Source organism: Halorarius halobius, from assembly GCF_024298865.1.
Lineage (GTDB): Archaea > Halobacteriota > Halobacteria > Halobacteriales > Haloarculaceae > Halorarius > Halorarius halobius.
In genome coordinates this window covers 1822866-1931347 of record NZ_CP101161.1, presented here as the reverse complement: position 1 = coordinate 1931347, position 108482 = coordinate 1822866, and the positions used below count along the sequence as shown (strand labels likewise).

Here is a 108482-nt window from a genome sequence, read left to right as displayed (position 1 = left end):
GGGCAAACGTCGTCCGCGCGGTCGTCGGCCGCCGTCAGGGTGGCCTCGTCCGCGACGACGTGCGGGTGCTGGAGACGAACGTCGACGACGCCTCGCCGGAACTGCTCGGGGGACTCCAGCGGTCGCTGAAGGAGGCGGGTGCGCTCGACGTGACGATACTGCCGGCGACGATGAAGAAGTCGCGACCCGGCCACCTCGTGAAGGTGGTGGTGAAACCCGAGAACGCCCAGCGAGTCGCCCGTCGTCTCGCCGAGGAGACGGGGACGCTCGGGGTCCGGGAAGCGAACGCCGGCCACCGCTGGATAGCCGACCGGCGCTACGAGACGGCCGAGGTGTCCGTCGACGGCGACAGCTACGAGGTCGCGGTGAAAGTCGCCAGCGACGCCGACGGAGAGGTGTACGACGTGAGCGCGGAGTTCGACGACGCCGACGCCGTCGCCGCGGAGACGGCCCTCCCGACGCGGGAGGTGATGCGCCGCGCGGAGAACGCCGTGCGGAACTGACCCACGGCACCCGAACGGCTATCTCCGTTCCCCGGTGTGGAGCAGGCATGGACGCCATCTGTCACGTCGTCGCCCGCGGTGAGTGGGACCCCGACGCCGACGAGTACCGCCACGAGACGCTCGACAGCCAGGGATTCATCCACTTCTCGGACCCGGAGCAGGTCGTCCCGGTCGCGGAGTCGAACCACGCGGGCGAGGAGAATCTCGTGATACTCGTCGTCGACGCCGACGCCGTCGACGCCGAGGTGGTGTACGAGGCGTTGGGCGACGCCTCGGAGCCGTACCCGCACGTCTACGGGCCGCTGAACACCGACGCCGTCGTCGAGGCCGTACCGTTCCCGCCCGACCCGGACGGCGGGTTCTCGCTTCCCGAGCGGGTTCGGACGCTGGCGGAACGGTGACTACTCCTCGCCGTCCGCGTCGCCGTCGCCCCGGTGGGCGGAAAGCGCCTCCTCGATGGTCAACTCCCCGACTGCAACCCGGCGGGCCAGCGCCGCGTCGATGGTGCGGCCGTCCTCGCTCCGCTCGCGAGAGCGGTTCTTGATGGCCTGGATTTCGCCCGGGGTCGGCTCCACGTCGCGCGACTCGATGCGTTCGCCCTCCAGACGCGCGATGTTCACGGCCGCGAGCACGTCGCCCATCCCGCGGGCGCCGGTGCCGAGATACGGCGTCGTCCCCGTCTCGTCGACGAGTTCGACCGGCACGTCGTCGAGCGCGTCGACGAGTTTCGCACCCTGCAACCGGGCGCCGTCCCCGATGCGGACCAGCGGGTCCGGCGCGCCGGCAATCTCCTCCCGGACCGTCTCGGCGGCCCCCTCGACGGGGACGTGGAACGCCGCCGTGACGGTGTCGCCGACCAGCACCGCGATGCCGGGTCGCTCCCCGGGGTCGATGCCGACGACGGTACGGCCGGACTCCCCCCGCAGCAGCGTCAGCGCCTCCTCGACGGCCCGGCGCGGGTCGTCGGCGTCGCCACGCACCACCGGCACCTCGGCGTCCACCTCGTCGTCCGGGCCGGCGACGACCACCTCGCAGTCCGGCAGGTCGTCGCCCGGCTGGACGGTCGTGAACGTCACTCCGCGGTCGCGGAGTTCGCCCACGACGCCGTGGTACAGCTCGAAGTCCTCGGTGGCGACGACTATCACGCTCCGACGTTCGTGGGCGCGAGCATAAGCGCGACGGGATACGGGAGTTTTTGGGCGATGACGGCCAACCCCCGAGCGTGAGCGAGCCGATTCCGACGGGCTGTACGGCGGTCGACGACCTGCTGGGCGGGGGGTTCGAGCGCGAGGCCGTGACGCAGGTGTACGGACCGCCGGCGGCCGGCAAGACGAACCTCGCGCTGTCGGCCGCGGTGGGGGTCGCCGCCGGCGGGGGGACCGCCCTCTACATCGACACCGAGGGGCTGTCGGTCGACCGGTTCGAGCAACTGGCCAGCGCACGCGCCGACGAGGACCAGTCCGTCGACGACATCGCCTCGCGGGTCATCATCTCCGAGGCCCACGACTTCGCCGAGCAGGAGGAGGCGGTCAGGGACGCCGCGGAGTTCGCCGAGCAGGTCGACCTGATAGTGCTCGACTCCGCGACGGGGTTCTACCGGCTGGAACGAACCAACGAGTCGGGCGGCGAGGCGCTCCGGAAGGTCGCCCGACAGGTGACGCACCTGCTGTCGCTCGCCCGGAAGGAGGAGCTCGCCGTCGTCATCACGAACCAGGTGTTCTCGGACCCCGAAAGCGAGAGCGAGCGCGTCCGCCCCCTCGGCGGGAACACCCTCACGCACTGGTCCGCGACGGTCGTCCGACTGGAGCGGTTCCGCGGAGGGAACCGGCGGGCGACCCTGGAGAAACATCGGTCGCTCCCCGCCGGCGAGCACGCACGGTTCCGCATCACCGACGCGGGACTGGAGAGCGTCGAGGAGTAGCGGGCCCGCGTTCTCTCCGTCGGGACCCATCGGACCGCTCGGTCGCCGGACGCGGTGGTCGAGACCGACGGTACTTTCGGCCGGGGCGATACGGATACGACCGGTGACAGTGTCCGAGGCCTGTTTGAGAGGCGGACTGGACTATCTCACGGGGCACGTCGACCTCTCCGGGAAGATCGCCGTCATCGCCGTCGGACGGGACGCCGTCCACTCGGAGCCGTTGCTCGTGACCAGCTGGTCGGAATCCACGCATCCCGAGCGCGGGTCCTTCGTCGAGACGATATTCCCGCCCGAGTACCTCGCACATTCGTTTGCCCCCGACGAGAACGTTCGCGTCGCGTACGACCACGAGGGGGACGTCACGACGACGTCGCCCCTGGGGGAGTGGGACGGCGTGACGTTTTTCGATGTCGCGAGCGCCGACCGCCGGACGTTCATCGAGAGCAACGAGGCGGTGTTCACCGAGGACGAACGCATGTTCGAGACGCTCGTCGGGATGCTCGATTGAGAAGAAGGGAGCCACCGGACGACCACCACCAGTACGATTTTACTGCTACTTGCCTAGCCAACGGCATGGCACGCACTGCAGTCATCGCGGGCGTCGGCCCGGGGTTAGGTGAATCACTCGCCCGCAGGTTCGCGGCCGAAGGCTGTCGCGTCGCGCTGTTCGCCCGGTCGGGCGACTACATAGCTGACCTCGCGGACGACCTGCCGGACGACGGGGACGGACTCGCCGTGCAGACGGACCTCACGGACGTCGAGCAGATTCGCGAGGGGTTCGAGACGGTCCGGGAGGCGTTCGGCCCGGTCGACGTCCTCGTCAACCACGCGAGCGCCGCTTCCTGGACGGGGCTCATGGATACGAGCGTCGAGGAGTTCGAGCAGGCCTGGACCGTCAACGGCCGTGGTGCGTTCGTCTGTTCACAGGAGGCCGTCGCCGACATGCTCGACAGGGGCGGCGGGACGGTCATCTTCACGGGCGCCACCTCCTCCGTCCGGAGTCTCGGCGGGACCATCGGGTTCACCGCCGCGAAGTTCGCGGCCCGCGGCATGGCGATGGACATCGCCCAGGAGTTCGGCCCCGAGGGCGTTCACGTCGCCCACGTCGTCATCGACGGCCAGATAGACGGTCCCGAGGTCCGCGAACGGAACCCCGACCGGGAGGCCGACACGTTTCTCGACCCCGACGAGATGGCGGAGACCTACTGGCATCTCGTCGAACAGGACCGCGTCGATACGCAACCGTTCGAGGTGCATATCACGAACGGCCCGCAGAACTCCGAGTTCATCTGACCTCGCGTGGCCCCAGCGACGAAGACCGTGACGTGCGGACGCCGACGGAGCCACATCGGGCCGTGCAACGTAGCACGGGAGAGCCACGGGCCCGATAGCGAGTACGACGCTACGCCCGTCGGGAGTCGAATTTATCACCGTGTCAATCGATGGAGACGATATGGTCCCCGAGTCCGAACGGTCGGCCGACGATACTCACCCCGAAACGCGAGGGGCGGAACCGGACGGCGGGACCGCCCGTGCGTTCGACGACGCCGCGCTGTACTCGGTGGTTCGCACCGCCGTCAAAGACGCTCTGCTCGACGTTATCGGGACGGTCCTGCTGGTCGGTATCGGTGCCGTGTTGACCATCGCCGGTGGTGCGGCCGTCGTACAGGCGTCCGACATCACGGGCGTCGCGGTCGGCGTCTGGCTCGTCGCCCTCGGCGTATACATCGCGGCCACCGCGCTCGAGCTCGTCCCCTCGGTCCGGAACTGGTTCTGACCGTCCGATACGGAGGTCGGTGTCCTCGGATTCGTGCCACTCGGCACCGGTGTCGACCTGCCGTCCGCGAGTGCGAGGCCGCAGTCGTCGACACCCCTTCACGGAGTATCGAAACCGGCCCACGGCACGGCCGAACGACAGGTTGAAGCGACCCCTCCGAGAGGCACACGTACGTGTCGGACACCGAGCACTCGACGGCTACTCAGCCCACCGGCGGGGCCGACTCGGCATCGACGGCCCACCGAGTCGGCGTTCTCGTCGGCGCGAGCCTCATGTCGGTGTCGCTGGGGGCGTACGAACTCGTCCCGGCGAGCGTCACCCCGCTGATTCAGGATTCGCTCGGCGTCGGCCAGTCCGCCGCCGGGCTCGTCGTCGGGGTGATGTTCGGGACGGCGGTGGTCGCCAGCCTCCCAGTCGGCGTCCTGCTCGACCGGACGGACTCGCGTCGAACCGTCGCAGTCGGCATCGGCCTCCTGCTCGTCGGGGGCGCGTGGGGCTGGCAGGCCGCAACCGACGGCGCCTACTGGCCGTTGCTCGCGTCGCGCGTCCTCGGCGGCATCGCCTACGTCGTCACCTGGAACGCCGGCATCGACATCGTCGGCCGCTCGTTCTCCGGGCCGAATCAGGCGACCGCCGTCTCGACGTTCACCGCAAGCGGGCCCGTCGGCTTCGCCCTCGGACAGGCACTCGGTCCCGTCGTCGCCGGCGTCTGGGGGTGGCCCGCCGTCTTCCCGGTGTTCGCTGTCTGCTCACTACCAGGGCTCGCGCTCTTCCTGGCGACGAGCCGTGGGCTGGGGCGCGCCGCGGCGACGCCGACGCCGACGTGGGCCGACCTCCGCGGCGTCGTCACGGACCGCCGGGTACTGCTCGTCGGGGCGCTCGGCTTTCTGGGCTACGCGCTCTATCTGTTCGTCAACAGCTGGGCCCCCTCGTATCTCACCCAACAGCTCGACCTGTCGCTCGCGCTCGGCGGGGCACTGACGGCGCTGTTTCCCGCCGTCGGCGTCCTCTCGCGGGTGACCGGCGGCCTGCTGTCCGACCGGCTGTTCGGCGGGCGACGCACGCCCGTCGTGCTCGGCTCGTTCGTCGTCGCCACCCCTATCGTCGCCGGGTTCACCGGGCTCCAGCGGATTCCGGTCATCGTCGCGGCGCTACTCGTCTCCGGGTTCGCCATCCAGCTGTGTCTCGGGCTCGTGTTCGCGTACGTCCGGGAACTGGTCGCCCCGGAGGTGGCCGCCACCGCGGTGGCGTTCCTCACGAGCGTCGGACTGGCCGGCGCGTTCCTCGCCCCCATCGCCGCCGGCGCGCTCATCGAACTGGTCGGCTACCCGATTACGTTCGGGCTCGCCGGCGGGCTCGGGCTGGTGGGCGTCGTGCTGGCCCTGTACGCGCCGGAGCCGTGAGGCGGTCGGCGAACGTGCGTCGCGGCTCGCACACGTCTAGAAGATGTTAGCCTGCTGATACACCGAGATGCCGTCGTTGGTTATCTCGTAGGGTTTCGTCTCGCGGGAGTGGTTGGCGTTGCGTATCTTCTGGATTTCGACCGCCAGCCGCGTCTCGCGGAACTCCGAGCGGACGTACTGGAGGACGAACACGCCGTCGGTGAGATACTCGATGATGCCGTGTCGGGAGGCGTACGGGTTGCTCTCGCTGGCCTCGCTGGTGAGCATCGTCGTGACGCCGGCCTGTTTGAGGCTCTTGGTGAAGTCGAACACCTCGGTCCGGCGCCGGGCCTGTTGGTCGTACATCATCTCGAGGAGCGAGACCGAATCGAGGACGAGGCGGTCGGCCCCGAACTCGTCGACGAGTTGCGGGAGGTCGTTGCGGATGGACGCAAGCGAGTTCGCCATCTCGACGGGGTCGAGGTCGACGACGGCGAGTTCGTCGTCGGCGACCCGCTGTTCGAAGTCCCACCCCTTCTCGTTGGCGGCCGCGAGGATGGCCTCGCGCGTCTCCTCGAGGGTGATGAACACGGCGTTGTCGCCGTTGCGGAGCCCCTCCTGGAGGAACTGGAGGCCGAACGTCGTCTTCCCGGTGCCGGCCGCGCCGATGACGACCAGCAGGGCGCGCTCGGGGACGCCACCCTGTACCATCTCGTCCAACCCTTCGATGCCGAGGTCGATACGCGGGATGTCCGAGTCGAAATCCTCGTCGAACTCGGCGTCGCCGGCGTCACCGCCCCCCTCGAACGCGGACTCGAAGTCCTCGTCGAACATGTCGCCGTCGCCGTCGAACGGGTCCTCGTCGTCGCCCTCGAACCAGTCGTCCGGGTCGTCGCTCACGGCGGCACCACCACCGGGTCGGCCATGTCCGTGATGTGGACCGGGGGAAGATAATCCTTGCCCGTCGTGACGCTTATTCCCGGGGGCCGCGAACCGCCGACGATGCACGTCGGTATCGTCGCCCAGCGGGACAACCCACGCGCCGCGGAACTGGCGGACGACATCCGTCGCGCGCTGGACGCGCGCGTGTCGCTCGACGCCGAGACGGCCGCCAGCCTCGACACCGACGGGCGGTCGCCCGATGCGTTCGTCGGCTGTGACCTCGTCGTCTCCATCGGCGGTGACGGCACGTTCCTGTTCGCCGCCCGCTCGGTGGGCGATACCCCCATCATGGGCGTCAACCTCGGCGAGGTGGGCTTTCTGAACGCCACGGCGCCCGACGACGCGGTCGATGCGGTCCGGGCGGAGGTCGACCGCCTCCGGTCGACCGACGACCCGACGTTCCAGGAGATGTCGCAGATACAGGCCGCCGGCGAGGGGTTCGATGTGCCGCCCGCGCTCAACGAGGTGACGGTGCTCGGCCCCCAGCGCGGCCACGGCAACGGCGTCGGCATCGAGGTGCGCCTCGACGGCGACCTCTACACCGGGAGCCGCGCCGACGGCGTCATCGCGGCCACCCCCACTGGCTCGACCGCATACAACCTCTCGGAGGGCGGCCCGCTCGTCCACCCCGACGTCGACGGCTTCGTCGTCACCGAGATGTGCGCCGAAGGGCCGATGCCGCCGCTCGTCGTCACCCCCGACCGCGAACTGACGGTGCGGGTCGAGGGAGCCGAGCGGGCGTACGTCGTCGCGGACGGCCGGACCACCGCCACGGTGGAGCCGCCGACCCGCATCCACCTCTCGCGGGCCGACCGACCCGTCCGGGTCGCGGGCCCACCGCTGGAGTTCTTCGCCGCGCTCGGGAAACTGGACTGAACGTCTCACCGGCTTGGAAACCACTTTACGGCTGACGACCCTCCTTTCCCCCAATGAGTCAGCAACTCCCGGACGTGCAGGCGACCAGCCCGGACGTGAGCGTCGGGCTGAACCGCGTCGGGGTGACGGGCGTCGAGAAACTCGTGAAAATCGACCGCGGCGAGAAGCGACCCATCGTCCTGATGGCGGAGTTCGAGGTGTACGTCGACTTGCCGAAGTGGCGGAAGGGCATCGACATGTCCCGGAACATGGAGGTCGTCGACGAGATGCTGGAGGAGGCGACCGCCGAGCCCGCCTATCGGGTCGAGGGCCTCTGTGGCGACGTGGCCGAACGCCTCCTCGACAAACACGACTACACCTCGCGTGCGGAAGTGCGGATGGAGGCCGAGTACGTCATCCGCGAGGAGACGCCCGCGACCCACCGCCCGACGCAGGCGACCGCGGACATCATCGCCAGCGCCACCGCCACCGAGGAGGGGACCCGCGAGGAAATCGGCTGTGAGGTCGTCGGCATGACTGTCTGTCCCTGTTCACAGGGGATGAGCGAGGCCCGCGCGAGGGAAACGCTCGACCAGTTGGGCGTCGAGGGGGAAGTCATCGAGGAGTTCCTCGAGGAGGTGCCTCAGCCGGGCCACAGCCAGCGCGGTCACGCGACGCTGACCGTCGAGACGGACGGCTCGCCCGACGTTGAACTCCACGACCTCATCGACATCGCCCGCGAGTCGATGTCGGCTCGCATCTACAACTTCGCCAAACGCCCCGACGAGGACCACATGACCTACCAGTCGCACGCCGACGCGAAGTTCGTCGAGGACTGCGTGCGCGCCCAGGCGGAGGGCGTCGTCGACCGTCTCGAGTTGGCCGACGACGCCGTCGTTCGGATGGAGCAGTCGAACGACGAGTCCATCCACCAGCACAACGCCCACGCCGAGCGCGTGGCGACCGCCGGCCAGCTCCGGGCGGAACTGAGCGACGACTAAAGCGTCAGCCGCTCGGCGCTCTCCCACCGCGGTTCGAACTCCTCGCGCACCGACTGTGCGAACTCGTGGTCCTTCAGGTCGATGAGCGCGAACGCCTCCTGACTCTTCAGCGGGTGGGGTACCTCGATGACCGTCTCCGTGCGGTCGATGAGGTTGAACGTGCCCGAGACGTTCTCGCTCACGCGGACGGCGAAGTTCTCGTGTTCCGCGAGCGTCGAGGTGTACCGCTCGCCGATGCTCTCCGGGAGCACCGGCACCAGGTCCGGGCGCATCAGCAGTTGCACCTCGACGCCCCGCTCCAGGGCCTGCTCCAGTTCGTCGAGGATGAGCGTCCCGACCTGGTCGACGTCGAAGAACTGCTCGGTGTACGTCGACAGCACCATCACGATGCGCGAGTCGGCGGCCGCGAGCCGCTCGACGAGCAGGTCGACCGTCTCCTCGCTCCCGACCGAAGCGGTCCAGAACGTCTCCTCGACGGGCTCCGCGGCCTCCAGTTCGCCCTGCAGGTCGTCGACGATGTCCTCGTACTGCTGGACCTTCTCCTCGAGTTCGCGCTTCTTGTCCTCGAGCAGTCGCTCCAGCGCCGTCGACGGGTCGACCGCGACGTACTTCTTCGGCCGCGAGGCGGACTGCGACCGGACGAGGTTGTACTGCTCGATGGCGTTCAACACGTCGTAGATGCGCCCCATCGGCACGTCGCTCACCCGGGACAACTCCTTGGCGGTTGTCGGTCCGGTCTGCAGCAGCGACCGGTACGCGCGGGCCTCGTACTCGGAGAGTCCGAGGTCTCGTAAGTCGGCCATACGGAACCCCTCCAGTTCCTCCGGTATAAACACACCGGAAGTTTACAAACGTTGTGCGTTCACGCGTCCTCGACCGGCGATGCGTCGGCCGCCCGCTCCATCAGTTCCTCGGGTGAGTCGGCCGGAGCGGACCGCTCGCCGCCCCTGACGACCACCGCCGTCTCGCGGTCGCCGGGCACGACCACCTTCTCGTGGTCGGCGACGCGCCAGGCCGCGCGGTGGAGCCGCGACCCCGCGGGCGGCGTCTCGACGACCAGCGGGTCGTAGACGGCGCGGGCACACGCCGCACCGTAGGCGGCCACCTGCGCGCCCATCCGGTCGTACGCGCCGGCGAACGCCGCGAGCGCGTCGGTCGCGGCCGCCCGATACCGGTCGTCGCCGGTGAGCGCCGCGAGGTCCAGCAGGGCGTCGGCGAGTTCGACGTTCGTGTCCAGCGGGCGGAGCGGGCGGTCCAGCATCCCCGGTCCCTCGGCGGGACCGTCGAGGAAGGCGCCGTCCTCCGCCTGCAGTTCGAGCGACCGGTTCGCGACGGCACGCGCGGCGTCGAGATACTGGCCGGTGGCCTGTACACCCGCGGTCAGCCCCGAGAGGACCCGCGCCTGGTCGAGCAGAAGGCCCGCCTCGCTTTCGGGGGCGTCGAAGTGGGTCACCTCGCCGTCTTCGACCAGCGTATCGAGGACGTGCTCGACGGCGCGCTCGGCGTAGCGGGTCGCGTCCGCGTCGTCGGTGTACGCGCCGAACCGGAAGAGCGCGTCCGCCGTCAGCCCGTTCCGGTCGGCGTAGACGGTGTCGTCGACGACTGGCGCGTCGGCCGCCTCTCGCTCGGTCGGGTCGAGCGTGAAGTAGTCGCCGCCGGCCTGCGACCCGGCGAACGCCTCGCCCGTCCACAGGTCCGTCGTCAGGTACTCGATGGCCCCCTCGGCGGTGTCGCGGTAGCTCTCCTCGCCGGTGTAGAGGTAGCCGGTGGCGAAGGCTCGCAGGAGGGCGGCGTTCTCGTCGAGCAGTTTCTCCCGGTGGACGTCGCCGCCCCAGTTCCGGTTCGTCGCGTAGCGGTAGAAGCCGCCGTCGTAGGTGTCGTACAGATGCGTCTGCACGGCCTCCAGCGTCCGCGTCGCCCGGTCGCGGTCCCGCTTGGCCGCGAACTCGATGGTCCGCGGGAGCGGGAACTTCGCGTCGGTGCCCCAGCCGCCGAACTCCTCGTCGAACGCGGCGGCCACCTGCTCGACGAAATGCGCCTCGATGTCGGCTGTCACCTCGCCCGCGGGCGGGTCGGGGTCCTGGAGCGCGCGGGGGACGCTCCCCGCCTCCGCCCCCTTGGCGTCCCACGTCCGGCGCACGCTGTCGAGTGCCCCCCGGAGCGCGTCGCTCGACATGAAGCCGGCGCCCGTGAGGATACGGCCGTCCGGCGCGGCGAACACCGTCGACGGGAATCCCCCCATGTTGTAGCGTTCGCGGACGCGGGGCTGGCGGTCCACGTCGACCCGGACGGGGACGAACCCGTCCGTGAGGTGGGCGGCGAGTTTCGGGTCGGCGTACGCGCCCTCGTCCATCTCGTCGCAGGCGGTACACCACGTCGCCGACAGCGACAACAGCAGGGGTGTTCCCTGACGGTCGGCCTCCTCGAACGGCGCGGCCCCCCACTCGCGCCACTCGACGAGCGTGTCCTCCTTCATATCCCTCCTTCGGTGAGTGCCACGGAAAGCGTTTGCACTTCCGGTCGACCGGTCGTGGTCCCGCCGGCCGGTCGGAACGCCATCCCCGCATCCGAAGGCCCCATAGTGGTCGCCCCCCTATGGTGGGTATGGTCACGGTCGTCGACGTGGTCGGCCTGCTGGTCATCCTCGGGGTCAACAGCGCGGCCGCCGCCCTCCTCACCCGCTACTTCCGGGTCACGCTCAACACCCAGTGGGGGTCGGTGTTGTACAGTCTCCTGCTGGTCCCCGTCGTCCTGCTGGTGTTCGTGCTGGTACTCGGCGGGGTGGGACTCGGGCCGAACCTCGGTGACGCCTCGACCGTCGTCGGCGTCACAATCCTGTTGCCGATGGCGCTGGGGATGGCGTTCGACTACTTCTGGCAACCCGCGCCGGAGGAAATCGAACTGCCGGAGAGCTACTCGTAACCCCCGGCGACCGCCCAGAACCGAACGCTCTGTGGAACCTTCCACAGCACGTCGGGGAGGTCGCTGTCGTCCGGGTCGTGCTGTTCGACCTCGTGGCGCTGGTGTTCGACCAGCCGCCGGACCTCGAAGCCGGCGTCGACGAGCGCGTCGTGCAGTTCCGCGACCGTCCGGTCGAACACGACCAGTTCCGACTCGTAGGAGTCGTCGATAGTGATGGTCCGCGGGCCGTCACCGAAGTAGCTCCGCTCGATGCGGCCGGTCTCCGCGTCGAGGCTCTCGTTGAGCGGGTGGGGAACGCTGAGGACGAACACGCCGCCGTCACGCAGGATTCGGTGGGTCTCGGCGAGCGCGGCGTCGAGGTCCTCGACCATCTGGAACGCCGCCTCCGATGAGGCGACATCGAACCGGTCGTCCGCGAGCGGGAGGTCGGTCACGTCGCCCTTGCAGAACTGGGCGTCGACGCCGTAGCGGTCGCCGAGCCGCCGCGCATGCGCCAGTTGCTCGCCCGAGAAGTCGACGCCGACGACCGGCTCCGCGCCCAGTTCCGCGGTGCCGACGCTCCCCTGTCCGCCGCCACAGCCCAACTCGGCGTACGCCTTTCCCTCGACCGACCGAACGAGGGCGGGCTGGCGACCGCCCGGGAGTTCCGGGTCGAACGGCGACGGCGCCGGCGGGAGTTCCCCCTCGTCGGTGTCGGCGGTCCACAGCGCCTGAAAGTCGTCGCTCCACTCGTTCCAGAGCCGCTGGTTCTCCCGGCGGTGGTCGGTCATCGGACGGGGTTGGTCAGCGCGCCGCATCAACGTTATCGTCGGACGTGAGTCGAACCCACACCCTGTGGCACGCCTCCAGGAGCGTTACGCCTCCAGTATCCGTTCCAGCGCGCCTTCGGCCGCCTCAATGACGTGTTCCGGCGACCGTGACGCGTCGATGCGGACGAACCGCTCGGGCTCCATCTCGATGAGTTCCTCGTAGTTCGACTGGACGGCCGCGAGAAAGCCCGCCGTCTCCAGCTTGTTCGTCGCGCCGGCGCGCTCCGCACCGGTCTCCGGGTCGACGTCGAAGTACAGCGTCGCGTCCGGCGGCCGTGTAAAGGGCTGGTGGACGCCGCGGACGTACTCCATCGGCCGCTTGATTTCACCCTCCAGGGCGGCGCCCTGGTAGGCGTACCGGGAGTCCGAGTAGCGGTCGGAGACGACGAGTTTGTCCTCGGCGAGGGCGGGACGGACGACCCGCGAGAGGTGGTCGGCGTGGTCGGCGGTGAACAGGAACAGCTCCGCCAGCGAGTCGGAGTCGTCGGCCTCGATGGAGCGGTTCACCGCGTCGCCGTACCACGAGTCGGTCGGCTCGTGGGTGAACACGGCGTCGGGAAATCGGTCCCGGAGCGCCTCCCAGACCGTCGTCTTCCCCGAGCCGTCGATGCCTTCCAGCGTGACGAGCATACCCGACCGTTCGGCCCGCCGCACGTAAACACCCCGACTGCGTGGCCGGTGCACGTAGATTTACGTCAGTTCCGCGAGAAGACCGACGCATGCAGGTGCTCGTCACCGGCGGAACCGGGTTCGTTGGCTCGGCGCTCTGTGAGGAACTGGCCGCCCGCGGCCACGATGTCACGGCGCTGGCTCGTCACCCCGACGAAGCGAACTTCGAGGGGGACGTCGAGACGGCCCGGGGCGACGTGACCGACTACGACAGCATCGAACCCCACTTCGAGGGACAGGACGCCGCCGTCCAGTTGGTCGCGCTCTCGCCGCTGTTCCGCCCGGACGGCGGCAACGAGCGCCACTTCGAGGTCCACCTCGGCGGCACCGAGAACGCGGTGCGGGCCGCGGAGGCACACGGCGTCGACACGTTCCTCCAGATGAGCGGCGTCCACGCCGACCCGAACGCCGACACCGCCTACCTCCAGTCCAAGGGCGAGGCGGAGGCGGTCGTCAGGAACTCCGAGTTGGACTGGATAATCTTCCGGCCGACGGTGCTGTTCGGCGACGGCGACGAGTTCCGCTCGTTCACGAAGCTGGTGGCGCCGCCGTATCTCGCACCCCTGCCGGGCGGCGGCGACCAGCGGTTCCAGCTCATGTACGTCGAGGACGGCGCCAGCGTGTTCGCCGACGCGCTCGAAGGGAAGACGGGTGAGGAGGACGCGGACGGTGCCGACGACGAGGCGGTCGACGACGAGGACGCCAGCGAAGCGGCCGAGGACGGAGCCGACGGCGATGACGACGACGAGGGAGACGGCGATGACGACGACGAGGGAGACGGCGATGACGACGACGAGGGAGACGGCAACGGCAACCCCCACGTCGGGCAGACGTACGAGGTGGCCGGCCCCGAGGTGAAGACGTTCGCCGAACTGGTCCAGTGGACGTACGCCGCGGAGAACAAGCCGGTCAAGACGGTGCCGCTCCCGATGCCGTTCGCCGACATCGGGCTCGGCGTGCTGGGTGCGGTCGGCGGCCCGCTCGGCTCCGACCAGGCGAAGTCGCTCCGCAAGGACCTCACCGTCGACCACAACGACGTGGACGCGTTCGGCGTCGACGCCGCCGAGTTGACGACGTACGGGGAGTACCTCGGCGTCACCGAGGAACGTGTCGCGGAGCTGAACCACTGAGACGGGCGTCGACAGCCCCGAGGGCCGCTGTTTCGGCAGTGGACGCGGCCGAAAGCTTATCAAGCGCGCGCGTGCCTGACGTTGATAGTGACCGATAGATGAAGCTCGCTATGATCGGCTTCGGGCAGGCCGGCGGGAAGATCCTCGACGAGTTCCTCGAGTACGACCAGCGAACCGGCAGCGAGATCGTCCGCGCCGCCGTCGCGGTCAACAGCGCGAAGGCCGACCTGCACGGGCTGGAGCACGTCCCCGAGGACAACCGGGTACTCATCGGGCAAGCGCGGGTGAAGGGCCACGGCGTGGGTGCCGACAACGAACTCGGCGCCGAAATTGCCGAGGAGGACATCGACGAGATTCAGGGTGCAATCGACAACATCCCGGTCCACGAGGTGGACGCCTTCCTCATCATCGCGGGACTGGGCGGCGGCACCGGCTCCGGCGGCTCGCCCGTCCTCGCGAAGCATCTCAAGCGCATCTACACCGAACCCGTCTACGGGCTGGGTATCCTCCCGAGCCAGGACGAGGGAGGTATCTACACGCTGAACGCCGCCCGCTCGTTCCAGACGTTCGTCCGCGAGGTCGACAATCTGCTCGTGTTCGACAACGACGCGTGGCGCAAGACCGGCGAGTCGATGGAGGGCGGCTACGCCGACATCAACGACGAAATCGTCAAGCGATTCTCCATCCTGTTTGGCGCCGGCGAGGTCGAACCCGGCGGGGAGGTCGGCGAGAGCGTCGTCGACTCCTCAGAGATCATCAACACGCTGTCGGGCGGCGGCGTCTCCACGGTCGGCTACGCCGCCGAGGAGGTCGAAAAACAGGAGAAGGGCCTGCTCTCGCGGTTCACCGGCGGCGACGACACCGACGACGGTATCGACGCGGCGAACACGACCAACCGCATCACGTCGCTGGTTCGGAAGGCCGCACTCGGCCGGCTGACGCTTCCCTGTGAGATCGACGGCGCGGAGCGGGCGCTACTGGTGTTGTCCGGCCCGCCGAAGTTCCTCAACCGGAAAGGCATCGAGCGCGGGCGCAAGTGGCTCGAAGAGCAGACCGGCTCGATGGAGGTCCGGGGCGGGGACTATCCGGTCTCGGAGTCCAACTACGTCGCGAGCGTCATCCTGCTGTCGGGCGTGACGAACGTCCCCCGCATCAAGGAGCTCCAGCAGGTCGCCATCGAGGCCCAGGAGAACATCTCCGACATCCGGGAGCACAGCGAAGAGAATTTGAACCGGTTGGTCGAAGACGACGAAGATGAGTTGGAGCCGCTGTTCTAAGGCGCTCGCGGTCGCGTCGCTACTGTTGATCGCCGCCGTCGCACCGGTCGCGGCCGTCTCGACCAGCGCCGACGGCGTTCCCTCGGAATCGCAGGTCGGGAGCGAGGTGTCGGGTACCTACGAGTTCACCGACCTTTACTCCGATTACGAGACGTGGACACTCCACGGCGAGACGAATCTCACCGGCGTCACCTGGACGGTCAGGAAGCTCGACCAGGCCGGCAACCAGATATCCCAGAACTCCTACGACGGGCAGTCGTTCAACAGTTCGGTCGACATCAGCGAGAACACCGCGAAGGTCGTCGTGCGGGTCCGCGGGACGACTCCGGAGATAGCGAACTTCACGTACGACCCGGCCCAGCAGTACACGTTCGCCCGATTCCAGCTTCTCCGGACGGGCGGTTCGAACCAACAGATAACCGACACGTCGGTCGATTACTACACCAACAGCTCGAAGATGGCTCGCCAGGAGATACGGGCCGCCGCTGACGTCGTCGAGGCCTCGGGGAGTTCGCAGGCCGAGACGACGCTCGGGAACGCCATCTCGGCGTACAACGGGCAGAACTTCGAACTCGCCGTCGAACTCGCCAACGAGGCCGAATCGCAGGCCCAGCAGGCCCAGCAGAGCCAGAACACCATGCAGTTGCTCCTGTACGCGGGCATCGGGCTGGTCGTCCTGCTTCTGGTCGTGGGCGGCGTCTACTACTACCGCTCCCAGCAGGACGACTACGACAAACTCCGGTAGATGCGCGTCGTCGTCCCCTTCGGGGCCCAGAATCCAAAGGGGCGTCTCGCCCCGTTTCTCGCCGCCGACGAGCGACGTGCGTTCGCCGCCGCGATGTGCCGTGACGTGCTGGACGCGCTCGCAGCCCACGAACCGGAACTGCTCGTCGACGTGCCGGCCGACGAACTCCCGTTCGACCCGGACTGCCCCGTGACGAGGGACGACCGACCGCTCGGGGAGGCCGTCGACGCGGTGCTGGCGGCGGGGGGTCCGGTCGCCGTGGTGATGGCTGACCTGCCGCTGGCGACCCCCGACGCGGTCGACAGTCTGTTCGATTCCGACGCCGACGTCGTGTTGGCTCCAGGACGAGGCGGCGGAACGAACGCGATGGTCGTTCGCCATCCCGCGTTCCGGACGGATTACCACGGGGCGTCCATCCGCGACCACCGCGAGCGGGCCCGCGAGGTGGGCGCGTCCGTCGCCGAGGTCGACTCGTTCCGGCTAGCGACGGACGTCGACGAACCGGCCGACCTCGCGGAGGTGCTGTTGCACGCCGACGGACGCGCCGCCGACTGGCTCGTCGAGACGGGCGTCGAACTCGACGTCCGGGATGGACGGGTCGGCGCGACGAGGTGAGTCACGGACGGCGGTATTCTGACCGGAGGAGGACAACCATTTAGTCGCTGGGATGAGTAATGTCGGGTGCGCGAGTCCCGCTCGCGCTCGGACGCGCCGACCCGGAACTGCCGGTCGAGGGCACCCTGACTGTCACTGGGCCGGTGCGTCCACCCACTCATGAGGGTGCCCTTGCTGGGCCGTTCATCCGCACGCTTTTGCCGGTCCGCGAGAACCATCGCGCATGTTCCCCGGGGCCGACGAGTACGATGTCGACGTGAGCGTCACCGACGCCGCCGTCGAGCGGGCGCTGTCGGTACGCCCCGACGACGTCGAGGCCGCCGACGAGCTCACGTTCGCACGGAACGTGTTCGTCCCCCTGACGACGGCGTGTCGCTACACCTGCACCTACTGCACCTACTACGACCCGCCGGGGCAGGCGAGCCTGCTCGCCCCCGACGAGATTCGCGACATCGTCGAGCGCGGTGCCGACGCCGGCTGTACGGAGGCGCTTTTCACCTTCGGCGACGACCCGGACGACCGCTACACGGCGGTCCACGACCAACTGGACGAGTGGGGCCACGACTCCATCCACGCGTATCTGCGTGAGGCCTGCGAGATAGCGCTGGATGCGGGCCTCCTCCCCCACTCGAACCCCGGCGACCAGACGCGCGAACAGATGGCGCAGGTCGCGGACCTGAACGCCTCGATGGGCGTCATGTTGGAGACGACCGCCGAGGTGCAGGCCCACGGCGGCCCGCGGGCGAAGTCGCCGGGCCAGCGGCTCCACACCATCGAGACCGCGGGCGAACTCGGCGTCCCGTTCACGACGGGCATCCTCGTCGGCATCGGCGAGGACTGGCGGGACCGGGCCGAGAGCCTACTCGCCATCCGTGACCTCCACGAACGTCACGGCCACGTCCAGGAGGTGATCGTCCAGCCGGTGTCGAACAACGAGCGGTGGCGCGACGGCTCACCGTCGCTTGCGACGATGCGCCGGGTAACGGCGATGGCGCGGGCCGTCCTCCCCGAGGACGTGAGCGTACAGTCGCCGCCGAACCTCGCGCCGGTCCGCGAGTTGCTCGACTGCGGCATCGACGACCTCGGCGGCGTCTCGCCGGTCACGGACGACCACGTCAACCCCGACTACGCGTGGCCGGCGCTCCGCGAGTTGGAAGACATCGCCGACGAGGCGGGCGTTCCCCTGCGCGAACGCCTCCCCGTCTACGAGCGGTTCCTCACCGACGAGTGGGTCGGTCCGCGCATCCGCGAGGAGATACGCGCCGACACCGACGCCGGCGCCCGATACCGGGCGCTGTTGAGCGACTGAGCGAGCAGGCGACCCGCGTTTTCCCGCACGATGTGTCGCACTCCCGCCTCGTCCCGTGCGGGGCACTCCTCAGCGCACGCGCCGGGTGGCCGCGGCTTCGTATATAAAATTCAGTCGTCGGCACTGGCGGCGTCGGGTGCGCCCTCCCGCTCGGTGGGCGACAGAAGCGGGGTCCCGTCGGCCCGCGGTCCGAGCGTCGGGCCGTGTGGCGGGTCGCCGTCGATTATGCGGCGCTGTTCGTAGTCCGTCGACCGCTCGACCGGGACGCGCCCGACGGCGCGAATCATCTCGACGTACTCGTCGAACGACCGGAACTCGCCGTGGCCGCCGCCCGCTCGCTTCGTAATCTCCTCGCTCAGGATGGTGCCCATGAAGTCGTCGGCGCCACAGGACAGCATCTTCAGCCCCCGTTCGTCGCCGAACTTCACCCACGACGACTGGACGTGCTCGACGTTGTCGAGGAACAGCCTGGAGACGGCCATCATCAGTTCGTCCTCCGCGGGCGAGGCCCCGCCGTCGACCACGCCTCGCTCGTACAGCGGCGTCGTCTCGTGGACGAAGGAGAGGGGGACGAACTCGGTGATGTTGCCGGTGCTGTCCTGCAGTTCGCGGACCCGCTGCAGATGCATGACGCGGTGCATCTCGTTCTCGACGTGACCGTACATGATGGTCGCGGTCATCGGCAGTCCCACGTCGGCGGCGGCCTCCATCGCCCCAAGCCACTCTCCGGTGTCTATCTTGCCGGGGCAGATGACCTCCCGCACCTCGTCGACGAGTATCTCCGCGGCGGTGCCAGGTACGGAGTCGAGACCCGCGGCTTGGAGGCGCCGGTAGGCGTCCCGGTACGTCCAGTCGGTGCCCCGAATCGCGTGGTACGCTTCCTCGGGCGTCATCGAGTGGAGGTGTGCGCCGTCGACGCTCATCGCGCGCATCTGGTCGAGGTAGGTGCCGGGGTCGGTGTCGTACCGCTCGGGCGGCTTGTAGTTCACCGTGCTCGCGGCGTCGTCGTAGCCCGCGAGTATCTCGTGGTGCTCCTCGTCGAGCGCGAGGCCCGGATGGAGCCCGGAGACGGACGTGACCTCGTAGATGCCGCGGTCGAGCGCGTCCCGGACGATAGCCCGCGATTCCTCGGGCGTCTTGGTGAACCCCGGATGGTCGACGCTCGAGTCGGTCTCGAAGTTCGCGGCGGTGTCCTTGAAGTTGCAGAACAGACAGCCGGTGTTGCAGGCGGTGGTGACGTTGTTGTTGAGGTTGGCGACGAACGTCACCTCGTCGCCGACCACCTCCGCGCGCCGGCGGTCGGCGGCTTCGAGCACCTGTTCCTTCCGCTCGGGGTCGATTCCCGCCCGGTCGGTGCCGGTGGTGAGCAGTTCGACGCCGTCGGCCACCGAGAGGCGCCGGCCGTCGCGGGCGTTGGCGAGCGCGTTCTCGAACGACTGGTCCGTCTCGGGGACGTGCTCGAACCCGAACTCGCCCGCGGCGTCGTCCATGGCCTCACTCCCGTCTCGGAGGATAAAACCGTGCCGGGTAGCGGAGCCGACTCGGAGCCGACCACCGCGGGGGACCCCCGGGCCGCCCCGAAGGGAAACCCCTTTGCCGACCGACCGGAACCGTCGCGTATGACGAGCGTCAAGGAGTTCCGGGTCGAGGAGGCCGCGACCCCGGAACGCCTCGGACGTGGTGCGTTCGTGTTCACCGACGACTACTCCGTGTTCGACTGGGGGAAGATGCCCGACGCCATCCCGAACAAGGGGGCGTCGCTGTGTGCGATGGGCGCGACGAACTTCGAGGCGCTGGAGGACGCCGGTATCCCGACCCACTACCGCGGCGTCGTCGCCGACGGCGAGGTCGTCGAGATGGCCGACGCCGCCAGCCCGCCCCGCGAGATGGCCATCGAGTTGACGCAGGTGCCCGACCTGCCACACGAGGGCCGCACGTACGACTACAAGGCGTTCCACGCCGAGGCCGGCGACAACTACCTCGTCCCGCTGGAGGTCGTGTTCCGCAACACCGTCCCCGTCGGCTCCAGCCTCCGGTCGCGGGCCGACCCCGCCGAGTTCGACCTGGAGTACGACGAGTGGCCCGACGAGCCGGTCGACCTCCCCGACCCCGTCGTCGAGTTCTCCACGAAGTTCGAGGAGTCGGACCGCTACCTCTCGCGGGAGGAGGCCGACCGCATCGCCGGCGCCGCCACCGTCGATGCACTCGAAGCGGTCGCCCGCGAGGTGAACGACCTCGTCACCCAGCGGGCCGCCGACGCCGGCCTCGTCCACGAGGACGGGAAGATAGAGTGCCTCTTTTTCGACGGCGAGGTTCGCGTGGCGGACGTCGTCGGCACGTTCGACGAGAACCGCTTCTCCTACGACGGCCAACAGCTGTCGAAGGAAGTCATCCGGCAGTACCACAAACGCGAACAGCCCGCGTGGGTCGAGGCGGTGAACGACGCGAAGGCCCGCGCGAAAGCCGAGGACGTGGCCGACTGGCGGACGCTCTGTGAGGTGGACCCCGAACCGCTCCCCCGGCACGTCGTCGACGCCGCCCGCGACATGTACGCGGCGGGCGCGAACGCCTACGTCGGCCGCGACCTGTTCGACGCGCCCGAACTCGCCGACGCGGTGGCGACGGTCCGGGAGCTGTAGGCGTCAGTCGTCGCCGATTGCCATGACGCCGACCACACTCAGTCGTCGCCGAACACGGTCCCGAGCCCGTCGACCGGTCGGTCGGGGTTGAGGCTGTCCATCTCCGCGGGTAGACCCATCTGGTAATCCTCGGGGTCGACGCCGTCGCGCAGTTCCGTCCGCCCGTGGTGGACGTAGACGGCGTCGTCGAGATGTAGGCGCACCGCTTCCAGCAGGGCGGCCGCTTCGAGCGGTTGCCCCGTCCGTTCGAGTTCTTCGGGCGTCGCATCCGGCGGCGCATCGAACGCCCGCTGGGTGATGATGGGGCCCTGGTCGAGGTCCGTCGTGACGTAGTGGGCCGTCACGCCCGCGACGCGGACGCCCTCCTCGGTCGCCTGCCGGTACGCTTCCGCGCCCGGAAACGCCGGCAGGAGGCTCGGGTGGACGTTGATGATGCGGTCCTCGTAGCGGAACACGACGTTCGGCGAGAGGATGCGCATGTACCGGGCGAGGACGATGAGGTCCGTGTCGTACTCCGCCAGCAGGTCGAGCAGTTCTCCCTCGTCGGGGCTCCCCTTCTCGTCGCCGATGTCGTGGAACGGGATGGAGTAGTGCTCGGCCAGCGGCTGGAGGTCGTCGTGGTTCGAGATGACCACCTCGATGTCGGCGCCGAGCTGGCCGTCGGCCCACGCCTCCAGCAGGGCCTCAAGACAGTGGCTCTCCTTGGTCACCAGGACGGCGATGGTCTGTGTCTCGCGGTCCGAGGGGAACCGGACGGTGATGTCCTGTCCGATGTCGTCGCCCAGTTCCGCGAGCGCATCCCGGAGTTCCGCCTGCGTGCAGGTCATCTCCGAGGTGTCGACGTGGAGAGTCATCCGGAAGATGCCCTCCCGGACCGCCTGGTCGAGGTCCTCGATGTTGATGTCGCGCTCGAACAGCAGGGTCGTCACCTGCGCGATGATACCCGTCTTGTCGTCGCCGACGACCGTTATCTCCGTGTACCGGCGGGTCACGCGGACCACCCGCGACCCGTCCGACTCGACGCGTGCATACCCGTGTGAGACACGTCCACGTGCAAAAGCGGCCCGCTTCACGAAAGGGGAAGGCACTTGCTGAACGCGTCCGACCCCACGCACATGCTCGAACGACTCCGTCGCCCGCTTGCGGTCGGCGGCCTGCTGGTCGGTGCCGGCGTCGCCGCCGTGGCGGCCCGCGAGTCACGACTCGACCCCGTCAGCTGGCGACCGCCCGAGCCGCCCGAGATGACGGGCCCGCTGGCCGAGAACCGCGAGTTGACCGACTGCGAGCACGTCCTGACGACCGACGGCCCCGAGGACGTGGCGTTCGACGACGACGGCCGCCTCTACACCGGCGCGGAGAACGGCACCGTCTACCGGACCACGGCGCCGGCCGACGACACGACGGCGAACGCGGAGCTCGAACCGGTCGCGGACACTGGCGGCCGCCCGCTCGCGCTGGCGTTCGACGACGACGACCTGCTGGTCTGCGTCGCGGAGGTCGGACTCGTCTCTATCGACCCCGAGGGCGCGGTGACGGAACTCGCCACCGAGGCCGGCGGCCGCGACATCGTGTTCGCGGACGACCTGTACGTGGCCGACGACACGGTCTACTTCACCGACGCGAGCGTCCACTCGCTGTTCCAGGACGAACTGTTCGAACTGCAGGACACCGGCCGCCTGCTCGCGTACGACCGCGACACTGGGGAGACCGAGGTGCTGTTGCAGGGGCTCGGCTTCGCCAACGGCGTCGCGCTCGGCCCCGACGGGGAGTCGCTTCTCGTCACGGAGACGTCCCGCTATCGGGTCTCCCGCTACTGGATAACCGGGGAGCAGGAGGGCCGCATCGAACGGTTCGCCGAGAACCTCGTCGGCTACCCCGACAACATCGACCGCGACCCGGACGGCGGCTACTGGGTCGCCATCCCGAGCCTGCGGGACCCGGCGCTCGATTCGCTCCACCGCTCGCCGTGGCTGAAACGACAGCTCGGTAAGCTCCCCGAGGCGGTGCTCGCGCAGGTGAGCGGCGACCCGTACGGCCTCGTCCTGAAACTCGACGAGTCGGGCGAGGTGGTCGACAGCCTCCACGACCCGACGGGCCGCGTCCACGGCGTCACGAGCGCCACCCCCCACGACGGCGCGCTGTACCTCGGGTCGCTGTTCGGCGAGCACGTCACCCGCTACCCGCTCGAGTGAGTGCGTGGCCGAGCAGTGCGTGGCCGAGCGACCGGAAGGGAGCGAGGCCACGTTACGGCGAGCGGGGAGGAGCGGAGCGACGACCCGCGAGCGCCGCGGGACGGCGACCGGAAGGGAGCGAGGCCACGTTACGGCGAGCGGGGAGGAGCGGAGCGACGACCCGCGAGCGCCGCGGGACGGCGACCGGAAGGGAGCGAGGCCACGTTACGGCGAGCGGGGAGGAGCGGAGCGACGACCCGCGAGCGCCGCGGGACGGCGACCGGAAGGGAGCGAGGCCACGTTACGGCGAGCGGGGAGGAGCGGAGCGACGACTCGCGAGCGCCGCGGGACGGCGACCGGAAGGGAGCGAGGCCACGTTACGGCGAGCGGTGACCAACGGAAACCGCGAGCGCGCCGCCGGGAAAACGATACACGTCTGTGCACAATCCACCCAGTTCACAAGCGTTTTTACCCACGGACACGCTTCGTCCAACGATGACCGCCTACACCGCGACGGTGACCGTGCGCCTGAAGCACGGCGTCCTCGACCCGGAGGCCGAGACGACGAAGGACGCGCTCGAACGCCTCGGGTTCGAGTTGGAGGCGCTTCGGAGCGCCGACCGCTTCGAGATAGACCTCGACGCCGACTCGCCGGAGGCGGCCGCCGACCGCGCCGACGAGATGGCCGAGCGACTGCTCGCCAACCCGACTATCCACGATTACGACGTGGACGTCGTGGAGGCATGACCGTCGCCATTACTCCGACAGCGACGCCCGGTCCCCACACGAGGTGGCGACTGTGACCGTCGCTGTCGTCCGCTTCGGCGGGTCGAACTGCGACCGCGACGCGCTCCGGGCGCTCGGCCATCTCGGCGTCGACGCCGACATCGTCTGGCACGAGGACGGCCTGCCCGCCGACACCTCGGGCGTCGTTCTCCCGGGCGGGTTCTCCTACGGCGACTACCTCCGGGCGGGGGCGATGGCCGCTCGCTCGCCCGTCATGGAGGAAGTCCGCGAGTTGGCGGGCGAGGTGCCCGTGCTGGGAGTCTGCAACGGCGCACAGATAGGCTCGGAGTCGTCGCTCACCCCCGGCGCGTTCACCACGAACCGCTCGGCGCGGTTCCAGTGTGAACACGTCCACCTGCGCGTCGAGACGACCGACACCCCGTTCACTAGCGCGTTCGATGAGGGCGAGGTGGTCGAGTTGCCCATCGCCCACGGCGAGGGTCGCTTCGAAATCACCGACGAGCGCCTCGCCGCGTTGAACGACGAGGACCGCGTGCTGTTCCGCTACTGCGACGCCGACGGGAACGTCACCGACGCCGCCAACCCCAACGGCTCGACGGAGAACGTCGCGGGCGTCGTCGGCGAGGCCCGGTCGACGGCCGTGCTGATGCCGCATCCCGAGCGCGCCGCCCTGCCCGACATCGCGGAGACGAGCGGCGCGGGTACCGACGGCCAGGGCCTGCTCCGCGCGTTCGCCGAGTAGGACGCCCCCCTACGCCGACGACGGGGCCGCCGCGTCGCCACCCGCTCCCCGCGTCGTCGCCCGCCATCCGACGACGCCCGCGGTGACCAGCAGGCCACCACCCGCAAGCAGGAGAAACGGCTCGGCACCGAAGACGAACATGACCGGGTCGCCGCCGTACGTCGTCGTCTCCGTGTAGAGCCCCGGGTCCTGAAGGTAGGTGGCCATCGCCCGGAGCACGTAGAGCAGGACGACGCCGCCCGCCGCCGCCGGAACGACGGCGAGGCGTCGCCACCGGAGCGCGCCGGCCGCGCCGACGGCTCCGACGACCGCCAGCCGTGCGAGCAGTCGCTCCTCGTGGCTGAGGGGGCCGTCCCACCCGCTCTGTATCGTCCCCTCGTAGCCGGGCGCGACGTGGACGAGCCCCTGGTGGACGCCCACTACGACCGCGGCGAGTCCGGCGACGGCGAGCGCGACCGGAGCGAGTCGACGAGTTCGCATACGTTCACCTCTCCCGACAGGATACTAAACCCCCCGACCGGTTCGACCGCCGAAATCCGGAGGGCGCCGAACGTTGAAGCCCGCTGGGGCCGTACGCGCGGCCGTGATACCGTTCTGTGACACTCCCGGACAGTCGCTCGCCGTAGGGCTGTTCGCGGGCCTGGTGGCCGCCGGCGTCGGGGTCGCGGTGGGGCTCGGCGCCGTGGGGGTCGCCCTGCTGGCGGGTGCGGTGGCGCTCGTCGGCGAACTCCTCGCGCACGCCGTCCGCGGCGACGACCAGTGGCGCGCGGCCGTCACCGCAGTGGTGAACCGACGAGCATAGGGGGCGGCCGCTCTTCCGGCCGGCAATGAGCGACATCGACGTGGAGGCGGTCGACTCCGTCGAGGCGACGGTCGACGCGCCGGAGTACGTGCTGTACGGCGGGAAGGGCGGCGTCGGCAAGACGACGATGGCCGCGGCGACGGCGCTGGCCAGCGCCCGCGGCGGGACGGCGACGCTCGCGGTGTCGACGGACCCGGCCCACTCGCTGTCGGACGCGCTCGGGACGGACGTGCCCGCGGAACCCGGCCGCGTCCGCGAGGACGTGCCGCTGTACGGCGCCGAAATCGACCCCGAGGCGACCGACGCCGGCCCGTTCGCCGGCGAGGGGATGGCCGGCGGCGGCCCGATGGGCGGGCTGGGCGAGTTGTTCGGCGGCGAGAACCCGCTCGACCCGGGGTCGATGCCGGGCGCCGACGAGGCCGCGGCGTTCCAACTGCTCCTGCGGTACATGGACGACGAGCGGTTCGACCGCGTCGTCGTCGACACCGCGCCCACGGGCCACACGCTCCGCCTTCTCGAACTCCCGGACGTGATGGACTCGATGATGGGGAAGCTCATCGCGTTCCGCGAGCGCCTGTCCGGGATGGCGGGGTCGCTGGGTGGGCTGTTCGGTGGCGGCGGGCCGGACGAAGAAGAGATGGAGGAGGGCATCGACGACCTGCGGACGCTCTCCGAGCGGGTCGAACGGCTCCGGGCCGTGTTGACCGACCCCGCGAAAACCGACTTCCGGGTCGTGCTGGTGCCCGAAGCGATGTCCGTCTCCGAGTCGGAACGGCTCGTCGACCGCCTCGGCGGGTTCGGCATCCCCGTGGGGACGGTCGTGGTCAACCGCGTGATGCAACCGCTGGCCGACGTCGCTGACGTCGACCCCGACTGGTTCGTCGCGCCCGACCTCGACGACTGCGAGTTCTGCCAGCGCCGCTGGGAGGTCCAGCGCGGCGCGCTCTCACAGGCGCAGGACCTGTTCCGCGGCCACGACGTGAAGCGCGTCCCGCTGTTCGCCGAGGAGGTCCACGGCGAGACGGCGCTGCGGGTCGTCGCGGCCTGTCTCGATTAGGCCACGACAAGCACCCGCAGGTCGTTCACGTTGGTCCCCGTCGCGCCCGTCTCGACGAGCACCTCGCGCTCCGAGAGGTAGCCGAGCGCGTCGTTGTCGGCCAGCGCCGCGCGGGCCGCGGCTACGTCGTCCACCGTCTCGGCGTCGACCACCGCCCCCGCCGCCCCCGTCGACCCGTCGCGCCCGTCGGTGTCGACGCTCGCGGCGACCACGCCCTCGGGCACGTCGAGCGCCGCCGCCAGCGCGAACTCCAGGTTCGGGCCGCCCTTCCCCTCGCCCCGCACGGTGACGGTCGTCTCGCCGCCAGACAGCAGGACCGCCGGCGGGTCGACCGGGTCGCCCGACGCGCGCGCTTCGGCGGCGACGGCGGCGTGGAACCGACCGGCTTCGCGGGCCTCGCCCTCGATGCGGGTCGACAGCACCAGCGGCGCGTACCCCCGGTCGCGGGCCACCGAGGCGGCGGCGTCTACGGCCGTCCGGCCACCCGCCAGCACGTACGTGTTCACCCGGTCGAACGCGGGGTCGCCCGGCTTGGGCGTCTCCTCGCGGTCGCCGTCGACGCCCGCTTGCAGGTGCTCGCGGACCGCGGGCGCGTCGATACCGTAGCGGTCCAGCACCGCGAGCGCGTCGGCGTACGTCGTCGAGTCGGGCGCCAGCGGGCCCGAGGCGACGACCGCCGGGTCGTCGCCCACCACGTCGGAGACCAGCAACGCGACCACGGTGGCGGGCGCGAACTCGCGGGCGAGACGGCCGCCCTTCACGGCCGAGCAGTGCTTGCGGACGGCGTTCACCTCGTCGATGGGGGCGCCGGCCGCGAGCAGGGCGTCGGTCACCTCGCGGAGCGCGTCGAACGGGAGGCCCGGTGCGGGCGCGGCGAGGAGGGCGCTCCCGCCGCCGGAGAGCGCCGCGAGCACGAGCGTCCGGTCGTCGGCGCTCGCCGCGAGTTCCAGCGTGCGGTCGGCGGCCTCGCGGCTCCCGGCGTCGGGCGTCGGGTGGCCCGCGACCACCGCGTCGACGGGCGCGAGGGCGGCGGCCTCGGGGACGGCCACGACGCCGCCCGCGATTCGGTCGCCGAGCAGGTCACGGAGCGCGCGGACGAGCCCCGCCGTCGCCTTCCCGGCACCGACAACGAGCACGCGGTCGAACTCGGGGAGGTCGTAGCGGTTCTCGCGGACGACGAGCGTCTCGCCGTCGAGCCGGCAGGCGTCCGCGACCGCTCGCTCGGGGCGGGCGGCGTCGATGCCGGCCGCGATGCAGTCGCGTGCGACGGCGTGGGTCGGCGACCGGGGGCCGTCCTGGGCGACCATCAGAACGTCCGCAGAAGCCCGATGAGCCGGTCGCGGACGCGGTCGGGGAGAAAGCGAAGTTTCACGGCGAGGCGGGCGAACCCGCCGACGACGTACCGGGGGTCGGGGTCGGTGGAGACGCCCGCCTCCAGGATGACGTCGGCCACCTCTTCGGGCGTGGAGGCGAACGGCGAGGAGTCGCCGGCGACGACCGACGCGTCCTCCTGGGCCTCGTACACCCAGTCGTAGTCGTCGGTACGGTCCAGCCGGGTTATCTCCTCGCCGACCCGCTCGCGGAAGCTCGTCTCCACCGGACCGGGTTCGACGACGGCCACGTCGATGCCGAGCCCAGCGACCTCGTTGCGGAGCACGTCGGAGTACCCCTCCATCGCGTGTTTCGAGGCGGCGTACGCACCCATCCCGGGTGTAGCGACCCGGCCCGCCACCGAGGAGACGTTGACGATGGTGCCGTCCCCGCGGTCGCGCATGTACGGCAACACCTCGCGGACGAGCCGGTGGGGGCCGAACACGTTCACGTCGAACTGCTCGGCCAGCAGGTCGTCGGAGACGTCCTCGATGGGGCCGTGCTGGCCGTAGCCCGCGTTGTTGACCAGACAGTCGACACGGCCGTCCTCCTCGATGATGCGGTCGACGACCCGCTCGATGTCGTCGGAGTCGGTCACGTCCAGGGCGTTGATATCCGCCCCCCGTTCGCCCAGCGTCTCGATGTCAGCGGGGTTGCGCGCCGTCGCGTACACCGTCCACTCCTCGTCGAGGAAGGCGTGTGCCGTCGCCCGACCGATGCCGGACGAACAGCCGGTGATGAGCACCGTCCGTTCCATACCGGCCGGTCGGCGGGCGGGCAGTTAGTCGTTCCCGTCCGTCAGTTCCCGTTTCACCTCGTCGGCGTACGCGTCCGCGAGGCGGGTCGGCTCCGGGAGTTTGTAGTCGCCGCCACACGCGGCCACGAACTCGACGGCCGTGTCGGCGCTCACGCGGTGGCCCGGCGAGACGTACAGCGGGTTCACCCGCCTGGAGTTCGGGTACTGCCGGCTCTGGTAGGCGTAGCCGACCACCTCGCCGTCGGGGGCATCCATCGAGTCGTCGGTCTCGATGGCGACGCGTGCGCCCTGCGAGAGGGTGTCGACGGACGACCGCGGTTCGCCACACAGCAGGCTCTTGGCGACCCCCACCGCGGGCGTGTCGCGGATGACGCCGACGTGCGTGGCGAGGCCGGCCTGCCGGAAGTGGATGCGCCCGGAGCCGTCGAACAGGAGCACGTCGGGGTCGGCGTCGAGTTCGTCCAGCGCCGCGAGGATGGGGCCGCCCTCGCGAAAGGAGAGCAGGCCCGGCACGTACGGAATCGAGAGGTCGGTGACCGCGTGGACACGCTCGACCACCTCGTCGCCGCGCAGGACGACGACGGCCGAGACGGCCCGCTCGGGGTCGTCGCTGGTGAGAAACGCCTGGTCGACGCCCGCGACGAGCGCGTCGCCGCGGCCCACCTCGGCGGGCGTCGCGTCGAGCTCGTCCGCGAACAGGGCCTCGCGGGCCACCTCGCGCTGGAGCGACTCCATCTCGTCGCGCGACAGCGAGGGGTCGGGGCGGAACCGCTCGCGCATCAGAACCGGCCGCGGCCCGGGCCACCGGGACCACCGCCACCGCCGCCACCGAACCTGAGTTGCTGGGGGGCGGACACCTTGTCCTGGACGTAGACGCCGTAGGCGGCGCCGATGAACAGCCCCGCGAGATGCGCGAGATGCGCGACGTTGCCGCCGAGGACGCTGAAGTTCGAGAACACGCCGACCATCGACAGCCCCGCGTAGCCGATGGTCAGCACCCATATCGGGACGGGGAGCACGAAGTAGAGATACACCTTCAGGTCCGGATTGAGGACGGACAGCGTGGCGAGGATGGCCATGATGCCGCCCGAGGCGCCGAGCACGCCGACGATGGGGTCACCGACGACGAATCCGAACGCCACCTGTGCGAGGCCGGCGACCATCCCCGAAACGAGGAACAGCGCGCCGAACCGCTTCGAGCCGAGTTTCCGCTCCAGGACCGGCCCGAAGAAGAACATCACGATGGCGTTGCCGAACAGGTGGACCGGGCCACCGTGGGCGAACACGCTCGTCACCCACGTCCAGACGTACTCGGGATGTGCGGAGGTGAGGACGAACAGGTCCGTGGCCAGCCGCGAGGAGACGAACGATGACACGACGACCTGCAGGACGAACGTCAGCACCATCAGCGCGAGGAACGTGTACGAGAGGTTCCCGCGGAAGTAGCCGAGCGGCCCGCCAGCACCGGAGAGCCGGTCGAGCGTGCTCCGCGAGCCCTGCTGGTTCACGGAGTCGTCGAAGCCGGAGTCGAACACGCCGCCGGGGTCGTCCCAGTCGTCGAGCCCCGCACAGCCGTGGTTCTCGGGGAGTCGGTGCTCGCCGCAGTAGGTGCCGCCACACCCCCGACAGTTGTACGGCAGGTCGATGTGTTTGCCGCACACGTCGCACGTCGCCATTACCACCGTTAGGCCGGTCGCGCGCAAAGGGGTTTCCCCTTCGTGTGCCGGCCGCGGCGGCCGGGACGCGTCAGTCGTCGGGCCGGGGCGCCTGCCCCTCGCCGAACGCGGCGCGGAACTGGCGGGCGAGCCGGCGGAACAGCCGCTGGAGCGACCCCCAGCGGGACGCAAGCAGTGCGGCGCCGAGCACCATGTAGACGACGGTGTAGCCGATGAGCATCTCGTAGCTGGTGAACGGGACGGCGACGATGTCGCGGACGATGAGGAACTCGATGGCCACCTGCGAGACGAACAGCACCAGCAGGGCGACGGCCTCCCGGAGACTGATGTTGAAGTTGACGAGAATGGCCAGCGCGAAGAACGACTGGGCGGCCGTTATCCAGATTTCGGCGGACTGCTTCTGGTCGAACGGGAGCGTCCCGTACGTGCCGAGCGCCAGCGAGTAGACCACGACGAGCGTCCCGATGAGGAGCGTCCACTGGTTGAGCTTCGAGGAGATGAGCGCGTTGAAGCCGGCGGTGGAGCGGGCCTTGTTCACGAGGTAGGCGACGACGATGAGTTCCGGCGACTCCGAGGCCAGCGGCGCTATCCACTGTATCATGAAGAAGGAGGGGACGCCGAAGTCCTGTCCCAGCCGTTCGAGGCCGTGCGCGAACGGCTCGACGGCCCAGAATATCATCAGCCCGGAGTAGAGAAACAACACGAGAACGATGGGGACCCGGAGATACCGGACGAACGACTGGAAGTAGTTCGGCACGCCCACCTGTTCCTCGACTTCCTCGACGTCGCCCTGAATGATGAGGCCGATGTAGGTGACGTAGAGGCCGACGAGCACGAGCATGTCGATGCCGTCGATGCCGCCGTTCAGCGGCACGAGGAACGCCCAGACGGTCGCCAGAAACAGAAACGCGATTTCGGTGGAGATGTCGGGATCGAGGTTGACCCGCGAAGCGAGGAAGCCGTCGCGCTTCTCGACGGCCGGGTCGGTCGCGCTCCCGGCCCGCAGGATGGTGAACAGCGCGATGCCGGACCAGCCGAGGCCGATGAGGATGCGGTTCGCACCCGTCATGTTGGCGACGGCGAGGTTCGCGGAGTGACAGGCGTCGGCGAGCGTTCCCGAGGCGGCGTTGGCCGTGGCCTCGGGGGAGAACTGGGCACACGCCTCGGCGGTCGCGCCGCCGGCGCCCGCGTTCCAGGCGTACAGCGCGTCGACGGCGTACTCGGGAGCGACCGCCAGCACCGCCAGCACGGCGATGGCGAACGCCCGGGGGACGTCCTTCTCGGCGGTCTCGGCGGCCCACGCGAGCATGAACGACGCGCCCAGCACCGCCAGCCCCGCGATGGCGACCACGGTGCCGGTGCCGTAGCCGTGAACCGCGCCCGACAGCGACGACACGACCCACGGGAGCGTGAGCAGAAGGGCCCCGGCAACCGCCGCCAGCGGGTGACGGAGACGGTCGAAGACAGCCATTACCCAAATCGGGGCCGGGGATCCACGTATCTCTTTTGTTATCTCGACACCGCTTGCCGCGGCCGCTTGCGGGCGGTTTTGGTCGCCTGCCGCGACCGGCGGCTTTACCCCGGCCGGCACGAACCCCCGGGTATGCAGGTGTTCGGACTGGTCGGTAACCCGGTCGGCCACTCGCTGTCGCCGCCGATGCACGAGGCGGCGTACGACGCCCTCGGGATGGACGCCCGCTACGTCACGTTCGAACCCGCGGAGGGCGAGTTGGACCGGGCGTTCGACGGCGCGGCCGCGCTCGGCGTCGCGGGGCTGAACGTCACCATCCCGTTCAAACAGCGCGCGCTCGACCTGGTGGAGCCGGCGCCGCTCGCCGAGCGCATCGGCGCGGTCAACACCGTCGACTTCGCGGGCGCGACCCCGACCGGACACAACACCGACGCCGCCGGCGCGGTCCGGGCGCTCGCCCACAACGGAGTGGCGCTGTCCGGCACCGCGGTCGTCGTCGGCGCCGGCGGTGCGGGCCGGGCGGTCGCGTTCGGCCTCGCTGACGAGGGGATGGACGTGCGAATCGCCAACCGGACCGAGTCGACGGCCCACGACCTCGCGGACGCCGTGCCGGGCGCGACCGGCCACGGTCTCGATGCGCTCCCGGACCTACTTGCGGACGCTGACGTACTGGTCAACTGCACGAGCGTCGGGATGGACGCCCCCGACACGTCGCCCATCCCCGTCGACGCGCTCCACGCCGAGTTGGCGGTGCTGGACGCCGTCTACACGCCGATGGAGACGCGCCTGCTCCGCGACGCGGCGGCGGCGGGCGCCACAACCGTCGACGGGGCGTGGATGCTACTGTTCCAGGGCGTCGAGGCGTTCGAGATATGGACCGGCCGCGACGCGCCCGTCGACGCGATGAACGCCGCGTTGCGCGCGGCGCTGTAACCACGCGAGAGCCCGACTCGCACACGCGGTTTTTAAGGGGCGGGCAGGCAAACGTTCGTACATGGCAATCATCGACGTCATCAAATCGGTTCTGGGGTTGGACTCGAACTCGGAGTCGGACCGCCGCTCGCGCGAGGAGGCCGACGCCTCGACCGAGGCGGCGGTGAAGGGCGACGCGCCGGCCGCCAGCGACGGTGACGCGGCCGCCTCCACCGGCTCGCTCACCGAGGAGCCGCCGGAGGGGAAACCAGACTCGGACGACGAGGTGGCCGCCGCCGCGGAGCCGGCGGAAGCGGCCGGCCCCGACTCGCAGGTCGAGAGCCCCGAGACGGAGACGGACGCCGACCCCGACGCCGACACCGAGAACCCCGAGGATGGGTCGGCGTCCATCACCGAGGAGCCGCCCGAAGACGAGGGCGCGGCCGAGCCCGCCGAGGCGGCGGGTCCGCAGGCCGACGCCGACGCGCCCGACACCGACGAGGCGGACGCCGAGGCCGAGGCCCACCGCGAGGGGTCGGCCGCAGTCACGGAGGAGCCACCCGAGGACGCCACCGAACCGGCCGAGGCGACGGGCGAGGTCACGGACCACGCGGGCGCCGACCACGAAGCCGCCGAACCCGCGGAGGCGGCCGGCCCCGCGCCGGACGACCCGGCGGCGGGCGAGCAGGGGCTGACCGCCATCAGCGGCATCGGCCCGGCCTACGAGAAGCGGCTGAACGAGGCGGGCGTCGAGACGGTCGACGAACTCCGGAGCGCCGACGTCGCGGCGCTGGCCGACGAGACGGGCGTCTCCGAGAAGCGCATCCAGCGGTGGGTCGACAACGCCGAGCAGTACTGAGACGGACCGCAAGACGGTTGGCCGTCCGCGCGTTTCTTGGTCGTATGCCGAGGGTCGTCACCGACCGGTCCGCGTTCCGCGAGACGGCCCGCGACGCCCCCGAGGGCACGCGGGTCCCCGTCGAGATTCGACTGGCGGTGTCCGACCCCTTCGACGCCTACCGGCGCGCCCGCGACGGACCGGGCGGCGTCTTCCTCGACACCACGGGCGGCCAGTCCGGGTGGGGCTACTTCGCGGTCGACCCCATCGACCGACTCGAAGTGGCGGAGTCACCCGACGCCGACTCGCTGGGCGCGCTCCGCTCGCTGGTCGCCGGCGAGGCGCTCGCTCGCGGCGACTGCGACGTGCCCTACCCGTGTGGCGCGTTCGGCTGGCTCTCCTACGACGTGGCCCGCGAACTGGAGTCGCTACCCGACGCGGCGACGGCCGACCGCGAGTTGCCGCGGATGCAGTTCGCCGTGTACGACACCGTCGCGGCGTGGGAGCGACCGGCCGACGGCGACGCGACCCTTCGAGTGTGTTCCTGTCCGGTCGCGGACGACCCGGACGCCGCCTACGAGCGGGGCCGCGAGCGGGCGCTGGCGCTGGCGGATGCGGCCGTCGACGGCGACCCCGCGGTCGGCCCGGCGCGGGTCGACGCCACCGAGGCACGCTTCGAGAGCGACTGCACGCGCGAGGCGTTCGCCGAGCGGGTCCGCCGCGTCAAGGCGTACGTCCGCGACGGCGACACGTTCCAGGCGAACGTCTCCCAGCGGCTGGTCGCGCCGGCGGCGGTCCATCCGGTCGAGGCGTTCGACGCGCTCCGGGCGGTGAACCCGGCGCCGTACTCGGCGCTCGTGGAGTTCCCCGGCGTCGACCTGGTGAGCGCCTCGCCCGAACTCCTGCTGGACGTCGCGGGCGACCGCCTCACGACCGAACCCATCGCCGGCACCCGACCCCGGGGCGAGACGGCCGAGGCGGACGCCGACCTGGAACGCGAACTCACGGGCGACGAGAAGGAGCGGGCCGAGCACGCGATGCTGGTGGACCTCGAACGCAACGACCTCGGGAAGGTGTCGCGGTTCGGCACCGTCGAGGTGAGCGAGTACCGGCGCGTGGACCGCTACTCGGAGGTGATGCATCTCGTCTCGGTCGTCGAGGGGCGGCGCCGCGCCGACGCCGACCTCGTCGACGCCGTCGCCGCGCTGTTTCCGGGCGGCACCATCACCGGCGCGCCGAAACCCCGGACGATGGAGATAATCGACGAACTGGAGGCCACCCGCCGGGGGCCGTACACCGGCTCCATCGGCGTCGTCGGCTTCGACGACCGCGCCACGCTCAACATCGTCATCCGGACGCTGGTGCGGACCGGCGACGAGTACGGCCTGCGGGTGGGCGCGGGTATCGTCCACGATTCGGACCCCGACAGCGAGTACGCGGAGACGCTGGACAAGGCCCGCGCGCTGGTGCGGGCCGTCGACCACGCGCTCGACGAGACGCGGATGCGCGTGGAGGGCGAGGAATGACCGACCGTGACGGCCGGAAGACGACCGACCGTGACGGCCGGAAGACGACCGACCTGTCGGGGCGGCGCGCGCTGGCCGCGCCGCCGTGCGCGGCCAGCGGCGTGCAAGGGAGGAGTGAGCGACCGCAGGGAGCGAACGACTCGGCTGGGGAGGCGTGTGGCGGTCCCTGGCGGACCCGAAGGGCGAGTCCGTTCGGCGAACCCCGACGACGCAAGCACGCGACCGGAGGGAGCGCGCACAGCGAGTCGCGGGAGCCGAACGGACGAGGGCTTCGGGGGCATCGAACGCGTACCGGTCCGAACCGAGGGCATCGAACGCGTACCGGTCCGAACCGAGGGCATCGAACGCGTACCGGTCCGAACCACGACCACCGAACCCGGACCACCACACGCGACGGGAGGCGACACGGATGACCGACGCGCGCGTCCTCGTGATAGACAACTACGACTCCTTCGCGTACAATCTCGTCCAGTACGTCGGCGAGGCACTCCTCGACCTCGGCTACGCCGAACCCGAGGCGCGCGAGGCCGTCCGCGTCCGCCGGAACGACGCCATCACCGTCGCGGACATCGAATCGCTCGACCCCGACGCCGTCGTCGTCTCGCCCGGACCGGGCACCCCGGCCGACGCGGGCGTCTCCGTCCCGCTGTTCCGTGACCTCGCCTACCCGACGCTGGGCGTCTGTCTCGGCCACCAGGCGCTGTGTGCCGCAAACGGCGCGCGGGTGGGTCACGCGCCCGAGGTGGTCCACGGGAAACCCTCCACCGTGACCCACGACGGCCGGGGCGTCTACCGCGAGTTGCCCGCCCGACTCTCGGTCGGTCGCTACCACTCGCTGGCCGTCGCGCGCGACGACCTTCCGGGGGTGCTGGTCGAGACCGCGACCACCGAGGACGAGCGCGAGGTGGTGATGGGCGTTCGCCACCGAGAGAAGCCCCACGAGGGCGTGCAGTTCCACCCGGAGTCGATACTCACCGACCACGGGAAGCGGATGATACGGACGTTCGTCGCCGAGGCCGTCTAGCTCGCGCCGACCTGCGCCTGCCACTCGCGGACGCGGTCCGCCGAGACCCCCTGCACCTCGTTCGCGACGGCGTCGGCGTCCGCGCCCCGGAGGTCGTCGAGGCTCTCGATGCCCGCCGCCTCCAGTTTCTCGGCGGTCTTCGAGCCGACGCCGTCGAGGTCCTCGATGTCGCTCGCGGCCTGTCTGGCCTGGTACTCCTCGAAGTTGCAGATGGGACAGCCGAGTTCCCACGGGTCGTCGTCGTCGTCGCCGTCCCGTACCACGAGTTCCGGCAGGTCGTGCTCGTCGCAGTACGTGTCCGTCACCTCGATGTCGCCCCGCCGGGGGAGCGGCAACGAGTAGTCGCAGTCCGGGTAGCGGGTACAGCCGACGAGCCGGTTGCCCGAGCGCAACTGCTTGATTGCGAGTTCGCCGCCGTGTTCCTCGCCACACTCCGGACACGTGCCGATGACCTCGTCGTCGGCCTCGTCGGCCGCCTCCGCCTGACAGCGTGGACAGCCGTGGACGAACGTCGACCGGCCCGCGAGCATCTTGACGTGCTTGAGGTCGTGGGCCTCGCAGGTCTCGTCGATGACCGTCGGTTCGCCCTGGCTCGGAAGCGGGAGGGTGTACCGGCAGTCGGGGAAGCCGTCACAGCCGACGAAGTACGACCCACGCCGCGAGCGCCGGACGATGAGGTCCTCGCCACACTCCGGGCAGGGGCCGAGCGTCTTGTCGGCCTTCAGCGACTCCTTGAGGAACTCGCCGACCTCCTCCCGGTGGTCGTGGAGGTCCTCGAACACGCGCTGGAGCATCTCGCGTGACTCGTCGGTCACCTCGTCGAGCGACGTCTCGCCCGCGGCGATGGCGTCCATATCCGCCTCCAGTTGCGCGGTCATCCCCTCGTCGACGATGTGGTCGGCGAACTCCTCGCTGGCCTCGACGACGGCCATCGCCAGCCCCGTCGGGCGGGGCGGGTCCGACTCGATGTAGCCGCGGTCGTACAGTTTCTGGATGGTCTCGTGGCGCGTCGCCTTCGTCCCGATGCCCATCGACTCCATCGTCTCGATGAGCCGCGACTGGCCGCGGCGGCGCGGCGGCTGGGTCTGTTTCGCCTCCAGACGCACGTCGGTCACGCCGAGTTGGTCGCCCTCCTCGACGTCCGGCACGTAGTTCTCCGAGGTGCCGAAGTACGGGTAGACGGCGTGATACCCCGGTTCGACGAGTCGCTTGCCGTTGGCCTTCAGCCGGCAGTCGTTGGCCTCCGCGACGACCCGCAGGTGCGCCCACGTCGCTGGCTCCGCACACGTCGCCAGGAAGCGGCGGACGACGAGTTCGTATATCTCCCACTCGTCCTCCGAGAGGTCCTGTCGGCCGGGAATCTCGCCGGTCGGGTGGATGGGCGGGTGGTCGGTCGTCTCCTCGTCGCCCTCCGTCGGTTCGATGTCGTCCCCCTCAAGCAGGGAGGCGGCGTCCTCGCCGAACGCGCCCGTGTCCGCGAACGTCGAAACCAGTTCTTCGGGGTCGAGGTCGTCGGGGTAGACGGTGTTGTCCGTCCGCGGGTACGTTATCCAGCCGGCCGTGTACAGTTCCTCGGCGACGCTCATCGCCTTCTGTGCCGAGTAGCCGAGCGACCCCGCGGCGCGGATGTACTGGGTGGTGTTGAACGGCGCGGGCGGGTCGTCCGTGCGGGTCCGCCGCGAGACGGACGTGACGGTCGCGCCCCCAGCCTCGCGCAGGCGCTCGTGGGCCGCCTCCGCGTCGGCCTCGTTCCAGACGCGCTCCTCTTCGGTGCCATCCTCGCCCTCGTAGAAGTACTGCGCCTCGAACGTTTCATCGCCCTTCGCCAACCCCGCGAACAGTTCCCAGTAGTCGTCCGGCTCGAACGCCTCTATCTCGCGTTCGCGGTCGACGATGAGTTTGAGCGTGGGGGACTGCACCCGGCCGACGGAGATGAAGTCGTCGCCCAACTGTCCCGCGGTGAGCGAGAGGAACCGCGTGAGCGCCGCGCCCCACATCAGGTCGATTATCTGCCGGGCCTCGCCGGCCGCCGCGAGGTCGAAATCCAGGTCGTCCGGGTCGGCGAAGGCGTCTTTCACCTCGCGTTCGGTGATGGAGGAGAAGCGGACCCGCTTGATGGGCACGTCCGTCACCTCCTCGATGAGTTCGTACGCCTCCTTCCCGATGAGTTCGCCCTCGCGGTCGTAGTCGGTGGCGATGACCGCGCTGTCGGCCGCCTCCGCGAGCGACTGGAGCGTGCGGACGATGTTCTCCTTCGTTGGGTTCTTCACCACCTCCGCCTCCGTCAGCTCCACGGGCTCGACGTCCCGCCAGTCGTTGTACTCGGGCGGGAAGTCGACGCCGACGACGTGGCCCGAGAGGCCGACACAGCGCGTGTCGCCCCACCGGTAGACGTTGACGCCGTTCTGGCGGTCGACGCCCGCGCCGCCGTCCGAGAGGATGTCCGCGATGCGGCGCGCGGCGTTGTCCTTCTCGGTGACGATGAGTTCCATCGCCGGGTCGTAGGCGAGGCCCCGTAGTAAACGCTTCGGCGCGAAACCGGGAGACAGCGCGGGTGTGCGCGCCCGTGACGGCGCCCGCGCGTCGGCCGCGTGTGCGTGGAGGTGATGCTACTGAGAAGGGTGGACGGTCTGTTGCTACTATGAGTAGACAGCCACGTGGCGCGCGCTGGCCGCGGCTCGTCCGCGGCCAGCGGCGCGCGAGGGAGGAGTGAGCGACCGCAGGGAGCGAACGACTCGGCTGGGGAGGTGTGTGGGTGCGGTCCCTGGTGGACTCGAAGGGCGAGGGCGTTCGGGGAAGCACGGTGCCTCAAGCACCGCAGGCCGAAGGCCGAGGAGCACAGAGCGTACCGCGCGACCCGAACGCCCGAGGGCTTCGGAGCCACTCGTGACGCGTCTCGCTATCGGAGCCACTCGTGACGCGTCTCACCACCCGACGACACCGAAAGAATCGAAACGGCGCTTCTACCCGAAGTGCTGCTCGTAGAGGTCCTGGGCGTGTTCGATGGCGTCGTAGGCGGCCTGCCGGTCCTCCCACCCCTCGACGGCGACCTCCTTGCCCTCCTCGAGGTTCTTGTACGTCTCGAAGAACTCCTCGATTTCGTCGAGTTCCTGCTGGGTGAGGTCGTCGATACCCTCGACGTGGTCGTAGCGGGGGTCCTCGCTGGGAACGGCGATGACCTTGTCGTCCTGCTCGCCGTCGTCGTCCATCTTCATCAGCGCGACCGGACGGGCCTCGATGACACAGCCGGGGAACGTCTGGTCCTCGAGGAGCACGAGCACGTCGAACGGGTCCTCGTCGTCGTAGTACGACCGCGGGATGAACCCGTAGTCGGAGGGGTAGTGGACGTTCGAGTGGAGCACGCGGTCGAGCACGACGCCGGGGATGTCCTTGTCGTACTCGTACTTGTTGCGCTCGCCCTTCAGACACTCGACGACTGCGTAAATCTCCTCGGGCGGGTTCGGCCCCGTCTCGAGGTCTTCCCAGAGGTTCGTCATCGTCGGGAGTCCGACCAGCGGCCAAAAACTACTTTCGGTATGGCTCCGACCGTCGGACACGTGAAGAGCACCGAGAGCCTCCGGGAAGCGGCCCCGAGTGCTATCCGAGTGCTCTCATCCGAATATCAACGGATGGTATCGGCCGACGGTACCCACCTGCGAAGCGTTAAATAGCCGCGAGTCGTCAGTTAACCCATGTCAGAGGCACGAACGGTTTCGGGCACCCCAGGTATCGCAAGCGAGTTGACCGCGTTCCAGCGGAACATCCTCACCATCCTCGCCGAGGAGGCGCGCTACGGCCTCGCCATCAAACGCGAACTCGAGGAGTACTACGGTAGCGAGGTGAATCACGGGCGGCTCTACCCCAACCTCGACGACCTCGTCGAACTGGGGCTCGTGGAGAAGAGCGAACTCGACAAGCGGACGAACCAGTACGCGCTCACCGACGAAGGGGAGAACGTCCTGGTGTCGCAGTTCCGCTGGGAGTTCTCGAAGTTCGTCACCGGCGACGACCGCGCCGAGCGCATCGAGTCGCTCGTCGACGAGTTCCGGTAGGGCAACCGGCACTCCTCCGCGCTCTCCGCTCGCCAGCGGCCGCTCCGTCCCGTAGCTGGTCGTCTACGCTCCGTCCCGTAGCTGGTCGCCCGCCGCCCGGACGAGGTCGACCGACTCCTCGACGACCGCCGACTGCTCGTCGGTGGGCCACGCGTTGCGCGGGAAGTACTCCTCGACGAACTCCCGGACCTCGCCGGCGGTGGCCGCCTCGACCGGCTTGGCGTAGTGGTTGCCCATGAAGTCCGCGAACGCGTGGGCGGTGCGGCCGTGGACCTCGCCGTGCTCGGCGGTGACCCGGTCGGCGGCGGCGCGGTTGTGCCGTTCGGTCGCGTCCCAGTCGTCGGCCTCGCCCGGCCCGGACAGCGACACCTCGACGCCGTTATCGACGTCGTCGATGCGGTCCATCCGGACCGTCCCCTCGTCGTCGAGCCAGTCGCTGGGGTGGAGAACGAGCGTGTCGCCGTCGTCGTCCTCGCGGACGCGGGCGGTGTAGCCGTGCTCGGCGAGCAGTTCGTCGCGGCGCCTCCGGTGGGCGTCGGCCTCGTTGGGGTCGACCGCCTCGCTGGCGCGCCGCGTGAGCCGTTCGGCCTCCTCGGCGGTGTCGTCAGGCAGCGTCATCGAGTGCGTCGTTCGCCAGTTCGTCGGCGCGCTCGTTTATCTCCCGCGGTACGTGCTCGATGCGCCAGTCGTCGAACCGGTCGAGCAACTCGCGGACGCGCACCCGGCGCTCGCGCAGGCCGGGGTCGTTGGTGTCCCACTCGCCGCGCACCTGCTTGACTATCAGTTGGGCGTCGCCGCGGACGTGCACCTCGTCGAACCCGTGGTCGGCGGCGACCTCCAGCGCCCGGATGAGCGCCTCGTACTCCGCGCGGTTGTTCGTCATCGTTCCCAGCCGTTCGCCCCCCTCCGCGACGATGCCGTCGCCGGTGACGACGACGTATCCCGCGGCCGCCGGCCCCGGGTTGCCGCGGGAGGCGCCGTCGAAGTAGACGTGTGCGCGGCCCCCACCCTCCCGCAGGAGCCCCACCAGCCGGTTCGTGTCGCCCCCCTGTACCACCACCTTCCCCTCGTAGGCGACGGCCGTCGCGCCCGCGTGGCTGGCGCGCCACAGTTCGTGGTCGGTGTTGCCGGCGTCGACGGTCACGCCCGCGGCCTCCAGTCGCTTGCGGGCGGCGTCCGGGTCGCACTCGATGACTGGCACTCCCGACCGTTGCGGACTCGCGGCGTTAGCCCTTTCCATCTCCGCGGGCCCCACCCCGGCGACCCGAACCCGGTGACGTGACCGTCGGGAGACGACAGAACTACCGGCAACTGCGCGCAAGTCCCCCAAGGGTTTTATAGGCGAAACATTCGTTCGACAAAAACGCGATGGCACGGCCCAATCGCCAGCGGCAGTCGGAGCGACAGTCCGAGCAGGGGGCGGACGCGACAGAGACCGAACGGGAGGAGACCTGTCCCGAATGTGGGGCGGCGTCGGTCGTCACCGAGGGGAACGAGCGCATCTGCGGGGACTGCGGGCTCGTTCTCGACGACGAGAACATCGACCGCGGGCCGGAGTGGCGCGCGTTCAACCACTCCGAACGACAAGAGAAATCTCGGGTCGGCGCGCCGACGACCCAGACGATGCACGACAAGGGGCTGACGACCCAGATAGACTGGAAGGACAAGGACGCCTACGGGCGCTCGATTTCCTCGGAGAAACGGAGCCAGATGCACCGCCTGCGCAAGTGGCAGGAGCGCATCCGCACGAAGGACGCCGGCGAGCGCAACCTCCAGTTCGCGCTCTCGGAAATCGACCGCATGTCCTCCGCGCTGGGCGTGCCGCGCTCGGTACGCGAGGTGGCGTCGGTCATCTACCGCCGCGCGCTCGACGAGGACCTGATTCGCGGCCGCTCCATCGAGGGCGTCGCCACCTCCTGTCTGTACGCCGCCTGCCGCAAGGAGGGCATCCCCCGCTCGCTGGAGGAGGTCAGCGAGGTCTCACGGGTCGAGCGCAAGGAAATCGGCCGCACCTACCGCTACGTCTCCCAACAGCTCTCGCTGGAGATGGAGCCGGTCGACCCCAAGAAGTACGTCCCCCGGTTCATCTCCGAGTTGAACCTCTCGCCGGAGGTGAAGGCGAAGGCCAACGAAATCATCGACGAGACCGCCGAACAGGGCCTGCTGTCGGGCAAGTCGCCGACCGGCTACGCCGCCGCGGCCATCTACGCCGCCTCCCTGCTGTGCAACGAGAAGAAGACCCAGCGCGAGGTCGCCGACGTCGCGCAGGTCACCGAGGTCACCATCCGCAACCGCTACCAGGAGCAGATCGAAGCGATGGACATCCACTCGTGACCACGTCCGGTCCGCCGCCGAACCGTTGAAGGCGACCCGGACCCGACGCCCGGTATGCGCCTCGACGACTACCTCGACGGGTTCGAGCGCGACGAGACCGCGGACCTGCGGAAACTCGCCGAGGAGAAGTCGTACGCCATCACCGACCACGTCGAGGCCGTCGAGTCGCGGTTCGACGAGCGCCTCTCGGACGACACGCTCGTCGGCTCTACTTCCCCCTCCATCTTCGTCGGCCGGTCGAACTACCCGCGGGTGTCGACGGGCCTGCTGTCGCCGGTCGGCGACGAGGGCAACGCCGCCAGCTACACGACGAGCGGCGACTGGTACGAGCAGGGCTACTCCATCGACGACGTGTTCCAGAAGCGGACGGGCCTGCTCAACTCCGGGCGGTCCGTCGAGGTGGAGGTCGGCGACGCCTGGGACGGGTTCGTCGGCGTCCAGCGGGAGGTGGCCATCGCGGACCGCCCGGTCGACGTGGAGGTGGGTCTCGACGGGAAACCGGAGATGGACCTACGGGCGACCATCGACGACGTGGGCGCGCCGACCGGGCCCCGGGCGCAGGCGCGGAGCGCGGACCTCACGGAGAACCCCCACGTCCCCCGCGCCGTCGAGAAGACGCTGTCGGACGACGACTGGCGTGCCGAGGGCGCGATGACGTATCTCTATCGGCAGGGGTTCGACGTGTACGACATCGACGACATCCTGTCGGCCGGCGCGCTCGGGCAGGCGGAGAACCGCCGACTCGTCCCGACCCGGTGGTCCATCACGGCCGTCGACGACACCGTCGGCCAGTACCTCCGCGGGCAGATACACAACGCGCCGTCGGTCGACGAGGTGCGGGTCTACTACGACGAGTACGTCGGCAACCAGTACTGGGTCGTGCTGGCGCCGGGCACCTGGGAGTTCGAACTCGTCGAGATGAAAGCGCCCGGGAGCATCTGGAACCCCGACGCCGAGGGGAGCTACTACGTCGCCGCCGACCGCGAGGGGTACGAGGGCCGCACCGACTACGTCGACGAAACCGCGGGGGCGTACTACGCCTCGCGGCTGGGCGTGCTCGAACGCCTCGCGGAGGAGGGCCGCCAGGCGAAGGCGTTCGTGCTCCGGCACGCCACCACCGACTACTGGGCGCCGGTCGGCGTCTGGCAGATACGCGAGTCGGTCCGTGCCGCCGTCGACGGTGAGTACGGGGAGGCCGAGACGTTCCACGACGCCGTCCGCGAACTCGCCCCCCGCTTGCCCATCTCGATGGCGCGACTCCGCCGGAAGTCGAACCTCGTCGCGGGCGTCCAGTCGAGCCTCGCGGCGTTCGGCGGGCAGGAAGACGTATAGTCGAGGCGACACAACGTACGGGTATGTTCCCCCTCCAGATGGGCCTTCCCGGCGGCCCGGAACTGCTCGTCATCCTGCTCATCATGGTACTGTTGCTCGGCGTCCCGCTGGCGCTGGTCGCCGTGGGCGTCGTCCTCTATCGGAGTCGCTCGGGCGGGAGCGACCGCACCGAGGAGCTAGAGGCGCGCATCGACGAACTCGAGTCGGAACTCGACCGGGTGCGGGCGGGCGAGGGGGCCGACGACGAGCGCCGGGAGAACGACTAAGCGCCCGCCGGTTCTCGTCGCGGGCGTGTTCGCCCTCCAGTCGATACCCGGCGGTCCCGAACTGGCCATCGGTGCGCTCGCGTTGCTCGTCAACCTCCTCGTGCTCGTCGCGCTCCTCGGCGGGGGCGGCTACTTCCTGTTGCGAATAAGGAGCGGTGGGAGCGTCGACGAACGGCTCGACCGCATCGAGCGGAAAATCGGCCGCCTCGAAGCGCAGGTCGAGCAGTTGCAGGACGACGACTGACCGCTACTCGATTTTGTCGAGGTTGCTCCAGGCGGCCTCGACCAGCTCGCCGGTGTCCTCGACTATCTCCTGCATGGTCTCGTCGTCGGGCGCCATCCCCGTGAGACGGGCTATCTTCATGATGGAGACGTGGTACACCGTCTGGACGCCCGGTTCCTCCTGCCAGACGACGACGTTACACGGAAACAGGCCACCGATGCGGTTGTCGGAGGCGTCGAGCGCCCGGTCGGCCATGTTCGGGTTGCACGCACCGAGCACGTAGTAGGGGTCGCGGCCGGCGTCGACCTTCTCGTTGAGCATCTCCGAGGGGGAGAACTCGGTGGCGACGCCGAACCCCGCTTCCACGAAGGCCTCGCGGACGTGTTCGACGGCCGCGGCGTGGTCCATGTGCAGGGTGGCCTCCTTCTCGCCGATGTCCTCCGCGTCGAGCGCAGTGGGGTCGATAGGGAGCATCTACGCGGACAGACGGTACACGACGGCGAAAAGGTTGCTGTATTGCGCCTTCCTCACACGAGCGTTACAGCGGCAGAGGGAGCCAGCGGAGCCACCGCAGGACGGTCGCGGTCGGAATCAACGGGTCGTGGAGCACCAGCCAGTCCAGCAGTGCGAGCCCGACCCCGTGGGCGACCACGGAGGGGAGAATCGAGTTCGACTCGTAGTCGACGAGGCCAAAGAGGACGTCCGTCGGCCCTGACAACAGGAGTTCGATGGGTGGCTTGCCGACGTGGTGGACGGCGTAGATGACGGGGCTGATGAACGCGGCCTTCCGGCCGAGTTCCCGCACGCCGACGCAGAGTAGACCCCGATAGTACGTCTCGGCGGCGACGACGACGGCGAACTGCTTCAGCGAGTGCATCCAGAAGTTGTCGAGCGAGCCGCTCCACATCGGGTAGAACGCCCGCACCGAGGGGAGCGACGAGCCGACGACGTAGAAGGGGGTGACGAACGCCGCCAACAGCACGGTGTTACGGAGCGCAGTGCGGTCGACGCGCCAGCCGAGCTTTCGGCCGTGGGCGGCCGCCAGCGCACCCGGGATTGCAACGTACAGGAGCGTGTCCTTGAGAATCCGCTCCTCGAGGCCGCTCGGATGCCAGTAGCTCCAGGCGACGGCCAGCGCCAGCCCCACGGCGAGCGCGCGCTGGACCCAACTGATTCGTCCGAGCGTGGCGCGGACCGACGGGGTCGACACCGCTACTCGGTCGGGACGGGACCGGTGCCGACCACGTCACGGACGGCGGCCTCGAACTCCTGGCGGGTCGGGAAGTACGTCTCGTCGGACGCCTCGAGCACGTCGCCCAGTTCGCGGCCGCCCTCCGGCGTCCGAATCGTCACGTCGCCCTCGCGGCGGACGACCTCGCTCTTCTCGATGCCGAAGTGGAGCCGCGAGGTGACCTGCGCGAGCGGCACGCCCTCGACGGACTCGCCCTCGCCGAGTTCGACGACGGGACCGGACTCCTCCTCGTCTTCGTCTGCCATACCTCGGGGTTCCGGCTACCGGTGGTTAATCCTTGCGAACCGGCTAGGCGACGTAGTTCGGGGGTGTTTCAGTGCGACGAGAGGCGTCGACGACACCTCGAACCGGGACCGAGCCACCCGCACGACACCCGCCGAATCTGTCCGAAGAGATTTACCCACCCACAGGCTACCACCAGCTATGCAGGGGGCAGACCGCACGACGCGACAGCGCATCGCCGACCGCCTCCGCCGCGAGTCGATGCAGGCCAGCGCGCTCGCCACCGAGTTCGAGGTGACGACCGAGAGCGCGCTCGCACACGTCAAGCACGTCTCGGAGTCGCTGTCGGGCACCGACGAGCGCCTGCTGGTCGCGCCGCCCGAGTGCCGGGACTGCGGCTTCTCGGCGTTCGACGACCCCGCGAACCGCCCCTCGCGGTGCCCCGAGTGCAAAAGTGAGGCCATCGCGGAGCCGACGTTCAAAATCGAGTAGTCGGCCGGCGAGCGCTCATGCGCCGTCGAGATACCCCGCCGCTCGCCGTATCAGCGCGTCGTGTGGCGGCTCCTCGGGCGTCGCGCCCGCCCGCTCGTAGGCGTCCGCAAGCGGGATGTCGCGCTCGGCGGCCAGCGCCGCCGCGACCACCGACCGGCTCCGCGAGGTACCCGCCGCACAGTGGACCAGTACCGTCTCCTCGCCCAACGCCCCGCGCAGGCGGTCGACCGCCTCGCCGAACTGCACCGGGTCGTTCTGCGGGCCGTCGCGCATCGGCACCGCGGTGACGGTCACCCCGTCGGGATACCCCGCCTCGGGCCCGCGGCCGGTCACCCGGAGGACGAACGTGACGCCCGCCTCGCGGAGGGCCGCGTGGTCGGCGGCGTCGGCTCGGCTCCCCACGTACAGGTCGTCGGTGACGCGGTTCACGACCCCGTGAAGTCGATGCGGCCGCCGCCACTCGTGAGCGATTCGTCCGTGTTCTCCTCGGCGGGCCCCTGCCGGACGAACGCGTAGTCGTCGTCAGCGAGGTAGACCCCGCCGTCGCGCACCTCCACGTCCACCTCCTCGAGATACGCGCCCTCGCAGGGACCGAACGTGCACTCCCCGGTCGTGGGGTCGAAGGTGGCGGCGTGTTTCTGACACCATATCTCGCCGCCCTTCACGCGGGCACCGGAGCCGCGGTCGAGTCTCACGTCGGTCCAGTGTTGACAGTAGTTGCGCCAGCAGGCGACGCCGTCGTCGAGTCGCACGAGGAGCGCCTCCCGCTCGTCGCTCCCCTCACGGAGCGTCACCAGCAGGGTCGACTCCGCGGGCACGTCCTCGACGGCGGCGAGGCGCCGGTCGTCGCCGGTCATCGTCGGCACGTCGGGGGCGGGAGGTTCAACGCTTGCGGTCCGCGTAACACCGTCGCTCCACGAGGTCGTCGTACAGCCGCTGGAGTAGGGTGGTGACGGGGCCGCTTCCGACCTCGATACCGTCGACGCGGGCGACGGGCCGCAGTTCCCACGTCGTGTTCGTCAGGAACGCCTCGTCGGCCCCACGGAGGTCGTCGACGCCGTACGTGCCCGTCTCGACGGGGAACGACTCGTCGGCCGCCAACTCGAGGACGAGTTCGCGCGTGATGCCCGGGAGGAGTTCGCCCCGTTCGGGCGTCTTCAACGTTCCGTCGTCGACGAAGAACACGTTGCTCGTCGCGCCCTCCTGGAGGTGTCCGTCGACGTCACGGAGGAGCGCCTCGTCCGGCCGGTTCGCGTCGGTGGTCGCCCGCCGGAGTTCGAGACGGGCGAGGATTCCGTTGAGGTAGTTGTGGGTCTTCGCGTCCGCGGGGACGGCGCTGTCGGGCACCCGCCGCGTCTTCACCGTCTGGACGACGGCGGGGTCGTCCCAGACGCGGTCGCCCGAGCGACCACCCCGCGGGAGCGGCTTGACGACCACGACCACCGTCGGGTCGACCTCCTCGCGCGGCGTCAGTTTCCCGGGCTGGACGCCCCGGGTGACGGAGACGCGGACGTACGCGTCGCGCAGGTCGTTGGCGTCGAGCGTCTCCGCCACGCGGACGGCGAGGTCGTCGGGGACCGCCCCGGACATCCCGAGCGTCTCGCAGGTGCGTTCGAGGCGGGTGAGGTGGCGGTCCCACGCGAACACCTCGCCGCCGTACGCGCGACAGGTCTCGAAGGCGGCGTCGCCGTAGCGGAACCCACGGTCCTCGACCGAGACCGTGGCGTCCTCGCGGGCGACGAGCGCGCCGTCGACGTGGTACTGCATTCGCCCGGAGTAGGTGGGTGTGGCGTTTCGTTCTGTCGCTCGCGTTCGGTGGGCACGCTCCGGGGTCGTAGCTCGCGGGTCGCTCACGCTCCCCGCTCGCTATACCGTGGCCTCGCTCCCGTTGGTCGCTCGGCCACGCGGTTCACGGCTCCCTGCGGTCGCCGTTCGACTGTTTCGAGCCACTCACTCCGTTCGTGGCTCGCCATCCGAAGCCGTTTTAGCCGCGGGGGGGGAGTCTTGCGGGTATGAGCGCTCCCTGGGCGGACTGGGACCACATCGTGAAGATAGACCCCGACAAGGAGTTGGTCGACGGCGAGACGTTCGAGGACGTCTGTGCGACCGGCACCGACGCCATCGAGATCGGCGGGACGCTCAACATCACCGACGAGAACATGCGCAACGTCGTCGAGCCGTGCGCCCGGGCGTGTGCGAAGAACGGCGTCGGCTGTTACATCGAGCCCTCCCACTCGGGGGCGGTGGTCCACACCGAGGGGCTCGACGGCTACCTCGTCCCCATCGTGTTCAACGCCGGGGACGTGGCGTGGGTGACGGGCGCCCACAAGACGTGGGCGAAGACCGACGACGACATCGACTGGGAGCGCACGGCGACGGAGGGGTACATCGTGCTGAATCCGGACGCGTCGGTCGCGGAGTACACGCAGGCGGACTGTGACCTCGACGCCGAGGACGTCGCCGCCTACGCCGAAGTGGCCGAGCAGATGTTCGGCCAGGAGATCGTCTACGTCGAGTATTCGGGGATGCTCGGCGACCCCGAGAAGGTGGCGGCCGCGGCCGCGGCGCTCGAGGAGGCGACGCTGTTCTACGGCGGCGGCGTCGGGAGCTACGACGACGCCTACCAGATGGGACGGCACGCCGACACCGTCATCGTCGGCGACCTGGTCCACGACGCGGGCGTCGACGCCGTCAGGGAGACGGTCGAGGGGGCACGGGATGCGACCCACGAGACCGAGCGAAGCGAGCCGCGACCACAGGGAGCGGCTCGGAACGACGAGCGGTGACGCAGGAACCGCGAGTCAGCGAGGTCTCGAACTGAGCGAGCGAGGAGCGTAACCGAACGGGGGATGCCGTCGAACGATTCCGTGACCGGTCCGTCCGTCGATGAGTCAATGAGTCGATAGCTACCGAGTGACACGGGTGCCGTGCGGTTTTTCCAACCACAACTCACACCGCACATTTATTCATGGGGGGGGCTGAAACCTTGGCTAGATGAGCATTATCGTGGGGTACGCGGTCCGGTCCGGCGCGCTGGTGCTTGCCGAGACGCTGGCGCAGGTCGATGCCACACTGGAGATCGAGCGGACCGTCGCCACGGACCCCGACCACCCGACCATGTTCCTGTGGGTCGAAGGCGGCGTCGACGCGTTCGACGCGGCCGCCCGCGATGACCCCACGGTCACGAACCTGGAGGTGTTAAGCGAGGTCGACGGCCAGCGGCTCTACTCGATGCAGATCACCGAGGCGACGGAGATCGTGTTGTACCCTGCGTGGGCCGACCTCGGCGCCGAGCGACTGCAGGCGTACCACGCCGACGGCTGGTGGCACGCCCGCTCGCGGTTCCCCGACCGCGCGTCGTTCGCCACGTACCGCGAGTTCCTCGAGAACCACGGCGTGGAGTTCCGGCTGAAGCATCTCCACCAGGGGACGAAGACGACCGGCGAGCCCGCACATCTGACGCCCCAGCAGCGGGAGACGCTCCGACTCGCATACGAGCGTGGCTACTTCGAGATTCCGCGGGCCGTCACCACCGCCGAACTGGCGGCGGCGCTCGACATCTCCGACCAGGCGGTGAGCGAGCGACTGCGCCGGGGGTACGCGCGGCTCATCGAGTCGGCGCTCCGGGTCGACGACGGACGCACGAACGCGGAATAACGGGGCTTAAGTCGGGGACGCGAGAACTCGCGGGCATGCAGGACAGGACCTACACCGCGGACGCCGAGCCCGGCCAGCACGCGACGGTCGCCGGCTGGGTCCACGAACTCCGCGACCTCGGCGGTATCGCCTTCCTCATCGTGCGGGACACGACGGGGAAGATACAGGTAAAACTCGAGAAAGACGAGATGGACGACGAGCTCGTGGAGACGGGGCTCGACGCCGCCCGCGAGTCCGTCGTCACGGTCGTCGGCGACGTCGAGGAGGAGCCCCGTGCGCCGACGGGCGTCGAGGTCGTCCCCGAGTCCATCGAGGTCGTCGCCGAGGCGGAGACCCAGCTCCCGCTGGACCCCTCGGGAAAGGTCGGCGCGGAGCTGTCGACGCGGCTCGACAACCGGACGCTCGACCTCCGGCGCGGGGAGGGACAGGCCATCTTCGAAATCCGGTCAGAGGTGCTTCGGGCCGTCCGCGAGGAGTTCCGCGCGTTCCACGCGACGGAGATAAACACGCCGAAGATAGTCGCCACCGGCACCGAGGGCGGCACGGAGCTGTTCCCCATCACCTACTTCGGCGAGGAGGCGTTCATGAACCAGAGCCCCCAGCTGTTCAAACAGCTGATGGTCGGCTCGAACCTCGAGCGCGTGTTCGAAATCGGCCCCATCTTCCGCGCCGAGGAGCACAACACGCCCCGGCACCTGAACGAGGCCACGTCCATCGACTTCGAGTCGGCCTTTTTCGACCACACGGAGGCGATGGACGTCTGTGAGGCCATCGTGAAGGCCGCCTACGAGGCCGTCGAACAGAACTGCGCCGACCAGCTGGAGACGCTGGGGCTGGCCGAGGAGTTCGAGGCGCCGAGCGGCGAGTTCCCGCGGCTCTCCTACGAGGAGGCCATCGAGCGCATCAACGCGACGGGCGAACTCGACGAGCAGTTGGTGTGGGGCGACGACCTGCCGACCGAAGGCGAGCACGCGCTCGGGCAGGACGTCGGCGAGCACTACTTCATCACCGACTGGCCAAGCGAGATAAAGCCGTTCTACATCAAGGACCACGACGACGACGAGACCCTCTCGACGGGGTTCGACATGATGCACCCGCGGATGGAGCTCGTGTCGGGCGGTCAGCGCGAACACCGCTACGACCGGCTCATCGAGGGGTTCGAACAGCAGGGGCTCGACCCCGAGGCGTTCGACTACTACACGAAGATGTTCAAGTACGGCATGCCCCCGCACGCCGGCTGGGGGCTGGGCGGCGAGCGGCTCATCATGACGATGCTCGGGCTGGACAACATCCGCGAGGCCGTCCTCTTCCCGCGGGACCGCCAGCGTCTGAGCCCGTAGGCGACTCGGTCAGTCCGCCCCGATGTCGACCGTCTCGCCGCCGCGGACGACGTGGGCGTACTTCAGGAGGGCGACGAACACCGTGCCGCCGACGGCGTTGCCGACGGTCGCGATAGCGAGGAACGCCGCGTACCGGCCCCAGGAGAACGCCGGCGAGACCAGCGTCGCCAACAGCACCTCGACGTTGCCGGCAATCGAGTGGGGGAGATGGAGGAAGCCGATGGCGCCGGTGACCAACAGCACGAACGCGAGGCGGCTGGTCGTCTCGCGGGCCGCGGTGACGAGCCACGACAGCAGGCCCATCAGCCAGCCGGCCAGTATCGCCCCCACCAGCAGGCCGCCCGGCGAGTGAGCGGCGATAGGTCTGGCTATTTCGACGAACGCCGACCGGTCGATGCCGGTCGTGGAGGGGAGTGCGAACACGGCGAACAGCGCGAACACCACGCCGCCCGCGACGTTGGTCGCGTAGACGACACCCCACAGGCGACCGAGTTCGCGCATCGACGCGCGGCCGTCGAGCACGGGCAACACCGCAAGCGTGGTGTGTTCGGTGAACAGTTCCGAGCGGCCGAGCACGACGAACACGAAGCCGATGGTGTACGCGAGCGCGAGCAGAAAACGGGTGAGCGCGTCGCCCGCGACGCCGGCGACCGTGGTGTAGGTGGCGGCCATCAACAGCGGGCCGAAGCCGATGTCGAGGCCGGCCGACACGCCGGACAGCGCCAGCCCGGTGGTCGACCGGTTCAGCTCCCGGAGCCCCTCCTCTATCTGCTCCGCGAGGATGGTACTGTACGGGGGTGTTTCGTCGACCGAGTCACTCATCGTGGGCACGTCGGCCGCGCGCCGAAAACCGGTGGCGGTTCCGGCGGAAGCCACCCCGGCCACCGATGGCTACGGTTGGCGTCCGGATAGCTCCGCCGCCCGGCGGGTTGATGCTCTCGGAGCGCCTGTGAATCTCATGCACGAAATCCAGCCGAGTCTGAGCGACAGCCTCGTGAGCGCCTGCCGGACCGCGGTCGGCGACAGCCTCCGGACCGTCATCTGGTTCACCCCCGACGCGTTCGAGGTGCTGTACGTCCGGAGCGATATCGGCGACGCCGCGAGCGTCGCCCGTCGCAAGGAGCAGTTCGTCGAGAGCGAACGTGCCGGGTTCGGCGAGAGCTACCGCCGCGACACCATCGACGCCGGCGAGGAGCCGGGACTCGGCGACTACGAGGTGACCGTCCGCGTGTTCTCCGATGGGTTCCTCTCGCGGGTCATCGTCGGCGAGCAGGGCGTGCTCCTGACCACCGACGGCCTCGACGTCGACGTGATGGAGGAACTGTCGGTGACTCTCCGTCGCCTGCTGGCCGACGTTTCTGAGTAAACACTCAGATTTAAGTTTCCTGAGCGTTTGCTCAGTAACATGAGCGAGCAGAGCGACGGTCGACGTCACCCGACGACCGACGAGCCGTTCGTCGTGTTCGTCATCGGGATGCACGTGAACCGCTGGCGGGCGCTCCACCGGTGGGTGCCGGTGGCGGTGGCGATGCGCCGGATGCAGAACGAACTCGACGAGTCGGACGGCCTGCTGGAGAGCCGGAACACGTGGAGCGGGCGGACGTTCACCACCGTCCAGTACTGGACGGACTTCGAGTCGTTGCGCGAGTACGCCCGCGACCCACTGCGCGAGCACGTCGACGCGTGGCGCGAGTACAACGGCCGCCTGCGCGACGGGAGCGTCGGCGTGTTCCACGAGACGTACCGGGTCGACCCCGACGCGTTCGAGGCCGTCTACGTCGACACGCCCGAGTTGGGGCTGGCCGGGGCCGTCGGAACCGAGCCTGCATCCGGCGGTGCCGAGACGGCCGGCGGTCGGTTCGACGGCCGCGACGACGACCCGGTCGTGGAGGTGGAGCCGTGAGGCCCCACCGCCACCGCGGCGACGCCGACCCGCGGGTGGGTGCGGTCGCGGGCGTCGTCTCGGCGGGCGTGCTCGCCGTCGCGTTCGGCCTGCTCGCGCTCGGCGTGCCGTGGTTCTGGGTCGCGTTTCCGGTGGGCTACGGCGGCGTCCTGCCGCTGGCGGTCGGAATCGCCAAGCGGCGGACGGCAGAGGAGCACCGCGACCCGGACGACGGCGACGACGACCCCGTGACTGCGGCGAAACGTGCCTACGCCCGCGGCGACATCGACGAGATGGAACTGGAGCGACGGCTCGACCGCCTGCTGGACGACGACGCTACCGACCTTCGGGGGGCGTGACGCCCTCCGCGAGCACGCTCGTCTCGAGGTAGTCGAACAGGCGGTCGCGGACGCCGGCCTCTACGTCGTCCATCCCGAGCGCGTGGACCGCGCCCGCGGTGCCGTCCGCGACCATCAGCAGGAACGCCGCGGTCGCCTCGGGGTCGACCGCGCGGAACACGCCGGCGTCGATGCCGTCCTCCAGCACGCTGGCGAGGTCCGCGAGGACCCGCCGCTCGTAGGCTTCGAGACGGTCGTGGAACGCCGTATCGTGGGGGGCGTGGGCCAGCAGTTCCATCACGGCGACGTTCATCCCCCGCGAGAACTCGTCGTCTGGGTCGCCCAGCAGGGCCTCGCAGGCGACGTACAGTTTCTCGACCGGGTCCGCGATGTCGGTGACCGCCTCGAGGCGACCCAGCGACCACTCCGAAGCGTAGTCGAGGAAGACGAGGATGAGGTCATGTTTCGAGTCGCAGTGGTAGAAGAAGAACGCCTCGCTCTTCTCGGACTCGGCGGCGACTTTCTTCGTCGTCAGCCCGGCGTAGCCGTGTTTCGCCAGCGCCCGGCGGACGGCGTCCGCGATTTCGGCCGCGGCGTCGTCGGGCACGTCGGCGGTCGGGTCCGCCGCCTCCTCGCTCATGGCCCGGCGTTCGACGCGGGGGCGTTTACCGCTTCCGCCACGGGCGGGAACTGCAAGCGTTAAACCGGGCGACGCCGACGCCCGGGTATGAGCCAGGCGAGCGCGTTCGTCCCGGGCCACGTCACGGCGTTCTTCTCGGCCCACCCGCACGACGACCCCGAGCGGGCCGGCTCGCGGGGCGGCGGCATCGCGCTGTCCGACGGCGTCACCGTCACCGTCCGCGAGGGGTCGGGCCTGCGGCTGAACGGCGACGCCATCGACGTGGGGGCGGTCGACGGCGTGCTCGACGCGCTCGGGGTCGACGCCCGCGTCGACTGCGAGACCGCCCTGCCGCTCGGCTCCGGGTTCGGCGTCAGCGGGGCGATGGCGCTCGGGACGGCGCTGGCCGCGAACGCGGCGTTCGACTGCGCCCGCTCCGAGAACGACCTGGTGACGCTGGCCCACCGCGCGGAGGTCGAGGCCGGTACCGGGCTCGGCGACGTGGTCGCACAGGCGCGTGGCGGCGTCCCGCTCCGTCTCGACCCGGGCGCGCCGGCCCACGGGCGGATGGACGGCATCCCCGCCCGCTCTCGGGTGGAGTATCTGACGCTGGGCGGCCTCTCGACCGAGGCGGTGCTGTCGGGCGACACCGACGCCCTCTCGCGGGCCGGCGAGCGGGCGCTCGACCGCGTTCGCGGGACGCCGACGCTGTCGACGTTCGTGACCGCCGCCCGCGAGTTCGCCGACGGTGCCGGCCTGATGACCGACGACCTGCGGGCCGTCGTCGCCGACGTCGAGGACGCCGGCGGGCGGGCGTCGATGGCGATGCTCGGGGAGACGGCGTTCGCCGTCGGTACGGGCCTCTCGGACGCGGGCTACGACCCCGAGGTGTGTGCCGTCCATCCGGCCGGCGCGCACCTGCTCGATTAACGCTCCTCCTCGACACGGGGGTCGAGAAAGGCGTACGCTACGTCCTGCAGGAAGTTGCCGGCGATGCCGACGAACACCAGCACCATCGTCGTCCCCAGGACGACGGGGAGGTCCCGCTCACCGATGGCCCACAGGCTCAGGCTTCCGAGCCCCTGGATGCGGAACACCTGTTCGAGCACGTAGATGTTCACCACGAGCACCGCCAGCAGTTCCGCGAAGAACAGCGACACCAGCGGGATGGCGGCGTTCTTCAGGACGTGGCGAGCGACCCGCACCGGGCCGGCCCCCTTCGCGCGCAGGAGCTTCACGAACGCCTCGCCGAAATGCTCCAGCGCCTCCGAACGGGCGTGACGCAACTGCCCCGCGAACAGGCTACCGCCCAGCACCAGCGCGGGCAGTACCACCGTCCGCACCTCGGTCGGTAGCGGCAGGCCGGGACGGCCCTCCGCGGCGGTCAGAAGCGCCAGCCCCAGGAGCGCGAGCCCCCCGAGCAGGAAGTTCGGGACGCTGAACGCGAGATAGCCGAGTCCGGTGACGAGGTAATCGCCCGCCGACCGCCGGCGGTAGGCGGCGAACACGCCCGCCGAGATGCCGCCGACGAGCGACAGTAGCATCGCCGGCAGGACGTACGCCGCCGTCTTCGGCACCGCCTCGCCCACCATCGCCACCACCGCCCGGTCGCGGTGGAGCGACTCCCCCCAGTCGAAGGTGGCGACGTTGACGAGCCACGTCACGTACCGCTTCTCGACCGGTTCGTCGAGGTTGTACGCCTCCTCGTAGGCCGACACCGCCTCGTTCACCTGCTCGGCGGCCTCCGACTGGTTGTAGTACTCGCCGGGGGGCGCCTGTGCGGCGCCGTACGCGACGACGGCCAACTGCGGGTCGGCCGTCAGTGCGATGAACCCGAAGGTGATGGAGACGACCAGGTAGGTGGCGAACAGCGCGAACAGCGCCCGCCGGGTCAGGAAGCGGAGCCTGCTCACGGCCGGACCTCCGGGGCGGGCGGCATCTCGACGCGCATCCGCCGGGGCCACGGTACGTTCCGTGGTAACGTTTGCTGAAATCCGGATTTCAGTTACTGATAGCTATATGACACGCCCTGCCCGTCGTGGTGACGATGGCCGACCCGGAGGGTACGCTCCACGGGGACGTCGACTGGGGCGACCTGGAGCGGCGGCCGTACCGGCTCTCGCGGTCGATGCGGTGGTTCCTCGCGTCGCTGGTCGCGTACGCGGCGCTGTTCTACTACGACTACTCCGGCGCCGCGGGCACCTACGTCGTCGGCAACTGGGCACCCATCCGACTCGACTGGCTCTACCTGCTCGCCGTCTTGCTGTTCGGCTGTTTCGTCGTGCTCCCGGCGGTCGAGAACCGCGGGTCGACCGTCCGCTACTGGCGGCGGTTCCGGCGCCACCGACCGGCGGTCGTCGCCGCCGCCTTCCTCGGGGTCCTGGCGCTCGTCGGCACGTTCGGGCCCCTGTTCGTCGGCCGCCCGGGGATCGACCTCTACCACCAGAACCTCCCGCCGCTCGGGTTCACCGTCGAGCGGGGGCCCGTCGCCTACAAGTGCCTCAGCGGCAACGTCGGCACGCCCGCCAACCCGCTGTGTGCGGGGACGTGGCACCACCCCCTTGGAACGAACGCGGACGGGAAGGGGATGATTCCCCTGCTGGTGACGGGGGCCCGCGTCACCATGCTGTTGAGCCTCGTCGCGGCGATGCTCATCGTCCCGCTGGCGACGCTGGTCGGCGTCGTCGCGGGCTACCGCGGCGGCATCGTCGACGACCTGCTGATGAGCTACGTCGACGTTCAGGAGACGGTGCCCGCGTTCGTCGTCTACGTCATCCTCATCTTCCTCGTTGGCCGTTCGCTGTTTCTCATCGTCGTCGTGTTCGGCCTGCTGTCGTGGGGCGGGCCCGCCCGCGTCGTCCGCGGCGAGGTCGTCAAGCGCAAGACGTCGACGTACGTGCGGGCCGCCCGCAGTCAGGGGGCGAGCCACCTCGCGGTCGTGCGCCGCCACATCCTCCCGAACGTCTCCGCGACGGTGGTGGTGGCGACGACCCGACAGATTCCGGTTCTCCTCCTCACGGAGGCGGCAATCGCCTACCTGGGGCTCAGCGACGCCATCCTCTACTCGTGGGGCGCTCAAATCGCGGAGGGGGGCACCAGCACCGTGACGTGGTGGATATGGCTGTTCCCGGCGCTGGCGCTGGCGGCGACTATCGTCTCGGTCAGCGTGGTCGGCGACGCCCTTCGCGACACGTTCGACCCGCGGGACGCCTGAACGGGGCGCTTTTTAGCCAGCGCTGGCAACGCCGAGGTATGAGCGAAGTCGAGGTGCCCGAGTCGCACCCGCGCTACGAGTCGCTGTTGACGCGACACCGCATCGAGGCGGGCGTCGAGAAGGGCATCACCTCGAAGCAGGGGCTCATCGCACAGGGCCGCGGCGAGGCGTTCGACTACCTGCTGGGCGAGGAGACCACCGACAGCGCCGACGCCGCCGAGCGGGTCGCCGCCGCCCACCTCCTGCTCGCCGACCACCCGGTTCTCTCTATCAACGGCAACGTCGCCGCGCTGTGTCCGGGCGAGATGGTCGACCTCGCGGACGCGGTCGACGCCGACGTCGAGGTGAACCTGTTCAACCGCACCGACGAGCGGATGCGGGCCATCGTCGACCACCTCCGCGACCACGGCGCCGACGAGGTGAAGGGACTGGAGGCGGACGGCCGCATCCCCGGCCTCGACCACGAGCGCGCGAAGGTGGACGCCGACGGCATCGGCGACGCCGACGTGGTGCTCGTCCCGCTGGAGGACGGCGACCGCGCGGAGGCGCTCGCGGAGATGGGCAAGACCGAACTCGTAATCGACCTCAATCCGCTGTCGCGGTCGGCACGGACCGCGACGGTCCCCATCGTCGACAACATCATCCGCGCGGTGCCGAACGTCACCGCCCACGCCCGCGAGTTGCGGGGCGCCTCCCGCGAGGAACTGGAAGACATCGTCGCGGCGTTCGACCGCGAGGCGGCACTCGCGGACGCCGAGCGGGCCATCAGGGAGGGCGGCGACGACTGAATCCCGCGGCGTGGGAATCGTCCGCACGGGCTATGCTCCCGCGGTACCTACGGAGGCTATGGACAAGAACGTCGGCGGCTACGACCGCATCGCCCGTCTCGTGCTCGGCCCCATCCTCGCCATCGTCGGCGGGGCGGGCCTGCTCGGCGTCGTGACCATCGCCGCGGGCACCCTCGGGGTGGCCATCGCGGCCGTCGCCCTGCTGGTGGGGCTCGTGTTCCTCGCCACCGGGCTCACCCAGAAGTGCCCCCTCAACCGCGTGCTCGGACTCGACACTTACCGGACGCGCCCCGAGACCGACGAGACCGAGGCCGGCCCGGGCCGGACGGCCTGAGCCAGCGACCGCCCGAACCAGCGACCCGATTTTTCCGCGACGACGGCCTCACAGCGCCCGCTCCAGTCGGTCCAGCCCCTCCTCCAGTCGGACCATCGAGTTGGCGAACGACAGGCGCAGTTTTCCGGCGCCCGCCTCGCCGAACCCGGACCCCGGCGCGAGCACGACCCCCGCCTCGCGGACGAGTCGCTTGGCGAGTGCCATGCTGTCGTCGTACCCCTCGGGGTCGAGGAACGCGTAGAACGCGCCCTCGGGGCGCGGCGCGGTGACGCCCGTCATCGAATCGAGGCGGTCCGCGACGTAGTCGCGCCGCTCCGCGAACGCCTCGCGCATCTCTCGAACCGGCCCCTGCGGGCCGGAAAGTGCCGCGAGCGCGGCGTGCTGTGCAATCGTCGAGGTGCAGGCGGTCGTCGACTCCCGTATCTTGGTGGCCTCGCCGACCACGTCCGGGGGCCCGGCGAGCCAGCCCACCCGCCACCCGGTCATGGCGTGGGACTTCGAGCAGGAGCCGACCGTGAGCACGTGCTCGGGGTGGCCGGAAAGCGCCGCCGCCGAGACGGGGTCGCGGTCGTAGGTGAGCGACGCGTACACCTCGTCGGCGACGACGTAGGCGTCGTGCTCGCGAGCGGCCTCGACCACCGCACGGACCGCATCGGGGTCCGCGACGCGTCCAGTCGGGTTCGACGGCGAGCACAGCATCACGGCGCCGGTGTCTGGACCCATCGCCTCGACGAGTCGGTCCGGGTCGAGGTCGTACGGGTACGGCATCGGCACCTCCACCGGGGTGGCGTCCGCGAGGCGGGCCTGCGTCCAGTAGTTCGGCCACCCCGGCGATGGAATCAGCAAGTCGTCGCCGGGCGCGAGCACGCACAGCGCCGCGAGATGTAGCGCCTCCATCCCGCCGGTCGTCACGAGCAGGTCGTCGGCCCCGTACTCGGTGTCGTACTCGCGGGCCAGCGTGTCGCTGATGGCCGCCCGGAGCTCCGGCAGGCCCGCGTTCGAGGTGTACCCCGTCGCGCCCTCGCGGGTCGCCGCGAACGCCGCCTCCGTGACGTGCTCGGGCGTCTCGAAGTCGGGTTCACCGACTTCGAGGCGGACGAGGTCACCTCCCACCGACTCCGCGAGGTCGAACAGCACGCGAATCGACGAGCGGTCACAGGAGCGAACGCGGGCGGTCGGTTCCATGCGTCAGCCTGCACCCGCGGGGGCTTCAAACCGCCCCAACCTTTACTACCATCGCAGAATATCACTAGGTGGTATGACCCAGTTCAGCGACGCCGACGAGGCACAGGTCACCCGCGCCATCGCAAGCGAGTGGAGCGAGGAGTTCATCGGGAACGTCGACACGGACGTCATCGTCGTCGGTGGCGGCCCCGCGGGGCTGACGACGGCGCGTGAACTCGCCGCCCGCGACGTCGACGTGACGGTGATAGAGAAGAACAACTACCTCGGCGGCGGGTTCTGGCTCGGCGGCTTCCTGATGAACAAGGTGACGGTTCGGTCGCCGGCCGACGCGGTGCTCGAGGAACTGGACGTCGACTACACCGAGAGCGACGAGGCCGAGGGCCTGTTCGTGGCGAACGGCCCCGAGGCGTGCTCGGGGCTCATCAAGGCGACCTGCGATGCCGGCGCCCGGGTGCAGAACATGACGGAGTTCACCGACTGCGTCGTCCGCGAGGAGGGGCGAGTCGGGGGCGTCGTCGTCAACTGGACGCCGGTCCACGCGCTCCCCCGCGAGATAACCTGCGTCGACCCGGTGGCGCTTGAGGCGGACCTCGTGGTCGACGCGACGGGCCACGACGCGCTCGTCGCCTCGAAACTCCAGGAGCGGGGCGCACTCGACGCGCCCGGCATCGAGCAGGCAAGCGAGAACGCGACCGGGATGGACGAGACGGCCGACGACCAGTACGGCGCGCCCGGCCACGACTCGCCCGGTCACGGCTCGATGTGGGTCGCCGAGAGCGAGGACGCCGTCGTCGAGCACACCGGCCTCGTCAACGACGGCCTCGTCGTCGCGGGGATGGCGGCGGCGACGGTCCACGGCCTCCCGCGGATGGGGCCGACGTTCGGCGCGATGCTGCTGTCGGGGAAGAACGCCGCACAGGCGGCGATAGACGCACTCGGCGTCGACGCGCCGGCCGTCGAGGTGAGCGGGCCGACGCCGGCCGACGACTAGCGGAACCTTTTTCGTTCAGACGAACTCGGCCCGATATAATGACCAGTACGGACTCGCAGGTGAAGCCGACGGACGGGGCGACCGAGGTCGTCGGCGAGCGCATCGGCGCGCAGGTGATAGACCTCGTGCTGTCGTTCGTGCAGGTGGTCGCTGTCGCGGTGGCGCTCGCCGCACTCGTCGGCCCCTCACCCGAACTGGTGGAGCCGCTGGTGTTCGTCGGCGCGCTGACGCTCCCGCTGTACGGCGGCGTGTTCGAGGCGTTCTGGAACGGGCAGACGCCCGGGAAGCGGGCGCTCGGCATCAAGGTGGTCGACTACCGGGGCGAGACGCCGGGGTTCGGGTCGGCGCTCGCGCGCAACGTCCCCGCAGTCGTCGTGTTCAGCTGGCTGACGGCCGCCGTCGGACTGGCCGCCATCGCCATCGACGACAGGAACCAGCGGCTGTTCGATCAGGTCGCGGGCACCTACGTCGTCGAGGCGTCGCCGGGGCACGCGAGTGCGCTCTCCCAGTCCCGGTCGGCCGACTCGCGAGAGTCGACGACGCGACCGCCGCGATAGCGGCCCGTCAGGCCGTCCGCCGGTCGTCCGACCCGACGGCGTCGACGGCGGCGCTCTCCTTCGCGGAGCCTTTCAGCGCCCACGCCAAGAGCAGCAGCGCGACCCCGCCGAAGAACGCCTCCACCGGGCGCGCGGACATCCCGATGGCCGGCTGGGTGAAACCGTACCAGAACAGGTACGCCGCGGTGCCACCCATCAGCCACAGGTGGAAGGTGGCGAAGAAGCCGCGGAGTAGCGATTTCGCCGTCTCCGTGGTGGTCTCGGGGTTCCGGGTCATGCCACCCGGTACGTCTCCACGAGACCACTAAAGGCCGGGGCGGAGCTACGTGTGCTGAAGCCGCGAAACGGCCGCGTCAGTCCTTCACACGGTCGGCCACGTTTCGTGCTAGCTGGAGGTCGACGACGAACTTGCCGTCCTCGACGCGAAACGTCACCGAATCCAGGTTCGTGACGTAGGTGTTGTACTGGTTCCCCTCGTCGTCGACGTGGTCCCGCTCCGCGAGCAGGTCGTACTCGACGAGTTCCTCCACCCGCCGGTAGACGGTGGGCTGTGAGACGGAGAGGTGGTCGGCGAGGTCGTCGGCCGTCACCGGCCCCTCGCTGGCCAGCGCGAGGATGCGGCGGGCGCTCTCGCTCCCGAACACGTCGAACACCGTCTCGGGGTCCCAGCCATCGGGCACGTCCATCGGCTCGCGCGCCCCCGGTAAAGAGGCAAGGGGTGGCTCGCGGCTCGCCACGCTCGCGCATCCCGAGCCGCTCACGTCCGCGCGGCTCGCGGGTCGCTCCGCTCCCCGCTCGCTTCTTCCGTGGCCTCTCTCCGGTCGGCCACGCGACTTCACCGACTGAAGTCGCGAGGCACGCGCCCCGACAGGAGGCCGACGAACCCGAGGCCGAACCGCCGGAACTGCCGCCGTTCGGTGCGGTCGACGAGCGCCGCCCGCGCCGCGGCCACCCGCTCGTCGAGGACGGTGTCGCCCTCGCCCTCGATGGCGGCCCGCGCGGCCTCGAGCGGCGAGTCGGCTGGCGCGGTCCCCCGCGCGAACGCCCGGAACGCCGGATTGAGCGAGCGGCCGAGCGGGTGAGTGGAGGTAGCCGCGTCCATCAGCGCCACCCGCCCACCCGGCCCGACCAGCGAACACCAGTCCGCGACGACGCGCGCCGGGTCGGCGAACATCCCGCAGACGAACGTCGCCAGCACCGCGTCGGCCCGCTCCACGGGCGGGCGAACGGCGTCGCCGACGACGAGACCCGCGTCCGGGGCACGCTCGCTGGCACGGGCGAGCAACGGCCGGGTGACGTCGACGCCGACCACCCGGCCGTCGTCGCCGACGCGCTCCCGCAGATACGGGAGGTTCGCGCCCGACCCACAGCCGAACTCGACGACGGTGTCGCCCGCCGAGAGGTCGAGCGCGTCGGCGGCCGCGCGACGCCACCGCCCGACGCCCGGGAACGTGGCGATGCGGTCGTACAGGTCGGCGTACCGGCCGTAGAACTCGGGGACGCTCACGGCACCACGTCGCGGACGGCCTCCGCGGCGGCGACGGCGTCGGCCGCAAGCACGTACGCGACCGGCTCGACGCCGAAGCCGCCGGTCTGGTACACCACGTCCGCCCCGGGGGTCGACTCGACGGCCGCCCGCACCGCCTCGTCGACCGGCTCGTCGGCGTCGAACGCGACCGTCTCGTAGCCGGCCGCCTCGAACGCCTCGATGCTCTCGGGGGCGTAGCGAACGTTCAGGGCACCGCGGGCCTCGCTCCCGCCGCGACGGGCCGCGAGCAGGACGTTGGCGACGTGCTCGCTGACGCCGAACTCGGGGTCGGCCGGCACCGTCGCGCGCCCCTTGATGTCGAGGATGCGACCCGGGACGGCGGCCACGTCGTCGATGCCGGTGGCGTCCGGGAGCGCCTCCACGAGATTCGAGCCGACAGCGGGGATGAGCGCCGCGAAGCCGGAGGTGTTCTCCAGCGTACGCAAGCCCCGGCGCACGGACGCGAGCGTCCGCTCCGCGGCCCGGACCTGCGAGTCGGGGTCGTGGACCGCGAACTCCCCCTCGTACTCCGCGAGCGGCGGGAACGCCTCCTCGTGGAGCTGGGCGAGCACGTCGCCACGCTCCAGTTGCCGGACCAGCACCTCCGCCTCCACCAGCGCCTGCACGCGGGACATCTCCCCGGAGGCGAGCCCCTCGCCGAGGCGCTCGACGAGGTCGCGCACCCGGTCGTCCTCCGCGAGCCGCTCGTTTATCGCCACCTCGCCGTGGGCGTACTTCGAGACGGCGCTCTGGGAGATGCCCAGCAGGTCCGCCACCTCGCTCTGGGTCAAATCGCGCTGGCGCAGTTCCGTCGCCAGCAACGACCGGAACGTCGGCAGGAACTCCTCGACGACCACCTCCTCGATGAACTGCATTTACTGCCCGCCCCCGAACTCGATTCGTTCGCTGCCGAGGTGCTGCGCTCGCTCGCGGTGCTCGCGTCGCATCACTGCTCACCACCGAACTCCCTGTCGCCCTGAATCCGGGACGCCTGCGGCCCGGACTGGCCCTGGTACTTCGAGCCGCGCTCGGCGCCGTACGGCCGGTCGGCGGGCGTCTTCAACTCGGTGAACGTCAACTGCGAGATGCGCATGCCCGGGGAGAGCGCGACCGGTGCCCGTCCGAGATTCGACAGTTCGAGCGTTATCTGGCCCTTATACCCGGGGTCGCACAAGCCCGCAGTTGCATGCACCACGATGGCCAGTCGGCCGAGCGACGACCGCCCCTCGACGTGGGCGATGAGGTCGTCGGGAATCCCGACCCGCTCCTTCGTCGTCCCGAGCACGAAGTCGCCGGGGTGGAGCACGTACTCGCCGCCCTCCGGTACCTCCGTCAGGTCGACGTACTCGGAGACCTCCCGCTCGTCGTTCGGGTGGATACAGCCGATGTTGGCGTGCTGGAACTCCAGGAACTCCCGGCCGAGTCGCAGGTCGATGCTGGCCGGTTGGACCTGTATCTCGGGGTCCTCCAGGGGCTCGACCACGAGGTCCCCCTCGTCGAGTCGCCGCAGGATGTCCGCGTCGGAGAGTATCATGGGAGTGTAGGGGGGCGAGGGGGGCTAAAAGCCGACGGTCACAACAGCGACGACAGCAGAAGCAGTGTCGCGACGACGCCGGCCGCGAACGCCGCGCCGCCGCGGGGGAGGTCGCGTGCCTCCTGGAGGCCGCCGGTCCAGACGTACCCCTGCCAGCCCGCCCCGACGACCGCCCCGACGACCGACAGCGGCCCGAGACCGCCCGTGGCGAGCCGCTCGACCTGCCGGGCGAGCCGTTCGGGGTCGCCGCCGAACTCGATGGACTGTATCGCCAGCCAGAACGCGACGACGCCAAACACCGTCTGCACGAGCGAGGGGACCATCCCGTAGCCGGTCACCACGAGCGTGCGGCCGAACGACCCCTCGCCCTCGACGACTGCGCTGGCGACGTGCAGGCCCACGCCGATGAGGAGCCAGCCGACGATAGTGGCGACGAACACCAGCGGGACGCGCCCGAGAAAGGCGTCCCAGACTACGTCGCTGGCGTGGACGGTCGCCGTCTTCGGCTCCGAAAGCGCGCAGTTTTCGGGCGTTCCGGAGAGATTCGTCTCGTTCGTCATGTCGGCGTACTGCTCGCAGGACTCCTCGTCCCACGGCTCCGCGACCGTCCGCTCGTAGGTGGCGTCGACGTTCGCGGCGAACAGCCACCCCATCGTCAGGAAGGCGGCGCTGGAGACGACAGCGACGACCAGCACCGCGGCGAACGCGCGGCCGAAGTGGTGGTCGATGTCGCGGTCGGCGAAGAACGACCGCGGGGAGAGGAGTAGCTCTAGGAGGGCGTCGAGCCGGGACACACCGGGGGCTGAACGCGGATTCGGTAAGTGTCTTCGGGTCGTTTATGGGCGGAGACGACGCAGAGCGGGTATGAAACAGGCCATCGTCGTCCGCACGGACCTCGGGATGGGGGACGGGAAGCTCGCGGCACAGGTCGCCCACGCCTCCCTGAAGGCCTACGAGAACGCCGGCCCGGACGCCCAGCAGGGCTGGAAGCAGGGCGGGCAGAAGAAGGTCGTCCTGAAGGCGAGCGGCGAGGCCGAACTGCAGGAGCTCGCCGACGAGGCGCGCCGCGAACGACTACCGAACGCGCTCATCCGCGACGCGGGCCACACGCAACTCGACCCCGGAACCGTGACCGCGCTCGCGGTCGGGCCCGCCGAGGAGAACCTCGTCGACCGCGTGACCGGCGAGTTGAGCCTGCTGTAGCTACCGACCCAGTCGCAGGGCCGTCACCACGACGGCGACGCCCGCGACGGCCACCCCGAGCCACCACTCGGGCGTGCCGGCGGGGGCACCGAACTCGCCGTCCGCCACGAACAGCGCGACCCCTGCGGCGGCGAGGCCGACGATGAACACGGCCGCGGCCACCGGCGACGAACGGGCGTCGTCGAGCGTGAAGCGCATACCGGCTGGAAGGGGCGGTCGACCCTAAACCCGGCGGCGTCAGAACCCGCGACGGTACGCTCGCGGGACCGGTCCCTCCTCGCCCAGTTCCTCGGCGGCGTGGAGCGTGAAGTACGGGTCCCGGAGGTGTTCGCGGGCGAGGATAGCCACGTCCGCGCGGCCGTTGCGGACCACCTCGTCGGCACCCTCTGGCGTGGTTATCTTCCCGACGGCACCGACCGCACAGTCGGTATCCGAGAGCGCCTCGGTCACCCGCTCGGCGTACGGCACCTGGTAGTGGGGGCCGCTCTCGGGCACCGACTGGTCGGGGTGGACGCCGCCGGCCGACACGTCGACGAGATCCGCGCCGTCCTCGGCGAGCAGGGGCGCGAGTTCGGCGGTGTCGTCGACGGTCCAGCCGTCCTCGCCCATCCAGTCCGTCGCCGAGAGGCGGACGAACACCGGCTTCTCGTCGGGCCACACCTCACGCACCGCGCGCGTCACCTCCCGGACGAGGCGGGTGCGTCCCGCGAAGTCGCCGCCCCAGTCGTCCTCGCGGCCGTTCGACACCGGCGAGTAAAACGAGTGGAGGAGATAGCCGTGCGCCCCGTGGACCTCCGCTATCTCGAAGCCGGCGTCGAGCGCGCGTTCGGCCGCGGCACGGAACGAGTCGACGACGCCCTCGATGCCCGCTTGGTCCAGCCGTTCGACGTCCAGCGGGTCGTCGTGGGGGTACGACTCGGCGGTGGGGCCGACCGGCGTCCACCCGTCCTCGCCGTGGATGGGGCCGCCGCCGTCGGAGGGGCGACGCGTGGAGGCCTTCCGACCGGCGTGGGCGAGTTGGATGGCCGGCGTCGCGCCCCGGTCGCTGATGAACCGTGCGGTGTCGCGGAGCGCGTCGGCGTGCTCGTCGGACCAGATGCCCAAATCCTGCGGCGAGATGCGGCCCCGCGGCTCGACGGCGGTGGCCTCCGCCATCACGATGCCGGCCCCGCCGGTCGCCCGCGAGCCGAGGTGGACGTGGTGCCAGTCGGTCGCGAGGCCGTCGCGCCCCTCGCAGGCGTACTGGCACATCGGCGACACCATCACCCGGTTGCGTATCTCGGTCCCTCGTAGCTCCAGCGCGTCGAACAGCCCGGTCATGCGCGGGGAGAGGTCGGTCGCCCGCATACGTCCGGTGGTGCCCGGCGGTGGTTGCCGGTAGCGGCGACGCCACAAGGCACTTGCCGGCGGGCGGGGGAGTTCCGCGGCATGTCCCCGCCCTCCAGACGGACGCTCCTGAGCGCCGTCGGCGCCGGCCTCGCCGCGACGGCCGGCTGTCTCGACACGCTCGGGACCACGGACGACGGCACGCCGAGGACCGACCGGTCACCACGCGACTCGCCGACGCCCGACGGGACGCCGGACGCCGGACCCTCGCTCGCGCTCGGCGAGACGTACGAAACCGACGACGGCCGAACGATTCGGGTCGACGACGCGGCGGTCCACCCCTCCGTCGTGAGCGTCGATTACGTCTCCTCGACCCACTACTACGAGCGGGTGGCCGCGGCCGGCGCCGGCCAGCAGTACGTCGTCGTCAGCGTCACCACCGAGGGGTTCGACCTCGGCGCCGACGGCCGCAAGCAGTACGACGACCCCATCGACGTGCCGCTTTCCGTCGCGGTCGGCGGCGACCGCCACGACGGCCCCATCCCGGTCGGGCGCGACGACAGCGCCGACCGGGACCGCGTCGCCATCGCGGTGCCGGTCGTCGACGCCGACGACGCGGCCGTCGTGTGGGCCCGCGAGGACGGCCCCCGGCCCCGGTGGCGCCTGCCCGACGCCGCGGTCGAGCGTCTCGCGGCCGCGCCCGCCTTCGAGGTCGAGTCGTGGTCGGTTCCCGAGAGCGTCGAGTACGGGACGGCGTTCGATGCGTCGGTCACGGTCGCGAACCACGGCGGCCGCGACGGCCGGTTCCTGGCGACGCTCGGGGTGAAACAGGGGTCGCTGGGCGTGCCCGAGGCGGCGTGGCAGGTAGCCGCGGGCGAGACGAGGACCGTCACGCGAACCATCGAACCCCACTACTACGAAGGGAGCGAGACCGTCCGGGTCGTCGTCGACAGCGGTGGGTTCCGCGAGGACGCGACCGTCGAGGTGACTGGTGGGCCGACGGAGACGGGGACGGCGCGGCCGACCGGATAACCGAACGTTCACCACGCCCCGGACCCTCGCGGAGGTATGCGCGAGGCGCACCCGGACGAGCGGGCGGTCGGCGTCGACTGGTACGTCAGCGACGCCGACGGCGTCGGCGGCCGCCTGAAGACCAGCGCCGCCGACTTCCGGGTGCGCGAACTGGAGGCGTTCGACGTCGAACCGCTGGACGCCGACCCCGGCTCCTACCCCCACGTCGTGTTCCGCGCGACGCTGACCAACTGGGACACCAACGACTTCGCCGACAGCGTCTCGAAGCAACTCGGCATCTCACGCGAGCGCGTCTCCTGGGCCGGCACGAAAGACAAGCGTGCGGTGACCACGCAGTTGTTCTCGGTCAAGGGTGTCGCCCCCGACGCGATTCCCGACGCCGACGAGGCCGAGGTCGAACTCGTCGGGCGGGCCGGCCGGCCGGTGCTGTTCGGCGACCTCGCGGGCAACGCCTTCGAGATAACCGTCCGCGACCCGGACCACCCCGAGCGAGTCGACGCCGTCACCGACGACCTGCGAGCGTTCTCGGGCACCGACGACCGGGTCGGCGTCCCGAACGTGTTCGGCCCCCAGCGGTTCGGGAGCCAACGGCCGGTCACGCATCTCGTCGGCCGCGAGGTGGTCCGCGAGGAGTGGGAGCGGGCGGTCCGCACCTACGTCTGTACCCGGACGGAGGCGGAACGGGACGACTCGTTCCGGGCCCGGTCCGAGATAGACGACCGGTGGGACGAGCGGGCCTGGAGCGAGTTCGTCGACCTGATACCCGGGCGGCTCCGCTACGAGCGGTCGCTACTGTCGGCGCTGGTCGACAACGGCGGCACCGACCCCGCGGACTTCCGCGCGGCGCTAGAGCGGTTCCCGACGAACCTCCAGTCGATGCTGGTCAACGCGGTACAGTCGTACGCGTTCAACCGGATGTGCTCGCGGCGGCTGAACCGGGGGCTCCCGTTCCACGAGGCCGTCGCGGGCGACGTGGTCTGCTTCGCCGACCGCGACGCCCCCCAGGCGGTCGAACTCCCGGACGTCGGCCGCCTCCAGCGCGTCGACGCGGACCGGGTCGACACCGTCAACCGCCACCTCGACCGCGGGCGGGCGTTCGTCACCGCGCCACTGGTCGGCACCGACACGGAGCTCGCGGACGGCGAGCAGGGCGACATCGAGCGCGACGTGCTCGACGAGATGGACCTCGCCCCGTCCGACTTCGAGCTCCCCGGAGCGTTCCACTCGACGGGCATCAGGCGGGCAATACTCGTCCGCACCGGCCTGTCGGTCGACCGGGACCCGCTGACGTTCTCCTTCGCACTCCCGAAGGGGAGCTACGCGACGACCGTCCTCCGGGAGTACCTGAAGACCGAGCCGACCGCGCTGACCTGAGAGGCGGTGACACGCGACCACCAGGGTTGATACCCCACACCCCCAACGGTGAGTCGATGGACCCCGCAGACGACGCCTACGGCGCGGCCATCCGCGACCACCACGAGGGGGAGGAGAGCTTCGAACTCGTCGAGCGCGACGACGGCTTCGTCTCGCCGTCGGGTGGGCCGCCGATGTACTTCGCCGACCCCGAGGAGTGGCCCGACCGCGAACACGCCGCGATGGAGCGGGTGGAGGGGCGCGTCCTCGACGTGGGCTGTGGCGCCGGCCGGCACGCGCTGTATCTCCAGGAGCGGGGGCACGACGTGGTCGGCATCGACGTCTCGCCGGGTGCCGTCGAGGTGGCCCGGGACCGCGGCGTCGACGCCCGCGAGTGCGACGTGGCCGACGTCCGCGACCTCGACGCGGGCACGTTCGACACCGTCGTGATGGGCGGTAACAACTTCGGGCTCGTGGGGACCCGGACGACCGCTCCCGGCGTCCTCGCGGGGCTGGCGGCCGTGACGACCGACGACGCGCGCCTCCTCGCGGAGACGCGCGACGTCCACGCGAACCCGACCCCCGAGCACCGCGCGTACCACGACCTCAACCGCGAGCGGGGCCGCCTGCCGGGCGCGCTCCGCATCCGCGTCCGATACAAGCGGAAGGCGACCCCCTGGTTCGACTACCTCATGGTCTCTCCCGACGAGATGCGCGAGGTGCTGGCGGCGACGCCGTGGCGGCTCCACGAGGTGCTCGAACCGAACGACCTCGACGGCGACGGGACGTACTACGCCGAGTTGCGCAAGCGGTAGGAACCGCCTCGCTTATCCGCTCCGACGGCGTTCCGCCGGTATGAACTGTGGCCGGTGTGCGACGTCGCTGGAGCGGCCCGGCGACTACTGTCTCACCTGCCACACCCGGAACACGGAGCGAGTCGTTCTGGAACTCGACCGCGAGCGCGCGACCGTCACCTGCCTCACCGACGACGAGGTGGTGGCGCGCCGCGAGATAACGACCCACCCCGAGGACGACCCGGAGCGGGAGCCCACGGAGTTGCGGAACTTCGCGGGGCTGGTAGCCGACGAGACGCACCGGAAGCGCCCCGAGGAGGTGTACGCCGCGGGCGACCGCGAGGTGTTGCAGGCAGTCCGCGGGGAGCTTCACTACCCGCTGTATCGGGTCGCCGACGAGGACGAGCCGGTCGAGGCGGTCCGCCGCCGGACGGGCGAGCCCGCGCTGGAGGTGGTCGAGACCCCGCCACTCGAGAAGCTCGGCGGGAGCCACTCGACGCTCATCGGCAACCGGGCAGGGATGGAGGCGATTCGGGCGGTCGGGGAGCACCCGCACGTCAAGAAGATCATCCCCGGCCCCATCGACGCCGGCGGCTCCGGCAGTCGGTCCGGCGTGCGGGCGAAGGCGACCCGTGCCGACGAGAACGGCAACGTCCGCCTGCTCATCCGCGACGGCTCCAGCGTCCAGGAGAACCGCGTGGTGACGACGGCCGGGGAGCGCGAGTTGGGCGAACGCGTCCGCGCGGACCTCAACGAGGCGCTTCACGAGGCTGACCTCCAGGAGTGAGAAGACACTTGCCGGGCGTCCCCGAACGTCGTCGCATGGTCTCCCGTGAGAACACCATTATCGGCGTCTGTGTCGTGGTCGCCGTCGGCCTGTGGCTCGGCCTCCGCACGCTGTCTGGCGTGCCCGAGTGGGCGCTGTTCGCGGTGCTGGTCGGCGTCGGCGTCGTCCTGCCGTCCGCGCTGGTCGGCTACCGGAGCGCGACCGACGGCGGCGGCATCTCGTAGGGTTTATCCCTGCGAGGGGAGGATATGACGACACTATGGCCAAGAAGGGTACGACCGGAAGTGCCGGTCGCTTCGGCGCTCGCTACGGCCGCGTCGCTCGCCGTCGCGTCGCCGAGATCGAGGAGGATACGCGCGACGAACACGCCTGCCCCTCGTGTGGCGAGGAGCGCGTCGAGCGGCAGGGCACCGGCATCTGGCAGTGCGGCTACTGCGACTACAAGTACGCCGGCGGCTCCTACCGTCCGGAGACGCCCGCGGGCAAGACCGTCCGCCGGTCGCTTCGCGCGGCGCTGTCCGAGGACGAATGAGCTACAAGTGCTCCCGCTGCAAGCGTGACGTCGAACTGGACGAATACGGCGGCGTCCGCTGTCCGTACTGCGGCCACCGCGTCCTGCTGAAGGAGCGGAGCCGCGACATCAAGACCGTCGGCGTCGAGTGACTCACTCCGCGGAACTGCTTTTCGCCTACGAGACGCCCGAGGACGCCGCGCTCGTCGAGCGGAGCGTCCGCCAGGAGGTCGGCGACATCGAAGGCGACCGCACGACCGCCTCCGTTTCGCTCGACGGCACCGACCTCGCGGTCCGCGTCGACGCCGACGACCTCGTGGCCCTGCGGGCCGGTATCAACACCTGGAGCACGCTGGTCGAGGTGGCCGAGCGGGTGGGTGGAGTCGCCTGACCGACCGGGACAGTATCCGACTCGAAGTTCACGCGTGTGTCGACTATCCGCGCACAATACAGCAATATCTGCTGATAACCGTGGACAGCGTACTCCCAGCCGATAGATATGAACATCAACTGGCGGGCTATCGGTGCGGGTATCGTCGCGGCAATCGTTCTCGGGCTGGTAAGCGGGGCAGTCGTCCCGTTCACCGACCTCAGCCTCCCGGTCGTCGGCGGGACGCTGGCGGCGGTCATCGCCGGCGCAGTCGCCGGCTACGTCAACGGCTCCGACATGAGTTCCGGCGCGGTCCACGGCGGTCTCGCCACCACCATCGGGCTGGTCGTCGTCGGGCTGTTCCTGACGACGTTCGGCATCCTGTTCGGCGGCCTGTTCGGCGTCGGTCTCGGCGTGTTGCTCGTCGGGTTGGTCGTCATCGCCGCGATTCCCGGTGCGTTCGGTGGCGTGGTCGGCGCGTGGCTCCAGGGCCGCACCGCCGAGCCCGAGATGACCGCCCGTCCCCAGGCCTGAGCGACGGGTGAAACGGGGCGGCGTGGCCGCCAACAATCGGATTCAGTTTTCCACGAATCGACACGACTGAGACAGGCTTGTGACTGCCTGACGAGCCGGTCCCGGGGCAACTCGGTCACGAAAGCGGGGGTTTAACACGCCGGGAACCTTCGCTCCGCGCATGCAGGGTAATCTGCCGCCGGAAGCCCAGGAGAAGATCGAGGAACTGCAGGATCTCCAGGAGACGGCCCAGCAGGTCGCAGCACAGAAACAGCAGGCCGAGAGCTCGCTGACGGACGCCGAGACCGCGCTCGACGCGCTCGACGACATCGACGAGGACACGCAGATGTACCGCGAGGTCGGCGAACTGCTCGTGTCGACCGACTACGACGAGGCCCACGAGGCCCTCGACGAGAAGGTCGACTCGCTGGAGGTTCGCGTCCAGACGCTCGAGAAGCAGGAGGAGCGCGTCCAGGAGCAGTTCGAGGAGCTCCAGCAGGAGCTTCAGCAGATGCTCCAGGGCGGTGCCGGCGGTGGCGGCGGCGGCGGCCCGATGGGTCCGGGCGGTCCGGGCGCCGGCGGCGCGTAACGCCGATGCCGACCGACGAGGAGGTCGTACAGACCGCCGCCGAGGCGGCCGAGGGACTCGTCCTCTCGCGTTACAAGCAGAGCGAGGTACGCGACCTCGACGTGACCGTCACCTTCGACGACGGCGTGCTGGAGGTCGACGTCTACCTCAACGCCCCGGAGGGCGACGCCGACGAGGAGCAGGTCGCCGAGGACGCCGCACTCGCGGCGCGCTCGGCGGTCGACGACCTGTTCGACGAGGACGCCTGACCCTTCTCGGCGCGCTCCCGACACGGAGCGACCGCTGTCACGCTGGCGTACAGGTGGCTCGTGGCCCAACGCGGAGCGGCGAGCCACACACCCGCCCGGACCGCTCCGCACCGTCCGTCACGTCACGGCGGTGGTGGTCGCGGTATCCTACTTGAACGTCGGGGGGTCAGGTCAGGAAGAACAACAGCACCGACACCGAGGTGACCGCGGCGATGAACACGGCCGCGAGCGCGCCACCCATCTGGACCATCGCGTTGGCGTGGGAGGCGAGCGCCTCGGTTCGGTCGTTGCCGAACACCGTCACCTGAGCGCGTTCGGTCGCCATACCGGCCTCGACGGGTTCGAGGTCCGCGACGGCGTCGTCGGCCAGTTCGACGATGAGGTCGGTCAGCTCCGCGCCGTCCATCCGCTCGCCGACCTGATTGGACGCCTCGACGGTGTTGACGATGTGGGTGTCCGTCGTCATCACCTCCGCGAGGTCCGCGTGCCCGTCCTCCAGAGCGGAGACGATGCTGTCGCGCAGACCGGGCTCCATGTTGTTGCCGTCCACGAGCACGTAGGCGGTTCGCTGGTCGCCCGCCTCGACGACGGCGACGCGGACACCCAGCGGCCCGATGCCGTCGAGGGGTTCCCACCGCGTCCGGTCCCACGCGACGCCCAGCCGAACCGGCTCGTGGGGGCGGTCGGCGATGGCCTCGCCCGCCTCGCGGGCCGCCTCTATCATGTCGAACGACCGCTTCGACCCCGGGACGACGTGGCCGAGGTCCTCACCCTCGAGCCCGTTGTTGCAGTTGTGTGCGTCCGCGAGCATGACGTGTTCCAGCCCGCCCTGTCGGGCTTCCGCCTGCGCGGAGAGCCCGACGGCGTACTCCACGTCGTCGGCGAAGTTGGGAGCGTAAGTGGCGGTCATGAACGCGTCGTCGCCGAACGCCTGCGCGAGGAGTTTCGCCTCCCCCTCCTCGGTCCGCAGGCTCTCGGTCGCGGCGTCGTGGTACTCGATGCGGTCGTACGCGCGGTCGGCCGCGTCGATGATGGTGTCGACCTCCCGGGAGGTGACGAGGTTGAAGTCGTGGCCGGCGGTCGCGTGTGGCGGAAACGCGAGCCCGTCGGCCTGCTGGGCGACCCGCTGTGGGAGGTTGCCGCCCCCGATTTCTCCCATCGGCCCCGGGTGAATCATCGGGAGCACGAACCGCGCTTTCTCGCCGTCGTCGGTCCGGAACGAGAACACGGTGACGGGAACGACCGCCTCCTCGCCGATCTGCTCGAAGAAGTCCTCGAGTTCACGGGTGCCCTCGGCGATGTGGCCGATGAACCCCCGGAGGAAATCCAGCACGGAGATGCCCATCGACTGCTTCCACGGCCGGTCGATGACGGCGACGAACACGTACACTGCGCCCGCGTACAGGACGCACATCGCCGCCAGAAGCAGGAAGTCGCTCGGGCTGACGACGTGGAGTTCCTGGGGCGCCACCTCCGGCCGCGACAGGTACGACCGGAGGATGGGACCGCCGACCTCCAGATAGCGAGCGGTGCCGCTGTACACGAACAGCAGCACCGCCGCGACGACGGTCTGGAGGCTGGCGGGGACCGCCGCCCGGATGGGTTCGCGGGTGGAGACGGCCATCACCACGAGCAGGCGGAGCGCGAACACCGCCGCCAGCGACGCGAACAGCGCGTTGAACACGAACCGCTGCCCGAACGTCGACGTCAGGACGGCGACGGCGCCAGCGAGCACGAGCACGCCGACGACCAGTAGCTCGCAGACCAGCGCCAGCAGCGACGCCCGGTTGGGCGTCAACTGCCCGCCGAGCCGCCGGTCGACCCACGGCGTGATGCCGCTCGCGACGACCGTCGGAATGCCGATGTAGAAGACACCCTGCCAGGCGTCCTCCAGCAGGAACCGCGAATCGAACGCCGCCATTCCGGCGAACGCCGCGATGAGAAGCGAGAACGCCACGCTGGAGTACCAGCTGGGCGCGCGGAATATGTACCGCGAGAGCGAGGCGAGGTCGCCCTGTGTCGCGGTCATCGGCCGTAATCCTCTCCGGAAACTGATAACGCTACCGACAGACGGCGAGGAAGTTCTCGAACACCTCGTCGCCCCGCTCGGTGTGGGCGACCTCCGGGTGCCACTGCACGCCGTAGAGGTGGCGGTCCGTGTCGCTCATCGCCTCGATGTCGCAGACGTCGCTCGATGCGGTGCGCTCGAAGCCCGGCGGGAGTTCGACCACCTCGTCGGCGTGGCTCGCCCACGTTCTGGTTTCGGGGTACAGCGACCCGACCAGCGGGTCCGTCTCGCTCTCTATCTCGACCGTGACGTCGGCGTAGCCGCCGTAGTCGCCCGACTCGACCCCTCCGCCCAGTTCCATCGCCATAATCTGGTGGCCGAGACAGATGCCCAACACGGGCTTGCCCGTCTCCAGATACGCGGGCGACGCCCCGATGCGGTCGGCGTCCGGCCCGCCCGACAGCACGTAGCCGTCCGCGTCGGTCTCCTCCGGTGGCGTCTCGTTGTCGACGATGTCCACGTCCACGCCGAGGTCACGGAGCGCCCGCTGTTCGAGGTGGGTGAACTGCCCGTGGTTGTCCACCACGACGATTCGCGTCATTGGCGGTGGTAGCGCGTACGTGGGTAAAAACCCCCTGAAACTGCGAGCGATACTGCACGGTCGTGGGTATTCACTCCTCGTCGTACCGCTCGGCCGCCGTCGAGAACGCCGCCTCCGCCTGCTCGTCGCTCCGGCGGCCCTCGGCCTCGGCGATGGCCTCCGGGTCGGGGCTGGCGTCGTCGTCGACCCGCGCCCACGAGTCGTGGACCTTCGCGTGACACCACCGACAGAGGTAGACGGTTATCTCGTGGCTCAGTTCCCGCCGGTCGTCGTCGCGGTATTCGAGATGGTGCTCTTCGAGCAGGGGTCGCTCGTCGTCGTGGGCGCGGCGGCGCTCCTCCAACCCACAGCGGACGCACTCGCGGTCGCGGTTGCGTGCCCGGAAGTGGGGACAGTCCGACCACTCCCACTCGCCGTCGCCCGGCTCACTCCGTTCGCCGGTCGACTGTTCCGAGGCCCTCCGGGCCTCGTAGTCCGCCGCGGGACACCGCAGGTCGTCGGCCCGGCGCTCGGCGGCGAACTCGGGGTCGTGGCGGGCGTGTTCGGCCGCGTACCGGCACCGGCCGTCGTCCGTCAGATGGTCGCACCGCTCGACGAACTGGTAGGGGTCGTCTACCCCGACGGAGGTGCCTTGCGGCGTCTTCTCCATGGTCGGCGTTGCCGCTGGACGCTCTTCAATCCGGGCGAAAGAATCGGTGGTCGGGGGCTCAGTTGCCGTTGCCGTTGCCGGCGTCGGAGTTGCCGTTCTCGCGGGCGTACTCGAACTCGACGCCGACGGGGACGCGACCGCTCTCACCGGATTTCGCGGCCCACGTCGAGGCCACGACGACCTTCTCGAAGTTACCGTTGTGCAGGAACTGCTGGAGCTCCTGTTCGTCGCTCTCGTCGAACGTGCGCATGTCGAGCTGTTTCACCTGGTAGTTGCCGTTCTCCTTGATGCCGATGAAGGAGAACTGGTACTCGACGCGGTCGTTGCGGGCCTCGCGCTCGCTGAGGTAATCGCTCGCGTCGTTGGAGAACTGCTGGCCGGCGACCGAGACGTTCCGGACGTACCAGCCGGGCTGGACGAACGCCCAGTCGGTCGTGTAGCGGAACGAGACGAGTATCTCCTCGCCCTCGTACGCCGAGAGGTCGAACGACTGGCTCTCCCAGCCGTCGGACTCGCCCGTGAAGCCCGGGACGTTCGCCTTCACCCTCGGGTGGGCGCTGGCCGTCGGCGAGTCGTCGGTGTCGGCGTTCGACAGCGACGTCCACGTCTCGCCGCCGTCCGTCGACACCTGCACGAAGCCGTAGTCCCAGTTCGACTCGATGTCGTACTTCGTCTCGAACGTCAGCGTCGCGTTCGAGGCGTTCGTGAGGTCGACCCGCCGAACGGCGTGGCGGTCGAGCAGGTTGCCCGACCCCGAGTAGAGTGCCGGGCCACGCTCCGTCTCGACGGTCGACCACTGCGTGCCGATGTAGTCGGTGCCCGACACCTCGACGCCGGTGATGGGGCCGGTCTCGCTGGTGTCTATCTCGCGGTAGTTGGTGCCCCACGCACCCGCCGTCTTCGTGTCGGTGGAGGTGTTGACGGACACGTCGAGACGGTCGATGCTGTACTCGTCTTTGTTCGGTCGCTCGACGGTGTCGGTCACCGCCGCGGTGGCGAAGTCCTGATACACTCCGTAGAAGTCGCGCTTGTCGCCGTAGCGGTCGAGTTGATGTTCGACGCTGGCGATGCCGTTGCGGTCGTCGTTCGCCAGGTCGTGGACGAACGCGTCGCCGTGGGCGTCCCAGAGGTACATCTGGAACGCGTACGCCGCGCCGTAGTCGGCGAGCACGTTGATGGCGCCCTGGTCCTCCCAGTTGGTCAGCGAGTTGGAGGGGAGCTGTTCGTACGCCGAGAGGTGGCCCTCCGCGACGCCGTAGCCGGTGGCCGTCTCCGCGAGGTCCGACAGCCCCTCGTTGACCCACGTCGTCTCGTCGGGGTCGAGGTCACCGTGGATGAGATGCTGGTACTCGTGGGCCAGCGTCCCCTCGTAGCCGACCGTGGTGTCGGTCGCGTTCACCTCGTCCCAGCCGTACGCGTCGACGGTGATGACGTTCCGGTCGGAGTACTGCTGGACGGTCGGCGAGTAGTAGCCCGCGATGTACAGCGGGTAGCTCGGGTCGTAGTAGTTCTTGTCCCGGATGTTCTGCACGAGGAGGACTGTCCGGTTCGCCGACCCGGGGCCGGTGTAGTAGTAGTCCTCGGGGACCGACCCGGCCTGTTCGAGCAGGCTCTCGTTGCCCGAGCGTGGGTCCGGCGTCCCGAACAGTTCCGACTCCGTGGGATACATGTTCTCGTCGAACTCGGCGGCGATGGCCTCCGTCTGGTTCTCCGAGATGGACGGCGTCGGGCGGTCGCCAGCGACGCCCCACGAGAGGTCCGTCGCCACCCACACCTCGATGTTGTCGCCGACGTGATAGAGCCGGAACTCCGTGAACTCGTAGCCGGACGGCCCGGAGGTGAGGTAGTAGCGGACCATCCCCTCCGGCCCGCTGGAACTCGACGCGGTGCCGTCGTCGGACGACGCCGATGCGTCGTCGCTCGGCGTGAAGTCCTCGGGCGCGCTGTCCATGTTCACCGGCTTGTCCACCCACTCGCGGGAGGGCTCGTAGCCGCGGTACTGTTCGGTCGTCTCGTTGGTTCCGTTGCGCGGAATGAGGTCGTGGTGGGCCCCGTCGTCGAACCCCACGGCGGCGGCGCCGCCGACGCCGAGCGTCAGGGTCGCCAGCACGACCAGACCGACTGGGATGAGATAGCGATACATCCGGTTATAGCTGGGCCATTAAACACTTAGTATTTTTCGTGCTACTCGAAAACTAATTGTTTGTATAGAGTAACTAACTGTTCGTACGGAGTAACTAACCAAACAGTAGCAGGTGGCTACCCGTACATGGGCGGAACCGTTACGTCGGCCGGCGGCCTGGAGCGACTCATGCGCGTGGTCCACGTCGCCGACGGCGACGAGCGGACGCTCGCCACGGACGTGGAGGTGGCCGACTCGCTGGTCCGGAAGGGGGTAGGGCTGATGTTCCGGCGCTCGGTGCCCGACGACTACGCGCTGGTGTTCCCGTTCGACGGCCAGAAGCGGCGCGGCCTCCACATGCTCTGTGTGCCGTTCGACCTCGACGCGGTGTGGGTCGCCGACGGCGTCGTGCAGGGCGTCGAACGGCTGTCGGCGTGGACCGGACGGGGCGGCCACGTCGCCGACCTGGTGGTGGAACTGCCAGCGGGCGCGGCCGCGGACGTGCAGGCGGGCGACCAACTCCGTGTGACCAACTTCAACTGACACCAATATCTGTCTCATCCGGCCGCTTTATATCGGTCGACCGGTTCGGTACGGGTACCCATGTCCCACGACACGGAGGATAGAGGAAGTCGCCGCAAGGCGGCTGGCCGAGAAATCCGACGCAACGACTGATTCTGACGTGTACGACAGTAGCCTCTTCGGGGACCATCCAGCGACGCGTCCCCTCTCAGACGCCGACGTACAGTTCCTCGACACCACCCTGCGGGACGGCGAGCAGGCGCCCGGCGTGTCGCTGTCACCCGGCCAGAAAGCCGACATCGCCCGCGAACTCGACGCCGCCGGCGTCGACGTCATCGAGGCGGGAAGCGCCTGCACCGGCCCCGGAGAGCGGGAGACCATCCAGCGGGTTACCGACCTCGGACTCGACGCGACGGTCACCTCCTTCGCCCGCGGCGTGAAAGGCGACATCGACCTCGCGCTGGACTGCGACGTCGACGGCGTGACCCTCGTCGTTCCGGCGTCGGACCGCCACGTCGAGACGAAGGTCGGCACTACCCGCGAGGACGTCGTCAACACCGTCGAGGAACTCGTCGCGTACGCCCGCGACCACGGCCTCTGGATAGAGGCGCTCGGGGAGGACGGCTCCCGGGCCGACCTCGAGTTCCTCGAGGCCCTCGCCGAGGCGGCCCACGACGCCGGCGCCGACCGCTTCTGTTACGCCGACACCGTGGGCCACGCCACGCCCGACCGCACCGTCGACGTGGTGTCGACGCTGGCCGAGTACGGCCCCACCAGCACCCACACCCACGACGACCTCGGCCTGGGGGTGGCGAACGCGCTCGCGTCCGTCGCCGCGGGCGCGGACCTCGTCCACGGGACCATCAACGGCGTCGGCGAGCGGGCCGGCAACGTCGCCCTCGAGGAGGTCGCTATCGCGCTGTACCACGGCTACGGCGTCGAGACGGTCGACACCGAACGGCTGTACGACCTCGGGCGGATGGTCGCGGACACGACGGGCGTCCCTCTGCCCGCGAACAAGGCGGTCGTCGGCGAGAACGCCTTCACCCACGAGTCGGGCATCCACACCGACGGCACGCTCAAAGACGACGAGATGTACGAGCCCTACCCCCCCGAGACGGTGGGCCGGGAGCGCCGCCTCGTCCTCGGCAAACACGCCGGCCGAGCGGGCGTCGAGGCCGCGCTCGCCGAGCACGGCGTCGAAGTGACGGAGGAGGAACTCTCGGAGGTGCTCTCCCACGTGAAGGACCTCGGCGACCGCGGCAAGCGCGTCACCGACGCCGACCTGCTGACGTTCGCCGAGGAGGTGCAGGGCCGCGAGCGCGACCGCCGGGTCGAACTGGTCGACCTGACGGCGGCGGCGGGGGGGTCGACGCCAACCGCCTCGGTCCGGTTGCGCGTCGACGACGAGGAGCGCACCGCCGCGGCGACCGGCGACGGCCCCGTCGACGCCGCAGTCACCGCGGCGCGGCGTGCGCTCGGCACCGCGGGCGACGCCTCGCTCGACTCGTATCACGTCGACGCCATCACCGGCGGCACCGACGCCGTCGTCACCGTCGAGGTGGAGATGTCGCGCGGCGACCGCACGGTGACCGTCACCGCCAGCGACGCCGACATCACCACCGCCTCGGTGCGGGCGATGGTCGACGCGATGGACCGCCTGCTCGCACAGGCGCCCGAGCACGTGCTGGCCGACGACTGACCCGCCCGACTACCCCTCGGAGTGGACCTCGAAGTCCGTCGAGGGGCGGCCGGCCCGGTCCACGACGCCGTCGGCGACGACGATGGGACACCCCTCCCGGAGCGCCAGCGCGATGGCGTCCGAGGGCCGCGCGTCGAACGTCCGCTTCTTGCGCCGCCCGTCGAGATACTGCTCGGCGTCCACCTTGGCGAGGAACGTCCCGTCCGCGAGGTCGTCGACCCGGACCCGGTCGAGCGCGCCGCCGAACTCCGCGAGCACGTCCAGAAGCAGGTCGTGGGTCAGCGGCCGGTCGAACGGCTCGCCCGCCAGCGCGTGCTGGATGGACTGCGCCTGGTCACGGCTGATGAAGATGGGCACCACCTCCTCGCGGACGTCGAGCAGGACCACGGGCGTCCCCTCGCCCTCCTCGCTCTCGCTGAGGCCCAGGCCCCGAACCGATGCGTCGTGCTCCATGCTCGGCGGTTCAACGACATCACAGTAAAAGCTACGCCCAGCCCGAGAGAGCCGCCGAGCCGCCGGAAATCGGGGACCCGTAGGATTAACGGGCCGCTGGCCGTAGCCGGCCGCGTGAGCGACGACGGCTACGTGGTCGAGGTGAAGCGGTCCGCCCGGAAGGTCAGTCCGGGGGTGGGCCGATGGGTCCGCGAAAACGGCGTCCGCCGCCGCTTCCCCTCGAAGCCGCTGGCCCGGCAGTGGGCCCGCGAACTGTCGCCACCGGGCCGAACCGTCTGGGTACAGGACGCCGCCCCCGCCGACACCGACCCCGTCGACGGCTACGTCGTCGGCGGCCGCCGGGTCCCGCCGCGCCGGAACCCCGACCCCGGCGAGCAGGCGTCGCTGGCCGGCCTCGGGGAGTGAGCGGCCGGGGGCGCTCGCACCCCCCGCACCGTTCATACCGTTCACACCGTCAAAATCGCGGCCGTAGAGCGTTCGGACGCCTGAACCCGACAGAACGGTTTCACCCCTTCAAGTAGTCCGCGCCGATAGCCGGGACTGCGATGAACCGAACCCGAATCGTGGTCGCGGCCGTCGCCGCCGTCGCGCTCCTCGTGAGCGCGGGGGCGGCCGCCGCGGCCCCCGGTCAGGCACAGGGCGCAAGCGACGGCGACGCGGGACCGCCGAGCGACATGCCCGGCCCGGTGCCCGACTTCGTCGGTGACATCCACAGCACCATCAACGAGTTCCTCTCCGGGAGCATCGACGCGCTCGGGGAGGCCGTCTCCGGCGTGACGCCGGGCGGCGCGGACGACGCGGAGAGCGGGAACCAGACGGACGCGTAACGCGGCGCGGACCGACTCGTTTTCGCGGGAGCCGTCAGCCACGTCCGCCCGCCAGCCGTGCGGCCGCCGGCAGGCCGCGAAGCCGGAGCATCGCCAGCGTACCCAGCGCCGGCCCCACCGCGAGCGGCGCGAACGCCCACCGCCAGCCGACGGCCGCCGCCAGCACCGGCGTCATCTGGATGGAGCCGATGGTGAGCAGAAACCCCACCGCGGTCTGGAGTGTCAGGGCGGTACCGACGTAGCTCTCCTCGGCGAGTTCCGTCACGCACGCCGAGAACTGCGCGGAGTCGGCGACGACGACGAGTCCCCACAGCAGGAGGAACGGGACGAGCACGACGACGGGCCAGCCGAACGCCGGCACCGCCAGCAGACACGCGGTGCCGGACGCGACCATGCTCCCGGCGGTGACCGTCGTCCGGCCCACGCGGTCCGCGAGCGCGCCGGCCGCGACGGAGCCGACGCCGCCCGCGGCGATGGTGCCGAACGCGACCAGCGACGCCAGCACCGCGTCGCCGGTGGCCGCCAGCGTGTACGCCGGCACCCACGTCCAGACGGCGTACAGCTCCCACATGTGGCCGAAGTAGCCGACGTTAGCGAGCAGGGTCGGCCGGTCACGGAGCACGCGAACGGTCGCCGCCGGGTCGAACGGCGCCGCGGGTGCCTGGTACGGTCCCGGGCGAACCCGGAGCGCGAGCACGCCACCGACGACGGCCAGCGCCGCGGCCCCGTACAGCACGCGGAACGGGTCGCCGACGCCGCCGACCGCTCGCAGGAGATGCGGGAGCGCCGAGCCGACGGTGAGCGCGCCGACGACGGTGCCGATGGCGATGCCCCGGCCCCCGCGGAACCAGCCGGCCGCGAGCTTCATCCCCGGCGGGTACACCCCGGCCAGCGCCATCCCCGTCGACAGTCGGAGCGCGAGCGCCGGCAGGAACGCGTCGCCGAGGGCGACGCCGGCGGTACAGGCCGCGCCCGCGACGGCCGACCCGGCGAACAGGTAGCGCGGCGGCACCGTGTCCGACAGCGTCAGCCCCGCGGAGACGAGCGCCCCCACGACGAACCCGACCTGTACCGCCGAGGTCAGAAGCGCCTCCTCGGTGCCCGAGAGCGCCCAGCGGGTCGCCAGGTCCGGCCCGACCGCGGTCGCGGAGAACCACAGCGACATCGCGAGCAGTTCCGCGACGGCGACGAGCGCCAGCATCCGCCACTTCCCGTCTGCCATGTCGGGGCGTACGCGGGGTACCGACAAGAGCCTCCGCTCCCCACGCGCTCGTCGGCCCGCCGCCCACCTTCAAGTCCTCGCGTGTGCTTCCCGCGGTATGCAGGAGATAGGGACGGGGCTGGCGACGCTCGAGGTCGACGGCCACCGCGCGGACGTGCGGTTGAGTCGCCCGGAGAAGCGCAACGCGATGACCGTCCCGTTGATGCGCGACCTCGGGACGGCACTCGAGCGGGCCGACGCCCACGAGGACGTGCGGGCCATCACCCTGCTCGGCGAGGGCGAGGTGTTCTCCGCCGGGATGGACCTCCGGATGATGCGCGAGCGGGTGGACCGCGAGGCGCGAAGCGCCTCGGAACGCGCGAGCGACGAAGCCGCGAGCGAGGCGTCGGACGCCACACGGGACGCCTTCCCGGAACTGCTCGACACGCTCGAATCGACGGACGCTCCGACGGTGGCGGGCATCAAACGCGCGGGTCCAGCGGGTGCGTTCGAACTCACCCTGCCCTGTGACTTCCGCGTGCTCGGAGCGGACGCCGACTACGGCGTCGTCGAGGTGCGACTCGGCACGTTCCCCCACGGCGGCGCGACCCAGCGGCTTCCCCGCCTCGTCGGCCTGGCGAAAGCGAAAGAGCTCGTGTTGACCGGCGAGTATATCGACCCCGCAGACGCCGAGGCGTTCGGACTGGTAAACGAGGTAGTGCCAGACGACGAGGTGGACGCGGCGTCGCAGGCGCTCGCGGACCGACTCGCGGAGAACGCGCCGCTGGGGATGGCGAACGCCAAGCGGGCGCTGAACGCGGCGCTCGACACGCCGCTCGACGAGGGCCTCGAACTGGAGCAGGCGCTCGGCCGCGAGTTGGACGACACCCGCGACTACCGCGAGGGGTTCGAGGCGCGCATCGAGGGCCGGGAGCCCGAGTTCGAGGGGCGCTAAACCTCGCCGACGACGGTCACGCGCCCGGCGTCCATCGTCAGCTCCTCGGTGCCGTCGCCGTAGACGCCGACCACCTCGAAGCCGGCGTCCTCGAACCGCGCACGGAGTTCGGGCGGCGTGTACAGCCGCACCGAGTACGTCGACTCGCGGCGCTCGCCGTCGAGGTAGGTGGTGCGGTCGGTGTGCATCCGGCCCGTCTCGGGGTCGAAACTGTTCTCGTCGACGAGCAGGTCGCGGTCGTCGGGGCCGGCGTGGGTGGCGACCGTCCGGTGGAACTCCCGCATGACGCCGGCCTGGTGCACCATCTCGACGAGGAACCGGCCGCCCGGCCGGACGACCCGATGAGCCTCCTCCAGCACGCGCCGGTTGTCGGCGTCGTCGAAGTAGCCGAAGCTCGTGAACACGTTGAACGCCGCGTCGACGCTGTCGTCCGGGAGCGGCAACTCGCGCATGTCCCCCTGGCGGTAGTCGACCCGGTCGTCGACCCCGCGCTCGCGGGCGTCGGCCCGCGCCCGATCGAGAAACCCCGCCGAGCGGTCGACGCCCGTCACCTCGTGCCCCTGTTCGGCGAGGCGGTTCGTCACGCGGCCGTGTCCACAGGGGACGTCGAGCAGGTGTTCGTCGCCCGACAGCGACAGCGCCTCCGACACGAGGTCGATGTCGCGGTCGGTCCGCTCCGCGAGGCCGTCGGCGTAGAAGTGGAGGTACACCTCGGGGTCGAACGTCGCGTCGAAGTCGAACTCCGGCATGGCGGCCCTCCTCGGGGGGCACACTTGAAACGACGCTATCCGACAGACCGCGGAGAAAGACGGGGGAACTCGGGTCGCCGACCACATGGGGTGCCGAGCCCGGGGGAGAACTCGGGGGAGTGTCACTGGCCGGCGACCGCATCCACCCGTTCAGAGCCTTGATACAAAAATCTTTCTCTCGAAATAATGTTCGGCCGTCGTGTGCCGCGCCGCTTTTGGTCGTGGGGGCCCGACGACGGGTATGGACGAGGACGGCCCCGGAGTCAGCCGGAAGCGGGCGTTCTACGCGATGCTCCCGTTCCTGTTTCTCGGCATCGCGGACGTGCTGTTGCTGCTGGAGTGGGGTCTCGACCCGCTGTGGGGGTTCATGATCCTCCCGCCAATCCTGTTCGTGAGCGTGCTGGCGTGGATAGCGTTCCGGGGCGGACTGGCACGCAACCAGACGGGCGAACCGAACTAGCGCCCGGGCGCCGGCGCGTACGACTGGTCGCGGGCCACGACCGTCTCCGGGTCGACACGCACGAACACCGACGACTCCGCGGGGTTGCGGATGTACGACTGGAACCGCGGGTCCCACGACTCGACGTCGCTACCGAGATACCGCTCGTACAGCCGCGTCGCGCGGTCGCGGTCGAACGGCACCACCTCGGCGGTACCGCGCATCCCGACGTGCTGGATGAGCCCGCGACGTGGCTCGGAGTCGACGATTCCGACCGCGACACGCTCGTCGCGGGCGACCCGACTCGTGAAGGAGTTGGCGTCCCGGTCGCCGTCTATCCACAGCGAGCCGTCTTCCCACAGGTACCACACCGGCGACTCCCGGGGGCCCTCCGGCGAGCGCGTCGCCAGATGCGCGAACAGCGGCCGCGCCAGGAAAACGCCGATGTCGACGCCCAGCGAGTCCTCGACGACATCCATGCCCGGAGTCGGACGTACCGGTACGTATGGCTGGCGAAAGTTGCCGCGAGTGCACGACAGTACCACACCCCGGAGCGACGCCGACGTGACCGTCACTCGGCAGGTCGAGCGACACGCTACGCGGTCGCTCGACGGGTGTCCGTCGTGAAAACGCCGAGGGGGAGATTTGAACTCCCGTGTCCGTGAGGACAGCAGATCTCGAATCTGCCGCCTTGGCCAGGCTAGGCTACCTCGGCTCGTTTCGAACGATGCCGGTAGCGACTTTAGGGGTTACGGTTCCGCGCCGCGTCCCGACAGGAATAAACGCCGAGCGCCCCGCGTCCGGTGTATGGACATCGACGCGGCAAGCGCCGACTGTCAGGCCGTCCTCGACGCCGTCGGGGAGGCGGTCATCGCGGACCGTGAGTTCCTCGAGACCGTCCTCACCGGCGCCGTCGCCCGCGGCCACGTCCTGCTCGAAGACGTCCCCGGCACCGGCAAGACCCTCACCGCTCGCTCGCTGGCCACGGCCCTCGGCCTCTCGTTCTCGCGCGTGCAGTTCACGCCCGACCTCCTCCCGTCGGACGTGACCGGCACGCACGTGTTCAACGAGCGGGACCGCTCGTTCGAGTTCCGCGAGGGCCCCATCTTCGCCAACGTCGTCCTCGCGGACGAGATCAACCGCGCGCCCCCCAAGACGCAGTCCGCCCTGCTGGAAGCGATGGAGGAGGAGCAGGTGACCGTCGACGGCGACACCCACGAGTTGCCCGACCCGTTCCTGGTCATCGCCACCCAGAACCCCGTCGAGCAGGAGGGGACCTTCTCGCTTCCGGAGGCGCAACTCGACCGCTTCGCCGTCAAGACGGCGGTCGGCTACCCCGAGGAGGAGGGCGAGGTCGAACTGCTCCGGCGGCGGGCCGGCCGCGTCGAGCGTGCGCCGTCGGTCGAAGGGGTGCTCGACCCCGAGCGCGTCGCGGAACTGCGGGCGGCCCCCGAGGAGGTGCGCGTCGACGAGGACCTGCTGTACTACGTCGCGGAACTCGCGCGGGCCACCCGCGCCGACCGCCGGGTCGAGGTGGGCGTCTCTCCGCGTGGCACCCAGCGGCTGTTCGAGGCCGCCCGTGCCCGCGCCGTCGTCGTCGGCCGCGAGTACGTCACTCCCGACGACGTGAAGCAGGTGGCCGAGGCCGTCCTCGCGCACCGTCTCGTGTTGACGCCGGACGCGAAAGTCGAGAACGTGGACAAGAGCCGGGTCGTCGAGGAGGCGATGGAGGAGGTTCCGGTTCCGACGCTGTAGGCGGCGCTGACACCACAGCCCGGGCCGAAACGCCCGAATCGACCGCTCGTCGCGAGACAGAAGGTACTAACGGCGCGACGCCGAATCCAGTCGCCGGGAACACGACAGATGAGTCTCTGGACGCTCCAAGCCGGGCACAACCTGACGACGCTCCAGATCGGGCTTCGGTTGATCGCCGGAATCGCGCTCATCCTCGCCAACGGCTTCTTCGTCGCCATCGAGTTCGCGCTGACCCGGGTCCGACAGTACAGCGAGTCCGAGTTCGACACGCCCGGCCTGCGCCGCGCGTGGAACATGACCGACGAACTGGAGATATACCTGACCGCCTGCCAGGTGGGTATCACCGCCTCCAGTATCGCGGTCGGTATCGTCGCGGAGCCGGCGCTGGCGGCCATCTTCGAGCCGGTGTTCGCCAACAGCGCGCTCGCGTCGGTCGGCGCCGGCGCGGCCATCGCGTTCATCATCATCAACCTCGTCCACCTGACCCACGGCGAGCAGACGCCGACGTATCTCGGCGTCGAGCGGACGAAGCTCGTCTGTCGGTACGGCGCGACGCCGCTGTACTACTTCACGAAGGCCATCCGGCCGGTGATGGAGATAGGCGACACCGTCGCGAAGTGGACGCTCGGGCTGTTCGGCATCGAGATGACGGGCGCGTGGCTCGACGCTGAGGAGGAGGCCATCGAGACCCGCGCACAGCTCCACCAGCGGCTCAACAGCGTGCTCGAACAGGGCGAACTCTCCGAGGAGCGTCACGCCGAGGTGCTGTCGGCGCTGGCGGCCGGCGACACCCCCGTCGAGAGCGTGATGGTCGACACCGACGACGTCGTCTTCCTGTCGACCGAACTGTCCGTCGAGGAGAACTTCGAGCGGCTCTCGGGGTCGCCACACACCCGCTACCCGCTGGTCGGCGAGTCGGTCGACGAGTTCCGCGGCATCGTCTACGTCCCGTCGGTGCTCGACCGCATCGACGAGCTCCGGGCCGGCGAGACGACCCTGGAGGAGATAGCCGCGCCGCCGATGACTATCACCGCCGACACGAGCGTCACGGACGCCATCGACCAGTTCCAGGCCGAGCGACAGGAACTCGCGCTGGTGCTCTCCGAGGGCGACGTGGTCGGTCTGCTCACCGCGACCGACGCCCTGGAGACGGTGATGGGCGAACTCCAGGACCCGCTAGACGACGAGGCGGCTCGCGAGGCGGCCGCCCGGTAGTCGGGCCGCCCCGTCGGGCTACTCGCGGGACAGTTCCCTGACTCGCTCGAGCGCGCGGTACTCGCGGCGCTCGGCGACGAGCGTCACCAGGAAGAACAGCGCCACGAGCGCCGCGGCCACCCGCTTCGAGTCCGTCGGGTCCAGCGTGTCGAGCGAGTGGTGCAGGAAGAACACGTCGACCAGCCGCGAGGCGTGGAGCGCCTTCAGGTCGGCGGCCGCGACCGGGCTCACCCAGTGAGCGTCGGGGAGCATCGCCCACACGCCGCCAGCGAGCGCCGCCGCCCGGGGGTACGGGAGCCCGGGGAGGAGATACGTCACGACGAGCACCGTGACGGCGCCGCCGAACGCGAAGTGGGCGATGGCCATCGACATCGCTACAGCGCGGCGTCGGCGTACGCCTCCAGCCCGCGGACCGTCGGCCGGAGGTAGGAGTCGCGGTAGCCGTCCACGTCGTTCTGGAGCAGGTCGAACCGCTTGAACAGCATCGCCGCCACGATTTCGCGGAACGCCTCGACCGAGATGTCGCCGACCGGCTCCCCGGAGCCGGGCGGGCAGTCGTCCGGGCGGACCGGGAGCATGACGCAGGTGTCGGGGACGCCGGCCTCGCCCGTGAACAGGAGCGTCGAGACGCTCCCGTCGTCGTTCGGTTCGTGGACCGAGAGGAGGTCCGCGCCCGCCAGCATGTCGTTGGGGTCCTCCGAGACGTGGAGCCCGAGGACGGCGATGGCGAACTCGGCGTCCGTGTCGGCGAGCGCCTCGCGGAACGCGACCAGCGCGCCGCCGAACCGGTCGGCGAACGCCTCCTCGTCCATGTCCTGGAGGGCGTTGTACAGCGTTCCGACGGTTCGCGTCTCGTCGCGGAGCGCCTCGCGAAGCGGGTCGGGCAGGTCGTGTTCGATGTCGAGGCGTTCGGTCACGGCCGTCGTTCGCGGCGCGGGCGCAAAAGCCCCCCGCTCACCTGAGTACGGCGACTATCATCGTCGCGCCCAGAAGTAGCAACACGACGGCCAGAAGCGGGCGGCCGCCGCCGGCCAGCCGGAACACCGTGTACGCGACGGCGCCACCCACCACGGCGACCGCGAGGCTGGCGGCCGCGTGGACGAGTTCCAGCCGCTCGGAGCGGGCACGCCGCCCCAGTTGCTCGCCGACGCCCAGGGCGGTGTCGCCCACGTCCCACGCCAGCACTGTCGCGCCCGCCGAGACGACGAGCAGTTCGGGCGGCGTGCCGTAGATGCCGCCGACGAGCAGGCCACAGACGAGCGCGCCGGTGGCGACGCCGAGCGCACGGCGCGACCCCCGGCGGAGCGCGACGGCGAACAGGCCGACGGCGACGACGCCGACGGCCACCGCTGGCAACGAGGGGGCGAGCGTCACTGCGGCCGCCAGCGCCGCCGCCAGCGTCAGCCCGCGGCCGAGGTTCGACGGGCCGGGCTCGAACCCCGCCGGCTCGCCGGCCGCGTCGTCCGCCGACTCCCCGCTCACGCGTCCCACCTCGCTTTGGCGTCCGCGATGGCCGCGGCCAGCGACTCCTCGCCCCAGTCGACGACGCGGATGCCGGCCCGTCGCAGTTCCGACAGGCGGACGTCACGCTCCGCGCGGGCCAGCGCCCGGCCCGCCGACCCCGCATCGGAGGGGTCCGGGCTGACGACGGTGACGCGGTGGCCGTACGCGTCGAGTCGGCGGGCGACGCTGACGAGATACTCGTCGGTCACCGGCGAGAACAGCACCACCTGCGTCTCCGGCGAGAGCCGGCGGCGCAGGCGGTTGAACTGGATGCCCGCGAAGAACGGCTCGTCGACGGGCGTCGCCCCGAACGCCGGGTCCGTCGCCAGCAGGTCGCGGGCCCGCGCCCGGTGCTCGCCGCCGGCGCCCGGCGCGAGCCAGGTGTCCTTCGGCCCGTAGGAGGCGAGGCCGACCCGGTCGCCCGTCTCCAACAGCGAGGTGAACAACTCGCCCGCCGCGGTGACCGACCGCTCGACGGCGGAGGCGGCGTCCTCGGGTCCGGCGTGGGCCTCCTCGCGGGTGTCGACGACCAACTGGACCGTCGCGGCCTGCTCCTGTCGGTACTCGACGGTGGCGAACTCGCCGGTGCGGGCCGCCCGCCGCCAGTCGATGCGGGAGATGGGGTCGCCGGGGCGGTACTCCCGGACGGCGTGGAACTCGGTGCCGGCGCCGCCGGTGTCGGTCGCCACCCGCCCCGTGTACTGGGCGGTCTGGGTCCGGAGCGGCATCGGCACGCCCGTCTCCAGCGGCGGCACGCAGACGAGTTCCGTCGGCTCGGTCGCCCGGACGGTCGTCTCCCGCTCGATGGCGCCCGAGAAGCCACGCAACAGCACCGTCGCGGCCTCGAAGGCGTGTTCGCCACGGCTCGCCTCGACCCGGTACCGGAGGGTCGCGCTCCGGCCCGGGCGCAACGCGGTGCCGAGGCGGGGCGACCCCTCGACGACCTCCAGGCCGGCGGGGACGCCGTCGACGACCCGCACGTCCGGGAGCGTCGAGTCGCCGACGTTCGTCACGGTCACCGTGACGCCGACGGGGTCGCCCGGCGCGGCCTCCGTGTCGTCGAGTTCGCGGGTGAGTTCCACCTCGCCTTCGGGCGGGGCGCTCGCGGCGGCGTACGCGACGAAGACGGCGCCGACCGACCCCGCCAGCAGTAGCGCCGGCTGGGCGACGACGACGCCGACGGCGGCGGCGAACAGCGCCACCGCACCGATGCCGCGCCACCGACCAGTCTCGCGGTCGACGGTGTCGGGGTCGGTCCGCTCGGCCGGGTCGACGACGGTCTCACTCATCGGCCACCCCCGCCCGCCTGGCGACGGCGAGCGCGGCCCGCCGGGCCTGCTGGCGGAACCCGGTGCGGGCCTCGGTCGACCCGCGGAGCCGGTCGACCAGCGAGTCGTCGTCGGCCTCGACCGGCTCCGTGGCGAAGAACGCCGCCGCCACGGGGTCGTCGGTCCACTCGCCGGTGTCGAGCATCTCCAGCCCCTCCTCGCGGGGGTGGCCCTCCCGCGAGAGGACGCCCAGCGCGGCCGCCTGCAACCGCTCGCGCACCTGGGCGCGGGCGGCGTCGTTCTCGCGGTCGCGCCGGGGCGAGATGGCCGCGAGGTCGGCGTCGAACCCGTCGCCGGGCACCGGCTGGTCGGCCCGCGCCTCCACCTCTCGGAGGGTCGCGGTGTCGCGGTCGGTCGCCATTCGCGCCCGGACGAGCGCGAGACCGAAGAGGAAGGCGAGCGCCCCCACCAGCAGGACCAGCCCGTACGAGACCGGGAACCCGACAGCCAGCGCGGGGACGAACACGACCGCCAGCCCCGCGAGCGCCGTCGCGGCCCCGACTAGCAGGGTGCGTCTCACGCGTACCCCTCCTCGATGCGCCGCAACGCGTCAACGGCTTCCTGCTCGCGCTCGTCGGTGACGGGCGCGTCGCCGTAGCGCACCTCCTCGAACAGGGCGGTCAGCGCCTCGACGTCCTCGCGGGCCATCCCGGCGTCGACGGCCGCGGCCGCGAACTCGCTTGGCGTGCTCGCCTCGGGGTTGTCGACCGCGAGGTGGTCGGTCATCTCGCGCCACGCGCGGAATATCTCGTTGTCGACGACGGAGCCGCGGGCGATGCGGTCGGCGGCCTCGCCGGCGACGCGGCCGACCGCCTCGACGTCCTCCTCGCCGGCCGGGACGGCCTCGGGTTCGGGCGTGAACTCGTCGTCGCCGGTCGCGCGAACGAGGACGACCCCCGCGCCGACCAGCGCGAGCGCGAACAGCACCGCCAGCACCGTCGGCGGGTCGGCCGCGGGGACGCTCGTGTCCGCGTTTCCGGGGACGCCGCCGCCGGGGACGATGGAGGTGTTGTTCCGGTCGGAGTCGGAGAGGCCCGGGGCCATCCCGCCCTCGCCGGTGCCGAACAGCAGGAACACGAGCGCGGCGAACACGACGGCGCTGACGACGGCGAACGCGACCCCGCGGGGGCCGTACTCGCGGTAGAGCTGGTAGAAGGCGTACAGCGACGCCAGGACGACGAACAGCAGTAGCAGGCGGCCGAGCCAGACGGCCAGCCAGCCCGGAGCCCCGGCGTCGTTGATGGTCGGCGGCGACAGGTCGATACCGAACGACCCCTCGCCGAGCCCGGGGTCCTCGGTGTCGCCGGCGCCGATGCCGCCGCTCCCGCCCGCGGTGTCGTTGAGCGTCGCGGCCGCGACGCTGATGGAGACGACCGCGAGCAGGGCGAGCAGGGCGACGACGATGCGACTGCGGTCCACGTCCGGTGTAACTATTGACGCTACGTGAGCCTTTTCACCGAGAGTAGGCGGGCGATTCGACCGGACTGAGGGCGCGACCGGGCAAAAACGTTCCCGAGACTTCGGCCGCGATTGCACCTACCAGCGTAAATACGGTCGGAGACAACCGGCAGTCGACTTTAGGTTGACAGGCCGCAGTCGTCGGCTATGCGACGTGCCCGGTTCCTCCTGCGGAGCCGCCAGGGTCCCTTCGAACTCGTCGGGCGAGAGGCCCCGCCGAGCGTCGACCCCGACGCGCTGTTGCATCTCGACCTCCTGCAGGACGGCACCGGCGTCACGCTGTACCGGCTGACCGGCGACCGGGCGGCGATGCGGGAGACGCTCGCGGCCGCCGACCCCGTCCGCTCGTTCGACATCTTCGAGGCCGGCGGTACGACCGACGCCTTTCACGCCCGCGTCCACTTCCAGCCGACGGAGCCGGTAGCGACCTTGCTGTCGCTCGTCTCCGAGCACCGGCTCACCGTCGACCCGCCACTGGAGTTCGTCGACGAGACGGCGCTTCGGGTCACCGTCGCCGGCAAGCAGTCCGACATCCGTGCCGCCGCGGACGCCGTGCCCGACGCGCTCTCCATCACGCTCGAACGCGCGGGACGATACCACCCGTCGACGGACGAACTCGCGTCGGTGCTGACCGACCGCCAGCGGCAGGTGCTGGCGACGGCCGTCGCGGTCGGCTACTACGACACGCCCCGGACGGCGACGCAGGCGGACGTCGCGGAGGCGCTCGACTGCTCGGCCGGCACGGTCGGCGAACACCTCCGAAAGATACAGGCACGGGTGCTCAGGGAGGTCGCCGAGGAAGACCGGGCGCTCGTCCCCGCGGCGGCCGAGACTTAAAGAGCCGCACAGTTGCGGCGACAGGACCACGGGGGAGGAGCCAGGAGTGGCGTCTGCTATGGCGGACAAAGAGAACGTGCGAGAGCAGTTCACCGAAGCGTTCGAAGGCGCCGACTACCCGGTCAACAGCCCGATGGACCTCGTCCCCGCGCTCCCGAACGGGCCGGCGACGAGCTTCCAGGTCGGCGACGAGGAGATTACGGCGATGGAGCTCAACCAGAAGGCGTCCGGCGAGGCCGACTACCCCTACGACAGCGTCGACGAACTGGTCGACGACCTCGTCGAGGGGATGGACGACCGCGGCTACTTCTGAGGTAAGACTCCCTTCAGCACCGTCGCCTCTATCTTGCGGAGGTGCTCGCCGACCGTGCCAGTCGAGACGCCGAGTTCGTCGGCGATATCCTCGTAACTGGCCTGCCGTGGCTCCTCGTAGTAGCCCACCTCGACGGCCGCTCGCAGGGTCTCGCGCTGGCGCTCGGTCAACTGCGCGTACAGCCCCCGGTCGGTCGGCACGTAGTCGCCGGTGCCCAGAAGGCGGAGCCCCACCTCCTCGGTCATCGACCCCATCGCCTCCCGGAACGTCTCCAGCGTGCCGATGGCGGTCACCCGCAACGCGCCGCGGTCGGCGTACTCCATCGGCATGTCGAGCACCAGGTCGTGCTGTTGGGGGATGGCGTAGACCCGCTCGATGAGGTCGGTGGGCTCGAACTGGACGTGGGCGAACACGCGTTCGCCCAGCGCCGTCGTCGATACCGACGCGACGGCGTCGTGGTCATCGAGCATCGTCTGGGCCGTCTCGTGGTCCCCCTGGAGTTCGTACAGCGAGACGACGGTGTCGTCGTCAAGCAGACGGAACCGGTGGATGGCCCGGCGCTGGAGCCCGGCCGATTCGAGGCTCGCCTCGATGGGGTGGAACTGCCCGTCCGGCGGCACGAGCAGGAACGTGATGAAGCGCACACCGGAGCGTGCGCCACTCCGGGAAAAACCCTTCTGCCGGCCTCCTCCGGCGTTTTTCAACCCCGACCAGAAGAACGGCCGCACGACTGCGGCCCCGTGTGGGTCGTCACCACGCCACAGCGGATAAAGGAATACCACACATTGACGGCGAAACACCGTTGGAACCGGGCCGTCCACCCGCTACCGATGACCGACGACTGGCGCCGGGCAGAGCGCGAGTACGAGGACTACGCCACACGGGAGGGAACGCTACCGGAACTGTTCGCGGACGCGGCCGACCGCCACGCCGACGGCGACGCCCAGTGGTACAAGGGCGGCGTCGTCGACCGGTCACTCGCGGGGGTCGCGTACGACGCCGCACCCGACGGCGAGTTCGCGTCGCTCACTTACGCAGAGATGCAGGAGGTGGTGAAGCGACTGGCCGCCGGGTTCCGCGAACTGGGTGTCGAGCGGGGCGACCGGGTGGCCATCCACGCGAACACGCGCCCGGAGTGGGCACAGACCGACTTCGCACTGCTGTCCGTGGGCGCGACCGTCACGACCGTCTACACCGAGTCGTCGCCACAGCGGGTGGCGTACCTGCTCGACGACCCCTCGGCGACGGGGGTCGTCTGCGGCTCCGGGAAACTCGCCGAGCGCGTGCTGTCGGTCGCCGACGACCTCGACGCCCTGGAGTTCGTCGTCGTGATGGACGCCTACGGCTCCGAGCGCGACGACGTGTACACGCTCGCCGACGTGTACGAACTGGGCGAGGCGGCCGGCGTCGAGGGGTACGACGACTGGGTCGCCGCCCCCGAACCGGGCGACCTCGCGAGCATCATCTACACGTCGGGCACCACGGGCAAACCGAAGGGGGTGAAGCTCACCCACCGCAACTTCCGGGCGAACGTCGCCCAGATACGCAAGCGGTTCGGCCCCCGCCCCGACAAGGACGACGAGGGGATGACCATCGACGCGGACACCCGAACGCTGTCGTTCCTGCCGCTGGCCCACGTGTTCGAGCGCACGGCGGGCCACTTCTCGATGTTCGCGGCCGGCGGCACCGTCGCGTACGCCGAGTCGACCGACACGGTCGGCGATGACCTCTCGGCGGTCTCGCCCAACGGCGCCACCTCGGTCCCGCGGCTGTACGAGCGCGTCCACAGCCAGATTCAGGAGGAGGCGCCCGACGGCGTGAAGGGTCGCATCTTCGAGTGGGGGATGGACGTGGCCCGCGAGTACGGCGCCGTCAAGCGCGACGGCGGCGCGAGCGCGCTGTTGCGGGCGAAACACGCCGTCGCCGACCGGCTCGTCTTCTCGCAGATACGCGAGGAACTCGGCGGCAACGTCGACGCGTTCATCTCCGGCGGCGGCTCCATCCCCCCGGAGCTGACGGAGCTGTTCGACGGGATGGGGATGCCCATCAGCCAGGGGTACGGGCTGACCGAGACCTCCCCGGTGGTGGCGACGAACCCGCCGGAGGCCCCCAAACACGGCTCACTCGGCCCGCCGGTCGTCGAGACGGACATCAAGCTCGACGCCTCCGTGGTCGACGACGAGACCCGCGCGGACGCCGACGGCGAGGTGGGCGAGTTGCTCGTGCGCGGCCCGCAGGTGTTCGAGGGCTACCTCGACAAGCCCGAGGCGACCGAGGACGCGTTCGACGCCGGCTGGTTCCGCACCGGCGACATCGTCGAGCGGGATTCGGACGGCTATCTCACCTACCGCGACCGCCTGAAGCAACTGCTCGTACTCGACACCGGGAAGAACGTCGCCCCTCAGCCCATCGAGGACGACCTCGTCGCCACCGATCTCATCGACCAGGCGATGTTGCTGGGCGACGACGAGAAGTTCCTCGGCGCGCTCGTGGTGCCGGACCCCGAGACGGTGCGCCGGCGCGCCGACCGGGAGGGCGTCGACGTGCCCGACGACCTCGACGGGATGGCCGACGACGACCGCGTCCGCGAGTGGGTCGACGAGACCATCGACGAGGTGAACGAGACGAAGGACAAACACGAACGGGTCCGTGGCGTCCGCGTCGTCGGCGAGGAGTGGACCGCCGAGAACGACCTGCTGACGCCGTCGATGAAGAAGAAGCGCCGCGACCTCCGCGAGGAGTACGACGACGAGATAGCCGCGCTGTACGGGAGCTGATTCCCGAGGGACGAAACCTACTGCCGGAACACGTTACGGGACCGGTCTCAAGCAGGGAGTTACGTCCGCCGCACCGCGACCAGCGCGGCCGCAAGCAACGCGACCAGCGCGAGGCCGGCCGTGAAGCCGGGGCCCTCGGCGATGGTGGGCGTCGTCGGCACGGCCGTCTCTCGGGGCGCCGCGGTCCGCCGGGCCGTTGCCGTCCGGTCGGCGTCGGGGTTGCTGGCGGCGGTCGCCGTCGGTGTCGTCTGCCTCGCCGTCCGTCCGTCATCGGGGTTGCCGCCCGCTGTCGCCGTCGGCGTCGCCTGCCCGGCCGTCGCCGTCGGCTCCGGGGTGGCCGTCGGCGTCGACCCGCTCGGCGTCGCTGTCGCTGTCGCTGTCGGCGTCGCCGTCGCGGTCGATGCCGGCGTCGGCGTCGGGGTGCCACCGTCGGCGTTCGGCGGCGGGCCGAGCGTCTCGACGGCCTGCTGGCGGCTCTCGCAGTCGCAGACGTACGTGTACTGGCTCGCCGCGAATATCTTGTAGTCGGTCCGGGTGTCGAACTTCGTCGACCCGCTGATGAACCCGTCAGCGCGGTACCAGCCCGGCTCCGAGGGGTTGGTCACACAGCCGTCCTGTCGGGCGACCACCTGGTCGTCGATGGTGGCGTTGACCGGCTCGCCGGCCAGCGCCTCCTTCCGGTAGAACTCGATGAAAAACCCCGTCTCGTTCGACGTGTACGACTGGTAGGCGGTCAGGAGGCTCTTGTCGGTCTCGGTGCCGGCCCCGTCGTTGCCGCGGTCGATGCCGAACGCGCTGGCGTCGCTGGCCGTGCACGACGACACCCCGAAGTCGGGGACCTCGAGCACCACCCAGTGGGCGGCGATGTTCTCCGAGAGCCCGGAAGCGTACACCTCGAACGACCCGCCGGTCGTCCCCGGCGAGTGGTCCACGGGGAAGTACGTGAAGTTGATGGGGAACACCTGCTGTTCGTCGTCCTCGCGGCCGGGGTCGACGCCGCCCTGCCGGCCGTCGGCCACCTCGTAGTCGCCGTTGTCACCCGGCGTGGCGACGCCGGCGACGGCCGAGGACAGCAACGCCGCGACGACGAGCACCACCGCGAGCGTCCGGCCGGTCGCGGCGAGTCGGCTCCGAGCCATGGGTCAGCGCTTCCCCCCGGCGCCCGGGAGCCGCCAGTCGTCGGTCCGATCCAGACTGCCCGTGCCCGCCGCTCGACGCCGGAGGCCCCGCGGGACCGCTGACGGGAGCGGTCCAGGCGTCGTGGTCACGTTTCGCATGCTCCTGGAGAGGTCCCGTGACACCCCCGTAAACGTTCGGCGGCACACCAGCGGGCAGTTATAAGCGACCCCGACATCGGCGCCGTCGACACGCGACGCTGGGCGGATGTCGAACGAACCGAACAGGGAGCAAGCGACGCTACGCTCCGTACTCCTCGTCGACGAACGTGGCGTCGATGTTCGACGACAGTTCCGTCAGCCGCGCGGCCGAGTCCGAGTACTGGAGCACCTTCTGCATGTCGCCCTCGAGTTCGAACTGCCCGGACATCATGCCGTCGATGGCGCCGATTTGTCCGGAAACGAGCTGTTTCCAGGTGTCGAACTCCGCGACCATCTTGAACCCGTACTCCACGTCGTCGACGTCGGCGATGAGTTCGGCGCTGGTGCACTCGCCGCCCTCCAGCCCGAGCAGGGCGTACCCGGTGCCGGTCTCGCGGTCGACGTACTCCTCGAGTTCAGCGGCGAGCTCCTCGGGGAGCGCGTCGAAGTCGATGTCGTCGACGGGCATCTGCCGCATCTCGAAGACGAAGTCGCCGTCGAAGCCGACGCCCCAGTCGCCCGATATCTCCGCGTACTCGTCGTCGCCGTTGATGCGCTTGCGGTACTCGGTGAACCACGCCTGACTCGGGAACACGATGTCGCTCATACGTCACCATCAGAACGGTGCAGGGGGCCTAAGGGTTCTCCTGCCGTTGTGCGGCGGGTTTAAATAGCGGCCGGCGGCGGCCGACCGTCTCACTCGGTGGAGAACCGGGCGGGCGCCAGCGTCGACAGCGCCCGCGCCTCGATCTTGCGGAGGTGTTCGCCGACGGTGCTTCTGGAGACCCCCAGCTCCTCGGCGAGTTCCTCGTGAGTGGTGCGGCGCGGCACCTCGTAGTAGCCCAGCTCCATCGCCGCGGTGAACGTGTCGCGCTGGCGGGAGGTGAGGCTGGCGAAGAAGTCCTCCTCGGTCGACGGCTCGTAGGGGCCGAACCGCTCCAGTCGGACGTCCAGCGAGTCGGGGGCGGCCTCGACGGCGTCGCTGATGGCGCCGTCGGTGCCGACGATGGTGACGCGGACACCTCCATCGGGGAGACAGCCGATGGGCGGACGGACGACGATGGCCTCCCGGCGGGTGATGACGAGCAGTGCCTCCATCACCTCGGTGGCGTCGAGATGGACAAAGGAGAGGCCGCTGTCGTCGCTGACCCGGTGGAGTTCGAACTCGTGGACGCCCGGGTGGTCGCGGGTTATCTCGGCGGCGCGGTCGAGGTCGCCGTCGACCCAGTAGAGGACGACGCAGGTGCCGTCCTCCAGCAGGCTGATTGCCTCGATGGAGCGGCGGCGGACGTCCGGGTCCTCCGCCACGGCCCGGTCGATGGGGTGGAACCCCTCGGGCGGGGCCGCCGAGAGAATGGCCTGACGCATACGCCCGACTGCCGGCGCGGCGGATATAATCCTGCCGCCATCCCCGCGGACGACGGCCGGCGATTGCCTGTCCACTTATAGGACCCGCCGAACAGCGGCACCACCACCAATGCCACACACTGCCACAGTACGGACGAGTATGAACCGCTACGCCGACGCCACCCGCTCGCTTCGCCTCGACCCGGAGAGCCAGGCGGGCGGCTACTTCAAACACGCCGTCTACAACCACTGGGACCCCTACGAGGACATCCCCGAGGAACTGCTGGAACGCGACCGGCAGGCGCTTCTTGACGCGGAGTTCGACGCCGACGAGTCCGACGGCCTCGCACAGGGGCTGGCGCTGTTCGGCGCCGGCGAGGAGGCCGTCACCGAGGACCTCGCCCCCCTCTCGATGGTGTTGGACGACATCGACGACCAGATGTTCATCTCCTCCCAGATTTACGAGGAGGCGAAACACACCCAGTTCTTCGACCGCTACTGGCGGGACGTCCTCGTTCCCGTCTGCAAGGAGCGCGGCTGGGAGGTGCCGATGCCCACCGACGACGAGTTCTTCATGGACGACTACGTCGCGTTGTTCGACGACGTGGAGGCGGCGATGCACCGCCTGCTGGAGGAGGACACCCCCGAAAACCGCGTGCGGGCGTACTGTCACTACCACCTCGTCGTCGAGTCGGTGCTCGCCCAGACCGGTTACTTCGGGCTGACGAGCGCGTTCCAGGAGGACCCCTCCAGCGAAATCGTCCGCGACGACGCGCCCGAAATCCCCCATCTTCCGGGGCTCGTCGAGGGGCTGAGCTACATCCGAAGCGACGAGGGGCGCCACGTCGGCTGGGGAATGCACAAGGTCCAACAGCACATCCGCGAGGACGACGTCGACCCGCAGGTGGTCCGGGACACCCTCCAGTCGCTGATGGGCAACGTCGCCAACATCGTCAGCTACGAGGAGAACTTCGTGAACCCCGTACCGCTGGTCGGCTACGCCCGCGACAAACTCACCCGCCGCATCGAGATCATCACCGACGCCTCCGCCGAGATACCGGACGTGGACGAACTCGTCGCGCTGGACACGAGCGACGACCTCGCGGCGGGGGACTGACGGCTCTCGGCGTCGTGGCAACCGCCGAGGGCTGACGGGCCGGCCGCAGTGACAACCGGCCGGGACTGACGGGCCGGCCGCAGTGACAACCGGCCGGGACTGACGGGCCGGCCGCAGTGACAACCGGCCGGGACTGACGGGCCGGCCGCAGTGACAACCGGCCGGGACTGACGGGCCGGCCGCAGTGACAACCGGCCGGGACTGACGGGCCGGCCGCAGTGACAACCGGCCGGGACTGACGGGCCGGCCGCAGTGACAACCGGCCGGGACTGACGGGCCGGCCGCGCTCGCTCACTCGTCCGGCCGGTTGGCCCCGGGAAGCCGGAAGACCACGACGGTCCCCCGGGGGTCGTTGTCCTCGATGGTGAGCGTGCCGCCCGACGATTCGACGGTCCAGCGGACGAACCACAGCCCCAGCCCCGTCATGTGTTCCAGCGGCGTCTCGATGCCCCGTTCGAGGGCCTGCCGGTCGACGTCGTCGAGGCCGGGACCGTCGTCCGCGACGCGAAGTTCGACTACCCCCGAGTCGGAGTCCTCGTTGGCGGTGACGTGTACCGACGGCGACCCGCCGCTGTGGACGATGGCGTTCTCGATGACCTCCTCGACGGCGAGTTCGAGCGTCCTGTGGGCGTCGACCCACAGCGGCGGGTCGTCGACGTCGAGAGCGACGCTCGCGTCGGGGTAGCTCGTGTTCGCTTCCTCGACGACGTGCGGGAGATGCGTCCCGAGGTCGATGAGTTCGGCGTCCGTGCCGTCGGCGTGTACTGTGGCCTCGAACCGGCGGGCGGTCTCGCTGAGTTCGAGCAGTTCGTCACAGGCATTGATGATGGCTCTGGCGTTGTCCCGGACGGTCCCGTCGTCGATGCCCGTGAGCGCGTCGGCCCGCCCGACGACCACGTTCAGCTTGTTCCGGATGTTGTGTCTGAGGACGCGGTCGAGCACCGAGAGCCGCTGTTCGCGCTCCAGAAGTGCCGTCACCTCGCGGGCGACGCCGACGGTGCCGGCGAACTCGCCGTCGGACCACAGTATCGAGACGTTCACCTCGTACGTCCGGCGCCCCCGGGTCGGGGTCGTGAGCGTGAACGTGAGGGTGCGCTGGTCGTCGCCCTGCCGGAGCATCGACGCGATCTCCCGCTCGGCCTCACGCGCCTGTTCGGCCCCGATGAGGTCGCGCATCGGCGTGCCGATGAGGTCGCCGTGACCGAGAGCGAACTGCTCGACCATCGCCTCGTTCGCCATCGTGACGTGGCCCGACTCGTCGAGCACGTACACCGGGTCGGCGGCCGTCGTCACGATGGCCTCGTAGCGCTCGAGGTCCCGCTGGCGGTCGATGCGGTCCGTAACGTCCTGGAACGCCCCGCGGAGCGACGCGACCTCGCCGTCGACCACCTCCGGTTCCCCCAGCACTCGAACCCAGCGGACCTCACCGGACGGGCGCACGACGCGGAGTCGCTCGTCGATGTGCTCGTGGTCGTCGAGCGCCGTCTCGACGGCCGCCTCGATGGTCGGCCGGTCGTCCGGATGGTAGACATCGAGCGCATCCGCCAGCGGCGGCTCCTCGCCGACGGGGAGCCCGAGTATCTCGTACACCTGGTCGGTCCAGAACACCTCCAGCGTCTCCGGGTCGATGGACCAGCCGCCGACGTCGGCGATGGCCTGCGTCCGCTCCAGCAGGTCGTGGCTCCGCTCGAGGTCCTGTTTGCGGGACTTCCGTTCGGTCACGTCGACGCCGACACCGAGCAGTCGCGTCGGCCCGCCGCCCTCGTCGTACAGCACGCGCCCCGTGACCGCTATCCAGCGCTGTTCGCCGTCGGTGCGCTCGATGCGGAACTCCGACTCGAGGATCCCCGTCTCGGTCACCGCCGTCTCGACGGCCTCCTCGACGCGGTCCCGGTCGTCCGGGTGGACGAACGACTGGAAGGCGTCGAACGTGCCCTCGAAACTGCCGGGGTCGACACCGAACAGGCGCTCGCTCGACTCGTGCCACATCACCTCGCCAGTGTCGAGGTCCCAGTCCCAGACGCCGGCGTTCGACGCGTCGAGGGCGACTTCGAGCCGCTCGCGGCTCTCTCGGACGGCCTGTTCCCGCTCGACGCGCTGGGTGACGTTCTGTATCGTCCCGCGGACGATGCGGTCGCCGTCCCGCGTGACCGCCTCGCCCTTCGTGCGAACCCACTTGCGCTCGCCGGCCGGCGTCTCGATGCGGAACTCGACGTCGAACGAGTCGTCGTCGGCCACGGCATCGCGGAACGCGTCCTCGATGATTCCCAGATCGTCGTCGAGCACCAGGTCGACGACGTCGTCGAACGCCACGTCGCTACCCACCGGGAGCCCGTGGATGCGGTACGTCTCGTCGGTCCATCTGAGGTCGTCCGTCTCGGGGTTGACCTCCCAGCCGCCGACGTCGGCGATGGCCTGCGTCCGCTCCAGCAGGTCGTAGCTCCGCTCGAGTTCCTGCATGCGCTGTTTCCGCTCGGTCACGTCCTGAATCGCCCCGCGGAGCGACACCACCTCGCCGTCGACGACCTCGGGTTCCCCCTGAGCCGGACCCAGCGGACCTCGCCGGACGGGCGGACGACACGGAGTTCGAGGTCCTGCGGTTCCTGGTCGTGCAAGGCCTCGTCGACAGCCGCACGGAGACGTGGCCGGTCGTCGGGGTGGAAGTGGTCGAACGACTCCTCGAACGTCGGCTCCGGCCCCGGCTCGACGCCGAGTATCTCGTACACCTGGTCGGTCCAGTACAGCTCGCCGGTCGCCACGTCGACCTCGAAGCCGCCGACGTCGGCGATGGCCTGCGTCCGCGCCAGCAGGTCACGGTTCCGCTCCAGTTCCCGCTCGCGGGCCTTCTGCTCGGAGATGTCGCGTCCGGCGACGACCGCCTCACTCCCTTTCTGGTCGCGGATGGGCGCGATGGCGACTTCCAGCGGCACCCGCTCGCCGTCCTTGCACCGGAGTTCCATCTCGACCCGGACCGTGGTATCGTCGTGGAGCGCCGTCTCCAGCGACTCGAGCGCGTCCTCGAACTGCCCGTCCGGGACGAGCGATTCGGTCGGCATGTCCAGAAGTTCCGCGTCGGTGTAGCCCGTCAGCTCCGGAAGGCGGTCGTTCCAGCGGTTCAGCGTCGCGTCGGCGTCGACCGTGACGAGAACGTCGGGCGAGGCGTCGAAGATGCCCTGCAGTACCGCCCGCTCCTCCGCGAGTTCGGCGGTTCGCGCCTCCCGCTCGGTGACGTCGCGGACGATGGCGGTGTATCGCGACTCGCCACCGGCCTCGAACCGCGCCGCCGACACCTCGACCGGGACGTGTCGCCCGTCGGCGTCCCGTGCGGTGATCACGTCCGTCTCGAACGCCTCCGTCTCCGACTCGACGGCCTCGGCCGGGTCCGCAAGCGGGCCGTCCGGCTCCTCCTCGACGAGCAGGTCGGTGACCGACGTGCCGACCAGCACGTCCGGCGCGTAGCCGAACAGCGTCTCCGCGGCCCGGTTGGCGAACCGAATCACGTTGTCCTCGTCGAACACCACGATGGCGTCCTGCGCGCTCTCCGCGAGCGCGTGGTACTCCGCGCGTTCGGCGTCGAGGCGCAACGAGAGCGTCCGCGTCTCCAGAAGCGACGATATCCGCGACTGGATTATCTCCGCCGCGGTCGGCACCACGACGACATCGTCGACCGCGTCGGCGGTCGCGTCGGACAGCAGTCGCTCGGCGCTGGCGTCGTCGCTCGCCAGCACCAGCACCGGGAGGAAGACGGGGTCCGCGGCCGCCTTCCGGCCCAGTAGCTCCTCGACCAGCGCGGGAAACGTGCGGTCGTCGACGACACAGCAGTCGAACCGCCCGAGCGGGGCGTCCGGGGAGGCCGTAGAGACCTGATAGTCGTCGAGGGCCTCGGCCAGCAGTTGGCGGTCGCGCTGTCCGTCCACCGCGACGAGCACCTCCAGCGGGCCGTCGGTGGCGGTCTGCTGGACGCTCGTCATCTCACGAGCGGGACCCCCCCTCGCTGTCCGTCGCTATCGGGTCGCCGACGCGGTAGCCGTCGTCGTCGACGACGAGCGAGTGGATGGTCGGGTCGAACCCGCCGAGGCGGCGTTTCATCACGCCTATCTCCTTCTCCATCCGGCCGTTTCGCTCAGCGTAGCGGAGGAACAGGATGGTGTCCGCGAGATAGCTGACGTGCGAGTCGCTGGCCCGGAACGTCCCCTCGATGTCGTGCAGTTCCTCGGTCACCAGCACGGTGACGCCCATGTTTCGGAGGTAGCGACACAGCGCGTGGAGTTCGCCGACGAGGTCCTCCTCCTCGTTGTGCAACGACAGCCGGTAGCCGGCGGTGCCGTCGATGAGCACCACCTCGATATCGTGAGCTTCGACCTCCTCGCGCACCAGATTGGAGAACTCGTCGGTCGACAGCCGCAGGGGTTCGAGCGAGTGGAGACGGAGCCGGTCGTCGGCGACCGCGTCGCCGAGACCGATGCCAAGGCTCTCCGCCCGGTGGCGGAACGACTCTGTCGGCTCCTCGAACAGGAACCCTGCCGCGTTCTCGCCACGGTCGGCGGCCGCCTGCAGGAACAGCGACCCGGTGGTCGACTTCCCGACGCCGCTCGGGCCGCTGATGAGCGTGATGCTCCCGCGGTCGATGCCGCCGTGGAGGAGCGCGTCCAGCCCCTCGTTGCCGGTCGACAGCTGTTTGGGCTCGAACGCCGCGTCGTGGTCGCCGGGCACGAGTTTCGGGAACACGTCGACGCCGCCCTCGCCGATTGTGAGCGCGTGGGGGCCCTTCTCGAAGCCGGAGCCGCGGAACTTCGTCACCCGGACCGAGCGGCCGCGGTCGGTGTCGAGCAGTTCGACCGTGCCGTCGCCGAGATACTGCAGGTCGTCGTCGGGGCTACGCTGGGTCGACTGGGTGGAGAACACCGACGTGACGCCACGGTCGGTCAGATACCGCATCATCGACGAGACGAGACGGTGGAACTGGTGGTCGTCGGGCGCGACGTGGCGGAGCCGCGTCAGCGGGTCGAGAAACACCCGGTCGGGGTCGACCCGTTCGACCGCCTCGGCTATCTCCTCGGCGATGGGTTTGCCCTCGACCTCGCTGGTGGTGAACACCGAGTAGGTATCGTCCTCGACGAACAGGTCCGGTTCCGCCGTCAAATCGAGGAACTCGACGCCCGAGAGGTCGAACCCGAGGGTCGCCGCGCGGGTACGAATCGCCTCCGGGCGCTCCTCGAACGCCACGTACAGCGCCCGCTCGCCCGCCTCCAGCCCCGCGAGCAGGAACTGCTGGCCGAGTATCGTCTTGCCCGTGCCCGAATCGCCCCGAACCATGTACGACTGCCCCGACACCAACCCCCCATCGAGTACCGCGTCGAGGCCGGGGACGCCCGTCGAGAGGCGCTCCGAGTTCATATCAAGTAAATATCTGTCAGGCACCCCGCCATAAAAGGGATTTCGATTGGGTATTAAACACATTAAACACTTAAGTCCCGACGTGGTCGGTAGTCCCTCGCGGCCGACCACGCTCGCCCACACCGGCAGGCCGGCCACCGACCCTCCGTCCGGGCTATCGGCCGCCCGCCGTCCGCTCCTCCAGCCACACCGTCACCCGGCCGACGAGACCCTCGAACCGCTCGGTGCCGAACAGCGCGACGATGCCCGCCCCGACGGCGTCGAACACCAAATCGACCAGCGTGTCGCCGAGACCGTACTGGACGAGCACCGGTTCCAGCGCCAGCAGGACCGCGAATTCACGCGCGAGGAACTCCAGCATCTCCCAGAACACGCCGGCCGCGAGCGTCACGAGCACGATGTACACCGCGAGGAACCGGTCAGGGAGGTAGATAGCCTCGGAGTAGCGGTCCACCGCTCGCGTCACCGTGTACCCGACCCCCGCCACGAGCATCGCCGACAGCGTGTGCGTGACGTGGTCGTACCACCAGACGCCGTCGTACAGCCCCAGCATGCCGAGCGTGTGGAGAAACAGCGCGCTCGTCAACAACAGCACCAGCCCCGGACCGACCGTCAGCCCGTAGTCGCGGGCGAGCACGCCCGGCAGGAACGTCACCGACAGCGCAAGCGTCGCGTTCACGACGACGCTGAGGTTCCGCGTCGCGAGGCCGACGAGGAGGACGGCGCCGATGGCCGCCTGCAGTAGCCGACTGGCCACCTGCGTCCGTCGTGCCGACGACCCGAACGCCATCACCGGGCGTTGGGCGTCGAGCCACATCAACGCTCGCCGACAGCGATTTAGCGCGGCGACGACTAGCCGGAGTGATGATGGCGACGACCCACGTGCTGGCCGCCGTCGCGCTGGCGACGCTGTCGGCCGTCGTCGCCCCCGAGTTCGCGCCCGTCGCCGTCGCCGCCGCCGGCGTCGGCGGCCTGTTCCCGGACCTCGACATCTACGCCGACCACCGGCGGACGCTCCACTTTCCGGTCTACTACCCCGCCGCGGCGACGCTGGCCGCAGGGGTCGCGGCCGCCGTGCCGACGACGGCGACGGTCGCCGTCGCGTGGTTCCTCGCCGGCGCGGCCCTGCACTCGGCGTCGGACGCCCTCGGCGGCGGGCTCGAACTCCGACCGTGGGAGGCCACCTCCGACCGGGCCGTCTACAGCCACTACCACGGCCGCTGGCTCGCGCCGAAGCGGTGGGTCCGCTACGACGGTGCTCCCGAGGACCTGCTGGTCGCGGGCGCGCTCGCGGCGCCGCCGCTTTTCGCGTTCGACGGCGCCGTCGCGGGAGCCGTCGCCGCGCTCGTGGCCGTCTCGGCGGGCTACACCCTGCTCCGGAAACCGCTGGCGACGCTGTGGGCGTGGCTCGCGGCCCTGCTGGTGCCGCGGCTCCCGCCCGACATCCGGGCGCGGGTCCCCGAGCGATTCGTCGACGGGTGAGATTCTTCGTGGTGGCCGTCGAACGCCCGGTATGCTCCGCAGACTGCTCACGGTCGTCTGTGTAATCGAGGTGCTCGCACCCGAGCGGCTCATCGAGCGGGCGGAGGCGCTGGCGCTGGCCAACCCCGACGACTGCGAGGTGCGCCCGTGGGTCGTCCCCGGCGCTCGCGTCGAGGGCGCCGTGTTCCTGCTGGCGCTGTGGCGAAGCGACCGCTCGTACGCGCGGTTCAAGCGGTTCCTCGGCGTCGTCGGCCTGCTGGCGCTGTTGTATCCCGAGCGCTATCTCGAGGTCGGGTCGGAACTGGCGTACGTCGACGGGTCGGCGCCGCGCTGGAAACCGTGGGTGGCACCGGCGACGCGGCTGGTCGGCCTGCTGTACGTGCTCGTCGCGCTCGGCGAACTGCGGCGGGCAGGTAGGGAGCCCGACGCCGCTCAGAAGTAGCGCTCGGCTATCTTGTCCGCAGTGCGGAGCGCGAGCGCCTGCCCGGAGTTCGTCGGGTTCGGGCCGCCCAGCCCGTTCGCCATCGCCGAGTGGTCGGCGACGAACAGGCGGTCGACGTTCTTCGCCTCGGCGGCCGAGTCGAGCACCTTCCCCATCCGCATCGACGACTGCATATGCAGGAGAAGCGGCGGCCACTCCGCGCGGTGGATGTGGTCGGCGCCGGCCTCCTGGTGGATGTTCGCCGCGATGCGTGCCAGTTCGTCGCGCTTGGCGTCGTCGTCCGGGTGGGGCTCCCACTTCACCTTCGGCACCGGGCCGTGCTCGTCGCTGAAGGTGTTGTCCAGCGAAACGCCGTTCTCCTGGCGCGGCAGGTCGTCGGTCAACACCAGAAGCGCCTTCGTCTGCTTGTAGTTCGACATCTTGCGCTTCAGTTCCTCGCCGACGAGGTAGCCGCGGGTGTCCCACGGCTCGCCGGGGTCGGTCGGCGTGTCGAACGAGTAGCCCGCCTCCGTGAACAGGTAGTCGGCGTAGGAGACGAGGCCGGGCGACATCCCGATGTCCTCGAGGCCGCCGACGCCCGGCTTGTCGAACCGGACTGCGGAGTTCTGCCCGATGTACGGGTCCATGTGGCCCGCGTCGGGGTTGATGTCCTCGATGGTCTCGTCGTCGTAGACGCCGACGACCCAGTCGAACCAGTGGGTCGTCAGCCCCTTGCCGACCCAGCCGTCGTCCGGAAGGTCGGAGTTGAGCCAGAGCCGCGGCGTCTCGATACAGCCACCGGCGAGGACGACGGTGTCCGCGGCGACGGTCCCGGTCTGCCCCGACCACGAGTCGCGGAACGTGACGCCCGTCGCCTCGGGAACGCCGCCGAGCCCGCCCTCGGTCTCGACGTTCGTCACGTAGGCGTTCGGGCGGATGGCGACGTTGCCCGCATCGGGGTCGTCGTTGGTGTCGAGCGCCCGGGGGACGTAGCCGACGTTGCTCGACTTGCGGGCCTTCTCGCGGACCGGCGCGTCGACGGGCGTCGACGACCCCTGGAAGTGGTCACCGACGAGCGTGTCGCCGCGGAACCCGTCGTCGTAGCTGAACGAGCCGTCGTACTCGGAGTTAAGCGGCCCCTCGCCCTGCGGCGTCTCCTTGCCGGGCACCTCGACGGCGTTGGCCTGCGGCCGCCAGCCCGTCTCGGTGACGTTCTTCGTGTCGATGCGCGGGTAGATGGCGTCCGCGCCCTCGATGAACACCTCCTCCTTGCCCGTCATCGGGGCCTGCTGGGTGCTGGTGTTCTCCTCGTTGAGCTGGTAGTACGGCACGAGGTCCTCGTAGTCGATGGGCCAGTGGGGCTGTTCGTCGATGGCGTGGGGGTACGCCCGCGGATGGTTGGCGAAGTAGTGGACCGAGGTGCCGCCCACGGCGGCTATCTGCCAGATGAACGCGTTCTGGTGGAGGTTGCGGAACCACGGCGCCCGCGAGTGGTCGGCGGGGCCGACCCGCAGATAGCCGTAGGTGGGGTC

The 108482-nt window shown here is 70.1% G+C and carries 128 protein-coding genes and 1 tRNA gene (2 of these 129 cut by a window edge); 69 read left to right on the top strand and 60 right to left on the bottom strand.

The window, feature by feature from the left end; all coding sequences use genetic code 11:
• Positions 1-503, top strand: partial view of a nickel pincer cofactor biosynthesis protein LarC gene (gene larC, locus NL112_RS10065; protein WP_255148703.1) — the 3' end only. Its footprint begins 772 nt before the window's first position; 503 of the gene's 1275 nt are visible here — the last part of the coding sequence; the start codon falls outside the window, past its left edge; the stop codon is at positions 501-503.
• Between the two features lie 47 nt (positions 504-550).
• Positions 551-904, top strand: coding sequence for a DUF952 domain-containing protein (locus NL112_RS10060; protein WP_255148702.1), 354 nt, complete (start codon positions 551-553; stop codon positions 902-904).
• On the opposite strand, the gene NL112_RS10055 is transcribed toward NL112_RS10060, so the two are convergent.
• Positions 905-1648, bottom strand: coding sequence for a hypothetical protein (locus NL112_RS10055; RefSeq protein ID WP_255148701.1), 744 nt, complete (start codon positions 1646-1648; stop codon positions 905-907).
• Between the two features lie 77 nt (positions 1649-1725).
• Here NL112_RS10055 and radB point away from each other — a divergent pair, with 77 nt between their 5' ends.
• The 5 genes from radB (at position 1726) to NL112_RS10030 (ending at position 5604) form a co-directional block, all read left to right on the top strand.
• Positions 1726-2424 carry a DNA repair and recombination protein RadB gene (gene radB, locus NL112_RS10050; protein WP_255148700.1) on the top strand — a complete coding sequence of 233 codons (699 nt, stop codon included), beginning with the start codon at positions 1726-1728 and terminating at the stop codon, positions 2422-2424.
• A gap of 124 nt (positions 2425-2548) precedes the next feature.
• Positions 2549-2932 (top strand): hypothetical protein, encoded by a 384-nt coding sequence (locus NL112_RS10045; RefSeq protein ID WP_255148699.1) that lies wholly within the window; start codon positions 2549-2551, stop codon positions 2930-2932.
• Positions 2933-2997: 65 nt separating this feature from the next.
• Positions 2998-3717 (top strand): SDR family NAD(P)-dependent oxidoreductase, encoded by a 720-nt coding sequence (locus NL112_RS10040; RefSeq protein ID WP_255148698.1) that lies wholly within the window; start codon positions 2998-3000, stop codon positions 3715-3717.
• Positions 3718-3877: 160 nt separating this feature from the next.
• Positions 3878-4201, top strand: coding sequence for a hypothetical protein (locus tag NL112_RS10035; RefSeq protein ID WP_255148697.1), 324 nt, complete (start codon positions 3878-3880; stop codon positions 4199-4201).
• 173 nt (positions 4202-4374) lie between these two features.
• On the top strand, positions 4375-5604 hold the full coding sequence (locus tag NL112_RS10030; RefSeq protein WP_255148696.1) for an MFS transporter: 1230 nt from the start codon (positions 4375-4377) through the stop codon (positions 5602-5604).
• A gap of 36 nt (positions 5605-5640) precedes the next feature.
• On the opposite strand, the gene NL112_RS10025 is transcribed toward NL112_RS10030, so the two are convergent.
• Positions 5641-6609, bottom strand: a complete 969-nt coding sequence (locus tag NL112_RS10025) for a KaiC domain-containing protein (protein ID WP_434084198.1) — start codon at positions 6607-6609, stop codon at positions 5641-5643.
• Here NL112_RS10025 and NL112_RS10020 point away from each other — a divergent pair.
• Both NL112_RS10020 and mptA read left to right on the top strand, forming a co-directional pair.
• The gene (locus NL112_RS10020) at positions 6586-7401 is read left to right on the top strand and encodes an NAD(+)/NADH kinase (protein WP_255148694.1); all 816 of its coding nucleotides are present in this window, start codon (positions 6586-6588) and stop codon (positions 7399-7401) included. The genes NL112_RS10025 and NL112_RS10020 overlap by 24 nt on opposite strands.
• Before the next feature lie 53 nt (positions 7402-7454).
• Positions 7455-8381, top strand: coding sequence for a GTP cyclohydrolase MptA (gene mptA, locus NL112_RS10015; RefSeq protein ID WP_255148693.1), 927 nt, complete (start codon positions 7455-7457; stop codon positions 8379-8381).
• Here the strand turns inward: mptA and NL112_RS10010 are convergent.
• Positions 8378-9184 carry a TrmB family transcriptional regulator gene (locus NL112_RS10010; RefSeq protein ID WP_255148692.1) on the bottom strand — a complete coding sequence of 269 codons (807 nt, stop codon included), beginning with the start codon at positions 9182-9184 and terminating at the stop codon, positions 8378-8380. The two genes, mptA and NL112_RS10010, sit on opposite strands and share 4 nt — an antisense overlap.
• A 59-nt stretch (positions 9185-9243) precedes the next feature.
• Positions 9244-10857, bottom strand: coding sequence for a DUF255 domain-containing protein (locus NL112_RS10005; RefSeq protein WP_255148691.1), 1614 nt, complete (start codon positions 10855-10857; stop codon positions 9244-9246).
• A 128-nt stretch (positions 10858-10985) separates the two neighbouring features.
• On the opposite strand from NL112_RS10005, the gene NL112_RS10000 reads away from it, so the two are divergent.
• On the top strand, positions 10986-11303 hold the full coding sequence (locus NL112_RS10000; protein WP_255148690.1) for a DUF7991 family protein: 318 nt from the start codon (positions 10986-10988) through the stop codon (positions 11301-11303).
• On the opposite strand, the gene NL112_RS09995 is transcribed toward NL112_RS10000, so the two are convergent.
• Both NL112_RS09995 and tmk read right to left on the bottom strand, forming a co-directional pair.
• Complete coding sequence (locus NL112_RS09995) at positions 11294-12073, bottom strand: class I SAM-dependent methyltransferase (RefSeq protein ID WP_255148689.1); 780 nt, start codon at positions 12071-12073, stop codon at positions 11294-11296. The two genes, NL112_RS10000 and NL112_RS09995, sit on opposite strands and share 10 nt — an antisense overlap.
• 84 nt (positions 12074-12157) lie before the next feature.
• Positions 12158-12742 carry a dTMP kinase gene (gene tmk, locus NL112_RS09990; RefSeq protein ID WP_255148688.1) on the bottom strand — a complete coding sequence of 195 codons (585 nt, stop codon included), beginning with the start codon at positions 12740-12742 and terminating at the stop codon, positions 12158-12160.
• Between the two features lie 89 nt (positions 12743-12831).
• Between tmk and NL112_RS09985 the strand changes: the two genes are divergently transcribed.
• From NL112_RS09985 to cofG, 5 genes are all read left to right on the top strand, one after another.
• A complete protein-coding gene (locus NL112_RS09985; RefSeq protein ID WP_255148687.1) occupies positions 12832-13911 on the top strand; it encodes an NAD(P)H-binding protein in 1080 nt (359 codons plus the stop codon).
• Positions 13912-14009: 98 nt separating this feature from the next.
• Positions 14010-15188, top strand: a complete 1179-nt coding sequence (locus NL112_RS09980; RefSeq protein ID WP_255148686.1) for a tubulin/FtsZ family protein — start codon at positions 14010-14012, stop codon at positions 15186-15188.
• A complete protein-coding gene (locus tag NL112_RS09975; RefSeq protein WP_255148685.1) occupies positions 15166-15933 on the top strand; it encodes a hypothetical protein in 768 nt (255 codons plus the stop codon). The genes NL112_RS09980 and NL112_RS09975 overlap by 23 nt, the downstream gene beginning before the upstream one ends.
• Entirely contained in the window at positions 15934-16548 is a 615-nt protein-coding gene (gene cofC, locus NL112_RS09970; RefSeq protein WP_255148684.1) for a 2-phospho-L-lactate guanylyltransferase, read from the top strand.
• A gap of 223 nt (positions 16549-16771) precedes the next feature.
• A complete protein-coding gene (cofG, locus tag NL112_RS09965; protein ID WP_255148683.1) occupies positions 16772-17857 on the top strand; it encodes a 7,8-didemethyl-8-hydroxy-5-deazariboflavin synthase subunit CofG in 1086 nt (361 codons plus the stop codon).
• Between the two features lie 110 nt (positions 17858-17967).
• On the opposite strand, the gene cofH is transcribed toward cofG, so the two are convergent.
• Positions 17968-19347 carry a 7,8-didemethyl-8-hydroxy-5-deazariboflavin synthase subunit CofH gene (gene cofH, locus NL112_RS09960; RefSeq protein ID WP_255148682.1) on the bottom strand — a complete coding sequence of 460 codons (1380 nt, stop codon included), beginning with the start codon at positions 19345-19347 and terminating at the stop codon, positions 17968-17970.
• Positions 19348-19476: 129 nt separating this feature from the next.
• Between cofH and NL112_RS09955 the strand changes: the two genes are divergently transcribed.
• Positions 19477-20496 (top strand): phosphoribosylaminoimidazolesuccinocarboxamide synthase, encoded by a 1020-nt coding sequence (locus NL112_RS09955; RefSeq protein ID WP_255148681.1) that lies wholly within the window; start codon positions 19477-19479, stop codon positions 20494-20496.
• Positions 20497-20534: 38 nt separating this feature from the next.
• Here NL112_RS09955 and NL112_RS09950 read toward each other — a convergent pair whose 3' ends face one another.
• A complete protein-coding gene (locus NL112_RS09950) occupies positions 20535-21488 on the bottom strand; it encodes a formyltetrahydrofolate deformylase (RefSeq protein ID WP_350356125.1) in 954 nt (317 codons plus the stop codon).
• Between the two features lie 123 nt (positions 21489-21611).
• On the opposite strand from NL112_RS09950, the gene NL112_RS09945 reads away from it, so the two are divergent.
• From NL112_RS09945 to purQ, 3 genes are all read left to right on the top strand, one after another.
• The gene (locus NL112_RS09945) at positions 21612-22688 is read left to right on the top strand and encodes an SMP-30/gluconolactonase/LRE family protein (protein WP_255148679.1); all 1077 of its coding nucleotides are present in this window, start codon (positions 21612-21614) and stop codon (positions 22686-22688) included.
• A gap of 474 nt (positions 22689-23162) precedes the next feature.
• Positions 23163-23414 (top strand): phosphoribosylformylglycinamidine synthase subunit PurS, encoded by a 252-nt coding sequence (gene purS / locus NL112_RS09940; RefSeq protein ID WP_255148678.1) that lies wholly within the window; start codon positions 23163-23165, stop codon positions 23412-23414.
• A gap of 52 nt (positions 23415-23466) precedes the next feature.
• Positions 23467-24156 carry a phosphoribosylformylglycinamidine synthase I gene (gene purQ, locus NL112_RS09935; RefSeq protein ID WP_255148677.1) on the top strand — a complete coding sequence of 230 codons (690 nt, stop codon included), beginning with the start codon at positions 23467-23469 and terminating at the stop codon, positions 24154-24156.
• A 9-nt stretch (positions 24157-24165) separates the two neighbouring features.
• On the opposite strand, the gene NL112_RS09930 is transcribed toward purQ, so the two are convergent.
• Positions 24166-24636, bottom strand: a complete 471-nt coding sequence (locus NL112_RS09930) for a hypothetical protein (RefSeq protein ID WP_255148676.1) — start codon at positions 24634-24636, stop codon at positions 24166-24168.
• A gap of 103 nt (positions 24637-24739) precedes the next feature.
• Between NL112_RS09930 and NL112_RS09925 the strand changes: the two genes are divergently transcribed.
• Positions 24740-24958, top strand: coding sequence for a hypothetical protein (locus tag NL112_RS09925; RefSeq protein WP_255148675.1), 219 nt, complete (start codon positions 24740-24742; stop codon positions 24956-24958).
• Positions 24959-24983: 25 nt separating this feature from the next.
• Complete coding sequence (locus NL112_RS09920) at positions 24984-26015, top strand: ArsA family ATPase (protein ID WP_255148674.1); 1032 nt, start codon at positions 24984-24986, stop codon at positions 26013-26015.
• Here NL112_RS09920 and NL112_RS09915 read toward each other — a convergent pair.
• The 5 genes from NL112_RS09915 to NL112_RS09895 all read right to left on the bottom strand — a co-directional run bounded on the left by NL112_RS09915 (position 26012) and on the right by NL112_RS09895 (position 31290).
• Complete coding sequence (locus NL112_RS09915; protein WP_255148673.1) at positions 26012-27322, bottom strand: glycerate kinase type-2 family protein; 1311 nt, start codon at positions 27320-27322, stop codon at positions 26012-26014. The two genes, NL112_RS09920 and NL112_RS09915, sit on opposite strands and share 4 nt — an antisense overlap.
• Complete coding sequence (locus NL112_RS09910) at positions 27322-28143, bottom strand: SDR family oxidoreductase (protein ID WP_255148672.1); 822 nt, start codon at positions 28141-28143, stop codon at positions 27322-27324. Before NL112_RS09910 ends, NL112_RS09915 begins: the two co-directional genes overlap by 1 nt.
• Positions 28144-28167: 24 nt before the next feature.
• Entirely contained in the window at positions 28168-28923 is a 756-nt protein-coding gene (locus NL112_RS09905) for an endonuclease V (RefSeq protein ID WP_255148671.1), read from the bottom strand.
• On the bottom strand, positions 28923-29819 hold the full coding sequence (locus NL112_RS09900; RefSeq protein ID WP_255148670.1) for a rhomboid family intramembrane serine protease: 897 nt from the start codon (positions 29817-29819) through the stop codon (positions 28923-28925). Before NL112_RS09900 ends, NL112_RS09905 begins: the two co-directional genes overlap by 1 nt.
• A gap of 70 nt (positions 29820-29889) precedes the next feature.
• Positions 29890-31290: a calcium:cation antiporter family protein gene (locus NL112_RS09895; RefSeq protein ID WP_255148669.1), complete on the bottom strand. Its 1401-nt coding sequence runs from the start codon at positions 31288-31290 to the stop codon at positions 29890-29892.
• 132 nt (positions 31291-31422) lie between these two features.
• On the opposite strand from NL112_RS09895, the gene NL112_RS09890 reads away from it, so the two are divergent.
• From NL112_RS09890 to NL112_RS09875, 4 genes are all read left to right on the top strand, one after another.
• Positions 31423-32223, top strand: a complete 801-nt coding sequence (locus NL112_RS09890; protein WP_255148668.1) for a shikimate dehydrogenase — start codon at positions 31423-31425, stop codon at positions 32221-32223.
• A gap of 61 nt (positions 32224-32284) precedes the next feature.
• Positions 32285-33061, top strand: coding sequence for a helix-hairpin-helix domain-containing protein (locus tag NL112_RS09885; protein ID WP_255148667.1), 777 nt, complete (start codon positions 32285-32287; stop codon positions 33059-33061).
• A 44-nt stretch (positions 33062-33105) separates the two neighbouring features.
• Positions 33106-34566 carry an aminodeoxychorismate synthase, component I gene (pabB, locus tag NL112_RS09880; protein WP_255148666.1) on the top strand — a complete coding sequence of 487 codons (1461 nt, stop codon included), beginning with the start codon at positions 33106-33108 and terminating at the stop codon, positions 34564-34566.
• A gap of 409 nt (positions 34567-34975) precedes the next feature.
• Complete coding sequence (locus tag NL112_RS09875; RefSeq protein WP_255148665.1) at positions 34976-35590, top strand: anthranilate synthase component II; 615 nt, start codon at positions 34976-34978, stop codon at positions 35588-35590.
• On the opposite strand, the gene NL112_RS09870 is transcribed toward NL112_RS09875, so the two are convergent.
• On the bottom strand, positions 35587-38082 hold the full coding sequence (locus NL112_RS09870) for a DNA topoisomerase I (protein ID WP_255148664.1): 2496 nt from the start codon (positions 38080-38082) through the stop codon (positions 35587-35589). The two genes, NL112_RS09875 and NL112_RS09870, sit on opposite strands and share 4 nt — an antisense overlap.
• 471 nt (positions 38083-38553) lie before the next feature.
• The gene (locus NL112_RS09865) at positions 38554-39087 is read right to left on the bottom strand and encodes an inorganic diphosphatase (protein WP_255148663.1); all 534 of its coding nucleotides are present in this window, start codon (positions 39085-39087) and stop codon (positions 38554-38556) included.
• 195 nt (positions 39088-39282) lie between these two features.
• Between NL112_RS09865 and NL112_RS09860 the strand changes: the two genes are divergently transcribed.
• Positions 39283-39642 carry a PadR family transcriptional regulator gene (locus tag NL112_RS09860; protein ID WP_255148662.1) on the top strand — a complete coding sequence of 120 codons (360 nt, stop codon included), beginning with the start codon at positions 39283-39285 and terminating at the stop codon, positions 39640-39642.
• A 63-nt stretch (positions 39643-39705) separates the two neighbouring features.
• Here NL112_RS09860 and NL112_RS09855 read toward each other — a convergent pair whose 3' ends face one another.
• On the bottom strand, positions 39706-40260 hold the full coding sequence (locus NL112_RS09855) for a DUF7108 family protein (RefSeq protein WP_255148661.1): 555 nt from the start codon (positions 40258-40260) through the stop codon (positions 39706-39708).
• Positions 40247-40843, bottom strand: a complete 597-nt coding sequence (gene rnhA / locus NL112_RS09850) for a ribonuclease HI (protein WP_255148660.1) — start codon at positions 40841-40843, stop codon at positions 40247-40249. The genes NL112_RS09855 and rnhA overlap by 14 nt, the downstream gene beginning before the upstream one ends.
• Positions 40844-41010: 167 nt before the next feature.
• Here rnhA and NL112_RS09845 point away from each other — a divergent pair, with 167 nt between their 5' ends.
• The 4 genes from NL112_RS09845 to NL112_RS09830 are packed head-to-tail and all read left to right on the top strand — an operon-like array spanning position 41011 to position 43818.
• Positions 41011-41976 (top strand): transcription initiation factor IIB, encoded by a 966-nt coding sequence (locus tag NL112_RS09845; protein ID WP_255148659.1) that lies wholly within the window; start codon positions 41011-41013, stop codon positions 41974-41976.
• A gap of 54 nt (positions 41977-42030) precedes the next feature.
• Positions 42031-43308, top strand: a complete 1278-nt coding sequence (gene nreA / locus NL112_RS09840; RefSeq protein ID WP_255148658.1) for a DNA repair protein NreA — start codon at positions 42031-42033, stop codon at positions 43306-43308.
• Positions 43309-43331: 23 nt separating this feature from the next.
• The gene (locus tag NL112_RS22840) at positions 43332-43574 is read left to right on the top strand and encodes a hypothetical protein (RefSeq protein ID WP_286672161.1); all 243 of its coding nucleotides are present in this window, start codon (positions 43332-43334) and stop codon (positions 43572-43574) included.
• 25 nt (positions 43575-43599) lie between these two features.
• Positions 43600-43818 (top strand): hypothetical protein, encoded by a 219-nt coding sequence (locus NL112_RS09830; RefSeq protein ID WP_255148657.1) that lies wholly within the window; start codon positions 43600-43602, stop codon positions 43816-43818.
• A gap of 3 nt (positions 43819-43821) precedes the next feature.
• Here the strand turns inward: NL112_RS09830 and NL112_RS09825 are convergent, their stop codons facing one another.
• From NL112_RS09825 to NL112_RS09815, 3 genes are all read right to left on the bottom strand, one after another.
• Positions 43822-44271: a DUF302 domain-containing protein gene (locus NL112_RS09825; protein ID WP_255148656.1), complete on the bottom strand. Its 450-nt coding sequence runs from the start codon at positions 44269-44271 to the stop codon at positions 43822-43824.
• A gap of 64 nt (positions 44272-44335) precedes the next feature.
• On the bottom strand, positions 44336-45007 hold the full coding sequence (locus NL112_RS09820) for a CPBP family glutamic-type intramembrane protease (protein WP_255148655.1): 672 nt from the start codon (positions 45005-45007) through the stop codon (positions 44336-44338).
• 2 nt (positions 45008-45009) lie between these two features.
• Positions 45010-45294 (bottom strand): DUF5789 family protein, encoded by a 285-nt coding sequence (locus tag NL112_RS09815; protein ID WP_255148654.1) that lies wholly within the window; start codon positions 45292-45294, stop codon positions 45010-45012.
• 178 nt (positions 45295-45472) lie between these two features.
• Between NL112_RS09815 and NL112_RS09810 the strand changes: the two genes are divergently transcribed.
• On the top strand, positions 45473-45763 hold the full coding sequence (locus NL112_RS09810; RefSeq protein WP_255148653.1) for a transcriptional regulator: 291 nt from the start codon (positions 45473-45475) through the stop codon (positions 45761-45763).
• A gap of 15 nt (positions 45764-45778) precedes the next feature.
• Here NL112_RS09810 and NL112_RS09805 read toward each other — a convergent pair whose 3' ends face one another.
• The 3 genes from NL112_RS09805 to NL112_RS09795 are packed head-to-tail and all read right to left on the bottom strand — an operon-like array spanning position 45779 to position 47530.
• Positions 45779-46192 carry a dual specificity protein phosphatase family protein gene (locus tag NL112_RS09805; protein ID WP_255148652.1) on the bottom strand — a complete coding sequence of 138 codons (414 nt, stop codon included), beginning with the start codon at positions 46190-46192 and terminating at the stop codon, positions 45779-45781.
• Positions 46189-46620 (bottom strand): Rieske (2Fe-2S) protein, encoded by a 432-nt coding sequence (locus NL112_RS09800; protein ID WP_255148651.1) that lies wholly within the window; start codon positions 46618-46620, stop codon positions 46189-46191. The genes NL112_RS09805 and NL112_RS09800 overlap by 4 nt, the downstream gene beginning before the upstream one ends.
• 25 nt (positions 46621-46645) lie before the next feature.
• Positions 46646-47530: an aminotransferase class IV gene (locus NL112_RS09795; RefSeq protein WP_255148650.1), complete on the bottom strand. Its 885-nt coding sequence runs from the start codon at positions 47528-47530 to the stop codon at positions 46646-46648.
• A gap of 245 nt (positions 47531-47775) precedes the next feature.
• On the opposite strand from NL112_RS09795, the gene NL112_RS09790 reads away from it, so the two are divergent.
• From NL112_RS09790 to aspS, 3 genes are all read left to right on the top strand, one after another.
• The gene (locus NL112_RS09790; protein WP_255148649.1) at positions 47776-48549 is read left to right on the top strand and encodes a phosphoglycerol geranylgeranyltransferase; all 774 of its coding nucleotides are present in this window, start codon (positions 47776-47778) and stop codon (positions 48547-48549) included.
• A 208-nt stretch (positions 48550-48757) separates the two neighbouring features.
• Entirely contained in the window at positions 48758-49420 is a 663-nt protein-coding gene (locus tag NL112_RS09785; RefSeq protein ID WP_255148648.1) for a helix-turn-helix domain-containing protein, read from the top strand.
• Between the two features lie 35 nt (positions 49421-49455).
• Positions 49456-50760, top strand: a complete 1305-nt coding sequence (gene aspS / locus NL112_RS09780; RefSeq protein ID WP_255148647.1) for an aspartate--tRNA(Asn) ligase — start codon at positions 49456-49458, stop codon at positions 50758-50760.
• Positions 50761-50769: 9 nt separating this feature from the next.
• On the opposite strand, the gene NL112_RS09775 is transcribed toward aspS, so the two are convergent.
• On the bottom strand, positions 50770-51582 hold the full coding sequence (locus NL112_RS09775) for a formate/nitrite transporter family protein (RefSeq protein WP_255148646.1): 813 nt from the start codon (positions 51580-51582) through the stop codon (positions 50770-50772).
• A gap of 136 nt (positions 51583-51718) precedes the next feature.
• Between NL112_RS09775 and NL112_RS09770 the strand changes: the two genes are divergently transcribed.
• From NL112_RS09770 to NL112_RS09760, 3 genes are read left to right on the top strand one after another with little or no spacing between them, the layout of a single operon-like run.
• On the top strand, positions 51719-52126 hold the full coding sequence (locus NL112_RS09770) for a DUF7522 family protein (protein WP_255148645.1): 408 nt from the start codon (positions 51719-51721) through the stop codon (positions 52124-52126).
• Between the two features lie 39 nt (positions 52127-52165).
• Positions 52166-52663, top strand: coding sequence for a DUF4188 domain-containing protein (locus NL112_RS09765; RefSeq protein ID WP_255148644.1), 498 nt, complete (start codon positions 52166-52168; stop codon positions 52661-52663).
• Positions 52660-53001 (top strand): SHOCT domain-containing protein, encoded by a 342-nt coding sequence (locus NL112_RS09760; RefSeq protein WP_255148643.1) that lies wholly within the window; start codon positions 52660-52662, stop codon positions 52999-53001. Before NL112_RS09765 ends, NL112_RS09760 begins: the two co-directional genes overlap by 4 nt.
• Here the strand turns inward: NL112_RS09760 and NL112_RS09755 are convergent.
• Positions 52979-53620 (bottom strand): TetR/AcrR family transcriptional regulator, encoded by a 642-nt coding sequence (locus NL112_RS09755; protein WP_255148642.1) that lies wholly within the window; start codon positions 53618-53620, stop codon positions 52979-52981. The genes NL112_RS09760 and NL112_RS09755 overlap by 23 nt on opposite strands.
• Before the next feature lie 87 nt (positions 53621-53707).
• On the opposite strand from NL112_RS09755, the gene NL112_RS09750 reads away from it, so the two are divergent.
• Positions 53708-54529, top strand: a complete 822-nt coding sequence (locus tag NL112_RS09750) for a pantoate kinase (protein WP_255148641.1) — start codon at positions 53708-53710, stop codon at positions 54527-54529.
• Here NL112_RS09750 and NL112_RS09745 read toward each other — a convergent pair.
• Positions 54526-55512 (bottom strand): ABC transporter permease, encoded by a 987-nt coding sequence (locus NL112_RS09745; RefSeq protein ID WP_255148640.1) that lies wholly within the window; start codon positions 55510-55512, stop codon positions 54526-54528. The genes NL112_RS09750 and NL112_RS09745 overlap by 4 nt on opposite strands.
• A gap of 134 nt (positions 55513-55646) precedes the next feature.
• Between NL112_RS09745 and NL112_RS09740 the strand changes: the two genes are divergently transcribed.
• From NL112_RS09740 to NL112_RS09730, 3 genes are read left to right on the top strand one after another with little or no spacing between them, the layout of a single operon-like run.
• The gene (locus NL112_RS09740) at positions 55647-56813 is read left to right on the top strand and encodes an ABC transporter permease (RefSeq protein ID WP_255148639.1); all 1167 of its coding nucleotides are present in this window, start codon (positions 55647-55649) and stop codon (positions 56811-56813) included.
• A 38-nt stretch (positions 56814-56851) separates the two neighbouring features.
• Entirely contained in the window at positions 56852-57601 is a 750-nt protein-coding gene (locus NL112_RS09735; protein WP_255148638.1) for a 4-phosphopantoate--beta-alanine ligase, read from the top strand.
• Positions 57602-57659: 58 nt separating this feature from the next.
• The gene (locus NL112_RS09730; protein WP_255148637.1) at positions 57660-57935 is read left to right on the top strand and encodes a YgaP family membrane protein; all 276 of its coding nucleotides are present in this window, start codon (positions 57660-57662) and stop codon (positions 57933-57935) included.
• Positions 57936-57983: 48 nt separating this feature from the next.
• Here NL112_RS09730 and NL112_RS09725 read toward each other — a convergent pair whose 3' ends face one another.
• The gene (locus NL112_RS09725; protein ID WP_255148636.1) at positions 57984-59120 is read right to left on the bottom strand and encodes a pyridoxal phosphate-dependent aminotransferase; all 1137 of its coding nucleotides are present in this window, start codon (positions 59118-59120) and stop codon (positions 57984-57986) included.
• 73 nt (positions 59121-59193) lie between these two features.
• On the opposite strand from NL112_RS09725, the gene NL112_RS09720 reads away from it, so the two are divergent.
• Together NL112_RS09720 and NL112_RS09715 are read left to right on the top strand one after the other, a co-directional pair.
• The gene (locus tag NL112_RS09720; protein ID WP_255152573.1) at positions 59194-60111 is read left to right on the top strand and encodes a thiazole biosynthesis protein; all 918 of its coding nucleotides are present in this window, start codon (positions 59194-59196) and stop codon (positions 60109-60111) included.
• 38 nt (positions 60112-60149) lie between these two features.
• The gene (locus tag NL112_RS09715; RefSeq protein WP_255152571.1) at positions 60150-60668 is read left to right on the top strand and encodes an RDD family protein; all 519 of its coding nucleotides are present in this window, start codon (positions 60150-60152) and stop codon (positions 60666-60668) included.
• A gap of 7 nt (positions 60669-60675) precedes the next feature.
• Here NL112_RS09715 and NL112_RS09710 read toward each other — a convergent pair whose 3' ends face one another.
• The 6 genes from NL112_RS09710 to NL112_RS09685 form a co-directional block, all read right to left on the bottom strand.
• Positions 60676-60945, bottom strand: coding sequence for a hypothetical protein (locus NL112_RS09710; protein WP_255152570.1), 270 nt, complete (start codon positions 60943-60945; stop codon positions 60676-60678).
• 76 nt (positions 60946-61021) lie between these two features.
• The gene (locus NL112_RS09705; RefSeq protein ID WP_255152569.1) at positions 61022-61354 is read right to left on the bottom strand and encodes a winged helix-turn-helix domain-containing protein; all 333 of its coding nucleotides are present in this window, start codon (positions 61352-61354) and stop codon (positions 61022-61024) included.
• A gap of 149 nt (positions 61355-61503) precedes the next feature.
• Entirely contained in the window at positions 61504-62175 is a 672-nt protein-coding gene (locus NL112_RS09700) for a class I SAM-dependent methyltransferase (protein WP_255152568.1), read from the bottom strand.
• Positions 62172-63071, bottom strand: coding sequence for a thiamine-phosphate synthase family protein (locus NL112_RS09695; RefSeq protein ID WP_255152567.1), 900 nt, complete (start codon positions 63069-63071; stop codon positions 62172-62174). The genes NL112_RS09700 and NL112_RS09695 overlap by 4 nt, the downstream gene beginning before the upstream one ends.
• Before the next feature lie 71 nt (positions 63072-63142).
• Positions 63143-63730 (bottom strand): dCTP deaminase, encoded by a 588-nt coding sequence (gene dcd, locus NL112_RS09690; RefSeq protein ID WP_255152566.1) that lies wholly within the window; start codon positions 63728-63730, stop codon positions 63143-63145.
• A 38-nt stretch (positions 63731-63768) separates the two neighbouring features.
• Complete coding sequence (locus NL112_RS09685) at positions 63769-64524, bottom strand: Yip1 family protein (RefSeq protein WP_255152565.1); 756 nt, start codon at positions 64522-64524, stop codon at positions 63769-63771.
• A 70-nt stretch (positions 64525-64594) separates the two neighbouring features.
• Between NL112_RS09685 and pth2 the strand changes: the two genes are divergently transcribed.
• Positions 64595-64933 (top strand): peptidyl-tRNA hydrolase Pth2, encoded by a 339-nt coding sequence (pth2, locus tag NL112_RS09680; RefSeq protein WP_255152564.1) that lies wholly within the window; start codon positions 64595-64597, stop codon positions 64931-64933.
• On the opposite strand, the gene NL112_RS09675 is transcribed toward pth2, so the two are convergent.
• Together NL112_RS09675 and NL112_RS09670 are read right to left on the bottom strand one after the other, a co-directional pair.
• Positions 64934-65131, bottom strand: coding sequence for a hypothetical protein (locus tag NL112_RS09675; RefSeq protein ID WP_255152563.1), 198 nt, complete (start codon positions 65129-65131; stop codon positions 64934-64936).
• A gap of 39 nt (positions 65132-65170) precedes the next feature.
• The gene (locus tag NL112_RS09670) at positions 65171-66253 is read right to left on the bottom strand and encodes an NADH:flavin oxidoreductase/NADH oxidase (protein ID WP_255152594.1); all 1083 of its coding nucleotides are present in this window, start codon (positions 66251-66253) and stop codon (positions 65171-65173) included.
• 108 nt (positions 66254-66361) lie between these two features.
• Between NL112_RS09670 and NL112_RS09665 the strand changes: the two genes are divergently transcribed.
• The 11 genes from NL112_RS09665 (at position 66362) to NL112_RS09615 (ending at position 72456) form a co-directional block, all read left to right on the top strand.
• On the top strand, positions 66362-67291 hold the full coding sequence (locus NL112_RS09665; protein WP_255152562.1) for a hypothetical protein: 930 nt from the start codon (positions 66362-66364) through the stop codon (positions 67289-67291).
• Between the two features lie 36 nt (positions 67292-67327).
• Positions 67328-68665: a tRNA pseudouridine(13) synthase TruD gene (truD, locus tag NL112_RS09660; protein WP_255152561.1), complete on the top strand. Its 1338-nt coding sequence runs from the start codon at positions 67328-67330 to the stop codon at positions 68663-68665.
• A 56-nt stretch (positions 68666-68721) separates the two neighbouring features.
• Positions 68722-69459, top strand: a complete 738-nt coding sequence (locus tag NL112_RS09655) for a class I SAM-dependent methyltransferase (protein ID WP_286672170.1) — start codon at positions 68722-68724, stop codon at positions 69457-69459.
• Between the two features lie 40 nt (positions 69460-69499).
• Positions 69500-70225, top strand: a complete 726-nt coding sequence (locus NL112_RS09650; protein WP_255152560.1) for a DUF2103 domain-containing protein — start codon at positions 69500-69502, stop codon at positions 70223-70225.
• A 35-nt stretch (positions 70226-70260) separates the two neighbouring features.
• The gene (locus NL112_RS09645; RefSeq protein WP_255152559.1) at positions 70261-70449 is read left to right on the top strand and encodes a DUF7987 family protein; all 189 of its coding nucleotides are present in this window, start codon (positions 70261-70263) and stop codon (positions 70447-70449) included.
• Positions 70450-70484: 35 nt separating this feature from the next.
• The gene (locus NL112_RS09640; RefSeq protein ID WP_255152558.1) at positions 70485-70757 is read left to right on the top strand and encodes a 50S ribosomal protein L37ae; all 273 of its coding nucleotides are present in this window, start codon (positions 70485-70487) and stop codon (positions 70755-70757) included.
• A complete protein-coding gene (locus NL112_RS09635; protein WP_255152557.1) occupies positions 70754-70888 on the top strand; it encodes a DNA-directed RNA polymerase subunit P in 135 nt (44 codons plus the stop codon). Before NL112_RS09640 ends, NL112_RS09635 begins: the two co-directional genes overlap by 4 nt.
• Positions 70885-71127 carry a KEOPS complex subunit Pcc1 gene (locus tag NL112_RS09630; protein ID WP_255152556.1) on the top strand — a complete coding sequence of 81 codons (243 nt, stop codon included), beginning with the start codon at positions 70885-70887 and terminating at the stop codon, positions 71125-71127. Before NL112_RS09635 ends, NL112_RS09630 begins: the two co-directional genes overlap by 4 nt.
• A 108-nt stretch (positions 71128-71235) precedes the next feature.
• Positions 71236-71640 (top strand): DUF5518 domain-containing protein, encoded by a 405-nt coding sequence (locus NL112_RS09625; RefSeq protein ID WP_255152555.1) that lies wholly within the window; start codon positions 71236-71238, stop codon positions 71638-71640.
• Between the two features lie 160 nt (positions 71641-71800).
• Entirely contained in the window at positions 71801-72208 is a 408-nt protein-coding gene (locus NL112_RS09620) for a prefoldin subunit beta (RefSeq protein WP_255152554.1), read from the top strand.
• Positions 72209-72213: 5 nt separating this feature from the next.
• Positions 72214-72456, top strand: a complete 243-nt coding sequence (locus tag NL112_RS09615) for a DUF3194 domain-containing protein (protein ID WP_255152553.1) — start codon at positions 72214-72216, stop codon at positions 72454-72456.
• Between the two features lie 166 nt (positions 72457-72622).
• Here the strand turns inward: NL112_RS09615 and NL112_RS09610 are convergent, their stop codons facing one another.
• The 4 genes from NL112_RS09610 to NL112_RS09595 form a co-directional block, all read right to left on the bottom strand.
• The gene (locus NL112_RS09610; protein WP_255152552.1) at positions 72623-74485 is read right to left on the bottom strand and encodes a DUF2070 family protein; all 1863 of its coding nucleotides are present in this window, start codon (positions 74483-74485) and stop codon (positions 72623-72625) included.
• Positions 74486-74516: 31 nt separating this feature from the next.
• Positions 74517-75065, bottom strand: coding sequence for a GMP synthase subunit A (locus tag NL112_RS09605; protein WP_255152551.1), 549 nt, complete (start codon positions 75063-75065; stop codon positions 74517-74519).
• A 70-nt stretch (positions 75066-75135) separates the two neighbouring features.
• Positions 75136-75714: a DUF7097 family protein gene (locus tag NL112_RS09600; RefSeq protein WP_255152550.1), complete on the bottom strand. Its 579-nt coding sequence runs from the start codon at positions 75712-75714 to the stop codon at positions 75136-75138.
• 58 nt (positions 75715-75772) lie between these two features.
• Positions 75773-77857: a M6 family metallopeptidase gene (locus NL112_RS09595; protein WP_255152549.1), complete on the bottom strand. Its 2085-nt coding sequence runs from the start codon at positions 77855-77857 to the stop codon at positions 75773-75775.
• A gap of 168 nt (positions 77858-78025) precedes the next feature.
• Between NL112_RS09595 and NL112_RS09590 the strand changes: the two genes are divergently transcribed.
• Both NL112_RS09590 and NL112_RS09585 read left to right on the top strand, forming a co-directional pair.
• On the top strand, positions 78026-78379 hold the full coding sequence (locus tag NL112_RS09590) for a DUF192 domain-containing protein (protein WP_255152548.1): 354 nt from the start codon (positions 78026-78028) through the stop codon (positions 78377-78379).
• Positions 78380-78518: 139 nt separating this feature from the next.
• Positions 78519-80060 carry a (R)-citramalate synthase gene (locus NL112_RS09585; RefSeq protein ID WP_255152547.1) on the top strand — a complete coding sequence of 514 codons (1542 nt, stop codon included), beginning with the start codon at positions 78519-78521 and terminating at the stop codon, positions 80058-80060.
• Between the two features lie 9 nt (positions 80061-80069).
• On the opposite strand, the gene NL112_RS09580 is transcribed toward NL112_RS09585, so the two are convergent.
• Positions 80070-80513, bottom strand: coding sequence for a bifunctional nuclease family protein (locus NL112_RS09580; protein WP_255152546.1), 444 nt, complete (start codon positions 80511-80513; stop codon positions 80070-80072).
• 114 nt (positions 80514-80627) lie between these two features.
• Between NL112_RS09580 and NL112_RS09575 the strand changes: the two genes are divergently transcribed.
• Both NL112_RS09575 and NL112_RS09570 read left to right on the top strand, forming a co-directional pair.
• Positions 80628-80918: a DUF8081 domain-containing protein gene (locus NL112_RS09575; RefSeq protein WP_255152545.1), complete on the top strand. Its 291-nt coding sequence runs from the start codon at positions 80628-80630 to the stop codon at positions 80916-80918.
• 140 nt (positions 80919-81058) lie between these two features.
• On the top strand, positions 81059-81340 hold the full coding sequence (locus NL112_RS09570) for a hypothetical protein (RefSeq protein ID WP_255152544.1): 282 nt from the start codon (positions 81059-81061) through the stop codon (positions 81338-81340).
• Between the two features lie 34 nt (positions 81341-81374).
• Here NL112_RS09570 and NL112_RS09565 read toward each other — a convergent pair whose 3' ends face one another.
• Complete coding sequence (locus NL112_RS09565; RefSeq protein WP_255152543.1) at positions 81375-82562, bottom strand: MFS transporter; 1188 nt, start codon at positions 82560-82562, stop codon at positions 81375-81377.
• A gap of 97 nt (positions 82563-82659) precedes the next feature.
• Between NL112_RS09565 and NL112_RS09560 the strand changes: the two genes are divergently transcribed.
• Positions 82660-83496, top strand: a complete 837-nt coding sequence (locus NL112_RS09560) for an enoyl-CoA hydratase/isomerase family protein (RefSeq protein ID WP_255152542.1) — start codon at positions 82660-82662, stop codon at positions 83494-83496.
• Here NL112_RS09560 and NL112_RS09555 read toward each other — a convergent pair.
• Positions 83493-84245 (bottom strand): class I SAM-dependent methyltransferase, encoded by a 753-nt coding sequence (locus tag NL112_RS09555; protein WP_255152541.1) that lies wholly within the window; start codon positions 84243-84245, stop codon positions 83493-83495. The two genes, NL112_RS09560 and NL112_RS09555, sit on opposite strands and share 4 nt — an antisense overlap.
• A gap of 241 nt (positions 84246-84486) precedes the next feature.
• Between NL112_RS09555 and NL112_RS09550 the strand changes: the two genes are divergently transcribed.
• Positions 84487-84705, top strand: coding sequence for a DUF8142 family protein (locus tag NL112_RS09550; RefSeq protein ID WP_255152540.1), 219 nt, complete (start codon positions 84487-84489; stop codon positions 84703-84705).
• Here the strand turns inward: NL112_RS09550 and NL112_RS09545 are convergent.
• Together NL112_RS09545 and NL112_RS09540 are read right to left on the bottom strand one after the other, a co-directional pair.
• The gene (locus NL112_RS09545; protein ID WP_255152539.1) at positions 84702-85163 is read right to left on the bottom strand and encodes a pyridoxamine 5'-phosphate oxidase family protein; all 462 of its coding nucleotides are present in this window, start codon (positions 85161-85163) and stop codon (positions 84702-84704) included. The two genes, NL112_RS09550 and NL112_RS09545, sit on opposite strands and share 4 nt — an antisense overlap.
• A 151-nt stretch (positions 85164-85314) precedes the next feature.
• A tRNA-Ser gene (locus NL112_RS09540) sits at positions 85315-85399 on the bottom strand.
• Between the two features lie 92 nt (positions 85400-85491).
• Here NL112_RS09540 and NL112_RS09535 point away from each other — a divergent pair.
• The gene (locus NL112_RS09535) at positions 85492-86439 is read left to right on the top strand and encodes an AAA family ATPase (RefSeq protein WP_255152538.1); all 948 of its coding nucleotides are present in this window, start codon (positions 85492-85494) and stop codon (positions 86437-86439) included.
• 141 nt (positions 86440-86580) lie between these two features.
• Positions 86581-87654 (top strand): CNNM domain-containing protein, encoded by a 1074-nt coding sequence (locus NL112_RS09530; RefSeq protein ID WP_255152591.1) that lies wholly within the window; start codon positions 86581-86583, stop codon positions 87652-87654.
• Positions 87655-87672: 18 nt separating this feature from the next.
• On the opposite strand, the gene NL112_RS09525 is transcribed toward NL112_RS09530, so the two are convergent.
• The 6 genes from NL112_RS09525 to NL112_RS09500 are packed head-to-tail and all read right to left on the bottom strand — an operon-like array spanning position 87673 to position 91904.
• Complete coding sequence (locus NL112_RS09525; RefSeq protein WP_255152537.1) at positions 87673-88026, bottom strand: hypothetical protein; 354 nt, start codon at positions 88024-88026, stop codon at positions 87673-87675.
• A gap of 2 nt (positions 88027-88028) precedes the next feature.
• Positions 88029-88571 carry a hypothetical protein gene (locus NL112_RS09520; RefSeq protein WP_255152536.1) on the bottom strand — a complete coding sequence of 181 codons (543 nt, stop codon included), beginning with the start codon at positions 88569-88571 and terminating at the stop codon, positions 88029-88031.
• 37 nt (positions 88572-88608) lie between these two features.
• On the bottom strand, positions 88609-89136 hold the full coding sequence (locus NL112_RS09515; RefSeq protein WP_255152535.1) for a DUF7519 family protein: 528 nt from the start codon (positions 89134-89136) through the stop codon (positions 88609-88611).
• A complete protein-coding gene (locus NL112_RS09510) occupies positions 89133-90446 on the bottom strand; it encodes a DUF58 domain-containing protein (protein ID WP_255152534.1) in 1314 nt (437 codons plus the stop codon). The genes NL112_RS09515 and NL112_RS09510 overlap by 4 nt, the downstream gene beginning before the upstream one ends.
• Positions 90439-91005, bottom strand: a complete 567-nt coding sequence (locus NL112_RS09505) for a DUF7269 family protein (RefSeq protein WP_255152533.1) — start codon at positions 91003-91005, stop codon at positions 90439-90441. Before NL112_RS09505 ends, NL112_RS09510 begins: the two co-directional genes overlap by 8 nt.
• On the bottom strand, positions 91002-91904 hold the full coding sequence (locus tag NL112_RS09500) for a DUF4129 domain-containing protein (RefSeq protein WP_255152532.1): 903 nt from the start codon (positions 91902-91904) through the stop codon (positions 91002-91004). Before NL112_RS09500 ends, NL112_RS09505 begins: the two co-directional genes overlap by 4 nt.
• Positions 91905-92090: 186 nt before the next feature.
• On the opposite strand from NL112_RS09500, the gene NL112_RS09495 reads away from it, so the two are divergent.
• Positions 92091-92780: a helix-turn-helix domain-containing protein gene (locus NL112_RS09495; RefSeq protein ID WP_255152531.1), complete on the top strand. Its 690-nt coding sequence runs from the start codon at positions 92091-92093 to the stop codon at positions 92778-92780.
• Between the two features lie 58 nt (positions 92781-92838).
• The gene (locus tag NL112_RS09490) at positions 92839-93093 is read left to right on the top strand and encodes an MTH865 family protein (RefSeq protein ID WP_255152530.1); all 255 of its coding nucleotides are present in this window, start codon (positions 92839-92841) and stop codon (positions 93091-93093) included.
• Here NL112_RS09490 and NL112_RS09485 read toward each other — a convergent pair.
• Positions 93084-93737 (bottom strand): helix-turn-helix domain-containing protein, encoded by a 654-nt coding sequence (locus NL112_RS09485; RefSeq protein ID WP_255152529.1) that lies wholly within the window; start codon positions 93735-93737, stop codon positions 93084-93086. The genes NL112_RS09490 and NL112_RS09485 overlap by 10 nt on opposite strands.
• 186 nt (positions 93738-93923) lie before the next feature.
• Between NL112_RS09485 and NL112_RS09480 the strand changes: the two genes are divergently transcribed.
• On the top strand, positions 93924-95870 hold the full coding sequence (locus NL112_RS09480; protein ID WP_255152527.1) for an AMP-dependent synthetase/ligase: 1947 nt from the start codon (positions 93924-93926) through the stop codon (positions 95868-95870).
• 59 nt (positions 95871-95929) lie between these two features.
• On the opposite strand, the gene NL112_RS09475 is transcribed toward NL112_RS09480, so the two are convergent.
• The 3 genes from NL112_RS09475 to NL112_RS09465 form a co-directional block, all read right to left on the bottom strand.
• The gene (locus NL112_RS09475; protein ID WP_255152526.1) at positions 95930-97009 is read right to left on the bottom strand and encodes a PGF-CTERM sorting domain-containing protein; all 1080 of its coding nucleotides are present in this window, start codon (positions 97007-97009) and stop codon (positions 95930-95932) included.
• 277 nt (positions 97010-97286) lie between these two features.
• A complete protein-coding gene (locus tag NL112_RS09470) occupies positions 97287-97793 on the bottom strand; it encodes an SCP2 sterol-binding domain-containing protein (protein ID WP_255152525.1) in 507 nt (168 codons plus the stop codon).
• 89 nt (positions 97794-97882) lie between these two features.
• Positions 97883-98554, bottom strand: a complete 672-nt coding sequence (locus tag NL112_RS09465; protein WP_255152524.1) for a helix-turn-helix domain-containing protein — start codon at positions 98552-98554, stop codon at positions 97883-97885.
• A 139-nt stretch (positions 98555-98693) separates the two neighbouring features.
• Here NL112_RS09465 and NL112_RS09460 point away from each other — a divergent pair, with 139 nt between their 5' ends.
• Entirely contained in the window at positions 98694-99650 is a 957-nt protein-coding gene (locus tag NL112_RS09460; RefSeq protein WP_255152522.1) for a ferritin family protein, read from the top strand.
• Positions 99651-99941: 291 nt separating this feature from the next.
• On the opposite strand, the gene NL112_RS09455 is transcribed toward NL112_RS09460, so the two are convergent.
• The 4 genes from NL112_RS09455 to NL112_RS09440 form a co-directional block, all read right to left on the bottom strand.
• The gene (locus NL112_RS09455; protein ID WP_255152521.1) at positions 99942-102158 is read right to left on the bottom strand and encodes a PAS domain-containing protein; all 2217 of its coding nucleotides are present in this window, start codon (positions 102156-102158) and stop codon (positions 99942-99944) included.
• Entirely contained in the window at positions 102128-103621 is a 1494-nt protein-coding gene (locus NL112_RS09450) for a PAS domain-containing protein (protein ID WP_255152520.1), read from the bottom strand. Before NL112_RS09450 ends, NL112_RS09455 begins: the two co-directional genes overlap by 31 nt.
• A 1-nt stretch (position 103622) precedes the next feature.
• Positions 103623-105047, bottom strand: a complete 1425-nt coding sequence (locus NL112_RS09445; protein ID WP_255152519.1) for an ATPase domain-containing protein — start codon at positions 105045-105047, stop codon at positions 103623-103625.
• A 154-nt stretch (positions 105048-105201) separates the two neighbouring features.
• Positions 105202-105837: a DUF2238 domain-containing protein gene (locus NL112_RS09440; protein ID WP_255152518.1), complete on the bottom strand. Its 636-nt coding sequence runs from the start codon at positions 105835-105837 to the stop codon at positions 105202-105204.
• 74 nt (positions 105838-105911) lie between these two features.
• On the opposite strand from NL112_RS09440, the gene NL112_RS09435 reads away from it, so the two are divergent.
• Entirely contained in the window at positions 105912-106529 is a 618-nt protein-coding gene (locus NL112_RS09435) for a metal-dependent hydrolase (protein WP_255152516.1), read from the top strand.
• A 31-nt stretch (positions 106530-106560) separates the two neighbouring features.
• Positions 106561-106971, top strand: coding sequence for a hypothetical protein (locus NL112_RS09430; protein WP_255152515.1), 411 nt, complete (start codon positions 106561-106563; stop codon positions 106969-106971).
• Here NL112_RS09430 and NL112_RS09425 read toward each other — a convergent pair.
• Positions 106962-108482: the 3' portion of a GMC oxidoreductase gene (locus NL112_RS09425; protein WP_255152514.1), read on the bottom strand. 237 nt of this gene lie beyond the right edge of the window; the window shows 1521 of its 1758 coding nt (coding positions 238-1758); its start codon lies off the right edge, out of view; its stop codon occupies positions 106962-106964. The two genes, NL112_RS09430 and NL112_RS09425, sit on opposite strands and share 10 nt — an antisense overlap.

Bases quoted from the DNA above. Each gene is read 5' to 3' on its own strand.
- tmk (WP_255148688.1), bottom strand. From the start codon at position 12,742: ATGCTCGTCACGCTGGAAGGCATCGACGGCTCGGGGAAGACGACGGTC.
- NL112_RS09465 (WP_255152524.1), bottom strand. From the start codon at position 98,554: ATGCGTCAGGCCATTCTCTCGGCGGCCCCGCCCGAGGGGTTCCACCCC.
- truD (WP_255152561.1), top strand. From the start codon at position 67,328: ATGCGCGAGGCGCACCCGGACGAGCGGGCGGTCGGCGTCGACTGGTAC.
- NL112_RS10005 (WP_255148691.1), bottom strand. From the start codon at position 10,857: ATGAAGGAGGACACGCTCGTCGAGTGGCGCGAGTGGGGGGCCGCGCCG.
- NL112_RS09740 (WP_255148639.1), top strand. From the start codon at position 55,647: ATGGCCGACCCGGAGGGTACGCTCCACGGGGACGTCGACTGGGGCGAC.
- pabB (WP_255148666.1), top strand. From the start codon at position 33,106: ATGCCGAGGGTCGTCACCGACCGGTCCGCGTTCCGCGAGACGGCCCGC.
- NL112_RS09525 (WP_255152537.1), bottom strand. From the start codon at position 88,026: ATGTCGATGGCCATCGCCCACTTCGCGTTCGGCGGCGCCGTCACGGTG.
- nreA (WP_255148658.1), top strand. From the start codon at position 42,031: ATGCGCCTCGACGACTACCTCGACGGGTTCGAGCGCGACGAGACCGCG.
- NL112_RS09890 (WP_255148668.1), top strand. From the start codon at position 31,423: ATGCAGGTGTTCGGACTGGTCGGTAACCCGGTCGGCCACTCGCTGTCG.
- NL112_RS09595 (WP_255152549.1), bottom strand. From the start codon at position 77,857: ATGTATCGCTATCTCATCCCAGTCGGTCTGGTCGTGCTGGCGACCCTG.
- NL112_RS09705 (WP_255152569.1), bottom strand. From the start codon at position 61,354: ATGGACGTGCCCGATGGCTGGGACCCCGAGACGGTGTTCGACGTGTTC.
- NL112_RS09910 (WP_255148672.1), bottom strand. From the start codon at position 28,143: ATGGAACGGACGGTGCTCATCACCGGCTGTTCGTCCGGCATCGGTCGG.
- NL112_RS09495 (WP_255152531.1), top strand. From the start codon at position 92,091: ATGCGACGTGCCCGGTTCCTCCTGCGGAGCCGCCAGGGTCCCTTCGAA.
- NL112_RS09650 (WP_255152560.1), top strand. From the start codon at position 69,500: ATGAACTGTGGCCGGTGTGCGACGTCGCTGGAGCGGCCCGGCGACTAC.
- NL112_RS09545 (WP_255152539.1), bottom strand. From the start codon at position 85,163: ATGGATGTCGTCGAGGACTCGCTGGGCGTCGACATCGGCGTTTTCCTG.
- NL112_RS09600 (WP_255152550.1), bottom strand. From the start codon at position 75,714: ATGGAGAAGACGCCGCAAGGCACCTCCGTCGGGGTAGACGACCCCTAC.
- NL112_RS09860 (WP_255148662.1), top strand. From the start codon at position 39,283: ATGTCAGAGGCACGAACGGTTTCGGGCACCCCAGGTATCGCAAGCGAG.
- NL112_RS09450 (WP_255152520.1), bottom strand. From the start codon at position 103,621: ATGACGAGCGTCCAGCAGACCGCCACCGACGGCCCGCTGGAGGTGCTC.
- NL112_RS09885 (WP_255148667.1), top strand. From the start codon at position 32,285: ATGGCAATCATCGACGTCATCAAATCGGTTCTGGGGTTGGACTCGAAC.
- NL112_RS09430 (WP_255152515.1), top strand. From the start codon at position 106,561: ATGCTCCGCAGACTGCTCACGGTCGTCTGTGTAATCGAGGTGCTCGCA.
- NL112_RS09475 (WP_255152526.1), bottom strand. From the start codon at position 97,009: ATGGCTCGGAGCCGACTCGCCGCGACCGGCCGGACGCTCGCGGTGGTG.
- NL112_RS09895 (WP_255148669.1), bottom strand. From the start codon at position 31,290: ATGGCTGTCTTCGACCGTCTCCGTCACCCGCTGGCGGCGGTTGCCGGG.
- NL112_RS09920 (WP_255148674.1), top strand. From the start codon at position 24,984: ATGAGCGACATCGACGTGGAGGCGGTCGACTCCGTCGAGGCGACGGTC.
- NL112_RS09470 (WP_255152525.1), bottom strand. From the start codon at position 97,793: ATGAGCGACATCGTGTTCCCGAGTCAGGCGTGGTTCACCGAGTACCGC.
- NL112_RS09870 (WP_255148664.1), bottom strand. From the start codon at position 38,082: ATGGAACTCATCGTCACCGAGAAGGACAACGCCGCGCGCCGCATCGCG.
- NL112_RS09710 (WP_255152570.1), bottom strand. From the start codon at position 60,945: ATGACCCGGAACCCCGAGACCACCACGGAGACGGCGAAATCGCTACTC.
- NL112_RS09560 (WP_255152542.1), top strand. From the start codon at position 82,660: ATGCAGGAGATAGGGACGGGGCTGGCGACGCTCGAGGTCGACGGCCAC.
- NL112_RS09945 (WP_255148679.1), top strand. From the start codon at position 21,612: ATGCTCGAACGACTCCGTCGCCCGCTTGCGGTCGGCGGCCTGCTGGTC.
- NL112_RS09610 (WP_255152552.1), bottom strand. From the start codon at position 74,485: ATGACCGCGACACAGGGCGACCTCGCCTCGCTCTCGCGGTACATATTC.
- NL112_RS09905 (WP_255148671.1), bottom strand. From the start codon at position 28,923: ATGCGCGAGCGGTTCCGCCCCGACCCCTCGCTGTCGCGCGACGAGATG.
- purS (WP_255148678.1), top strand. From the start codon at position 23,163: ATGACCGCCTACACCGCGACGGTGACCGTGCGCCTGAAGCACGGCGTC.
- NL112_RS09720 (WP_255152573.1), top strand. From the start codon at position 59,194: ATGACCCAGTTCAGCGACGCCGACGAGGCACAGGTCACCCGCGCCATC.
- NL112_RS09480 (WP_255152527.1), top strand. From the start codon at position 93,924: ATGACCGACGACTGGCGCCGGGCAGAGCGCGAGTACGAGGACTACGCC.
- aspS (WP_255148647.1), top strand. From the start codon at position 49,456: ATGCAGGACAGGACCTACACCGCGGACGCCGAGCCCGGCCAGCACGCG.
- NL112_RS09725 (WP_255148636.1), bottom strand. From the start codon at position 59,120: ATGGAACCGACCGCCCGCGTTCGCTCCTGTGACCGCTCGTCGATTCGC.
- NL112_RS09865 (WP_255148663.1), bottom strand. From the start codon at position 39,087: ATGACGAACCTCTGGGAAGACCTCGAGACGGGGCCGAACCCGCCCGAG.
- NL112_RS09785 (WP_255148648.1), top strand. From the start codon at position 48,758: ATGAGCATTATCGTGGGGTACGCGGTCCGGTCCGGCGCGCTGGTGCTT.
- NL112_RS09510 (WP_255152534.1), bottom strand. From the start codon at position 90,446: ATGAGTGAGACCGTCGTCGACCCGGCCGAGCGGACCGACCCCGACACC.
- NL112_RS09460 (WP_255152522.1), top strand. From the start codon at position 98,694: ATGAACCGCTACGCCGACGCCACCCGCTCGCTTCGCCTCGACCCGGAG.
- NL112_RS09875 (WP_255148665.1), top strand. From the start codon at position 34,976: ATGACCGACGCGCGCGTCCTCGTGATAGACAACTACGACTCCTTCGCG.
- dcd (WP_255152566.1), bottom strand. From the start codon at position 63,730: ATGATACTCTCCGACGCGGACATCCTGCGGCGACTCGACGAGGGGGAC.
- NL112_RS09715 (WP_255152571.1), top strand. From the start codon at position 60,150: ATGACCAGTACGGACTCGCAGGTGAAGCCGACGGACGGGGCGACCGAG.
- NL112_RS09440 (WP_255152518.1), bottom strand. From the start codon at position 105,837: ATGGCGTTCGGGTCGTCGGCACGACGGACGCAGGTGGCCAGTCGGCTA.
- NL112_RS09550 (WP_255152540.1), top strand. From the start codon at position 84,487: ATGGACGAGGACGGCCCCGGAGTCAGCCGGAAGCGGGCGTTCTACGCG.
- NL112_RS10010 (WP_255148692.1), bottom strand. From the start codon at position 9,184: ATGGCCGACTTACGAGACCTCGGACTCTCCGAGTACGAGGCCCGCGCG.
- NL112_RS09955 (WP_255148681.1), top strand. From the start codon at position 19,477: ATGACGAGCGTCAAGGAGTTCCGGGTCGAGGAGGCCGCGACCCCGGAA.
- NL112_RS22840 (WP_286672161.1), top strand. From the start codon at position 43,332: ATGTTCCCCCTCCAGATGGGCCTTCCCGGCGGCCCGGAACTGCTCGTC.
- NL112_RS09980 (WP_255148686.1), top strand. From the start codon at position 14,010: ATGAAGCTCGCTATGATCGGCTTCGGGCAGGCCGGCGGGAAGATCCTC.
- NL112_RS10060 (WP_255148702.1), top strand. From the start codon at position 551: ATGGACGCCATCTGTCACGTCGTCGCCCGCGGTGAGTGGGACCCCGAC.
- NL112_RS09565 (WP_255152543.1), bottom strand. From the start codon at position 82,562: ATGGCAGACGGGAAGTGGCGGATGCTGGCGCTCGTCGCCGTCGCGGAA.
- NL112_RS09790 (WP_255148649.1), top strand. From the start codon at position 47,776: ATGAGCGCTCCCTGGGCGGACTGGGACCACATCGTGAAGATAGACCCC.
- NL112_RS09535 (WP_255152538.1), top strand. From the start codon at position 85,492: ATGGACATCGACGCGGCAAGCGCCGACTGTCAGGCCGTCCTCGACGCC.
- NL112_RS09750 (WP_255148641.1), top strand. From the start codon at position 53,708: ATGAGCCAGGCGAGCGCGTTCGTCCCGGGCCACGTCACGGCGTTCTTC.
- NL112_RS09855 (WP_255148661.1), bottom strand. From the start codon at position 40,260: ATGACGCTGCCTGACGACACCGCCGAGGAGGCCGAACGGCTCACGCGG.
- NL112_RS09995 (WP_255148689.1), bottom strand. From the start codon at position 12,073: ATGACCGACCACCGCCGGGAGAACCAGCGGCTCTGGAACGAGTGGAGC.
- pth2 (WP_255152564.1), top strand. From the start codon at position 64,595: ATGAAACAGGCCATCGTCGTCCGCACGGACCTCGGGATGGGGGACGGG.
- NL112_RS09490 (WP_255152530.1), top strand. From the start codon at position 92,839: ATGGCGGACAAAGAGAACGTGCGAGAGCAGTTCACCGAAGCGTTCGAA.
- NL112_RS10020 (WP_255148694.1), top strand. From the start codon at position 6,586: ATGCACGTCGGTATCGTCGCCCAGCGGGACAACCCACGCGCCGCGGAA.
- NL112_RS09445 (WP_255152519.1), bottom strand. From the start codon at position 105,047: ATGAACTCGGAGCGCCTCTCGACGGGCGTCCCCGGCCTCGACGCGGTA.
- NL112_RS09915 (WP_255148673.1), bottom strand. From the start codon at position 27,322: ATGGTCGCCCAGGACGGCCCCCGGTCGCCGACCCACGCCGTCGCACGC.
- NL112_RS09580 (WP_255152546.1), bottom strand. From the start codon at position 80,513: ATGGAGCACGACGCATCGGTTCGGGGCCTGGGCCTCAGCGAGAGCGAG.
- NL112_RS09845 (WP_255148659.1), top strand. From the start codon at position 41,011: ATGGCACGGCCCAATCGCCAGCGGCAGTCGGAGCGACAGTCCGAGCAG.
- NL112_RS09775 (WP_255148646.1), bottom strand. From the start codon at position 51,582: ATGAGTGACTCGGTCGACGAAACACCCCCGTACAGTACCATCCTCGCG.
- NL112_RS09590 (WP_255152548.1), top strand. From the start codon at position 78,026: ATGCGCGTGGTCCACGTCGCCGACGGCGACGAGCGGACGCTCGCCACG.
- NL112_RS09645 (WP_255152559.1), top strand. From the start codon at position 70,261: ATGGTCTCCCGTGAGAACACCATTATCGGCGTCTGTGTCGTGGTCGCC.
- NL112_RS09670 (WP_255152594.1), bottom strand. From the start codon at position 66,253: ATGACCGGGCTGTTCGACGCGCTGGAGCTACGAGGGACCGAGATACGC.
- NL112_RS09825 (WP_255148656.1), bottom strand. From the start codon at position 44,271: ATGCTCCCTATCGACCCCACTGCGCTCGACGCGGAGGACATCGGCGAG.
- cofC (WP_255148684.1), top strand. From the start codon at position 15,934: ATGCGCGTCGTCGTCCCCTTCGGGGCCCAGAATCCAAAGGGGCGTCTC.
- NL112_RS09815 (WP_255148654.1), bottom strand. From the start codon at position 45,294: ATGGCAGACGAAGACGAGGAGGAGTCCGGTCCCGTCGTCGAACTCGGC.
- NL112_RS09730 (WP_255148637.1), top strand. From the start codon at position 57,660: ATGGACAAGAACGTCGGCGGCTACGACCGCATCGCCCGTCTCGTGCTC.
- NL112_RS09640 (WP_255152558.1), top strand. From the start codon at position 70,485: ATGGCCAAGAAGGGTACGACCGGAAGTGCCGGTCGCTTCGGCGCTCGC.
- NL112_RS09570 (WP_255152544.1), top strand. From the start codon at position 81,059: ATGAACCGAACCCGAATCGTGGTCGCGGCCGTCGCCGCCGTCGCGCTC.
- NL112_RS09985 (WP_255148687.1), top strand. From the start codon at position 12,832: ATGCAGGTGCTCGTCACCGGCGGAACCGGGTTCGTTGGCTCGGCGCTC.
- NL112_RS10040 (WP_255148698.1), top strand. From the start codon at position 2,998: ATGGCACGCACTGCAGTCATCGCGGGCGTCGGCCCGGGGTTAGGTGAA.
- NL112_RS09555 (WP_255152541.1), bottom strand. From the start codon at position 84,245: ATGCCGGAGTTCGACTTCGACGCGACGTTCGACCCCGAGGTGTACCTC.
- cofH (WP_255148682.1), bottom strand. From the start codon at position 19,347: ATGGACGACGCCGCGGGCGAGTTCGGGTTCGAGCACGTCCCCGAGACG.
- NL112_RS10035 (WP_255148697.1), top strand. From the start codon at position 3,878: ATGGTCCCCGAGTCCGAACGGTCGGCCGACGATACTCACCCCGAAACG.
- NL112_RS09810 (WP_255148653.1), top strand. From the start codon at position 45,473: ATGCAGGGGGCAGACCGCACGACGCGACAGCGCATCGCCGACCGCCTC.
- NL112_RS09795 (WP_255148650.1), bottom strand. From the start codon at position 47,530: ATGCAGTACCACGTCGACGGCGCGCTCGTCGCCCGCGAGGACGCCACG.
- NL112_RS09900 (WP_255148670.1), bottom strand. From the start codon at position 29,819: ATGGCGACGTGCGACGTGTGCGGCAAACACATCGACCTGCCGTACAAC.
- NL112_RS09605 (WP_255152551.1), bottom strand. From the start codon at position 75,065: ATGACGCGAATCGTCGTGGTGGACAACCACGGGCAGTTCACCCACCTC.
- NL112_RS09800 (WP_255148651.1), bottom strand. From the start codon at position 46,620: ATGACCGGCGACGACCGGCGCCTCGCCGCCGTCGAGGACGTGCCCGCG.
- NL112_RS09735 (WP_255148638.1), top strand. From the start codon at position 56,852: ATGAGCGAAGTCGAGGTGCCCGAGTCGCACCCGCGCTACGAGTCGCTG.
- NL112_RS09615 (WP_255152553.1), top strand. From the start codon at position 72,214: ATGCCGACCGACGAGGAGGTCGTACAGACCGCCGCCGAGGCGGCCGAG.
- NL112_RS09695 (WP_255152567.1), bottom strand. From the start codon at position 63,071: ATGCAGTTCATCGAGGAGGTGGTCGTCGAGGAGTTCCTGCCGACGTTC.
- mptA (WP_255148693.1), top strand. From the start codon at position 7,455: ATGAGTCAGCAACTCCCGGACGTGCAGGCGACCAGCCCGGACGTGAGC.
- NL112_RS09665 (WP_255152562.1), top strand. From the start codon at position 66,362: ATGTCCCCGCCCTCCAGACGGACGCTCCTGAGCGCCGTCGGCGCCGGC.
- NL112_RS09770 (WP_255148645.1), top strand. From the start codon at position 51,719: ATGCACGAAATCCAGCCGAGTCTGAGCGACAGCCTCGTGAGCGCCTGC.
- NL112_RS09435 (WP_255152516.1), top strand. From the start codon at position 105,912: ATGATGGCGACGACCCACGTGCTGGCCGCCGTCGCGCTGGCGACGCTG.
- NL112_RS09625 (WP_255152555.1), top strand. From the start codon at position 71,236: ATGAACATCAACTGGCGGGCTATCGGTGCGGGTATCGTCGCGGCAATC.
- NL112_RS09675 (WP_255152563.1), bottom strand. From the start codon at position 65,131: ATGCGCTTCACGCTCGACGACGCCCGTTCGTCGCCGGTGGCCGCGGCC.
- NL112_RS10000 (WP_255148690.1), top strand. From the start codon at position 10,986: ATGGTCACGGTCGTCGACGTGGTCGGCCTGCTGGTCATCCTCGGGGTC.
- cofG (WP_255148683.1), top strand. From the start codon at position 16,772: ATGTTCCCCGGGGCCGACGAGTACGATGTCGACGTGAGCGTCACCGAC.
- NL112_RS09635 (WP_255152557.1), top strand. From the start codon at position 70,754: ATGAGCTACAAGTGCTCCCGCTGCAAGCGTGACGTCGAACTGGACGAA.
- NL112_RS09655 (WP_286672170.1), top strand. From the start codon at position 68,722: ATGGACCCCGCAGACGACGCCTACGGCGCGGCCATCCGCGACCACCAC.
- NL112_RS09620 (WP_255152554.1), top strand. From the start codon at position 71,801: ATGCAGGGTAATCTGCCGCCGGAAGCCCAGGAGAAGATCGAGGAACTG.
- NL112_RS09765 (WP_255148644.1), top strand. From the start codon at position 52,166: ATGAGCGAGCAGAGCGACGGTCGACGTCACCCGACGACCGACGAGCCG.
- NL112_RS09930 (WP_255148676.1), bottom strand. From the start codon at position 24,636: ATGCGAACTCGTCGACTCGCTCCGGTCGCGCTCGCCGTCGCCGGACTC.
- NL112_RS09755 (WP_255148642.1), bottom strand. From the start codon at position 53,620: ATGAGCGAGGAGGCGGCGGACCCGACCGCCGACGTGCCCGACGACGCC.
- NL112_RS09975 (WP_255148685.1), top strand. From the start codon at position 15,166: ATGAGTTGGAGCCGCTGTTCTAAGGCGCTCGCGGTCGCGTCGCTACTG.